Source organism: Pseudarthrobacter sp. TE9888 (assembly GCF_056279345.1).
Genome location: NZ_JBWBRD010000002.1, coordinates 169784 through 282739, shown reverse-complemented (window position 1 = coordinate 282739; position 112956 = coordinate 169784). Strand labels below are relative to the sequence as shown.

Here is a 112956-nt window from a genome sequence, read left to right as displayed (position 1 = left end):
CATTTCATCCCCTCCGCGCACGACCACGGCATGCCTGAGACCACCGCCGCGGGCCTGCTGGCCGTCGTCGGGATCTTCGACATCATCGGCACCATCGCCTCAGGCTGGCTGACGGACCGCTTCAACCCCCGCGTCCTGCTGGCCGTCTACTACCAGTTCCGCGGCATTGGCCTGCTGGTGCTTCCGCTGCTGCTGAATGCCGAGGTCCAGCCCAGCATGATCGTGTTCGTGGTGATCTACGGCCTGGACTGGGTAGCCACCGTCCCGCCCACGGCGGCCATCTGCCGTGAAACGTTTGGAGCGGACGGCAGCGTGGTCTTCGGGTGGGTCTTTGCAGCCCATCAACTCGGGGCGGCCGCGGCCGCCATCGCCGCCGGGGCGCTCCGTGATTCCACCGGGCATTACACCTACGCCTGGTTTGGCGCCGCCGCCATGTGCACCATCGCCGCCGTCATCAGCGCCACCATCCGCCGGCACAACAGTTCGCGGGAAGCTGAGCCCGCGGCGGCCTGACACCTGGCGCGGCTAGGCTGGTCGGATGGAGCCCCTTGCACCCGTCCCTGCCCGTCCCGTTGCCCTGGTCACCGGGGTGGGCCGGCTGGCCGGCATCGGTGCCGGTATTTCCCGCCAGCTCGCGGCTGACGGCTGGGACCTGGTCCTGTCCTACTGGGCGGACTACGACGCCCGCATGCCGTGGGGGAGCGAACCAGAAGACGTGGTCCGGCTGACCGCGGAGCTGGAGGCGATTGGCGCCAAGGTCCACGTCCTGTCCGCCGACCTCCAGGATCCCGCGGTCCCGGACCGGCTCATGGCCGAGGCCGCCCAGCTGGCAGGTCCTTTGCAGGGCCTGGTGCTTAGCCACGCGGAATCCGTTGACTCAGGCATGCTGGACACCACGGTGGAATCCTTCGACCGGCACTTTGCCGTGAACACCCGCGCCAGCTGGCAGCTGATTGCCGCTTTCGCGCGTCAGGCAACGGACGACGGCGGCGCCATCGTCGCGCTGACCAGTGACCACACAGCGTTCAACCTTCCCTACGGCGCCTCGAAGGGGGCACTGGACCGGATTGTGATCGCCGCTGCCCGGGAGTTGGGCCCGCAGGGGATTTCCGCGAACGTCCTCAACCCGGGGCCCGTGGATACCGGCTGGATGACCCCGGAGATCCGTGGCGAGCTCACGGCGCAGCAGCCGGGCGGCCGCCTTGGCACACCTGCTGACGTTGCCGGAACCGTGGCCTTCCTGCTCTCACCGGCCGGACGGTGGGTGTCCGGGCAGCTGATCAAAGCGGACGGCGGCTTCTCGGCCTGACCGGCCTGGCGCGCCTAGTGGAAGGCGCCGAGCCCCGTGATGTGCCGGCCCAGGACCAGGGTGTGCACCTCGTCGGTACCCTCATAGGTCCGGACCGATTCCAGGTTCGCGGCGTGCCGCAGCGGCGAGTAGTCCGTGGTGATGCCGTTGCCGCCCAAAATGGTCCGTGCTTCACGGGCGATCCTGATGGCCTCGCGGACGTTGTTGAGCTTTCCCAGCGAGATCTGTTCGGGCCGGATGGTCCCCGCGTCCTTGAGCCGGCCCAGGTGCAGGGCCAACAGTGTGCCCTTCTGGATCTCCACCAGCATGTCCACCAGTTTCTGCTGCGTAAGCTGGTAGCCCGCCAGCGGCCTGCCGAACTGCAGCCGCTCCAGCGAGTAGTCCAGTGCTGCCTCGTAGGAATCCCGGGCGGCGCCCATGGCACCCCAGGCGATCCCATACCGGGCCTCGTTCAGGCAGGTGAACGGGCCGCGCAGCCCCCGTGCACCCGGCAGCAGGGCCTCCGGACCCAGCCGGACGTCGTCGAACACCACGTCGCACTGGATGGAGGCGCGCATGGACAGTTTCTGCTTAATGGGCGTGGCTGTGACGCCCGGGGTTCCGGCCGGCACCAGGAAGCCGTGCACGCCGTCGTCCGTCATGGCCCACACCACCATGACGCCGGCCACGGAGGCCAGCCCGATCCAGCGCTTGGTGCCGTTGAGCACCCAGCCGGCATCATCCCCGGTGCCATCCTTTGTGGCGTAGGTGGCCATGGAAGCAGGGTCCGAGCCAGCAGTTGGCTCGGTCAGCGCGAAGCAGCCGATGACCTCGCCCGCGGCCATCCGGGGCAGCCACTCCTGCTTCTGCTCCTCCGACCCCCAGGCGTGGATGGCGGTCATGGCCAGCGAACCCTGGACGGACACGAAGGTACGGATGCCGGAATCGCCGGCCTCCAGTTCCATGGCCGCGAGGCCGTATTCGACGGCGGACCGGCCCGGGCAGCCATAGCCCTCCAGGTGCATGCCCAGGACGCCGAGCTCGCCCAGTTCCGTCGCCAGCTCCAGGGGAAAAACGGCGTCCTCATACCAGCGGGCGATGTCCGGCTTGATGCGTTGCCGGGTGAAATCGCGGACCTTTTGCCGGAGCTCCAGTTCCTCCGATGACAGAAGGGAATCGAGGTCCAGGATGTCTGATGGCGCGGCGGTCATGGCTTCACCTCAAAGTAGGCGCGGGTGGCGGGCAGGAACCGGCAGGCGGCGGCCAGGACGGCGCCGAGGGCCAGCAGCACCACGCCGCTGACGAAGGCGCCGCCGACGCCGAAGATCTGGGTGTCGCCGTAGGCCGGGTCCCACATCTGGACTGCCGAGATGAAGAACGCGGCCGTCAGCAGCAGTGCGCCCGCCAGGGGAAGGATGCCGCGGAACCAAAGGTTGCGGGCCGAGCCCCGGAGCGTTCCGCGGAAGTACCAGAAGCAGGCGAAGCCGGTCAGGGCGTAGTAGAACGCGATGAACAGGCTGATGGCGCTGATGGAGTCGGCCAGGAGGTTCTCGCTGAGGAAGCTCATGGCCACGTAATACGCTGCGGCCGCACCCCCCATCACCTGGGTGGAGAACCCGGGGGTCTGGTTGCGCGGGTGCACCTCTGCGAATTTGGCCGGCAGCGCACCGTGGACGCCCATGGACAGGGTGCCGCGGGCGGTGGGCAGGATTGTGGTCTGCGTGGAGGACAGCACCGAAGCCAGCACGGCGACGACGATCAGCCAGCCCCAGGGCCCCAGCACCACGTCCTTCATGGCCAGGAACACGTCGTCCTTGTTGGCCTCGTTGCCCAGGCCGATGCCCTCGGAGCCCACCGTGGCGTACATCATCACCAGCAGCGCCACCGAAACATAGATGGCCACCAGCACGAAAGCCGAGATCACGGCGCCCCGGCCGGGAGTCGTGAACGGGTCCTCGGTCTCTTCGTTGACGGCCAGGCAGGTGTCCCAGCCCCAGTAAATGAACAGGGCCAGGAGGGCCCCGTGCACCACCGCGCCGGGATCGGCGAAGGCGCCCACCGGATTGAACCATTCGAAGTCGAAGGCCTGTCCCTCCGGCGCCCCGCCCACAATCCGCACAACGATGGCCAGGGCAAATATGCCCAGGGCTATGTACTGGATGTAGGTCAGGACGCGCTGGACGTGCTCGCCCAGCCGGATCCCGCGGTAGTTCACCAGGGTCATCAGCACGATGAACAGCAGCCCGGTCCCGGTGACCAGCAGCTTGTTCTGTGCCAGGGATCCGTCACCCACCAGCAGCCACAGGTACTGGCCCGCCACCTGCGCCAGGTTGGCCAGGACCACGATCCCGGCCAGTGCCACGCCCCAGCCGCCCAGCCAGCCCGCCCAGGGGCCGAAGGCCTGCCGGGACCAGGTGAACGTGGTGCCGCAGTCAGGGATGGCACTGTTGAGCTCCCTGAAGGCGTAGGCAATGAACAGGACCGGAACGAAGCCGAGCAGGAGGATCAGGGGCGTGTAGTTGCCGTTGACGGCAACAATGAGGCCCAGGGTGGCGGCCAGTGAGTACACCGGGGCGGTGGAGGCCAGCCCGAGCATCACCGAATCGCCCAGGTCCAGGATCCCGGCCCGCAGCCCCTTGGCCGGGACCGGGGTGCCGCTGCCGCTGCCGTGGCCTCCCGCCGTCGTCATGTCCGTGCTCATAAGGTAATACCTGCCTTGGTGGAGCCGGCCACCGCGGAAAGCGGAGCCGGCGCGTCAATGGTGTTGGGGACGAAGCGGCAGAAATAGTCCGTGACCGGGCCGTCCGATTCCCGGATGCCGCAGCCCACGGATTCGCCGTCCACCACCCACAGGCCCAGGACCGGGCGGTTGCCGTCGAAGTCCGGGAGTGGGTGGTACTGCTGGTAGCACCAGCCCTCCCGGCCGTACCCGCCGGGCTGCTCCAGCGTCAGGCCCCCGGCGTGGATGCGGATGTTGTCGCCTTCGCGGCCATGCAGGGGCTTGGCCACCCACTCCTTCAGCGGCCCCGGGTCCGTGAGGTAGGCCGGCAGCAGGTTGGGGTGGTCGGGGTAGAGGTGCCACAATGCCGCGAGCAGGGCCTTGTTGGAGAGCAGCATCTTCCAGGCCGGTTCCACCCACCGCGGGTTGTGGGCGCGCTCCAGCAGGCGGGGACCGAACTCCTCCTTCATCATCAGCTCCCAGGGGTAGAGCTTGAAGATGGTGCTGATCATGAAGTTGTCCAGGTCCACGAACCGGTTCAGGTTGGGATCCCACCCGATATCGGACATATTGATGCCGATGGTGGTCCAGCCGGCCTGGCTGGCGACGTCGCGCATGTAGGCGGCGGTCATCCAGTCCTCCCCGGACTCCTCCACCTCGGAATGGGCCACGTGCAGGGTGCTCATCCCGGTGCGGTACTGGAATTTCTTCCACTGCCGGATCAGGGCCTCGTGGATACCGTTCCACTGGTCCTTTCCCGGGTGGACATCCTGCAGCCAAAACCATTGGGCCACGGCGGCTTCGATCAGCCCCGTGGGCGTGTCCGCGTTGTATTCGAGCATCTTGGCGGGGCCGCCCCGGCCGTCGTAGATGAAGTCGAACCGGCCGTACACGTCCACGTCGCCGGCCTGCAGGGATTCAGCTGCCAGTTCCAGGGCCTGCGGACCGATGCCGATGCTGCCCATGGCCCCGGTGGCAAGGAATTTGGCCGCCTCCAGGCACATCCGGTGCATGTCCTCGGCGGCGAGTTCCAGGGTTTCCACCTCGTCCATGGTGAACTCGTAGTAGGCCGACTCGTTCCAGTATTCGATCCGGCGCCCGTCATCCATGGTGGTGGTGGAGAAGACCAGGCCCTGCTCTTCGATCTTCTGCTTCCAGCCCTGCCGGGGCTCGCTTGCCAGTCTCTTCACGTCAGCCTCCCGAGACCTTTCCGCCGCCGCTTGAGCCGCTCTTTGCGCTTGAACCGAACCCGCCGCGGCTCACCGTGCCGCCCTTGCTGCTGTAGCCCGTGGACGCCTTGGCGCCGCTGGGGATGGTGCTCGAGTAGCCGGGGGCGGTGGACCTGTTTTGCCCGACGGCCGGAACGCTGGCCCCGCGGGAGTAGAAGTACCAGGCGTAGAGGCCGCCGCTGCGGCCCGCGGAGCTCTCACAGCTGTTGTCCGCCACGCGCTCGCCGGTTTCTTCGTTGAAGCAGACCTGGGCGTAATCGGGGTCCTCCTCGTTGCTGGCAACCACCGCCGTGATGGTGCCGGCCAGCAACGCGGTCACGCCCAGGCCCACCACCACAGTGCGCCGCTGGGAGCGCTTCTTGCGGGCTGCCGCTTGGTTGAGCTGCTTCTCCCGCTCGCGCGCAAACGGATCCACCGGGGTGACGGGTTCGTTGAGGAGCTCGGGACGCAGGTCCGGCCTAGGCACCTGCCAAGGTGGTGGCTTGGCGCTGCCGCCGGTGCCACTGCTGCCGTTGTCCGCCGGCCCGTTCTCCGGTTCCTCTTTTGGGTCTTTCTGGTTCGAGTCCACGGCGTCCCCCTCAATTGGTCGCGCGATTTGGGCGCAGCACCGCACCCCCAAATGCAAGTCTCGAATCAGCGTAGTCCCTGAAGGTACCGCCTGCGAGCAGAATTACCTGCGGCCGTGGGGGAGGCCTGCCCATTGCGGGCGCGGGGGCCCCGGGTGCAGGAAAACCCTAGACTGATGCCATGGAATCAGGTTCTGTCCTTGCCGTCTGCCGCGTCCACCAGCTCCTGGGGGATGCCGGCAGCGTGGGCGTCACGGCCATCGACAAGCGCCCGGCGAATGGTCCGGTCAAGGTGCACAGGCTGGGCCTGCGCGGGGATATCCAGGCCAACACGGCCCACCACGGCGGGGAGGACCAGGCCGTCTACGCCTATTCCCAGGCCGACGCCGACTACTGGGCCGAGGCCCTGGGGCGCGAGGTACCCCCGGGCTTCTTCGGCGAGAATTTGCGGGTGTCCGGCATCGAGGCCACCCATGCGGTCATCGGGGAGCGCTGGATGGTGGGCTCCGGCGTCGAACTGGAAGTCACTTCCCCGCGCACGCCCTGCGCCACGTTCCAGCGGCGCATGAAGGAACCACAGTGGGTGAAGCGCTTCACCGACGAAGGACGGGTGGGGACCTACCTGCGCGTCCTCCGCACCGGCAGCATCCAGGCCGGCGACACCATCGAGCGCACGTTCGTCCCGCGCCATGGCGTGACCATTGGCAGGTGGTTCAGTGGGCCGGACGCGGACCTTATTGCGGCCCTTCGCGGAGCGGAAGCCGACGGCGAGATCCGGCTCCAGGACGAGTATCACACCAAGTTTGAGGTACTGCTGCGGCGGCTGGGACGGTAGCACCGCGCGGTCCCATGGCCATGCGGCGGGCTGTGTGCGCAAGCTCACCCGCCGTCGTCGGCCGTTCAATTTCCGGTCCGCGGCGTCCGTGCCCTACACTTGAAACATCCCCCACTCCGGAAATCCCTTTTTCCTGCCCAATTCTTGAGGCAGGACTGGCAAGTGTTGGGGCCCGCGCAAGCGATGCGGGCATTTTCATAGGGAGAGCCGGCTAAAGAAAACGCTGTACAGACTGCTGGGATAGCAGCCAAGAGATGCAGCGCGAAGTCCTGCCACGGGATTGCGAAAGCGCCGGACTTCTGTGACCGGCCGGTCAACGTTTGCCCGGCATCATCGGCACGTGTACTGCGGCTCCGCTCACCTCGGGTAGTGCCGCCTGGCCCCCTATGGATGAGGAATATCTCTCTATGCCCGAAAATCAGAACGAAACCACCGCAGCGGCAACCGCTGAAACCGCTACCGTCGAATTCACTGAGGCCGCTGCACCCGCAGCCGAGTCCACTGCCACCGAAGCTGCCGCAACGGCCGACGTTGCTCCCGCTGCCAAGGCCGCGGATGATGACGAAAACACCGTCAAGTTCGTTGACCTCGGCATCGACGCCCGCGTCCTTGCCGCCCTGCAGGATGTCGGGTACGAAAAGCCGTCCCCCATCCAGGCGGCCACCATCCCGCTGCTGCTCGAAGGCCGCGACGTGGTGGGCCTGGCGCAGACCGGTACCGGCAAGACTGCAGCATTCGCAGTGCCGGCACTGTCCCGCCTGGCCGAACTCCACGACCTCAACGGCCCCTCCCGCAAGACCCAGGCGCTGGTCCTGGCCCCCACCCGCGAGCTGGCCCTCCAGGTTGCCGAGGCCTTCACCTCCTACGCCAAGCACATCGACGACTTCACCGTCCTGCCCGTCTACGGCGGCTCCGCCTACGGCCCCCAGCTCGCCGGCCTGCGCCGCGGCGCCCAGGTGGTCGTGGGTACTCCCGGCCGCGTGATCGACCACATCGCCAAGGGTTCCCTGGACCTGTCCGAACTCCAGTACCTGGTGCTGGACGAGGCTGACGAGATGCTGCGCATGGGCTTCGCCGATGACGTGGAACAGATCTTCCAGCAGACCCCTGAGGGCCGCCAGGTTGCGTTGTTCTCCGCCACCATGCCCGGCCAGATCCGCCGCATGTCCAAGCAGTACCTGAACAACCCGGCCGAGGTGCAGGTCAAGTCCAAGACCACCACCGGCGCCAACACCCGCCAGCGCTACCTGCAGGTCATGGGCCCGCACAAGCTGGACGCCATGACCCGCATCCTCGAGGTGGAAGAGTTCGACGGCGTCATCGCCTTCGTCCGCACCAAGATGGCCACCGAGGACCTGGCTGACAAGCTGCGCGCCCGCGGTTTCCAGGCTGCCGCCATCAACGGCGACATCCCGCAGCAGCAGCGCGAGCGCACCGTCGACGCCCTGAAGGAAGGCCGGATCGACATCCTGGTGGCCACCGACGTCGCAGCCCGCGGGCTCGACGTGGAGCGCATCAGCCACGTCATCAACTACGACATCCCGCACGACACGGAGTCGTACGTGCACCGCATCGGCCGTACGGGCCGTGCCGGTCGTTCCGGTGAAGCCATCCTCTTCATGACGCCGCGGGAGAAGTACCTGCTGCGTTCCATCGAGAAGGCCACGCGCCAGCCGGTGGAGCAGATGCACCTGCCCACCGCCGAGACCGTCAACACGCTGCGCCTCGGCAAGTTCGCCGAGCGCATCACGGAGACCCTTGCGTCCGAGGATGTTGCCGCGTTCCGTGACCTCATCGCTTCCTACGAAGAAGAGCACAACGTTCCCGCTGCCGAGATTGCCGCAGCCCTGGCTGTCATGGCGCAGGGCGGCCAGCCGCTCCTGGTGAAGGAACTGCCTGCCGCTCCCGAGTTCCAGAAGCGTGAGCGGTCCAAGGACGGCTTCGGCTCCCGTGGCCCGACCCGGACGCTGACCGAAGGCAACGCCACCTACCGGATTGCCGTGGGACGCCGCCAGCGTGTCATGCCCGGTTCGATCGTGGGCGCCATCGCCAACGAGGGCGGCATCTCCTCTTCGCAGATCGGCGGCATCGATATCCGCTCGGACCACTCCCTGGTGGAACTGCCCGCGGACCTGAGCCAGGACCAGCTGCGCGCCCTGTCCCGCACCCGGATTGGCGGCGAGCTGATCCACCTCGAGCTGGACAACGGCCGCAAGCCCTCCGGCGACCGCGGCGCCTACCAGGGAAACCGCGGCGGTGACCGCGGTGGCAACTTCAAGGGCAACGGTGGGTTCAAGAAGGAATTCCGCAAAAACGACGGCGAGCGGACCTCCGCTGACCGCGGCGGCCGTTCGTACAGCGAGCGTTCAGAGCGGTCCTTCAGCGACCGCGGTGATTCCCGCTTCGCCGGCCACGGCGACGGCTCCCGCAAGCCCCGCAGCGGCGGCGACAGCGGCCACCGCGAGTTCAACCGCAAGGGCAAGTGGTAAACACTTCCGCGCGTTGAGGGATTGACGACGGCGATGGGCCGGCTTTCGAGCCGACCCATCGGCGTTTAAGCCCAAGCCGAATGTGGGGCTGGACACATTCCCGCCGCGGAATGTACTCAACGTGCCTCTGAAAGGCGTTTCCCGGCGTCGGCCGCTCTGCTGTCCATGCCCCTCCAGCCCCGGAATTCCGCGGAAAATGTGGGGCGCGCGGTGCCGGTGACAGGTGCAATCCCCAGGCCGGGGAGCGGCTGGACGCCGATTTGTTGGTGCGGAAATCTTCCGGTAGAGTATTTACTCGTTGCCCCCCTAGCTCAGTGGTAGAGCGCGTTCTTGGTAAGAACGAGGTCACCGGATCGATTCCGGTGGGGGGCTCTGAATGAGGGCCTGCGTCAAGGCGGTTTTGACCGGCTTGGCGCAGGTTTTTCTCATTCGTGGCGGTGTAGCTCAGTTGGTTAGAGCGCACGACTCATAATCGTGAGGTCGGGAGATCGAGCCTCCCCACCGCTACAGGCCAAGCCCCCTGGATCGTAATGGTCCAGGGGGCTTTTCTGTTTAACATTTCCCAAGCCGCGCCAAAGGCCCGCCACCTGATCCAACTCCTGACGACTCCGTCACCGATTGGCACGGCGGGTTCCATAAAAGGTAACGTTTAGGTCGCTGGTTGGCACACACGCGTGGTGGAGCATTCCAAATGCTCCTGCGTGTGCTAAGTCCCAGGCCTTTATGCCTTGCATTCACGCAGACCGCGATCCTGTTCCGGCGGGGGCCTTCCGATGTCCCTGTCCACCGCGCTCCCACGAAGAGGCTTTTTTCCATGCGCAGAAACAGTCTGCTCACTGCCCTCACGCTGTCGGCGTTGTTGGCAACAACGGCATGTGGCGCCGCCAGCGGCACTGCCAATCCATCCGCCGCGTCTCCAGGCTCCGCCTCCGCTGGACTCGAAGCCAGCGCCGGCACCCCCGGCGCCAAGTCTTCCGATGAGGTGGGCGCCTCCCAGCGGATGGCCGCCGAAAGGGCTGCGGCAGCCCAGGCCCAGCGGGAAGCCGCTGACGCCAAGAAGGCCCAAGACGCCGCTGCTGCTGGGGCAGCCGCAAAGGCAGCCGCCGCGGAAAATGCGGCCAAAGCCAAAGTGGATGCTCCTGCCGCAGCCGGTGCGCCAGTCCAGGCCCAGGCCGCGGCTCCTGTGCCCGGCGCCGCCCCTCCGGCCCTGCCACAGCACGCCGCCCCAGCACCCGTGTCACAGCCGACCGCCGAGCGCACTGTCACCACCACCTATACGACCGCGTACACCTGGTTCGACAACACCCCTGCCGGGTCCGCGACCATCAGCCACCCGGTGCTTCACAAGTCTGCCGGAGGCACCGGCACCTTCGAGGACCCCATCACCATCGCTGTGGGACATTCCTTGGCCTCCGGGCACGACGTCCTCGACTTCCCGGCGGGCACCCGCATCTACCTCCCGGACGTCCGCCGCTACTTCGTCGTGGAAGACACCTGCGGCGATGGCAATGAGCCCGAGGGCGGGCCGTGCCACCAGGGCGCCAACGCGAACGGAACCAACTCCACCATCTGGATCGACATGTGGATCGGTGGCCAGGGCTCCAGCGCCCGAGCCGCCGATGACTGCGCCAGCCGGGTAACCGACGTCAACACCGCCGTCTTCAATCCGGCCAGCGACTATGCCGTGGCGCCGGGCGCCGGAGTCATCCACGACGGCAAATGCGATGCCGGCTATGGCAACGCGCTGGTGAAGAAGTAGCTGGCGGACACCGGAACCTTATGGTTCGGCAAGCCGGGGCCGCCGTCCCCGGTTTGCTGGACCGTGACAAGCGGGGGTATCCGCAGTAGCTTGGCAGCAACTGCGGATGGGGGATTCGGTGGACGTTTTCGCGGCGGTCATGGAGCCGTTCCGGTGGCTCGTTTCTGTCATTATGGCGGGGTTCCACGACTGGCTGGCCACGGCCGGGATGCCGCCGGGGGACGGCTGGACCTGGACGTTGTCCATCATCGGACTGGTGCTCGTGATCCGGGCGGCATTGATCCCCGTGTTCCTGGCGCAGGTCAGGACCCAGCGGCGGATGCGGCTGCTGCAGCCGGAACTGCAGGAGCTCCAGGAGCGGTTCAAGGGCAGGACGGACCCGGCGTCGCGGCAGGCCATGGCTCAGGAGCAGATGGCCCTGTACAAGAAGCACGGCACCAACCCCTTCTCCGCCTGCCTGCCCCTGCTGATCCAGGCGCCGTTCTTCCTGGCGCTCTTCCAGGTGCTTTCCGGACTCTCCACTGCCTCGCCGCGGGGCGAAGGCATCGGAGCCCTGGATCAGGGGCAGGTGGTCCAGTTCGCGTCCGCCGGCATTTTTGGGGCGCCGCTCTCCGCTTCCCTCCTGCATGGAGGCGGAGACCCCAGCGCGGTGGCCGTCCTCTCCGTCGCCATGATCCTGGTGATGATCACCTGCCAGTTCCTCACCCAGAAACTCGTGGCGTCACGAAACCTGACGGGGCAGGACGCGGACAGTCCGCTGATGCGCCAGCAGCGGATTCTCCTGTACCTGCTCCCGTTCGTTTTCGGTGTGGGCGGGATCTTCTTCCCCATCGGCGTCCTGGTCTACTGGACGGTCTCCAATCTCTGGACGCTGGCCCAGCAGGTGCTGGTGTCGCGCAGGCCATAGGGGTGGTCAGTGGCCAGCCAACGCCTGCGACTGCTCCGTCAGGAATTCGGTGACCGACTTCGGGGTGATCCCGCGCTGGCGGAGGGGCTGGTCATCCCAGGTGGCTTCCTCGATGTCTGAGGACAACCCGGCGCCCAGCGCGGAAGCCATGGCATCGTTCCTGCGTTTCAACATGAGCGTTGCCACCCGCGCCACGGGGCGGGGCATGCGCTGAACCTTCAGGGGATGGTGCACCAATTCCCCTGCCAGCCCGATGATCTCCTTCTTGGTCAGCGGCTCGGGTCCGCCCACGTCGATGTGCGCCGGCGGATCGGGCTCCAGTGCCACGGTGGCGAGGAGGGCGGCAATGTCCCCGGTGGAGACCAGCCGGCGCCGGTTGTCGCCCCTGCCAATGACGGCAGCCTTTCCTGCGGCGAGGTCGAAGCGTGCGGCGGGGCTGAGCTGGACTTCCTGCAGGCCGTCGGAGCGGACCACCACGGTCCGCATGGGGGAGGTCGCCAGGCGCCGCTCAATGGTGAGCTTGGCCTGTTCCAGCGGGGTCCGGAGGCTGGCGCTGCCGATCGGGAAGGACAGGTAGACAAAGCGCCGCACGCCGGCGGCTTCGGCGGTATCGACAAGATGGCCCATGCCCACTTCGTCAACGTCCCGGATGGTGGCCTGACTGGTCCCCGCGAACCGGCGGCCGATCGCAGTTGCCGTTGCAATCACGGTTTCGACGCCCTGGCACGCGGGCGGCAGCGTGGCAGGTTCGGTGAGGTCGCCGCGGACAATCCCGGCGCCAATCGCCCGGAGCGGTGAATCGTCAGTGGCGGCCCGGACCAGGCAGCGGACGTCCTGCCCGGATTCGCGCAGCAGCCGGGCCACCCGGCCGCCCAGGTCACCCGTTGCCCCGACCAGGAGGATCATGGCCGTGCTCCTTCCGTTCCGGCTCCAGCGACGGCCTGGACCGCGGCATTCACATCCGCGGTGTCCCTTTCGACAGGCTCCAGGTAGAACCTGACCGCGGCAATCCGGTCGCCGCGGATGCTGAAGATGGCCACGCCGGCCTGCTCGACGGCGGTGCCGTCCAGGCGGGTGCCGTCCGATCCCCATTCGACCCACACGTTGCCGCCGGGGCCGGTCGCCGAGTCCAGCACCGTCACGGTCATGTCGGGGATCCCGGCGAAGAGTGCGGACCAGTTCTTCCGCACCTGGGCGCTCCCGGTGAAGCTGCGGGCCGGGTGGTTGGGGGTGATGTTGACGTAGTCGTCTGCGAACTCGGCCAGCATGGCATCGAGGTCGCGCCGCTGTGTTGCGGAAAACATTCGGCGCACAGGGCCGTCGGGGAGGCGGTCCACGCCGTTTGGCGTGTCCATGGAAATGCTCCTTGGTGCCTCGCGGGGCGAGGCTGTGACCTGTTAGATTGATTTCAATACAGTTAGCTGTATTGATTGGAGTTTAAGACCGCATGAAGAGCCCCGTCAATGCCTCCGGGAAACGCCCCGCCAAGCGGAGTTATGACGGACGGCGGCGCCGTCAGCTGGCCGCGGAATCCCTGCACAGCGTCCGGACACACGCGAGGGAGCTGTTCCTCAGCCAGGGATTCGGGGCGACGACGATTGCGCAGATTGCCCGCGCTGCGGACGTATCCGCCGAGTCGGTGTACAAGAACTTTGGCAGCAAGGCGGGGCTGGTCCGGGCCATCTACGAGGAGAGCCTCCTTGGTGCCGGGGGTCCGCCGGCCGAGCAGAGGTCCGATCTCGCCCAGGCGACGGAGACGGATCCCGTACGCCTGATGGAGCGGTTCGGCCGGTTCACCACGGAGATCAGTCCCATCGGCGCCCCGGTCTACCTTCTCATCAGGGACGCAGCGGCCACCGGGGACGCCTCCATGGCCGCACTGCTGCGGGATGTGGACGAGGCCCGTTACCGCCGGATGCTGCACAACGCGCGGCAGCTGGTGGGCAGGGGGCTCCTCAGGCCCGGCCTCACCACGGCCGAGGCTGCCGACGTGATGTTCACCTCCACCGCCGCCGAACTCTACGAAACCCTGGTGATCAAGCGGGAGTGGTCACCCGAACGCTATGGCACCTTCATCGCCCGGACCCTGGCGGCCAACCTGCTGTGACCCGCGCCGGCCGCCAAACCCTGGCGCGCGCCCCTGTTCCCCGCGGGATTCACCCGGCAGAATGGGCCCATGGCGAAGCTGATCTACTCCGCAATCATGTCCCTCGACGGTTACACCGCAGACACGGACGGCAACTTCAACTGGTCCGCGCCGGACGAGGAAATCCACGCTTTCGTCAACGACCTGGAGCGGGATGTGGGCACCTACCTCCTGGGCCGCCGGATGTATGAGGTGATGTCCGTCTGGGAAACCATGGACACGCGGGATGAGCCGCCGGTCATCCAGGACTATGCCCGCATCTGGCAGGGGGCTGACAAGGTGGTCTACTCAACCACGCTGGACACCCCCAGCACTCCGAAAACCCGCCTGGAGCGGCAGTTCCTCCCGGAAGCCGTGCGGGACCTCAAAGAGGACAGCGACCGGGATATCAGCATCGGCGGCCCCACCCTCGCGGCACACGCCCTCAAAGCCGGGCTGGTGGACGAATGCCAGCTGTTCATCAACCCGGTGGCCGTCGGCGGCGGGCTGCGCTTCCTGCCTGAGGGGCTGAAGGCACAGCTGGAGCTGGTGGACCAGCGGCGGTTCGGCAACGGGGTGGCCTACCTGCGCTACCGCGCCCGCTGAACCGCTGCCGTCCCGGCCCTTCGCTGCACCGCGAACAGGGTGAACACCAGCGCCACCAGGGCCGTGCCAACCAGCAGGAGCAGCCCGATCGAATAGCTGCGCGTGGCGGCATCGTAGGTTGCGCCCATCACCAGCGGCGGAAAGTACCCGCCCAGGCCACCCGCGGCGCTGACGATGCCGCTGATGCTTCCCACCTTTCCGGCCGGGGACAGGACACCAACCCAGGCGAACACCCCGCCCGTCCCCAGCCCCAGCGCCGCAGCCATGGCAACGAAGGTGGCACCCGCAGGCACTTCGCCGTCGGGCCTGAGGTTGACCACCCAGCCCAGGACGGCGACGGCGGCCAGCGCCATGAGCACCACGGGCTTGGGGCCGAGCCTGTCCGCCAGCACCCCGCCGACGGGCCGGGCCAGCACGGCGGCCAGGGCAAAGCCTGCCGTCCGTGCTCCGGCGCCGGCGGGATCAAAACTGTACACGTCCCGGAGGTAGGTGGGCAGGTAGGTGGCGAACGAAACGAAGCCGCCGAAGACCACCGCGTAAAGGAAGCACATCTTCCATGTGACCGCCGTCCTGGCCGCGTCCATGAGCTTGGGCAGCACCGGCGCATGGTTGGGCGCCCAGCCCGGTGCTTCCTTCATGAGGAACCAGACCAGCCCGGCCATCGCCACCAGGACACCGGCGATCAGCAGGTGCGTGGGGAAGTATCCGATCCCGGCAACCAGCCGGGGATTCAGGAAGGCGGCCAGCGCCGTCCCGCCCATGCCCGCGCCGAAGACACCGGTGGCGAAGCCCCTGCGGGCCGGCTCGTACCAGGCGCTGACGAACGGGATCCCGACGGCGAACACGGTCCCGGCCACGCCGAGCAGCAGCCCGGCGCCCAGCACCAGGGCGAAGGAACTGAGCAGGCCGCCCACGGACACCAGGAGGAGGGGAGGGATGGCCGCCAGCAGGACAAACGTGAACATGGCCCGGCCGCCGTACTTGTCAGTCAGCGTGCCCACCACGATCCGGCCCAGCGATCCGACGAACACCGGCATGGCCACCAGGATCCCAGTGGTCGCGGGCGTCAGGGACAGGTTCTGGGTATAAAAGGCGCCGAGGGTGGCCACCGAGTTCCACGCCCAGAAACCCGCCACGGAGGCCACCGTCGCCAGCGTCAGGTTCAGCGCCCTGCCGGTGGCTGGCGTAGAGGTTGTTCCGGCCACTGCTTGCTCCTCACCACATCATCCAAAACGCACCGCCGGTCAGCGGTTGCGGGTGTCCCTGTCCGGCGTGCCCACGGCGGACCAGCCACGGCCCTTGCTCTCCCTGTCTCTGGACCGGTAGACGATGTACGGGCGGAACAGGTAGTGCAGGGGCGCGGTAAAGGCGTGCACCAGCCGCGTGAACGGCCAGATGACGAACAGCGCCATCCCCACCAGCGTGTGCAGGTGGAACGAGAACGGGGCGGCCGCCATCGCTGCGATGTCCGGCTGGAAGATAAACAGCGACCGGAACCAAGGCGCTACGGTCTCCCGGTAGTTGTGCCCGTGTTCGCCCTCGAAAACGCTGGCCAGCGTGGTCCACAGGCCGAATACGATGGCGGCGGTCAGCACCACGTACATGGTCTTGTCATTCTTGGTGGTGGCCATGAACACCGGCCCCGTGGTGCGCCGCCGGTAGATCAGCAGTGCGATCCCACCCAGGGTTCCCACCCCGGCAATCCCGCCTACCAGGAGGGCATTGAAGTGGTAGAACTCCTGGCTCATGCCCACCGCCTCTGTCCAGGCCATGGGAATGACCAGCCCGAAGAAGTGTCCGGCGATCACGGCCAGCAGCCCGAAGTGGAACAGGGGTGAAGCGATCCGCAGGAGCCTGGATTCGTACAGTTGGGAGGACCTGGTGGTCCAGCCGAACTGGTCGTACCGGTAGCGCCACACCAGCCCTCCCACCAGCACCACCGCCATGACGTACGGCAGCACGCCCCACAGGACGGTGTCCCAGGTGTTAACCACGACGGCGGCTCCCGGCCCCGTCTCCAGCACCGCCCCGGATGCCCGCATGGTCAGCCCCTCCTGACGGGCAGCAGCCGCGGGTCATAGGGATCGAGCCCCACGCTTTCGGTGGGTGGACCATATCCGGCCATGCGCATCACTTCCTGCTCGTCCTGGGGTGACTTGCCCGGCAGCGTGGCACAGATGGCCGCCAGGATCCGGGCGTGCGGCAGGTTGTCCCGCAGCAGCCCGAGCCGGAGCATTTCCAGGCTGGCCCGGTAGCGCTGCAGCAGGTCGCGGCCGGCGGCTCCATCCACCCGGGCGGCGAACTCGAGCACCATGGGCAGGTAGTCCGGGAGTTCCCCGTCCAGGTCCACCAGGACGCCGCTGTGCCGGTAGGCCTCCTTGAAGTAGCCCAGTACTTCGCCGCGGCGGCGGGTGTCCCCGTCCGTCCAGTAGCTCAGGTGCAGGGCGTGCCGCCTGCCGAGATCGAATTCGCGGACGTACTGGGCCTGCAGGTCCATGGGCGGGGTCGCTTCCAGGAGGTCCAGTACGGGCGCGAACCCGGGCAGCGTGCCGGGGAATTCGGACAGTGCCGCCCGGACCAGGGGGACCCGCTCCACCAGTTCCCCGTCCGGATAGGAGAGGCACCAGGCCGCGGCAAGGTAGACCACCTGGTTGCGGCGGCTGACGGCCGGGGCGTTCGTGGCTGGCCGCATCATGACTCGTCCTCGGCGGCGGCCAGCGTATCCGGCGCCGGGCTCCTGTCCAGGGAAGGCTTCTCCGGGAACAGTCCGGGTGGCGCGCCGCGGCCATCCCAGTTCAGCAGGTTCACCCTGCCGCGCAGGCTCGTCCCCTCGGCGATGGTGTCCGAACTCTGCCGGTCCCGGAGGGCGTTGAACGTGTCCACGGCCACCGGGACGGGCCTGCCGCTCGCCTCCCCGAAAGGCGCCGAATCCTGCATGCCCGGTCCGCCGTCGAAATCCAGCGAACAGCCCAGCTCCTCAAGGTCGTGCGCCTGCTCCAGGTGCGCTGTGGGAATGACGTAGCGCTCGCTGTATTTGGCGATGGCCATCAGCCGGTACATGTCATACATACTTTGCCCGTCCATGCCCACGGACTCCGGGATGGCCTCATCCGGGTCCCCGCCCATGCTGATGCCGCGCATAAAGGACCGCATGGCCGCGAGCTTCCGCAGCACGGCCGTGACCCGTTCCGTGTCCCCGGCGGTGAAGAGCTCGGCCAGGTACTCCACCGGGATCCGCAGCGCGTCGATGGCGCCGAAGAGGTTGCCTGCGTCCTCGCCGTCGTGGCCCTGGTCCTGCAGCAAGTCAACCACGGGGGAGAGCGGGGGAACGTACCAGACCATGGGCATGGTGCGGTACTCCGGGTGCAGCGGCAGGGCCACCTTGTAGACCTTGGCAAGGGCGTAGACGGGGGATCGGCGGGCGGCGTCAAGCCAGTCCTCGGGAATGCCCTGAGCACGGGCGTCCGCCTGGACGCGGGGGTCGTGGGGGTCCAGCAGCACGTCCATCTGGGCGTCGTAGAGGTCCTGCGGGTCGGTGACGGACGCTGCCGCGGTGACGGCATCGGCGTCGTACAAAAACAATCCCAGGTAGCGCAGCCGGCCCACGCACGTCTCGGAGCAGACGGTGGGCAGGCCTACCTCCACGCGGGGGTAGCAGAACGTGCACTTCTCGGCCTTGCCGGTCTTGTGGTTGAAGTAGATCTTCTTGTACGGGCAGCCGGTGACGCACTGGCGCCATCCGCGGCACCGGTCCTGGTCCACCAGCACAATCCCGTCCTCCACCCGCTTGTAGATCGCGCCGGACGGGCAGGACGCCATGCACGACGGGTTCAGGCAGTGCTCGCAAATCCGCGGCAGGTAGAACATGAACGTCTGCTCGTAGGCGAACTTGATCTTGTCCTCGGAATCGCGCCGGATCTTCTCCACGACCGGATCCAGGTGCCCGTGCTCGGTGGAGCCGCCCAGGTCATCGTCCCAGTTGGCGGACCAGGTGATCTTGGTGTCTTCCCCGGTGATCAGCGACTTGGGCCGGGCCACGGGGAAGTCGTCGCCCAGGGGAGCGTCCACCAGGGTTTTGTAGTCGTAGGTCCACGGCTCGTAGTAGTCCTTGAGCTCGGGCTGCACGGGGCTGGCGAAGATTCCGAACAGCTTCTTCACCCTGCCCCCGGCCTTCAGCACCAGCCTGCCGCGCCGGTTCAGGGTCCAGCCGCCGTACCAGCGGTCCTGGTCCTCATAGCGGCGGGGGTAGCCCTGACCGGGCCGGGTCTCCACGTTGTTGAACCACACGTACTCCATGCCGGCACGGTTGGTCCAGGCCTGCTTGCACGTCACGGAGCAGGTGTGGCAGCCGATGCACTTGTCCAGGTTCATCACCATGCCCATCTGGGCCATCACACGCATCAGTACTGCACCTCCTGCGAGCGGCGGCGCACTGTGGCCACCATGTCGCGCTGGTTTCCGGTGGGGCCAAGATAGTTGAACGCGTAGGCCAGCTGGGCGTAGCCGCCTGCCAGGTGCGAGGGTTTCACCAGCAGCCGGGTCACCGAATTGTGGATTCCGCCGCGGCGCCCGGTGGCCTCCGATTTCGGGACGTCGATGGTGCGTTCCTGGGCGTGGTGGACGTAGACCACGCCGGCCGGCATGCGGTGGCTGACGATCGCGCGGGCCACCAGCACGCCGTTGACGTTGGTGCACTCGACCCAGTCGTTGTCCCGGACCTGGATCGCGTCGGCGTCGGCCGGGCTCATCCAGACGGTCGGGCCGCCGCGGGACAGGGAGAGCATCAGCAGGTTGTCCTGGTACTCGGAGTGGATGGACCACTTTGAGTGCGGCGTCAGGTACCGGACCGTCACCTCCATGGCGCCGTCGGAACCGAGCCGCGGTTCGCCGAACAGCCGGTGCATGTCCAGCGGCGGCCGGTAGATGGGCAGGGCCTCGCCGATGTCCGTCATCCAGTCGTGGTCCAGGAAAAAGTGCATCCGACCGGTAAGGGTGTGGAACGGCTTGAGCCGTTCGATGTTGATGGTGAACGGGGCGTACCTCCGGCCACCGGTTTCGGAGCCGGACCATTCCGGTGAGGTGATGACCGGGACCGGACCTGCCTGGGTCTGGGCGAAGGTGATGAACTTTTCCTCGGAACCCTCCGCCAGGTCCGCCAGCTTCTGCCCGGTGCGGACCTCGAGGTCCTTGAAGCCCTGGACGGACAGGGCGCCGTTGGTGGTCCCGGAGAATGCCAGGATTGCCTCCGCCATCTTCGCATCGGTGTCCATGGCCGGCCGTCCGTCCGCCGCGCCGCCCAGCATCACCCCGTTGGCCTGGCTGAGCCGGGCCAGCGGTCCGGCCATTTTGTAGGTGACGTTCTTGACGGTGAAGCCCAGCTTGTCGGCCAGCGGTCCGACGGCGGCGAGTTTGTCCGCGATGGCCGTGTAGTCCCGCTCCACGACCGAAAAGACGGGCATGTTCTGCCCCGGCACGGCAGGGATGTCCGGGTCCCGCCAGTCGCGGACCCGGCCGCCGGGCTGGGCGAGCTGCCCCGGGGTGTCGTGCTGCAGCGGGATGCTGACGAGGTCGCGGCGGACGCCCAGGTGGGTCTTTGCCTGCCGGGAGAATTCCCGGGCCAGCAGGTGGAAGGTGTCGAAGTCAGTTTTGGTTTCCCAAGGAGGATCGATCGCGGGGCTGAAGGCGTGCACGAACGGGTGCATGTCCGTGGAGGAAAGGTCGTGCTTTTCGTACCAGGTGGCGGCCGGGAACACGACGTCGGACAGCAGCGTGGTGGACGTCATCCGGAAGTCGGCGGAGACCAGGAGGTCCAGCTTGCCCTCCGGCGCCTCCGGGTGCCAGGCCACGTCCCGGGGTTTGAGTTCCTCTGCGCTGTCCCCGCCCAGGACGTTGTTGTGGGTTCCCAGCAGGTTGCGGAGGAAATACTCGTTGCCCTTGGCCGAGGAGCCGAACAGGTTGGACCGCCAGAGCACCAGAGTCCGCGGCCAGTTGGCCGGAGCGTCCACGTCCTCGATGGCAGGGTTGAGGGAGCGGTTTTTCAGCGATTCGGCGATGTAGGCGGGTGTGTCCGCGGCGGTCCCGGCAGCCACGGCGGCCTCCGCCTCGTCAGCTATATCCAGGGGATTGCGGTCGAACTGCGGGTAGAACGGCATCCAGCCCAGCCGGGCGGACTGGGCGATGGCGTCCGCCGTGTGCATGCCGTCCAGCTTGCCGGTGGACAGGGGGGACTTGAGCGCGTCGGCGGAGTACCCGTCCTGCCGCCACTGGTCCGTGTGCATGTACCAGTAGCTGGTCCCGGTCATGGTCCGCGGCGGCCGCGACCAGTCCAGGGCGTTGGCCAGGGAGACCCAGCCGGTGATGGGCCGGGTCTTTTCCTGGCCCACGTAATGCGCCCAGCCCCCTCCATTGCGGCCCATGCAGCCGGTGAGCATCACCAGTGCCAGCACCGCCCGGTAGGTGGTGTCGCCGTGGAACCACTGGCAGATGCCTGCCCCCATGATGATCATGGAGCGGCCTTTGGACTGCTCGGCATTGCGGGCGAACTCGCGCGCCACCCGGATGCAGGCCTGTGCGGGGACGCTGGTGATTTCCTCCTGCCACGCCGGCGTGTACGGGGTGGCGGCGTCGTCGTAGCCTGCCGCCCACCCGCCGGGCAGACCGTCCCTTCCCACGCCGTACTGGGCCAGCATCAGGTCGAACACGGTGGTCACCAGGTGGCCGCCCACCTCCATCACCGGCACGCCCCTGCGCAGGATGCTGCCCTCCCCGCCGGCGTCCTCGAAGCAGGGGAGCAGGATTTCGGCGCCTTCCCCGGACACTTCCCGGAGGGACAACGCCGGTTCGATCCCCTCGAGGTCCAGGTTCCACTTGCCTTCCCCGCTGCCGGAGTAGCGGAAGCCCATCGACCCGTTGGGGACTGCGGGGCGGCCGGCGGCCCGGTCGAACAGGACGGTGCGGAACGCCGCATCCTCGGCCCCGGACTCACCGGGGACGTCAAGGGCGGTGAGGAATTTCGACGGCGTGAGGGCGCCGTCGTCTGTCCTTTCCAGCCTGACGAGGAAGGGAAGGTCCGTGTACCGCTTCACGTAGTCGGTGAAGAACGGCACATCCCTGTCCACGAAGAATTCCTTGAGCATGACGTGCCCCATGGCCATGGCCAGGGCGGCATCCGTGCCGGCCTGCGCCGGCAGCCATTCGTCGGCGAACTTGGTGTTGTCCGCGTAATCCGGGCTGACCGTGACCACCTTGGTGCCGCGGTAACGGACCTCGGTCATCCAGTGCGCATCAGGCGTGCGCGTCACCGGAACATTGGAGCCCCACATCATGAGGTAACGGGCATCCCACCAGTCCCCGGATTCGGGGACGTCGGTCTGGTCACCGAACACCTGCGGGCTGGCCACGGGCAAATCGGCGTACCAGTCGTAAAAGGACGTCATCACCCCGCCGATGAGCTGGATGAAGCGCGTCCCCACAGCGTGGGACACCATGGACATGGCCGGGATGGGCGAAAAGCCCGCGCAACGGTCAGGGCCATACGTCTTGATGGTGTTCACGTGCCCTGCGGCGGCGATCTCGATGGCTTCCTGCCAGGACACCCGCACCAGTCCACCCTTGCCGCGGGCCTGCTGGTAGCGGCGGCGCTTTTCCGGGTCCGCTGCGATCTCCGCGAAGGCGAGGACGGGGTCGCCCAGCCGGGCCTTGGCTTCCCGGTACATCTCCACCAGGACGCCCCTGGCGTACGGAAACCGCACCCGGGTGGGGGAGTAGGTATACCAGGAAAAGGCCGCCCCACGGGGGCAGCCTCTTGGTTCGTACTCCGGGCTGTCGGCCCCGACGGAGGGGTAGTCCGTCTGCTGCGATTCCCAGGTGATGATGCCGTCCTTGACGTACACCTTCCAGGAACAGGAGCCGGTGCAGTTCACCCCGTGGGTGGAGCGGACTACTTTGTCGTGGCTCCAGCGGTCCCGGTAGAAGATGTCACCCTTGCGGCCGCCCTCCCTGAACACCGCCCTGCCGTCGTCCGTCTGGTCCCACCTCGTGAAGAATCGGCCCAGCTTCAACATTGCTTCTGATGCGGGTCCATCTAACCCCGCATGGGGTCCGGCAGCCATGCCCCCAAGCTAGGTGGGCGCCGGAAAGCCCGAACAGGGCCCAAAGGCCCTGTTCAGGGGCAAATGGCTTCTGCAGTCAGCCGCGGTGCGGGCAGAATGGGTGCATGACACGCATCGCCATTATCGGCGGCCACGGGAAAGTGGCCCTCCTCCTGTCCGAACTCCTCACCGGCGAGGGACACTCCGTGACCTCGTTCATCAGAAACCCGGAACATGCCGGCGACGTTACTGCCACCGGTGCCACGCCGTCCGTCCTGGACGTGGAGAATTCCACGACCCTGGCCATCGCCGAGGCCCTCGCCGGGCATGACGCCGTGGTCTGGTCCGCAGGCGCGGGCGGCGGCAGCCCCGAACGCACCTATGCCGTGGACCGGGACGCCGCCATCCGTTCCATGGATGCCGCAGCCCAGGCCGGCGTGGACCGGTACGTCATGGTCTCCTACTTCGGTGCCGGCAAGGACCACGGGGTGCCCGAGGACAACAGCTTCTTTGCCTACGCGGAAGCCAAGGCGGCGGCGGACGAGTACCTGCGCGGCACCGGCCTGGCATGGACCATCCTCGGGCCCGGGACCCTGACGGAAAAGCCCGGGACCGGGCTGATCGACATCGACCCGTCACCGGAAGGGAGCCGGGACACCTCCCGCGCCAATACGGCGATCGTGGCGGCAGCGGTGCTGGACCTTCCCCAGACGGCGGGCCGGACCATCGAATTCTGTGACGGCACCCTGCCCGTGTCAGCAGCCCTGGAACCCCGCGCATAGCCGGCGGGGACGAGGCTTATGGACCAGCTCGCACTCATTGTCGGACTGCTGCTGGCCACGGTGGTGGCCGTGGGCCTGGGGGACAGGCTCCGGTTGCCTTACCCGGTCCTGATGCTCCTCCTGGCCGCGGCGCTGACGTTCATCCCGGGCTTCCCCGACCTGGAGATTGAACCCGGGCTGATCCTGCCCATCTTCCTGCCACCGCTGTTGTTCGCCACCGCCCAGCGAAGTTCGTGGGCGGTGTTCCGGGTCAGATGGCGGACCTTGATCATGCTGGCCGTGGCACTCGTGGTGATCAGCACCGCCGTAGTGGCCGGCGCGGCGTGGCTGATGATTCCCGGCATCGGAGTGCCTGCCGCCATCGCGCTCGGCGCCATGGTGGCGCCGCCGGATCCGGTGGCGGTGGACTCGGTGGCGGGCCGCGTGCACATGCCCCGCCGCCTCATCTCCGTCCTCCAAAGCGAGGGGCTCTTCAACGACGCCGCCGCCATCGTCATCTTCCAGGCAGCCGTGGCCGCCGCCGTGGGAGGCACCAGGGTGGGGCCCGACGTCGTCCTCCAGTTCCTGATGGGCGCCGCGCTCGCCGTCCTGGTGGGCGTCGCCATGGGCTGGCTGATCGCCTTGGTCACCCGGCTGGTCACTTCCATGGTGGCCCGCAGCGCGGTGACCCTGGTGGTCCCCTTCGCCGCCTACATCCTCGCCGAGGAGGTGCACGCCTCCGGCGTGATCGCCGTGGTGGTCACCGCCCTCGAAATGCAGCGCCACGCCCGCCCCCAGGACGCGGCGGAGCGCGTCACCCGCAACGCCTTCTGGGACGTGGTGGAGCTGCTGGTGACCGGTCTCGCGTTCGGCCTGGTGGGCCTGGAGATCCGCCGTGTCATCCGCGATGAGGGAAGCGAAATCTTCGGCATGATCGGGGTGTCCGCGCTGGTCTGCGTGCTGGTCTTCGCCGTCCGGTTCCTGTGGATGGCCGCCCTGGCGCTGGGTGCCCGGAAACGGAAGAACCTCCTGCAGCCAACGTCCCTGAAGGAGGTCCTGATCCTCACCTGGTGCGGCATGCGGGGCCTGGCCACCCTGGCGCTGGCCCTGGCACTGCCGCTGACCCTGGCGGACGGCACGCCGTTCCCGGGCCGGGACTACCTCCTGGTCATCGCCTGCGCGGTGCTGCTTGCCACGCTGGTCCTTCCGGGCCTGACCCTGCCCTGGCTGATGCGTGTCCTCAAGGCCTCCGAGGATGGAACAGAGGAACGCGACGCTGTCCGGCTGCTTGCCGCCCGCGCCCAGGCGGCCGCCGTCGCAGCCCTGAAGCAGCATGACCTGATGACGGACCTGCCGCCGGAAAAGGTGGCGCTGGTCAAGGAACGGATGCAGCGCCTGCGCGCGGAACTGACGGACGGCAGCCTGCGGAACGAGCCACTGGCGGAAAAGCGCCGGCGCGGACGCGAGCTGGCCATCGCGGTTCAGACCATCGCGCTGGACGCCGCCCGGCAGGAAGTGGTGGCCGCCCGCAACGAGCCGGACATGGATCCCGAGGTGGCGGACCGGGTGCTCCGGCAGCTGGACCTGCGCACCATGGTCATGCCGGAGTAGGAACACCTCAGGCCGGGGCGGCGCCCCCTGCGAGCACCAGGTCCAGCGAGTTCTTCTCCACGTAGTCCAGGGCGCAGCGCACCGCGCCCACCGTGACGATCGAATCGCCCAGCGGGGATACCGCGACCCGCGCGGGGGTGGCAGTGAACCGGGCCAGCCTTCCGCTGATGGGGGCGAGGAGCACGTGCGCGGAATCCGCCACCCCGCCGCCGAGCACCACCAGTTCCGGGTTCAGCATGGTGGCCACGGTCCCCACCACGCGTGCCATCCTGTCCGCGAGCCGGTCGAGGATGTCCAGCGCCACGGCGTCGCCCTGGCCGGCGGCGGCGAAGACCTGTTCCGCTTCCACCCGTCCGGGCTGGAACGCCCGGAGGGCGGTAGGGGCGGTGGTGGCCAGTGCTTCCGCGGCCCAGCTTCGCGCCAGGTGGGCGATGCCGTAGGTATCGCCCACGCCTTCCACCAGATTCAGGTAGGCGAGTTCGCCGGCACTCCCACGGGTGCCATGGACCAGCCGCCCGCCCTCCACGATGCCGGACCCCAGCCGTTCACTGGCCAGGATCACCACGACGTCGTCGACGCCGGCGGCCGCGCCCTGCCACCGGTCGCCGAGGGCCGCGAGGTTCGCGTCGTTCTCCAGCAGGACGGTCCACCCGCGGGCTGCCTTGAGTGCCGGCCGCAGGCCCAGGTCGAACAGTCCCCAGAACTCCTGCGTGGCCACCACCTCGCCGTGGCGGTCCACGGGCGCGGCAACCCCGGCGCAGGCTGCCAGCACCCGTTCCGGTTCCGTTCCGGCCGAACGCAGGGCTGCCATGGCAACGCCGTCAATGAAAGCGATCCGTTCCTGTGAACCAACTTCACCGGCCTGGAAAGGACGGCTGGACCGTCCCAGGGTGGTGCCGCGCAGGTCGGACACCACCACGGTGACCTTGGAATAGCCGATGTCCATGCCCAGCACCACGCCGGCCCGCTCATTGAGCTCGAAACGCCGGGCCGGGCGGCCCTTCCGGTACCCGCCGAATTCACGCTGGTTCTCCCGTTCCAGGATCCAGCCCCGCCCTGCAAGGTCCTCGCACACGGCGATGGTGGTGGCCCGCGTCAGGCCGGTCGCTGCCATGATGTCGGTGACCGTGACGGCCCCCGAGGCGCGCATGAACTCCAGGACTGCGCCGGCACTCACGCGCCGCAGCAACTGGGGGGTGGCCGGAACCGGTTCAGGCATGCTGTTGACCTTCCTGTCCAAAGCAACAGATAATACTTGAGGAAGTAAATTTAGACTCAATATAAATATAGCCGTACTGAAGAAAAGGGTCAGTCCTTGTCCACCACCGCCACTCTGGCAACCCTGTCCGACTCTGACCGTCTGGCCGATCCCAACTGGTGGCGCCAGGCCTCCGTTTACCAGATCTACCCCCGCAGCTTCGCCGATTCGAACGGCGACGGCATCGGCGACCTGAAAGGCATCACCGCCAAGGTCCCCTACCTGAAGACGCTGGGGATCGATGCCGTGTGGCTCAGCCCGTTCTACCCGTCAGCGCTCGCCGACGGCGGCTACGACGTCGATGACTACCGCGACGTCGACCCCAAGCTGGGCACCCTGGCCGACTTCGATGAAATGGCCAAGGCCCTGCACGAAGCCGGCATCAAGCTGATCGCGGACATCGTCCCCAACCACTCATCCAACCGCCACAAGTGGTTCCAGGAGGCCCTGGCTGCGCCCAAGGGTTCCCCGGCCCGTGACCGCTACATCTTCCGTGACGGCAAGGGGCCCAACGGCGAGTTCCCGCCGTCGGACTGGGACTCCGTGTTCGGCGGACCGGCCTGGGAGCGCATCACCGAACCCGACGGCACCCCCGGCCAGTGGTACATGCACATCTTCGCCAAGGAGCAGCCGGACCTGAACTGGTCCAACCGGGAAATCCGTGACGATTTCCTCAAGACGCTGCGCTTCTGGTCCGACCGCGGCGTGGACGGCTTCCGTGTTGACGTGGCGCACGCACTCACGAAGGACCTCACCGAGCCGCTGCTGTCCAAGCTTGAACTGAGCGCCGCCAACACCGGCGTGGACGGATTCGACGACGGAACGCACCCGTTCTGGGACCGTGACGAAGTGCACGAGATCTACGCCGAATGGCGCGAGGTATTCAACGAGTACAACCCGCCGCGCACCGCCGTCGCCGAAGCCTGGGTGCACGCCACCCGCCGGGCCCGCTACGCCAGCCCGCAGGGCCTGGGCCAGGCCTTCAACTTCGACCTCCTGCAGGCCGACTTCGACGCCGCCGAATACAAGGAGATCATCACCCGCAACCTCGCCGAGGCTGCTGCCACCGGTGCGTCCTCCACCTGGGTGTTCTCCAACCACGACGTCGTCCGGCACGCCACCCGCTATGGCCTGCCCCAGGTTGCCAAGGCAAAAGCCGGCGCCAAGGGCCAGGACGGCAAGGACTGGCTGCTCGCCGGTGGCCCCAAGGACCAGTTGGACGTTGAACTGGGTGAGCGGCGCGCCCGCGCCGCCACCTTGCTGATGCTGGCTGTCCCCGGCTCCGCGTACCTGTACCAGGGTGAGGAACTGGGCCTGCAGGAAGTGGCCGAGATTCCAGAGTCGGAACGCCAGGACCCGTCCTTCTTCCGCAACAAGGGCGTGGAAATTGGCCGTGACGGCTGCCGCGTCCCGCTGCCCTGGAAGGTGGAGGGCACGTCCTTCGGCTTCGGCGACGGCGGGTCCCACCTGCCGCAGCCGGACTGGTTCAGCAAGTATGCCGTCGAGGCCCAAGACGGGACGGAGGGCTCCACGCTGGAGCTTTACCGCAAGGCCCTGAAGCTGCGCCGTGAACTGCTGACCGATGAGGACCTCGAATGGGTGGGGAACGCCAACCCGGACGTCCTGCACTTCAAGCGCCCCAACGGGTGGCAGTCCGTCACCAACTTCGGGAACACCGCCGTCGATCTTCCCGCCGGCACGGTCCTGGTCAGCAGCGGCCCACTGGAGGACGGCAAGCTGCCGGCGAACACCACCGCATGGCTGCGCTGATGCGGCAGGGCCGGAAGCCGGCTGTCCTGATGCGGGCAACGGCCTGATGCAGGAAGTCATCTACGGATGCATGGGGCTGGGCGGCAGCTGGTCCGACGAGCCACATGGCATTGACCATGTGGCTCAGGCCGATGCTGCCGTCCAGGCCGCACTGGACGCGGGCATCACCCTGTTCGACCACGCCGACATCTACCGCAGCGGAAAGTCCGAGGCCGTATTCGGCGAGGTGCTGGCCGCCACTCCGGGCCTCCGGGAGCGGATCCGTCTGCAGACCAAGTGCGGCATCCGGCTGAACGAGCGCGGCCTGCAAACCCACTACGACCTGAGCCAGGAGGCGATCCTGGAGCGGGTCAACGGGAGCCTCCAACGGCTCCGGACCGACTACGTGGACGTCCTCCTGCTGCACCGCCCGGATCCGCTGGCAGACCCGGCGGAGGTGGCTGCCGCCGTCGGCCAGCTCATGTCCGAGGGCAAGGTCCGGCAGCTGGGTGTGTCCAACATGTCCGCTGCGCAGATCGAGGTGCTGCAGGACCGGCTGGAGACTCCGGTGGTGGCCAACCAGCTGGAGATGAGCCTGCTGAAGCGTGCATGGCTGGAAAGCCAGGTCCTGGTCAACCATCCGGAACACCTGGACTACAGCTTTCCGCACGGCACGCTCGAGTACTGCACGCGCAACAGCGTCACCCTGCAGGCGTATGGATCGCTGGCCCGCGGCATCTACACCGGCGCTGAAGCGGAAAGCCCCACGTCAGCTGAAGCGGCCACCGCGGAACTTGTGGCAGGACTGGCGGGGGCCTACGGCATCTCGGGCGAAGCCGTCCTCCTGGGCTGGCTGATGAAGCATCCGGCCGGCATCGCGCCGGTCATCGGGACGGTCAACCCGGACCGGATCAGGGCCTGCGCGGACGCCGCCCGCGTGGCCCGGGCCCTCACCCGCGCAGACTGGTACAAACTCTGGGTCACTGCGCGGGGCAGCAACATCCCCTGACTGCTGCCAACCGGCTGGCAGCAGTTGTCGTTTCCAAGCCCTAGAACGACAACTGCTGCCGGCTGCTTTCCCCCTGGGCCGGTCACAACGCGTTTAGTTCGTATTGATCCTCACAAGCGGGCCGTTTTCTTCGCCGTGCCGCGTGCGGGCCGGATACTGTAGAAAGCATGACGTCTACCATCGCCGCCGAAACCGTTAGGCCGGAACGGAATATCCCCGCCGAGATCGCACGCTCCTGGCTGCTGGTCAATGCCATGAAGCCCGAGCTCTTCGACCAGTCGGCCGTGTCCCGGGCTGATTCGATCATCCTGGATATTGAAGATGCAGTGGACCCGTCGCAAAAGGACCAGGCCCGGAACAACGTCATCGACTGGCTGACCGCCGGCGGCAAGGCCTGGGTCCGGATCAACGACGCCACCAGCCCGTTCTGGGCCGATGACCTCGCCGGCCTGCGCGGAACCCCGGGGCTGCTGGGCGTCATGCTCGCCAAGACCGAATCCGCGGACCAGGTCACCGAGAGCTACCACCGCATGGACGGCAAGACGCCCGTCATTCCGCTGGTGGAATCCGCGCTCGGCATCGAGGAAGCCAACCACATCGCCAAGGCCCAGGGCGCGTTCCGCCTGGCCTTTGGCTCCGGTGACTTCCGCCGCGACACCGGCATGGCCGCCACCCCGGAGGCCATGGCCTACCCGCGCGCCAAGCTCGTCGTTGCCAGCCGCGTGGGCAACCTGCCCGGCCCCATCGACGGCCCCACCGTGGGCACCAACCACCCCATCCTGCGCGAGCAGACCGGCATCACGGTGATGATGGGCATGACCGGCAAGCTGTGCCTGGCCATCGACCAGACCCCCGTGATCAACGAGGTCATCAGCCCCACACCGTCGGACGTCGCCTGGGCAACCGACTTCATGAACGACTTCGAAGCCAACGGCCGCGTCATCCGTGACGGCTCCGACCTGCCCCGCCTGGGCCGCGCCGAGAAGATCATGAAGCTCGCGGTAGCCTTTGGGGTGCAGCCCGCGCTGTAGCGCCACCCATCACTTCAGGAGACCCCGTGACCGATACCCGCTATCTGGTCCACGGGGTCTTTTGGGATGGCCCGCCTGTTTCAACCCCGGCTGACGACGGCGGCGGCCCGGTCCTGCGCCTCCAATCACCTGAGGGGGACTTCCGGGAGCACAGCCTCAGGCCGGGCAGCCGGCTGGGCTTCCACGTGGTGGAACCCGGCAGGTACTGCCTGGGCCACGTCCAGGTCCAGTCGGCCGGCTTCCGGCGCCACATCCTGTGCGGCTCCGCCGCGCCGGCCGTGCGGGGCAAACAATGCGAGCGGTTCTTCGTCCGCGACGAGTCGCGCCTCATGCACGACTTCCACCGCGGTGGCAGGGTAACCCCTGGGCTGCGGGACTACCTGATGCAGGAACACTGGCTCTACGTTGCGACGTTCGCGGGAGGCGCCACCAAGGTGGGAACGGCGTCCGGGCCGCGGAAATGGAACCGCCTGGCCGAGCAGGGGGCCGCAGTGGCCAGGTATGTCGCCAGGGCGCAGGACGGCCGTGTGGTGCGGATCCTCGAAGACCTGGTGACGGCCGGCGTCGGACTGACGCAGCAGGTGCGCTCGGCCGCGAAGGCGGAGGCGCTGCTGCGGCCGCTCCCGGCCGAGGCGCTGGACGCTGTCAATGCCCGGGCCGCCGGTGACGTGCGGGCCCTGCTGGCGGGCACCGCCGTCGACGGTTTCCAGTCCGTGGAGGAACGGTGGCTCAGGCCCGGGCATGCCGACGCCCTGTATGGAAGCGGGCCCCGGCACGCCTATCCGCACACCCTCGACGACGGGCGGCACGGCTTCGATGTCGCGGCCATCAGCGGAACCAACGTGCTGGCGCGGCTGGACGGCACGGGCTCGCAATTCGTGGTCAACCTGGCGCAGCTGGCCGCCCGGACCGTCCTGCTGGGGGAGTACGCTTCGGAGGTGCCGGCGGTGCAGGAACCGTTGTTCTGACGTCCAGGGTTCCCGCGCCCGGGCCGCCGGGGGTGCCGCGGACTCGGTAGACTTGGACGGTGCTGAACGAATTCTGGGCTACTGCGCCCACCCGCTACAAAGTCCTGGTCTTCAGCGCGATGGGACTGATCGCCGTCGGGATCATCCTTAATCTGGTGGGCAACACCAGCGGCAACCAGGCACTGGCCATGGCTTCCCTTCCCCTCATCGGGCTGGGGCTGGTCCTCCACGTCGTAGGCATCGTGGTCCGCGGCCAGGCGATCCGCAAGAACCTCAGGCGCTAGCTGCCGCCGCGTTCCGCAGGACGTGGCTGCGGGCGTGCTCCACGGCATCCGGCAGCTCCTCAAACAGATGCTTGTGGTGCCGCAGTGAACGGATCACGCCCACGTTGGTCACCAGGTCAAGATGGTCCGGCCGGACACCCTTGAGCAGGACGGTGATGCCGCGCAGCTCCAATGCGGAAATGACCTCCACCAGGGCGTGGGCGCCGGTGGCGTCGAGCATCCGCAACTGGGACAACCTGATGATGGCCACCTGCACGTCCTTGACCTGGCTGATTTCCTGGAGAATGCGTTCGGCAGCGCCAAAGAACATGGCCCCATCCAGCCGGAAGAGCGCGATGTGGCCGTCCCCTTCCGCCGGAGGGCCAGGAATCTCCTCGCGCTGGACACCGCTCAGCGAGGCAAAGGTCCGCAGGGCGAAGAGGGCTGCCGCGGCCAGTCCAATCTGGATGGCAACGATGAGGTCAAAGGCCACGGTAATGACGGCCGTGAGTACGAAAACGGCGGCATCTGCCCGGGTGGAACGCAGGATGGCGGTGACAGTGCGCCGGGAAACCATCCGCACGGCCGTGACCATCAGGACCCCGCCCAGTGCCGCCAGCGGGATGCGGCTGACCATTCCGGACGCCAGGTACGTGATGCCCAGCAGCACCACCGCGTGCACGGCTGCCGCCAGCCGGGTCCTGGCTCCGGACCGCACGTTCACCGCCGTCCGCGCAATCGCGCCGGTGGCGGGCATCCCGCCGAACAGGCCGGCCGCGATGGAAGCCAGGCCTTGTCCCATCAGCTCGCGGTCGGGACTGTAGGCGCCGGTTGGCCTGCCGTCCGGTCCGGCCATCCCGGCGGCCACCCGCGCCGAGAGCAGGGATTCAATGGCGGCCAGGACGGCGACAGCGACGGCAGGCATCGCCAGGCTGCCCAGGGCGGCCGGATCCAGGGCGGGGAGGGCGGGCGCCGGAAGGGAATGCGGCAGGGCACCGATCCGCGGGACATCCAGCTGCAGGAATTCGGCAGCGGCCGTTGCCAGGAGGACTGCGAGCAGGCTGGCAGGGATGGCGCGGAACAGCTTCTGCACCAGGACCATCACGACGGCGACTCCCGCCACCAGCGCGAGCGTGAACAGGACCGTCGGGGACGCTGCCCCAGCTGCCGCCTCCACCGCGGCCAGGAGGGTATTGTGCCCCGGAGTTCCGGACGTGCCGGTGGCCAGCGGAACCTGCTGCAGGAAGATGATGGCGGCAATGCCCAGCGTAAAGCCCTCGACCACCGGCCACGGTATGAAGGCCACGGCCCGGCCCAGGCCACTGAGTCCCAAAGCGCAGACCAGCAGACCAGCCATCAGGGACAAGAGGGCGACGCTGCCGATGCCGTGGACCGCCACCACGGGGGCCAGTACCACCACCATGGCGCCCGTGGGGCCGGATACCTGGACCGGGGAGCCGCCCATGACAGCCGCCACCAGCCCGGCCACGATCGCCGTGATGAGTCCTGCTTCGGCGCCCACCCCGGAGCTGACGCCGAACGCGAGGGCCAGCGGCAAAGCCACAATGCCCACGGTGATCCCTGCCAGCAGGTCGGTGCGCCACGTGCCGGCAATTCCGGCGTAGTCCTTTCGCGACGGGAGGAACCGAGTGATGCTCCTGCTGGCCGTGCCGGGGGCTGTAGCCGGGTTCGCGCTCACGAGGCTCGCCCGCCGGCCAGGTGGTCCGCCGGCAGCTGCTGTGCGAGCCGGAGCTGTTCGTTGGAATCGGCCAAGCTGTCCAGGAGGAACGTCCTGGCGATGGCCAGCAGCTGTGAGACGCCCGGGTGGGCGAGTTGGTACGTTACCGCGTTGGCGGTGCGTACGGAGGTCACCACTTTGTGCTTCCGCAGGGTGGCCAGGTGCTGGGAGAGGTGGGAGGCTTCCAGCCCGGTCTCTGCGAGGAGGTAGCTCACGGGAGCAGACTCCTGCGGCGCTGCGGCCAGCAGCTCAAGGATCCGGATCCTCGCGGGGTGGGCCAGGCCTTTGAACAGGTTCGCTTTGATCTCATAGAGAGGTGCTTGGGCGGAAGACAGCATCGGGGTGGCGCTCCTGTGCGCGATGGCCGGCCGGTCAGAGCCCGGACAGCGGATTGATGGAATGATGAATTCATCATATCAGTGCGGTGCGGCCCTTTTGAAGGGCGTGGCAACGATAGGCTGGAATCCATGACTATCAATCCGGACCTGCAGGGCCGCAGCTACCCTGCCGCAGAGGTGTACGACGTCGGCCGCGAGAAAATCCGCGAGTTCGCCCGGGCCGTCAAGGCAAGCCATCCTGCGCACTTCGACGTGGATGCAGCCAAGGCCCTCGGCCACCCAGACCTGGTGGCGCCGCCCACTTTCGCCATCATCATCGCCCAGCGCGCCGACGCCCAGCTGATCGAGGATCCGGACGCCGGCATCGACTTCTCCCGCGTGGTCCACGCAGACCAGCGCTTCACCCACCACCGCCCCATCGTTGCCGGCGACCGGCTCATGGCCGAACTGCATGTGGACGGCATCCGGGCCATGGGCGGCGGTGCCATGATCACCACCCGCTCCGAGATCTTCGCCCTCGGTAGCGGCGATGCACGGGAACCCGTCACCACCACCACGTCATCCATCCTGGTCCGCGGAGAGGGACAGTAACCATGAGCCCCAGCTTCAACGAACTCAGCACCGGCCAGGAAATCGGCAGCCGCACCATCGAGGTCACACGCACCGACCTGGTCAAGTACGCAGGCGCCTCCGGCGACTTCAACCCCATCCACTGGAACGAAGCCTTCGCCACCGGCGTGGAACTGCCCGGTGTTATCGCCCACGGCATGTTCACCATGGGCTCGGCCGTCCAGCTGGTAACCGACTGGGCGGGCGACCCGGCCGCCGTCGTCGATTTCCAGACCCGCTTCACCAAACCTGTGCTGGTCACGGACACCACCGGGACTGATGAGCCTGGCGCCACCATCGAAGTTAGCGGAACCATCGGAAAGCTCGACGCCGACGCCGGCACCGCGCGCGTCGACCTCACCGTGGTCTCCGCCGGGCAAAAGGTCCTGATGAAGGCCCAGGCCGTCGTCAAGTTGTCTTGAGCTGCAACTTTTGACCACTCCCGCAGCGACTGCCGCCCAGGTCTCGTCGTGGCGCAACGCCGTCGTGGTGGCTTACGGCGCCAGTGGCCTTGCCTTTGCCTCCTGGGTGTCCCGGCTGCCTGCCATCCGGGACGCGCTGGACCTTACCCCGGGCAACATCGGCGTCATCCTGCTGTGCATGACGCTGGGGTCCTTTGCCTCCGTCTCCGCCTCCGGGCTGATCGTGCTGCGGCTGGGCTCCAAGCGGACCATCCGGACCGGCAGCATCCTGGTGGGTGCAGGGCTGCTGACCGCGGGTTTTGGCACAACCGTGCTGGCAAGCCCCGTGGCAACCGCCATTGGCCTGGCCATCATCGGGCTGGGCACCGGCAGCTGGAACACGGCATCCAACGTTGAAGGCGCCGCAGTCGAGCGCGCGGTGGGCAGGCACATCATGCCGCGGCTCCACGGCGCCTTCAGCCTGGGGACGGTGGCAGGCGCCGGGCTGGGTGCCCTCGCCGCCGCAGTGTCCCTGCCCGTGTTCTGGCACCTCGCGGTGGCCGGGGCCGTGGTGGCGGTTTCGGTGGCGACGGCGGCGTCCTGGTTCCGGGCCGACATCACTCCGGTGGCGGGGGAGCGCAGTTACTCACCGGACACCTTCGAGGATCCCAGCACCGGGCCAATCCCGGTAATAGCTCCCGCGGCCGCCTCCGGAGACGCGCCGCTGGATAACAAGCGGAAGATCGCCCAGGCGTGGCGGGACCGGCGGACCCTGCTCCTTGGCGTCCTGGTCCTCGGCCTGGCCCTGGCCGAAGGCGCGGCAGGTGACTGGGTGGCGCTGGCACTGGCCGACGGACATGGGCAAAGCGACGCTGCCGGTGCTGCCGGTTACGGCCTCTTTGTCACGTTCATGACCATCGGGCGCTTTGCCGGGACGGTGCTGCTGGACAAGTTTGGCAGGGTCCCCGTGATGCGGTCGTGCGCTGCCATGGCTGTGCTGGGGCTGGGCATCTTCGTCTTCGCACCGATGCCGTGGCTTGCGTATGGAGGACTCGCGCTGTGGGGCCTGGGCGCGTCGCTGGGCTTCCCGGTGGGCATGTCCGCCGCTGCCGATGATCCCGCAAAGGCTGCCGCCCGGGTTTCCGTGGTGTCCACCATCGGCTATGCCGCGTTTCTGTGCGGGCCGCCGCTGCTGGGGCTGCTGGCCGAGCATGTGGGCATCCTGCATTCTCTGCTGGCCGTGATGGTGATGCTTGCGGTGAGCTTCGCCCTTTCTCCGGTGGCCCGGAAGCTGGCCTGAAGGTACTGTGCGTCACTGCGCTTGCACAGTATCTTCAAGTAACGTGGACAGGTGACTTCCACGCTCCTTTCCTCCCTGACCACCTCCGCCGTCGGAGGCCCTGCCGGCAAGTACATCGAGGCCCGCACCGAGGCTGAGATTATCGACGCGGTCCGCTCGGCGGATGCCGCCGCGGAACAGGTCCTGATCGTCAGCGGCGGGTCCAACCTCCTGGTCTCCGACGACGGGTTCCCCGGGACGGTCATCAGGATCGCCTCCGAGGGGTTCACGGTCAACGCCGAGGACTCCTGCGGGGGAGTGGCAGTGGTGGTGCAGGCCGGGCACAACTGGGACAAGCTGGTGGAGCACGCGGTGCTGCACGCCTGGTCCGGTATCGAGGCGTTGTCCGGGATCCCCGGCTCAACGGGGGCCACGCCGGTCCAGAACGTGGGTGCCTACGGTGCCGACGTTTCCCAGACCATCGCCGCCGTCCGTACCTGGGACCGCGAGCGGAACGCCGTGCAGACCTTCACCAACTCGGAGTTGAAGTTCGGCTACCGGGACTCCATCCTCAAGCAGACCACCGTCAATGGCTCGCCCCGGTATGTGGTCCTCACCGTCGAGTTCCAGCTGCCGCTGGGCCGGATGAGCGCGCCCATCCGTTATGCCGAGCTGGCCCGGGCCCTGGGTGTGGAAGTGGGCCAGCGCGCCTACGCGAACGACGTCCGCCGCGAAGTACTCCGCCTTCGTGCCTCCAAGGGAATGGTGTGGGACGCCGCTGACCGTGACACCTACTCCACCGGGTCCTTCTTCACCAACCCCATTGTGGCGGCCGACGTCGCGGACAAACTGCCGGAAAACGCTCCGCGATACCCTGCCGGGCAGGACGGGATGGTGAAGCTCTCCGCAGCATGGCTGATTGACCAGGCAGGCTTCGGGAAGGGCTTCGGCCTGGAAGACGACGGCGTGGCTGGAGGCCGCGCGTCGCTGTCCACCAAGCACACCCTGGCCATCACCAACCGCGGCTCCGCCAGCGCCGCCGATATGGTGGCTGTCGCACGGGAGGTGCGGGCCGGCGTCGAACGCCACTTCGGCATTTCGCTGCATCCGGAGCCGCTGCTCATCGGCCTCGAACTCTAGCCGTCCCCTCAGGGCCGCGCCCGGCCTAGGATGGGCGCATGGCTGCATCTGGTGCCCTGCGCGACGGCAGGATGGTCGGCAGGCTCCGGCTGGTGTCCCAGCGGCTCGCCGGGATAGAGGGTACCTCCGTGCCGGAGCTGGTCCGGTGGATGACCGCCATGCAGGCGCAGGACCTGCCGGCGGCACTGTGGGCGGTCGGGGCCCGGGTGCCGGGAGCAGGGCTTTCCCAGGTGCGTGCCGCCATCGATTCCGGAGCTATTGTCCGGTCCTGGCCCATGCGCGGGACACTGCATTTGGTTGCCCCCGAAGACCTGCGCTGGATGCTGGACCTCACGGCCGAACGGCTCACCAGGAGCGTCGCGGGCCGTCACCGGCAGCTGGAGATTACGTGGGCGGACGTGGAGAAGGCCCGCGATCTGGCGCTGGACCGTATCCTGGCGGACGGCCCCATCAGCCGCGCCGCACTGTTCAAGGTGTTCGACGACGGAGGCCAGCCGACCCAGGGCCAGCGCGGGATCCATCTCCTGGGTTCGCTCTGCCGGCACGGCTGGCTGGTCCTGGGGCCCCTGGCCGGAAACCAGCAGCTGATCGCCGCGTTCCACGAATGGATACCGGTATCGAGGAGCCTGGAACGCGAGGCGGCCCTGGCAGAGTTCCTGCTCCGATACTTCCGCAGCCATGGGCCGGCCACCCTCCGCGACTTCGCCTGGTGGACGCAGCTGCCGCTGACCGAGGTGCGCACGGCGTTTGAACTCGTCCGGCGCGAGTTGGTGGAGCTGGAATTCGGGGGGACCAGCTACTGGCTGTCCCCGGAGGTGGCGGCCCTCCTGGAATCCGGTGTACCAGGCGGCCGGTCGGTCCACCTGCTGCCCGGTTTTGATGAGTTTGTCCTGGGCTATACGGACCGCAGCCTTGTCCTGGCACCCGAGCATTTCGATCTGATCGTGCCCGGCGGCAACGGTGTCTTCAAGAAGACGGTGGTCGCCGCTGGGAAGGTGGTTGGCACCTGGGCGCTGCAGGGCACGGGGCCGGGTGCCGCCGTCGTACCCAAACTCTTCGACGAAGCCCGGCCGCTTGGCCCGGCGGCGCAGGCAGCCCTGGCCAAGGCCGGCCGGCGCTACACGAGGTTCCTGGCCACCTGAGCGGCTTCCAGCCCCGCATAACCGGCCCTGCCCCGCATAACCGGTGCTGGGCGGCAACGGTTCCGCGGGCAAGGGCCGCTCGTACCGCCGGCCATCCACATAGCGGCGTCCTGTGCTTCCGCTGCCGGTGTCCGCCGCCGACCCTTGGACAATGAACTTCGATGCTTTGCAGGCCCTCGTCGACCATCGCTGGCCCGGGAAGGTGGTTGCGTCAACCCATCAATTGGCGGCCGCCGGGCTGGACGACCGTGTGCTGACTGCGGCCGTGAAGAGCGGCGCCGTGCTCCGGGTGCGGCGGGGAGCCTACGTCCGGAGCGGCTACTGGAGTACGCTCGCGCCGTGGGACCGGGACCAGGTCCGCCTGATGGCGCATTTCGAATCTACCCACGGCCTGTCCCGGTACAGCCACGTGAGTGCGGCGCTGCTGCACGGCCATTTTGTCTGGGGCGGAGGCTCCGCGGTGCACGTGACAACCCAGTACTCCAACTCGAAGGCCAGCGCGGGAAGGGACGTCCGGACCCACAGGCAGCCGCTCGCGGAAGCTGAGAAGGCTTCACTGTGGACGCCCGACGGGCGGGAAGTCCTTACCACCAGTGCCGAGCGGACCGTGCTGGACTGCGCACGTATCCTGCCCTTGGACAAGGCTGCCGTGATCGGTGACCACGCGCTGCGCAAAGGTGCATCCATCGAGGCCATGCGGCAGTTGCTGAACGACAGTCCCGTGGTCCGCGGCGGCAGGCGGGCCTGGGACCTGCTGGAGGTCCTGGATGCGCGATCAGAGTCCCCGGGGGAGACCCGGACCAGGCTGTTGCTGCGGTCTTTTGGCCTGCGCATGTTCGAACCGCAGGTGGTGATCCCCACCAGCGAGGGTGTTTTCCGGGCTGATTTCGCGGATCAAGATGCCTTGGTGATCATTGAGTTCGACGGCAATGCCAAGTACACGGAGTACAGGCCAACGGCCGATGTGCTGCTCGCGGAGCGGCGCCGGGAGAACGCTCTGCAGGAGCTTGGTTGGGCGGTTTTTCGCATCAACTGGAAGCAACTGGACCGGCCGGGAGAGCTGCGGCAGCGGCTGTACGCATTCCTCGCGCGGCACGCCGGAATGCAAAAGCGGCCCCGACCCGCATAACCGGTGCGGGGCAGCAACGGTTATGCGGGCCAGGGCCGCTCGTGGGGCAGCTGAAAGTTACAGGGTGCCGGTGGCGATGTTGAGCATGCGGCGCAGCGGCTCGGCGGCCCCCCAGAGGAGCTGGTCGCCCACGGTGAAGGCGCTGATGTACTGCGGGCCCATCTCCATCTTGCGGATGCGGCCCACCGGGATGTCCAGGGTGCCGGAGGCGGCCACCGGGGTCAGATCGGCCATGGAGGCTTCCTTGGTGTTGGGAACCACCTTGGCCCACTGGTTGTCCTCATCCAGGAGCTTCTCGATCTCGGCCACGGACAGGTCCTCGCGGAGCTTCAGGGTCAGGGCCTGAGAGTGGGAGCGCATGGCGCCGATGCGGACGCAGAGGCCGTCCATGATCACATGGTTTTCCTCGGAGGTGCTCAGGATCTTGTTGGTTTCCACCCCGGCCTTCCATTCTTCCTTGGACTGCCCGTTGCCCAGGTCCGCGTCGATCCAGGGGATCAGGGAGCCGGCCAGGGGGACACCGAACTGAGTCGCGTCGATGTCGGTGCGCTGGTGGGCCAGGACCTTGCGGTCGATGTCCAGGATGGCCGACGCCGGGTCGTCCAGTTCCGTGCTGACCTCGGCGTTGAGCGTGCCGAACTGGCTGAGGAGCTCGCGCATGTGCCGGGCACCGCCGCCGGAGGCTGCCTGGTAGGTCATGGAGGTGCCCCACTCGACCAGGCCGTTCTTGAACAGGCCGCCGAGGCCCATGAGCATGCAGGAGACGGTGCAGTTGCCGCCGATGAAGTCCTTGGTGCCGTTGACCAGGCCCTTGTCGATGACATCGCGGTTAATGGGGTCCAGGACGATGATCGAGTCGTCGTTCATGCGCAGGGTGGAGGCGGCATCGATCCAGAGGCCGTCCCAGCCGCGGCTGCGCAGTTCGCCATGGACCTGCTTGGTGTAGTCCCCGCCCTGCGCGGTGACAATAATGGGCAGCTTGGCCAGGGTGTCGAGGTCGAACGCGTTCTCGAGCTTGCCGGCGCCGTCAGCGAAGGACGGCGCGGCACCTCCCGCGTTGGAGGTGGAGAAGAACACCGGGTTGATGTTGGCGAAGTCGCCCTCATCCTGCATGCGCTGCATGAGGACGGAGCCCACCATGCCGCGCCATCCGACCAGGCCGACGGAAGGGGTAGCTGCTGTAGTCATTCGTCCAGTTTAGACTTCGCGTCCGGAAGGTCGCAGTCGGTTACGTCACGCCGCAGTTGGGACTGACGTGCGACGCCGGCACGTACCGGTGCCGTCAGCGGCGGCTAGGCGGACGGTGCGTCTCCGGGAAACGGCCGTGTGCTGTCAGGGAAGTTTTCGCGGTTGATGGCTATGGGCGACGGGTTTGATTCGAACCAGGCGCGTGCCTGGTCATCGGTAAGGGCAAACCGCGGTTTCGGCAGCCGGTTCAGCCGGCGCAGCTTGGCCGCTCGCATCTCCCGGCAAAGGCTGCGGATTCCCAGGAGCCAGCCTCCAGTGAAAAGGACGGTGCCCAGCAGTCCGAAAACGACCACAACGACATTCAGGGTGGCCAGGGCAAGGATGAGCATCAGGGGTGCGCCAAAAGCCGGAATGGTCATGAGGGCTGTCACTACAACGAGCCCGGTTGCCGTGTGGACTGAGTAATTTCCCGACGGCTGGGAACCACCGATTCCCCATTCGTCCTTTGTGTAGGCGTAGACCGTGGGTCCCATGGCGGTCGCGTAGAAGTACGGTCGGTCCACAAGTAGCTTCTGTAAGGCAGGATCCATTGCCATTAGTGAGACGCGATCATCGGGAGAAGGCGACAGCCCATGTTCTTGTTGGATCATTCATTGAAAGGTCCGGTTCCGGGTTCCGGTGCATGCCGTTTCTTCCGCAATTTTTTGGCCCGGTATTCGTCCCTTGCCATGCGGAAGGTATACCAGGCGCCGAAAATGCCGAATGCGGTGAGGACCAGGGCGCCCCAGAACGGCTGGCCGCCGTCAGGTAGGGGCCTGAGCAGTATTACCAGCGAGAGAAGGGCCAGGAGCGCCATGACGCCTGTCAGGATTCCCATACCCCACCAGGTTTGGACCTGCACGTGGCCACGGCCTGGAGAGAACCCAATTTCATCGGCGGGGTAGCTGTGCAGTTCGCCCGTGTCGGTAGTTCGCAGCACCCGTTTTTCACCCCGTGCAAGCGCCGCCTTATGCTCGGCGTGGACGGCATCGTTGCGCCGCTCACGGTCTCGGTCGAATGTCACAGTCAGTCCTGTCGGACGGTGCGGATGCGGTGAAGGAGGCCGGCGTCGTCCACGCCCCTGGTTTCAGCAATGTCCGGCTCCGTGGGTGTGGAGATACCAGTGGTCCATAGTCCGCCGCCGCCATTTTTTACGTAGAGGGTTCGGCCGGTGGGATCCTCCCGGCGGCGAATAGTGGCGCCGCCCTCTGGGTTGCTTTCCAGGTGTTGCTTGATGACCATGAGGTTGGCCTCGGCTGCGGTAACGTCCGGTCGCTGAGCCATTGCCCACCACGTGAAGTAGGCGCGGGGCTGGAACAGCAGATGGATGTCATCATTTTCCATGAAGACCACGCTGTCGCCCCCTTCGGCCGTCAGTAGCGAGATCTCAATGCGACGGATGGCGGAGGAGAGCAGGGCAGCGACGGCGGCGGTGGGGCCTGATACGGACAGGAGCCCGTCATTTTCGGCTTTGGCCAGGCCTCGTGCCACCAGTGACGACGCGCCCGCGCTCACCATGTCCGTATTGTTCAGATAGCCGTCCACCCTCAGTGCTTCAGCGCTGTGGACAGAGGCGTCCCCGCGCTGGAGGCTTGCAAGGGTAACCATCTCGGCGAAGCCATATCCGATCGCATCGGGGATGGTGGCGGCTTCCGTCGTTATCTCAGTCATCGTGGACACCTCTCGTTGTGGGTTCAGAATCCAAAGAAGTCGCCGACTTTTTCAGCGGCGTCTCCAGCGCCTTCCCAGACTTCCTTGGCACCGTCAGCGATGGAACCGCCGATGGCATTGACGGTTTCCTTGACTATCGGAACGTTGTCATAGATGGCCAACGCTCCGGATGCAACCATTGCTGCCGTTCCGACAGGCGGGGGAGCGAAACTCACCACTCCCAGACCAGCCTTGATTCCAGAGTAGAAGGCGGCTCCTACGTCGCCCTCCTTGGCGTTGTTGACGGTGTCCAAAACGTCAAGACCTACTCCGATTCCGCCTAAGGCCCTGCCACCAAATTTGAAGAACTCGGCCGCCTTGCCACCCTCGGCGAGGCGCAAGGCGGTATCCCACCTGCCGTCGAACAGTTCCGATGAAGTGTTGAAATACTGGCTCAGCATATTTGTGTTTTGGAACGCTTTTGCCACGCTCTGGAAATCCCGGGAGAACAGGAACTCGCCGAGGTTATCTGCCTTGCTGATGAAATGGGGAAGATCGAACAGTCCCGCCCGGAGGTTCGGCAACGCTTTGGTCAGGTTGTAGATATCCCAGCCGCTGCGGAAAGGGGAGTTGGGATCAGTGAGCCAGTCCGGTCCCCAGGGATCGTTGCTGCCCTGCCCCGGGATTGGACGGCGGGGGCCGTCGGTGCCGGCCGGCGAACCTTCGCCGGGTCCACCACTGGAGCCGGAGCCGGTGGTGCTGGCCTTCTCCTGCTCATTAGCATTCTGAAGCAGGACTTTCGACTCCTGCTTCAAGCGCGAGACAGTTTGCTGAAGGAGCGTCCGGTGGTTGCTGTTCCAGTCAGACCGGAACCGCTGGGCGTCCGCGCCCTTCCAGGCCGGGTTGTTGTTGATCTGGCTGCTTAGCTGCGTCGACTGCTGCTGCAGCAAATCCGCCGTCTTGTTGAACTGCTGCGCGAGGGCCCGCAGTTGCTCGACGTCGGCGCCCCACAAAGTTCCTGCCACCAGGATTCCCCCCAAATATTCATCCAGCAGCCCCCAGAGTGCTGCGTGCCCCAGCCTAGGCCAGGAGCGGGCCGGCCGCGATGGGGTGGTCTCCCCATGCCGCTGCTGTAAGCGCTAGCCCTGGTCTGACTGCTCCAGCACGGCTGCCTTCCGCGCGCGCAAAGCAAAGAACGCCCCAAAGGTGAACACCTGGGTGACCACCACCAGCACGATGGCCCCGGCGATCTTGTTCCCGCCCAGGATCATGGTGAGCCCCACGATCGCGGACAGCAGTGCAAGCAGGGGCAGCAGCATGTAGCCCAGGACGAACAGGGTTTCCGGTTTCTTCAGCATGTTCCTAGCCCTCGGTCCGTGACCATTTAGTGAATCGGTAGCGTGTGCCGTTAGCGGCCGTCAGCCACCCGTCCGGCGGGACGGAGGCGGTGGCCTCCCAACTGGTGCCAAGCTCCGGGGCGAAAGTGTCGCCGTCGGCCTTCACATCGATGGTGGTGACCACCGCAACGTTGGCGAGGTCCGTGGACTGGCGGAAGACGTCCCCGCCGCCCAGGATCCAGACGGTCTCGCCGCCGTCGACAAACTGCGACTCAAGGAGCGCGTCATCCAGGGAGGGAACCACGACGGCGCCCTCCGCCTCGGGCGTGTTGGCCCAGCTTTTCTGCCGGGTGATGACGATGTTGGTGCGTCCGGGCAGCGGACGGTACTTGTCCGGGAACGACAGCCAGGTCTTGCGGCCCATGATGACCGGGTGGCCGGTGGTGAGCCGGGTGAAGTGCTTGAGGTCCTCGGGCAGGTTCCAGGGCATGTCCCCGTCCTTGCCGATGACGCCGTCGGAGGTCTGGGCCCACACCAGCCCGACGCCGGTGATGGATGCGGCCAGTTCCTCCGTGAAGGACTGGGGGTCAGTGAAGTTTTCGGTGCTCATACGGCAATCGGTGCCTTGATGGTGGGGTGGTGCTGGTAGCCCAGCACTTCAAAGTCGTCGAGCGTGTAGTCGAAGATCGAGGCCGGCGTGCGGGTGATTTTCAGCTGCGGGTACTCGTAGGGCTCGCGTTCCAGCTGCTTGAGGACCTGGTCCATGTGGTTCTCGTAGATGTGCACGTCACCGCCGGTCCACACGAATTCGCCCGGTTCCAGGCCCACCTGCTGGGCGACCATGCAGGTCAGCAGCGCGTAGGAGGCGATGTTGAAGGGGACGCCCAGGAACATGTCAGCGGAGCGCTGGTAGAGCTGGCAGGAGAGTTTGCCGTTGGCCACGTAGAACTGGAAGAACGCGTGGCAGGGCGGGAGCGCCATGTCATTGAGTTCGGAGACGTTCCACGCGGACACGATGTGCCGGCGGGAGTCCGGATTCGACTTCAGGTTCTCGATGAGTTCAGCGATCTGGTCGATGTGGCCGCCGTCCGGGGTGGGCCAGCTGCGCCACTGCACGCCGTAGACCGGGCCGAGGTCGCCGTCCTCATCCGCCCATTCGTTCCAGATGGTGACGCCCTGGTCCGTCATCCACTTGATGTTGGTCTCGCCGCGCAGGAACCACAGGAGCTCCACCGCCACTGACTTGAAGTGGACCCGCTTGGTGGTGATCAGCGGGAAACTCTTGGAGAGGTCAAAGCGGATCTGGCGCCCGAAAACGCTGGTGGTTCCGGTGCCCGTGCGGTCCGATTTATGGGTGCCGGTGGCCAGGACATCGCGCAGGAGGTCTTCATAAGGCGTTGGGATGCTCACGACTCAAGTCTACTTTGAAAGCCTGGAGGCTCAGGGAGGCCGGGCTAGTCGTCAAAGGGCTTGAACTGCTCCACCGCTACAACGCGTTTCTTCCCGCCGTTGGCCACATGGCACACCACCAGCTCGCCGGGCGAGAGGTATGGCTCGTGGGCCGGCAGCAACTTGGCGAGGTGTGAGGGCATGTGGGCGGCCAGTTGCTTCAGCACCGTGGGCAGGGCGGGCCGGTGGGTGCAGACCACCACGGGTCGTTGCTTGTCCACCAGGGACTCGATGACGGCAGCGGTCTTCTTCGGGCTGCGCTGGTGCTTATGCTCGGTCAGCCCTTCTGCCAGCTTCACCTTGGCCCCAGTCGCGCGAGCGTAGGGGGCAACGGTGGCGACGCAGCGCAGCCAGGGGCTGCTGACCACCCGCATCGGCTTCCAGGCCTGCAGGAGCCGGCCTACGGCCTGGGCCTGACGCGACCCGGTGGCCGCCAGCGGACGCTCACCTTCGGCCTTGCTCCAGGATGCGCGCGGCTTGGCTTTGGCATGGCGGAGCACCAGCAGGGGCCACGTGTCCAGCTCCCCGCGCCCGTGTGCCTCCTGCAGATGCGTCAGCGGTACGACGTCGGACGGGTTGGACAGCAGCCGGGCCGCCTTGTCGGGGGCGCACCACATGACGCTGTCCACTTCCTTGCCGTCCGGAAGCAGGCTGTCACCGTTGACCTTCACCGCCCAGTAGTGGACTACCTTCAGGCCTGAGGCCACGTGGTAGTGGATGGGCGGCAACGGGATGCCAAGGGGCGCCTTCAGCCCGATCTCCTCCCACACCTCACGGACGGCGCACTCAGGGACGGTCTCGCCGTCGTCGATCTTTCCCTTTGGCCATGACCAGTCGTCATAGCGGGGCCGGTGGATCAGCAGGACCTCAAGTCCGTCCCTGCCGGCGCGCCAGGGAATGGCGCCCGCCGCAGTAACGGCAATGGGTTCCCCCGGGTGGTCAGTCTGGTCGGCTACGAGTGCATCGCTCGACAACGCGGCGGCCCTTATCGCCGGCTCAGGCTGCGTTGCCGCGGCCGGGACGCCAGCAGCCAGGACTGGACGTCTTCGAGGGGCTTCCCGTCCTCGGACAGGTGGTGCCGGGTCCAGTGGCCCTCGTTATCAAGATGCCAGCTGGAGGTCTCCGGATCCATGTAGCGCTGCAGCAGGTCAAGGACGTACGTGATGTCATCCGCGCTGGCCAACTGGACCAGGGCCTCCACCCGGCGGTCAAGGTTGCGGTGCATCATGTCCGCGGACCCGATGTACACCACGGGGTCCCCGCCGTTGGCGAAGGCGAACACCCGTGAGTGCTCCAGGAACCGTCCCAGGATGGAGCGGACCGTGATGTGCTCGCTGAGGCCGGGAACGTCGGGCCGCAGCGAACAGATGCCCCGGACCACCACGTCCACTTTGACGCCCGCCTGGGACGCGCGGTACAGCGAGTCGATGATGGCTTCGTCCACCATCGAGTTCACTTTGATCTGCACGTGCCCGGGAATTCCGGCGCGGGCGTTGCGGATCTCGGTTTCGATCCGGTCGATGAGGCCGGACCGCACGGAACGGGGTGCCACCAGGAGGCGCTTGAAAGTCGATTTGGGGGCGTAGCCGGAAAGCTGGTTGAACAGCTTGGAAAGATCCTGCCCCACCTGTTCGTCGGCGGTCAGCAGGCCCAGGTCCTCGTAGTACCGTGCGGTGCGCGGGTGGTAGTTGCCGGTACCGATGTGGCAGTAGCGGCGCAGGCCGTCCACTTCCTGGCGGACCACCAGGGACAGCTTGCAGTGTGTCTTCAGGCCCACGATTCCGTACACCACATGGACGCCGGCCTGCTCCAGTTTGCGGGCCCACGAGATGTTGGCCTGCTCATCGAACCTGGCCTTGATTTCCACCAGTGCCAGCACCTGCTTGCCGGCCTCCGCGGCGTCGATCAGGGCATCCACGATGGGGGAGTCCCCGGAGGTCCGGTACAGGGTCTGCTTGATGGCCTGGACCTTCGGGTCTGCCGCGGCCTGCTCCAGGAACGCCTGCACGGAGGTGGAGAACGAATCGTAGGGGTGGTGCAGCAGGATGTCCCGGCGCCGCATGGCGGCAAACACGTTGGCGGCCTTGGACGTTTCGGACTCGTTCAGGTACCGGGAGGTGTGCGGGACGTGCTTGGGATAGTGCAGGTCCGCCCTGTCAATGCCGGCTATGACGGACAGGCCCCGCATGTCCAGCGGTGCGGGCACCGAGTACACCTCGGACTCTTCGACGCCCAGCTCACGGATCAGCAGCGCCCGGATGTTGGGGTTGATGTCGTTGGTGACTTCCAGCCGGACGGGCGGCCCGAACCGGCGGCGGAGAAGCTCCTTCTCCAGGGCCTGCAGGAGGTTCTCGGCGTCGTCTTCCTCCACCTCCACGTCTTCATTGCGCGTGACGCGGAAGGTGTGGTGCTCCAGGACTTCCATGCCGGGGAAGAGCTTGTCCAGGTGGACGGCGATGACTTCCTCCAGTGCGATGAACCGTGCCACCCGGCCCGGCACCGCACCGGCGCGGGGACCGTCAATGGAGATCAGGCGCGGCAGCTGGTCCGGGACCTTGACGCGGGCGAAGAGCTCCTTGTCGCTAACGGGATTCCTGACCACCACGGCGAGGTTCAGCGACAGGCCGGAGATGTACGGGAACGGGTGCGCCGGATCCACGGCCAGCGGCGTGAGGATGGGGAAGACCTTTTCCGCGAACATGACGCTGAGCTGCTGCTGGGCGGCGTCATCGAGTTCCCCCCACTGCATGACGTGGATGTGCTCGTACGCCAGCGCAGGCCGGATCTGCTCGGCGAAAACCTGTGCATGCCGCTGCTGGAGCCGGTGGGCTTCTTCGCTGATCCGCTCCAGCACCTCGACGGGGCTGAGCCCGGCAGGGGAGGGGACGGCCAGCCCGGTGGCGATGCGGCGCTTCAGGCCTGCCACGCGCACCATGAAGAATTCGTCCAGGTTGGAAGCGAAGATGGACAGGAAACTGACCCGCTCCAGCAGGTGGAGGGTGGGGTCTTCTGCCAGTTCCAGCACGCGGGAATTGAAGGCGAGCCAGCTCAGCTCGCGGTCCAGGAAACGGTCCGGCCGGATGTCGCCCTCGGGCTGCAGGTTCGGCGCGAATTCAGGGATGTCGATGCGGTCCTGCGTGGCCCTGGATGCCGGTACCTCGGAGGAGCCGAAGCGGGCCCGGACAGGCACCGCAACATCCTGGGACGTGGCTGTTCCGGACGGTTCCGGGTTCATGGCTTCTCCTTTAGCTGGCGCTCCGGTGCCGGCGCTTCCGCCCCGCGCGGCTCCATTTCAACCTTACAAGCATTCACCGGCCCCACGGCCTTTGTTTTACGCCGCGCCAGGGATTGCTCCGGCCTCCCGGCTACCCGGCGGCCGGGCCGTACATGACATCCATGTCCCAGCGGCTGAAGCCGAGGCGCCTGTACAGCGCTACGGCCGGAGTGTTGTCCGCATCCACGTACAGCATCACACCGGCCAGTCCTTCGTCGCGGAGGTGCTTGATGCCGGCAATGGTCAGTGCCTTGCCCAGTCCCATGCCCTGCGCCTCAGGTGTCACGCCCACCACGTAGACCTCGCCGATGGCCGGGTGCGTCCCATGGCGGGGGTGGACCTTGGTCCAGTGGTACCCGAGCAGCCGGCCGTCCCGGTCCTCGGCCAGGAGGAAGCCGGCCGGGTCAAACCAGTCCTCCGCCATGCGTGCCTCGAGGTCGGCCCTGGTGAGGCTGCCCTGCTCGGGGTGGTGGGCGAACGCTGCCCGGTTGGCTGCCAGCCAGGCCTCTTCGTCCTTGCCCGGAACGAACGCCCGGATGGCCACCCCGTCCGGGAGGCCGGCGTCGGGCAGGTCCGCGCCCGCCGTCGTCATCCGCATCTTCCACAACTCGCGCACCGGCGCGTATCCGTACCGGGCGGCGAGGTCGGCAGCGGCTTCGTGGTTGCCATGCGACCAGGCGTTCAGCCCGTTGAAGCCCCGGACCTCCTTGAGCGCGCCCACCAGCCGGTCCGCCACACCCTGGTTCCGGTAGGAAGGATGGACGGCGATTTCCAGGATGCCGCTCCCGTCCGGCTCCTCAACCACGACGGCGAACCCCGCCAGGTCCTGCCCGGTCGCCGGATCGGAGTCCTCGTCAGGAGCGTAGAGGGCCAGCGTCAGCAGGCTGTGCTCCGCCGAGTCACCGGCGCGCATGGTCACCAGGGTTTGCTCGGAAATGGAAGGATTGCCATCGGATTCCTCAGCCGCGGCCAGAAGGTCGCGGCAGTCTTTCAGCAATTGCTGGTCCACTCCGCCCCGGACGACATGGACGGGCCACTTCTGCGGATGCGCTGGAGTCATGAGCCAAGGCTATACGCCGGTGGCGGTCCAGGCTCAGGCCTCGGTGAGTTCATCTTCCTGCTGCCGGACCAGCGTAAGGCGGTAGCCCACGTTCCTGACGGTGCTGATCAGGTTCTCGTGGTCCGCTCCGAGCTTTGCCCGCAGGCGCCGGACGTGGACGTCCACGGTGCGCGTGCCGCCGTAGTAGTCGTAGCCCCACACCTCAGTCAGCAGTTGCTGCCGGGTGAACACGCGGCCAGGATGCTGCGCCAGGTACTTCAGGAGTTCGAATTCCTTGAAGGTCAGGTTCAGCGGCGCCCCGTTGACCCGGGCCGTGTAGCTTGCTTCATCAATGACGACGCCGGCGGCACGGATTTCGCTGGGCGCATCTTCCTGCTCGGGCACTGCCCGGGCGACGGACAGCCGGATGCGGGCCTCCACCTCGGCGGGGCCAGCGGAATCGAGGACGATGTCGTCAACGGCCCACGCGGAGGACACCGCCGCCATGCCGCCTTCTGTCAGGATCAGCACCAGCGGGGCGCTGAGGCCTGTGGCCTTCAGGAGCTGCGTGAGGGAGCGGGCGCCCACCAGGTCCTTGCGGGCGTCCAGCAGGACAATGTCGCAGGGATCTGTTTCAAGGAGGGCCGTGGGTTCGGCGGGGAGGATATGGACCCTGTGGTTCAGCAGCTCGAGGGCAGGCAGGATGTCCACCGAAGAACCGGTGCTGTTGGTCAGTAACAGGATGTGCGACATTGTTCCTCCAAGGGCTGTCCGCGCATCGTTGGGCGACTGAACCGGATTCCCACCGGCCGGTACTGGCTCCTGCGGAAGGTTTTGGACCGTCAGCACGCCGCCGGCCAGCCACCTCAGCAGGGAGCGTAGCTGAGCTTTGAGTATACCCGGCAGCCCCTCCCTGACCACAGATTCGGGACGTGGACAGGCACGTTTTGCGACATATCCAGTTCACATAAGGCAGGATTGGACCAGGGCGCACCCGCCCTGCCATGAGGGGGCAGACCTGCCTTCCGGCCGACCGCCAGGATGGGAAAACAGCGCAGTGAGTGCACCGACGAAGCACAGGCCGGGCCACGCATGACGGCGGAACTGCAGGCCCCCGCGCGTTCACTCGGCTCCTGGACCGTCGGCGTCGTCGGGATCGCCGGCCTCATCGCCATCATCGCCGGGGTCTACGCCTCGCCGGAGGCACTGGTGGTGGTGGGGATCGTGATCGCCGTGGCGGTGGGCATCGGTTGGCCGCACTTCCTCCGCATCCCCGCCAAGAAGACCCTCGCCGCCGTCATCGCCCTGCCTGGTGCGGGCGCCGCGGTCGCCGCCGGGCTGGTGCCGGCCCCCGGATACCTGGACTGGACGCCGGGCTTCGTGGCCCTGGGAATGATGGCGGTGTTCGTGGTGCAGCTCATCCGCGGAACCGGGCAGGCGCAACGGCTGGAATCCACCCTGGGCTGCTGCGCCGGTGTCCTGCTGTCCTGCCTGGGGGCAGGCTGGATTGCCGGCTCCCGCTTCAACGGTGTCCGCGAGATGCTCCTGGTGGCGGCGATCAGCGCGGCAGTGGCCCTGCTGGCCGGGCTCATCCGCTGGCCGGACAGCATTGTTGCTCCGCTCGGAGTGGTGCTCGCCGGCCTGGCCGGTCCGCTGGCAGGGCTGGTCCTGTCGGACATCGCCGTCCTGCCGGCAGCCATCTTCGGCGTGGTTGTGGGTGCGGTGCTGGCGAGCTTCCGGCGGCTGGCCACCCTCCGCGGCGCTCCGCTGAACATCCTCGCCGCCCTGGGCATGGGACTGGCCCCGGTCTCGGCTGTTGGGTCCCTGGCGTACTTCATAGACAAACTACTCATCTACTAACGGGTTAGGATGGCACCATGTCCGTACTTGCTTTTGAAATCTTCTTCCTTGTCCTGCTCGGCATCGCGAGCCTGTCCATGGCCTGGTTCGCCGGCTTCGTGGTCTACCGCCTCTTCAAGGGCCAGCAGTAGCCACCCCGTTCACGGGACCGGCCGTAGCTGGAGGTAATACCAATGCCCATTGAGATTCCTACAGACCTGACCCCCGAGCTCGTCCCCCTCTCCTGGCTCATCGGTGAGTGGGAGGGCCGGGGGCGGCTGGGCAGCGGCGACGAAGACTCCGAGCACTTCCTGCAGCACGTCTCCTTCACCCACAACGGCCTGCCGTACCTGCAGTACCGTGCCGAAAGCTGGTTGACCGACGACGACGGCACGCGCCTGCGTCCGCTCACCGTCGAGACGGGCTTCTGGGCGCTGGAGCGCAAACAGCTCGACGCCGACGGCGGCCCCGGGCTGGTGCCGGCAGACATCGTTCCGGTGCTGAAGAGCGCCGACGAGGTCGAAGCGCTGCGCAACAAGGACGGCGGCTTCGACATCTCCGTGTCCATTTCGCACCCCGGCGGAATCTCGGAGCTGTACTACGGCCAGATCAAAGGGCCGCAGATCCAGCTGACTACCGACATGGTGATGCGCGGAAGCCACTCCAAGGACTACAGTGCAGCCACCCGGATCTTCGGACTGGTGGACGGCAACCTGTTGTGGCGCTGGGACGTTGCCACCGGGGGTGACGCAGGAAAAGGGCTGGAGGCACACGCCTCCGCGTTCCTGCACCGGGTCTCATGACCAGTTAGGGTCCTCCGGATCCAAAAGAGGGGAGCGGCACCGTGGAAGAGAGCACCGTCGAAGCAGCAGGATCGCCGGCTGATTACAGCGACCTCAAAGCTGTCTTCTTCAACGGCACGCTGAAGAAGACGCCCCAGACGTCCAATACGGACGGGCTGATCCGCATCAGCCGCCGGATCATGGAAAAACACGGCGTCAGCACCACCGTGATCCGTACGGTGGACCACGACATCGCCAGCGGTGTCTACCCCGACATGACCCAGCACGGCTGGGCCACCGACGAGTGGCCGCAGCTGTACCCGGCGGTCAAGGAAGCCGACATCGTGGTGGTGGCCGGGCCCATCTGGCTGGGGGACAACTCGTCCCAGACCAAAAAGCTGATCGAACGCCTCTACGCCCACTCCGGTGAACTCAACAGCAAAGGCCAATGGGCGTTCTATCCCAAGGTCGGCGGCTGCCTGATCACCGGAAACGAGGACGGGATCAAGCATTGCGCCATGAACGTCCTCTACAGCCTGCAGCACATCGGCTTCAGCATTCCGCCCCAGGCCGACGCCGGGTGGATCGGGCCCGTTGGCCCTGGTCCGAGCTACCTCGATGAAGGCTCCGGTGGTCCGGAAACTGACTTCACCAACCGGAACACGACGTTCATGACCTGGAACCTCCTGCACCTGGCCCGGACCCTCAAAAACGCCGGCGGCTATCCCGCCTACGGAAACCTGCCCAGCGAATGGGCTGCCGGGACAAGGTTCGATTTCGAAAATCCGGAATACCGCTGACCTCCAAGGACTTCTACTTCATATGACTACGCCAAGCCCTCTGTTGTCGCGCCCCGGTGCCGTCGAGGCCACCGGCCCCGACGCCGGAGTCGCCGCCCACTATGGCGAGCCGCTGCGCGAGCAGCGCGCCCTTGCCGCCGGAACTGCCGTCGTCGACCTTTCCCACCGCGGCGTGGTCACCGTTACCGGGCCGGACAGGCTCAGCTGGCTCAACACCCTGTCGTCCCAGCAGGTGGCAGCCCTGAAGCCGGGGGAGTCCAGCGAACTGCTGCTCCTCAGCGTCCAGGGCCGGATCGACTTTGATGCCCGGGTGGTCGATGACGGAGAAACCACCTGGCTGATCGTCGAGGCAGCAGAGGCCGCCCCGCTGGCCGAGTACCTCAACCGCATGAAGTTCATGCTGCGGGTGGAGATCGCCGACGCCTCCGCGGACTGGGCCGTGGTGGGCAGCACGCGGACCGTACCGGACTGGGCCGGGCACCTCGCGTGGCAGGACCCGTGGCCGCACGTTTCCGCGGGCGGATACTCCTACGCCACCGTTTCCGAGGAGAACCACCCCGGCCTTGAACGTCCCTGGTTCGAGTACCTCATCCCCGCCGCAGGGCTCGAGGACGCCGTTGCCGGCCGGCCCTTGGCCGGCGTGCACGCCGCCGAGGCCCTCCGGGTGGCCGCCTGGCGCCCCCGGATCGGCGCCGAAACGGATGACAAGACCATCCCCCATGAACTGGACCTGCTGCGCACCGCCGTGCACCTGGCCAAGGGCTGCTACAAGGGCCAGGAAACCATCGCCCGCGTCCACAACCTCGGGCACCCGCCGCGCCGGCTGGTGTTCCTCCAGTTGGACGGATCGCAACACACCCTGCCCGCTGCCGGCAGCCCCGTCATGGCCGGGGAGCGGAAAGTGGGGACCGTGACCTCGGTGGCGCAGCACTACGAGATGGGCCCCGTGGCGCTGGCGGTCATAAAACGTTCCGTGGCCCCGGATGACATACTGACGGTCCTGGACGGCGATGAGCCGTATCCGGCCGCCCAGGAACTCATCGTCGCCCCTGACGCCGGCCAGGTTGTGGGACGCCAGACCGGATTCCTGAGGGGGCCACGCTGATGACCGAGAACACCACGCCCGTCCACGCCGGGGCGGAGGCAGCAGAAGGGCACGACGACGACGCGCTGGCTTTGGCGCAGACCCTCTTCCAGGCTGCCCGTGAAGGGAACGCTGCGCTGCTTGGTCCCTACCTTGAGGCCGGCGTGCCCGCAACCATGACGAACGCTGCCGGTGACTCCCTGCTGATGCTCGCCGCGTATCATGGCCACGCCGAAACCGTGGAGCTGCTGCTGCAGCGCGGCGCCGATGCCAACACCGCCAACGACCGGGGCCAGACGCCCCTCGCCGGAGCGGCATTCAAGGGCTACACGGACGTGGCCCGGGTCCTGCTGGGCGCCGGAGCGGATCCGGACGCCGGTGCGCCGTCGGCCCGGGCCGCCGCGCAAATGTTTGCCCGCACGGAGATCCTGGACCTGCTGGGCTGATCTTCCCGGGTTTCCGCCCGGACACCAAAACAAAACTCCAGAAGGATGACCGAGTGGAAAACGTAGAAAAGCCGTGGCCGGCGCTGTGGTCCCTGGTGATCGGGTTCTTTATGATCCTGATCGACAGCACCATCGTCTCCGTGGCGAATCCCCGGATCATGGAGGGACTGCACGCCGATATCAACTCGGTGATCTGGGTGACCAGTGCCTACCTGCTGGCCTACGCCGTCCCGCTGCTCATCACGGGCCGCCTCGGTGACAGGTTCGGCCCCAGGCGGCTGTACCTGCTGGGCCTGGTGGTGTTCACCCTGGCCTCGCTCTGGTGCGGCCTGGCCCAAAACGTGGAAACCCTTATCGCCGCCCGCGTAGTGCAGGGGCTCGGAGCAGCAGTCATGACGCCCCAGACCATGGCTGTCATCACCCGCATCTTTCCCCCTGACCGCCGCGGTTCCGCCATGGCCATCTGGGGTGCCACGGCCGGCATGGCAACCCTGGTGGGGCCCATCCTGGGCGGTGTCCTGGTGGATGGCCTGGGCTGGGAGTGGATCTTCTTCATCAACGTGCCCATCGGCGTCGTGGGCTTCATCCTGGCGATGCGCAACGTCCCGGCACTGAGCACCCACCCGCACCGGTTCGATATCCCCGGTGTCCTGCTGAGCGCCGTCGGGCTCTTCCTGCTGGTCTTCGGCATCCAGGAAGGCGAGACGTACAACTGGGGCACCATCACCGGACCCATCAGCGTCTGGGGACTCATTATTGCCGGCCTTATTGTCCTGGCCGCCTTCGTGGCGTGGCAGCGCGTCAACAAGGGCGAACCGCTCCTGCCGCTGGGCCTGTTCCGGGACCGGAACTTTTCCCTCGCCAACCTTGGCATCACCATGGTGGGGTTCACCGTCACATCCTTCAGCCTGCCGCTGATCTTCTACTACCAGTTGGTCCGCGGCCTGACGCCCACCCAGTCGGCACTCCTGATGGTGCCCATGGCGCTGATCTCGGGTGGCATGGCACCGGTGGTGGGCAAGATCGTGGACCGGGTCAACCCGAAATACCTGGCCGCCGGCGGCCTGACATTGATGGCTGTCGCCCTGGTCTGGAACGGCCTGCTGATGCAGCCGGACACACCCATCCTGTTGTTCCTGCTTCCCAGCGCAGTCCTGGGCTTTGCCAACGCCGGCATCTGGGCGCCGTTGAGCACCACCGCCACCCGCAACCTGCCGCCACGCCAGGCCGGTGCAGGCTCAGGCGTGTACAACACCACCCGGCAGTTCGGAGCGGTGCTGGGCAGTGCGGCCATCGCCGTCCTGATCCAGTCGCGGCTCGCCGCCGAACTCCCGTCCGGCGGCCCTGCGGCATCAGCCGGTGAGGGGATGGCCATGGGCGGTACCCTGCCCGGGTTCCTGCAAGCGGGGTTCTCGACGGCGATGGCCCAGTCGATCCTGCTGCCCGCCGCCGTGGTGCTCGCGGGTGCGGCTGTGGCCCTGTTCTTCGCCAAGCCCAAGCCGGTCCAGGACTGGGGCGCCGCGGGCAGCCAGGCGTCAGCGAAGGTGGACGCTGGTCTGGATTCCGCCGGCTGACAGGCCCAGCTTCCGGGCAAGTGCGAGGCAGCCGGTGTTGCTGACATCGGCCCGCCACTGCAGGGTCAGCCCGGCGGCCAAGGCCTCGTGGGCGGCGATGGAACCCGCCAGCGCGCCCAAGCCGCGGCGGCGCCAGCCCGGGTCCACCAGGACTCCCATGTTGGCCAGCAGGCCCTCCCACTCGCCGTAGGCCCCGCAGGCCAGGGGCACGCGCCTGCCGTCCAGTTCATGGACGATGGTGTAGCGGTTCTCGAGGTCGGACAGGCCCACTTCATTCACGTCATCCGGCGGGCACCTGCCCTCCAGTTCGATCGCCTCCGGGTTCCCATGCGACACCGTCAGTTCCTCCGAGGGCTGCTGGAGCGGAAGGTCGTCGGCAAAAAACAGGGCCGCGGCGCCCAGCCCGTGGCCACCCTGGTCCCTGGTCAGTTTCAGGAGGGTGACGTGCTGGGCCATTTCCTCGTCGGGGATTCCCGCCGCGGTGTCGATAACGCTTCGTGGTCCCACCAAAGCCGAGCTTCCGAACAGCCGCACGAATTCGACAGTCCGGGCCGATTCGTCGGCCCGGACAATCCGTTCCCCGGACGCCAGCGCGTCACCGAATGCGTCGTCTTCAAGGCCCAGCCGGCGCGCCCACGCCAACTGGATGATGGCCGCTGAGCCGGGATCGAGTGTCATGGTCCCAGCCTAGGGCGGCCCAGTGACTTAGCCGAACAGGACCGCGGCCTCGTCGTAGCGGTTTTGCGGGACGGTCTTGAGCTGGCCCAGGGCCTCCTCGAAGGCGACATGCTGGATGTCGGTACCCTTCAGCGCCACCATGGTGCCCCAGTAGCCTTCCACCACGGAGTCGATGGCGGCCATGCCCAGCCGGGTAGCCAGGACCCGGTCGAAGGCTGAGGGGACGCCGCCGCGCTGGATGTGCCCCAGGATGGTGGCGCGGGTTTCGATGCCGGTGCGGGCCTCGAGTTCGGGCGCAAGCTGGTCGGCGATGCCGCCCAGCCGCGGACGGCCGAAGGTGTCCAGGCCCCGCTCCGAGTGCGGGCTCTCCATGTGCTCGGGAACGAACCCTTCAGCCACCACCACCAGCGGCGCGCGGCCGCGGGCATGGGCTTCATTGACCCATTCGGTGATCTGCTCGATGCTGACCTTCTGCTCCGGGATGAGGATGGCGTGCGCGCCCGCAGCCATGCCGGCGTGCAGGGCGATCCAGCCCACGTGGCGGCCCATGACCTCGGCGATCATGCAACGGTGGTGGGATTCACCCGTGGTTCGGAGCCGGTCGATGGCCTCGGTGGCGATCTGGACGGCCGTGTCGAAACCGAAGGTGTAGTCGGTGGCGTCGAGGTCGTTGTCAACGGTCTTGGGGACACCGACGATCTTCAGTCCGGCGTCGGTCAGGCGCTTGGCAGCTGCCAGCGTTCCCTCACCGCCGATGGCGATGATGGCATCGATGCCCAGCCGGTCCATGTGGGCTTTGATGGCCTCAGGGCCGCCGCCGTTTTCGAACGGGTTGGTGCGGGAGGTGCCCAGGATGGTGCCGCCCTGCTTGGCGATGCCGCGGACCATGGTGCGGGGGATGTCGATGATGTCGCCCTCCACCACGCCCCGCCAGCCATCCCGGAATCCGACGAATTCCTGGCCATGGACGGCGATGCCCTTCAGTACCGCGCCGCGGATCACGGCGTTCAGTCCGGGGCAGTCGCCACCGCTGGTGAGGATTCCAATTTTCATGTTCGGCTCAAATCCTGGGAAGAAGGTTTACAGGCAGAGCGCCACGCTGAGCTCACCTAGAAGTGTAGTTGGGTGTGTGGGGTACGACACAAACCGGTTACATTGGGCCCGGCCGCCGGGGACACGGCAAGGCCCCGGCCCCGGAGGATGATTCCCCAGGGCCGGGGCCTGAAAGTGCGGTGGTCAGGGCCGGTTGAGCGACCGCCGGTCCAGGAAGGTCTGCAGCAGGATTTCATTGCGCTGGTCCGGGATGATGATCCAGGCCAGGAGGTAGAAGACCACTGCAGGTCCGGGGAGCAGGCACAACAGGAGGAAAGCGATGCGGACATAGGCCACGTCGACGTTGAGCTGCGCCGCGATTCCTCCGAGTACTCCACCAACCCAGCGCTGCGGTCCGCGCTTCAGGCCGAAGCCCCTGACAATGCTGAAGAACTTATCCATGGTTCAAGACTTCCCTGTAGTTGGTTGGTTGTCACGTTTCCGGGCTGAGAGCAGGCCGCCCACCACCAGGGCCACGCCGGCGCCGATCATGAGGCCGATCAGGACGTAGGTGCCATTGAGGGCGACGATCCCCAGTTGGGCCACGATGATCAGCGCGGCCAGCGCCAGGACGATGAGTCCCCACACCACCGTTCCCACCCTTGCCGGTGTCGGTCCGGCCGTGTCGTGGCCCGCCGTCGTCGGAATGTTGCTGTTGTCCATGTCAGTTGCCTTCCTGGATCGTGACGTTGCTGAAGGTGCCGTCGATCTGGACCACCAGGTGGTTGCCGGGCCGGTCGGTGTTGTAGCTGCTTTGGCGGGTGGTGGTGCCTCCGCGCTGGCCTCCGCCCTCATTCAGGTTGCCCATGGTCATGTCCGCCTTGATGTCCACCGGCACGTTCTGCGGAATCACCACGGTGACGTTGCTTGCGGTGATGTCCAGGGGAACCACGACGTCGGACGTCAGGGGGGCGGTTGGGGACAGGCCCGTGAGGTCCACGGTTCCTCGTCCGGCCGTGATGTCGATCCCGCCGCGGGCTTCCTCGATGCTGGCGGGGTTCCAGTCCACCTGCTGGAACCGCATCCGGCCATCGTCCAGGGTGTTGTAGATACCCCCGGTGATGAGTGCAACCACGGCGAAGAGGCTCAGGATGCCGGAGGTCCGGCCGCGGAAGCCTGCCACCAGGATGCCCAGGCCCAGGATTGCTGCCGCGCTGGCCCACACGATGGCGTTGGCGGAGCCGCCCAGGCTGATGACGTTCGCGGCGTCGAGGGCCTTCAGTCCACCGCCCACCACCAGGGCGGAACCCGTTGCGATGGCCACACCGGGGGCGCCTGGACCGGACGGCCGGGGCTTGGGCGGCCGCGGCGGAACCCACGGGGTGGGGTAGCTGCCGCCGCCGGGGGCACCGCTGCCGTGACCGCCGGGAGACGTGCCCCCAACGCCGCCGGAGCCGGGAACAGGCGGCACACTTCCGGCCGGGCTGTAGCCGCCCTGGCCGTAAGGGCCCCCTGTCGCGCTGCCGTTATCCGCCGTGCCTGCGGAGCTGGTGCCGTACGGCGGCGCTGCAGCCGCGGTTGGTCCGGACGCGGTGCCGGCGGAGAACGTCGCGGTGTGGGCCGTGCCGGAACTCCCCATCGGATAAGTCCCGCCTGGCGCGGCCGTCCCGTGGCCGGCCACGGTGGGGTGGGCCTTGTTGCGCTGGGAGAGGTAGTAGATCAGGTAGATGGCGCCGCCCACCCAGAAGAGGGTCCACAGCAGTCCGCTGAGGCCGTTGTGGCTCCATCCCCAGAAGCCTCCGCCCAGCCCGGTGAGGCCCAGGATGGTGGCGATGAGGGAACCTGTCATGCCGCTGGACCAGCGGCCCGCGCCGGCTTCCTGGACATGGATCCTGCCGTCAGGTTCCGGGAGGAGGGCCCAGGCCAGGCCGTACAGCAGGACTCCGATGCCTGCCAGGAGGGTCAGGACAATGAAGACGCCGCGGATGATGATGGGGTCAACGCCCAGCCTGTGCGCAATACCGCTGCAGACGCCGCCCACCCACCGGTCGTTGCCCCGGTAGATGCCGTTGCTGCGGATCCAGCCAAAGAAGTCGGTGGACGGAGCGGGTGCCGGGCTGCCCTGGTACGCATAGTTGGGCGAGGGGTCAGCCTGCGGGGCAGTGGCGGGGTCGGGAGGCGTTGGGCCGGGGGATGGCAGCGGCTCGGTAGGCTGCCCGCTGTCCGTGCCGGGCTGCTCCTTGGGAAGGGGCTCGGCAGGGTGTTCGTCGTCGGGGGAGGGGGTCTGCGAGTTCATACCTCGATCCTCCCGTCCATGCCCGGCAGCGCTCTACTGGGGGAAGCCCTGAACCGTCCCTGAGCTGTCCCCGGGAAGCGGCCGAATGCGGTCCGGGCAACCCTGATCCGTGTTTGGATTGACCCATGACAACCCTTCCGGTGCGGCCGCCCCTGGCACGGAGCAGCGACCGTGTCATCGCCGGGGTGTGCTCCGGTTTGGCCGCGCACTTGGGGTGGCCGGTGCGGAACGTCCGCCTGGGCATGGTCCTGGCATCCTTCGCGGGCGGTGCCGGCCTGGTCTTCTACGCATGGCTCTGGATCATGGTGCCCACCGCGGACGAGGCCGCCCGCCGCAATGCCCGCCGCCCGGCGTCGCCCATTGCCCCGGCGGTGAGCCAGCCCGCCCAGGGGGCCGCTGCCGACGCCGGATCCCCGGCGGGTGCCCCAGCTCCCGTTCCGGACGGCGAGGGCGGCCCGCAGGGCGCCCCCTGGTTCCGGGCCCGCGGAATGCGGTACGGCAAGGAAATCCTGCTGGGCTGCGGACTCCTGCTCGTCGCCGGCATCATGATCGCCCAGCTGCTGGGTGTGGATGTGTCCCTCGGAACGCTGATCCCGGCTGCCGCGGTCCTGGGCGGCGCCTCGATCGCATGGATGCAGCTGGACGAGACCCGGCGTGCCGGCCTGGTGGACAAGACCAAGGCGGACCAGGCCGGCGGCTGGGGCCGGCTCGCCGCCGGTCTGGCGCTGGTGGTGGCCGGGGTCTTGGTGATGGTGTCCGGCTCGGGTTCCTGGGAACAGACGTGGCTTGCCTTGCTCGCTTCGGTGGCCGTCCTGGGCGGGGTGGTGCTGGTCCTGCTGCCGTGGGCGCTGAAGTTCTGGCGTGACCTCGAAGCCGAACGCGCCGGCCGGATCCGGGAGACGGAACGTGCCGAGATCGCCGCCCACCTCCACGACTCCGTGCTGCAGACGCTCGCCCTGATCCAGCGGCGCGCGGGCAATGAGCACGACGTTGTCCGCCTGGCCCGTGCCCAGGAACGCGAGCTGCGCGGCTGGCTGTTCCAGGATCCAGGCCGCGAAAGCGGCCAGCTTTCGGACCGGATCAAGGCCGTTGCCGGCGAGGTGGAAGACCTGCTCGGCAACGCCGTGGAGGTGGTCACCGTTGGTGACGCCGTCATGACCGAGGCGCACGAGGCCCTGGTCCAGGCCAGCCGGGAGGCCATGCTCAACGCCTCACGGCACGGTGGCGGGACGGTCTCGGTCTACCTTGAAGCGTCTGACGGGCAGGCCGAGATCTTCATCAAGGACAGGGGACCGGGCTTTGAGCTGGGGGACGTGCCCGCGGACCGGCTCGGTATCCGGGAATCAATCATCGGCCGGATGAAACGGCACGGCGGCTCGGCTGCCATCCTCAGCACCGGCGACGGCACCGAGGTCCGCCTCCGGCTGCCGGCCGCAGCAGAACACGCGGAAGGAAAAACATGAACACAACCCAGGGAACAGGTGCCGGAAGTACCCGGCCGGCCAACTCCGCACGGGTGGTCATCGTGGACGACCATGCCATCTTCCGGTCCGGCCTGAAAGCGGACCTCGACCCCAGCATCCAGGTGGTGGGGGAGGCTGCCACCGTGGAGCAGGCCATCGCCGTGATTGCCCAGCAGCGGCCCGACGTCGTCCTTTTGGATGTCCACCTCCCCGGCGGACTGGGCGGCGGCGGCCGGGAAGTCATCGCCGGTTCCGCCGCGCTCCTGTCCAGCACCCGGTTCCTGGCCCTGAGTGTGTCCGACGCCGCGGAGGATGTGGTCGCAGTGATACGGGCCGGCGCCCGCGGCTATGTCACCAAGACCATCTCCGGCGCCGAGATCACCGACGCCGTATTCCGGGTTGCCGGCGGCGATGCGGTCTTCTCGCCCCGGCTTGCCGGTTTTGTCCTGGACGCCTTCGGCACTGCCCCCGCGGACATTGCCGACGACGAACTCGACAAGCTCTCAGCCCGTGAGCTTGAGGTCATGCGGCTCATCGCCAGGGGCTACAGCTACAAAGAGGTGGCCAAGGAGCTCTTCATCAGCATCAAGACCGTGGAAACCCATGTCTCGGCGGTGCTGCGGAAGCTCCAGCTCTCCAGCCGCCACGAACTGACTAAGTGGGCCGCGGAGCGCCGCCTCCTCTAAACGCCCCATCACCTCCTTCCCGTAAATCGGCAACGCCCCATCACCTTTCGGGCCTTAAACCAGAACGCCCCATCACTTGGTGATGGGGCGTTCTGGTTTTTCCTGCGAAAGGTGATGGGGCGTTACTGGGCCTTGCCGAGGAAGTCCTGCAGGCGCTGCACGCCCGTGGCGAGGTCGTCGTCGCCCAGGGCGTAGGAAAGGCGCAGGAAGCCGGACGGGCCAAACGCCTCACCGGGAACCACTGCCACCTCGACCTCGTCCAGGATCAGGGCTGCCAGCTCGGCGGACGTCTGCGGCGTGGCGGTGCCGGACGCGGTGGGGAATTCCTTGCCCAGCAGCGCACGGACGTCCGCGTACACGTAAAAGGCTCCCTTCGGCGTCGGGCACTCCACGCCGTCAATGGCATTGAGCCCCGCAACGATGGCCTTCCGGCGGCGGTCGAAGGCCACCTTCATTTCGTCGACGGCGGTCAGGGGACCGGACACGGCGGCGAGGGCTGCAATCTGCATGATGTTGGACACATTGGACGTAGCATGCGACTGCAGGTTCGTGGCCGCCTTGATGACGTCCGCGGGTCCGATCATCCAGCCCACGCGCCAGCCGGTCATGGCGTAGGTCTTGGCAACACCGTTGAGGATGACCACCTTGTCGCCCAGCTCGGGGGCCGCGGTGGCGATGGACGTGAAGGGCACGCAATCGTAGGTCAGGTGCTCGTAGATTTCGTCCGTAACCACCCAGAGGCCCTTGGCCGCGGCCCACTTGCCGATCTCCGCCACCTGCTCGGGGGAGTACACGGCGCCCGTGGGGTTCGACGGCGAGACGAACAGCAGGATCTTGGTCCGGTCCGACACGGCTGCCTCGAGCTGGTCTACCGTCACCAGGTAGTCCTGTTCGGGCCCGGCAAAAACCTCCACGGGGACGCCGCCGGCCAGCCGGATGGCTTCGGGGTAGGTGGTCCAGAACGGGGAGGGCACGATGACCTCGTCGCCCGGGTCCACGAGCGTGGCGAAGGTGTTGTAGACAGCCTGCTTGCCACCGTTGGTGACCAGCACCTGGGAAGGATCCACGGTGTAGCCCGAGTCGCGCAGGGTCTTCTCCGCGATGGCCTTCTTCAGCTCGGGCAGCCCGCCTGCAGGGGAGTAGCGGTGGAACCTGGGCTGGGACGCCGCCTCAATGGCCGCCTGGACAATGTAGTCCGGGGTCGGGAAGTCGGGCTCGCCCGCACCGAAGCCAATAACCGGCCGGCCAGCTGCCTTCAGCGCCTTGGCCTTGGCATCGACCGCCAGGGTTGCGGATTCGGCAATTGCGGAAATGCGTTGGGAAACGCGGGCGGAAGGCATTGGCAGGTCCGTTCTTCGCTTGCAGCCCGGGGGCTGGAATGTGGGATTCGACGAGTTCTACTCTATGCTGTTCACCGGACCCTCCGGGGTGCCGGTTTTGATTTATGACTGCCCAGCGCAGCATGATCCGGGCCGGCCAGCGGATGGGCCGGAAACGGGCTGGTTTTACCTACGCGAAGTTCTTGCGTAGACTGGTTCACCGGTGTTGAAACACGGATGATGGCGTGCGCCCCAGCTCAAGCTGGTGGTTGGCCATCAAAGAGTGCAATTCACTCCATAGGGTAGTGGCGCAATTGGTAGCGCAGCGGTCTCCAAAACCGCAGGTTGCAGGTTCGAGTCCTGTCTGCCCTGCGCAAGCTGCTCCGGGCGAAAGCCCGGAGCAGGCGCAGCAACCATGGTTCTGATCAGGGCCGGGTAATCCACCATTGCAAAGATGAGCGAGGACCAGGTGACCGAAACAGCTGCCAGCAGCTCCAAGGGCCGCCCAGCTAAGAAGGAAGCCAAGGCAAACTTCTTCGCCCGCATTGCACTCTTTGTCCGCCAGATCATCGGCGAACTGAAGAAGGTTGTTGCCCCCACCCGCAAGGAACTGATCAACTACACGCTCGTGGTGCTGGTGTTCGTGGCCATCATGATGGTCATCGTCAGCCTGCTGGACATTGGTTTCGGAACCGCTGTCAGCTGGATCTTCGGCGGCACCGGCCCCAAGGACAGCTAAGGCTGAACGGTCCGCAGGCTGCGTGCTTCACCCGGGGTAACCGGAAGGAAGCGCCGGCGTGCGGAATTGAGCCATTTAAATAGGCATGTTAGGCAATGAGGAAGCAGGAGACCAAGTGTCTGAGCAGGAGCTCGAGGTAACCGAGACCGGGCTGGAAGAATCCCCGGACATCACGGCAGAAGCCGGTGAAGAGTCCGAGGTTGAGTCTTCCGCGCCCGAATCCGACGACGCCGCCTCCGACGCAGCAGTTGCTGACGAAGCCGACGCTTCCGACGCCGACGGCGAAGATGAGCCTGCAGACGCCCTCGCCGCTGCGGCCGCCACCGCCGCCGCTGATCCGGCTGAGGAGTTCAAGGCCAAGCTGCGCCGCCAGGAAGGTGACTGGTACGTCATCCACTCCTACGCCGGCTATGAGAACCGCGTGAAGGCCAACCTTGAAACCCGCATCCAGACCCTGGACATGGAAGATTACATCTTCGAAATCCAGGTCCCCATGGAAGAAGTCGTGGAGATCAAGAACGCCCAGCGCAAGGTGATCAACCGCGTCCGCATCCCCGGCTACGTCCTGGTCCGCATGGACCTCACGGACGCTTCCTGGGGCGCCGTCCGCCACACCCCCGGCGTCACCGGCTTCGTGGGCAACGCCCACAACCCGGTCCCGCTGCGCCTGGATGAGGTCTTCTCCATGCTCGCCCCTGTCTTCGAAGAGGAACAGGCCGAGAAGGGCAAGCCGGTCAACAAGCAGAACCAGGCACCCGTGGCCGTGGACTTCGAAGTTGGCGAGTCCGTCATCGTCAAGGAAGGTCCGTTCGAGACCCTCCCCGCCACGATCTCCGAGATCAAGCCCGAGTCCCAGACCCTGGTGGTACTGGTCTCCATCTTCGAGCGCGAAACGCCGGTCACCCTGGCGTTCAACCAGGTCACCAAGATCTGAAAATCCTAGAATTCGTCCCGGCGCCGCCCGCTTAGCGGCACGGAACGGCCGGCCGCCTCGCCATGGCGGCCAAAAACCTGAGGCACGCTCCTGTGCCCCAGGACGTTATTGAGAGAAGGACCCTACATTGGCTCCCAAGAAGAAGGTCACCGGCCTCATCAAGCTGCAGATCCAGGCAGGTGCCGCCAACCCGGCCCCGCCGATCGGTCCTGCGCTTGGCCAGCACGGTGTCAACATCATGGAATTCTGCAAGGCGTACAACGCTGCAACGGAAGCCCAGCGCGGCAACGTCATCCCCGTGGAAATCACGGTTTACGAGGACCGTTCCTTCACGTTCATCACCAAGACCCCGCCGGCTGCAGAGCTCATCAAGAAGGCTGCAGGCGTTGCCAAGGGTTCATCCACCCCGCACACCGTCAAGGTTGCCAAGCTGACCCAGGCCCAGGTCAACGAGATCGCCTCCACCAAGATGGAAGACCTCAACGCCACCAGCCTCGAAGGCGCAGCGAAGATCATCGCCGGCACCGCCCGCTCCATGGGCATCACCGTCGAGGGCTAACAGCCCTTACCGCTGCCCAGCGTCGGGTTGAATGACGACGACGGGCGGCACCGCCGGAACACCGGCACCAAAAAAATTGAAATGTTGGCCATCCGGGCCGGATAACGAACCGGATCACCGACTGTGGCAGGGCCCAGCGCGGTCCGCAGACCACAACTGCACAAGGAGAAATAAGCAGCATGGCAAAGCGCAGCAAAGCATATGAGGCAGCAGCCGCCAAGATCGACGCGGAGAAGCACTACGCACCGTTCGAGGCAGTAACGCTGGCCAAGGACACCAACCCGTCCAAGTTCGACGCCACGGTTGAGGTCGCTTTCCGCCTCGGCGTTGACCCCCGCAAGGCTGACCAGATGGTCCGCGGCACCGTCAACCTGCCCCACGGCACCGGTAAGACTGCCCGCGTCCTGGTCTTCGCAACGGGCGACAAGGCTGAGGCCGCAATCGCAGCCGGCGCCGACTTCGTTGGTTCCGACGACCTGATCGAAAAGATCGCCGGCGGCTGGACCGACTTCGACGCCGCCGTAGCCACCCCTGACCTCATGGGCAAGGTTGGCCGCCTCGGTAAGGTCCTGGGCCCGCGTAACCTCATGCCGAACCCGAAGACGGGCACCGTGACCCCCGACGTCACCAAGGCCGTCAACGACATCAAGGGTGGAAAGATCGACTTCCGCGTCGACAAGCACTCCAACCTGCACTTCATCATCGGCAAGGTTTCCTTCGACGCCATCAAGCTGGCCGAGAACTACGCAGCTGCACTGGAAGAGGTTCTTCGCCTCAAGCCGTCTGCCGCGAAGGGCCGCTACATCCAGAAGGCCACCGTTGCCACCACGTTCGGCCCGGGCATCTCCGTGGACCCCAACGTCACCAAGGTGCTCACCGAGGCATAGTCCTCACTGAAGTTCCTGCTTCCGGATTGATTCCGGAGCAACCAGAGACCGTCCCGGCGCCAAGGCGCCGGGACGGTCTTTTTGTACCGGCTCCCACGCGCGCCGATGCTGCCTAAGCTGGCCGCATGGACCACGTTGAACGAACCGGCCCCACACTGTCGCCGTCGACCCCATCCTTGGCAATTGCCGCCGTCGTCATCCCTCCACGCGGACAAGGCCGCCACGCTGCACCGCCGGCGGACCTCCTGGCATGCCAGGCCATGAAGGAGGCCCACGCCTTCGAGCTCTGGGGAAGCTTGGAGCGCTGCCCCACCCTGGACGAAGCGCTGGAGTATTGGCGCGGGACCGAGTACGAGGAACGGCGGCTGTTCCTTGCCCGGGACGGCGGGGAGCCGGTGGGGCTGTGCTCCGTAACGCTGCCCCTGCGCGAGAACCTTGCCACGGCGGGTATCGACGTCCTGGTGGTTCCCGGCCGGCGCCGCAGGGGAGTGGGGCGCCGCCTGCTGGAACATGCCGAAGCCGTGGCCCGCGCCCGCAGCAGGTCAACCCTGGAGGGCTTCCATGAAGTTCCCTTGGACAAAATGCGCCAGGGTTCACGCATGGTCACCGCGAAATCCGGGGCAGGCCACCTGCCGGCGGAAGACCCTGCAACGGCCTTCGCCCTGGCGTCGGGGTATCAGCTGGAACAGGTGGAACGCTCCAGCAGGCTTGATCTGCCCGTCGCCGCGGACCTGTTGTCAAAGCTGGAAGAGGACGCCGCAGCCCGCTCCGGGGACTACGTGCCGGCCGTCTGGGACGACCGCTGTCCGGAGGAGTTCGTGGCAGGTTATGCCGGATTGCGGGTACGGATGAGCACGGACGCGCCCGCCGCCGGCATGGACTGGGAACAGGAGGACTGGGACGTCCAGCGTGTGCGGCGGGACGAAGAGGTCCAGGTCCGCAGCGGTGTGCAGGCCTCGGTGGCCGCAGCCCTGCACCGGCAAACCGGCGAACTGGTGGCGTACACCGTCCTCACCTGGCGGCCGCAGGTGCCGGAGTCGCTGATCCAGCAGGACACCCTGGTTGCGGCGGAGCACCGCGGCCATCGGTTGGGGATGCTGACCAAGGCCGCCAACCTGCGGCGAGCCCGGGAAAAATGGCCGCAGGCGCGCTCCGTCCTGACGTGGAATGCCAGCGAAAACCAGCATATGCTGGCGATAAATACCGCCCTTGGATTCAGGCCCGCTGGCTATGAAGGTGAGTGGCAGAAACGGCTGGGATGATGCCCGAATGGCAATAGACGTGAAGATCGAGCAGCTCTGGATTCCCGATTCACTGGACACCCCGGATGCTGCGGATTTCCTCGCCGCGGTGGAAGTGGGCCGCAAGGTGCGCATGCAGACGTGGGGCAGTGACGATCTTGCGTATGGTCCCGAGGAAAAGCTGCTTGAGTTCGCGGACCCGTATGAGCGCCAGTTGATCCTCGTTGCCAGGGTGGACGGCGCGATCGTGGGAACGGTTGATATTGCGCTGCCCCTGACCGATCACCTGGACCTTGCCGAGCTCACCCTGGACATCCTGCCAGAGTTCCAGCGGCAGGGAGTGGGCCGCCGGCTGCTGGAAGCTGCCGAACAGCTGGCCCGGGGGGAGGGCCGCACCATGATCCTGGTGGACACCAACCATCCTGGGGCATCCCTGCATGAGTTTGAACGGGCCCAGCTGGTTCCCGGCTCCGGGCTGGGCTTCGTGCCACTGGAGAGCCGCGAGGTGGAGTTCGCGCAGAAGACCGGCTACACGCTGCAGCACATCGAGCAGTTCAGCTCCTGCCTCCTGCCCCTGGACACCAAGCTGGTGGCCGACCTCCAGGCTGAGGCCGAGGAGGCGAACAACGGCAGGTACCGGCTGCACCACTGGACGGACCGCTGCCCCGACCGCTGGCTGGAGGCCGTTGCGGCGCTGGAAAACCAGGCGGGCGCGGACGTGGACCCATCACTGGACATGCCGGTTGAACAGGACATGGTGTTCGACGGCGGCATCCTGCGTGAGGCCGAGGACGTCGCCATCGCGCAGGGCAGGAGAACGGTGGTCACCGCCGTCGAGCACATCGCCACCGGGGCGCTCGTGGGCCTGACCACCATCACGGTCCTGGCGCACCGGGCTGACGTGGTGTTCCAGGACGACACCCTGGTCCTGCAGGAACACCGGGGCAACAAGCTCGGGCTGCTGATCAAGGTGGCCAACATGGAGCGGCTCAGCGAGCAGTTCCCGGACGCACGCATCATTTACACCTGGAATGCGCCGGAGAACCGGTACCTCCTGACGGTCAACAAGCAGCTGGGATTCCAGACGGCCGGCGTGACGGGTATCTGGCAGAAGGAGCTCCCCACTCTGCACACCAGCACCAGCTGAGCGCCGATTTGGCGGACCGGCAATGCCTCGCGTAAGCTGGGAGTACCAAAGACCGTCGGTTGTTGGAAATCCACTCTCCTGAACATGGCTCAACTCTGCAGTTGTGCGCTGGGGACCACAGTGGCTTTCCGGACGAAGGACCCTCAACGCAGGGCGGCCGGCGCAGGTGAACGAAGCAAAGCTCCACGGCAACGTGTTGAGCCAAGCCCCGTGCATCTGCGCGGGGCGTTTTTAGTTTTAGCTCTCTTGAGCGGGGACCGTCGAATACCGGCACTATCCCCGGAAGGAGGGTTATGGCAACGCCTACCAAGGTTTCAGCAGTAGCTGAGATCACTAACGATTTCAAGGAATCGAACGCCGCTGTCCTGACCGAATACCGCGGGCTCACCGTTGCACAGCTCAAGCAGCTGCGTGTTTCTCTCGGCCAGGACACCAAGTTCGCGGTCGTCAAGAACACCCTGACCGCCATTGCAGCCAAGGAAGCCGGCGTCGAAGCATTCGACGGCCAGCTTGCCGGCCCCACTGCAATCGCGTTCATCAAGGGTGACGCAGTTGCCGCTGCCAAGAGCCTGACGGATTTTGCCAAGGCCAACAAGCAGCTGGTCATCAAGACCGGTTACTTCGAGGGCAAGGCGCTGGACGCCACCGAGGTCGCCGCACTGGCTGCCCTTGAGTCCCGCGAGCTGCAGCTCGCCAAGGTTGCAGGCGTCCTCAAGGCACCTGCCGCCGCAGCTGCACGCATCATCGACGCACTGCGCCTCAAGCTTGAAGAAGAGAACGGTGCACCGGCAGCTGCCGAAGCGCCCGCCGCTGAAGAAGCCCCTGCCGCTGAAGCTGACGCTGCCGCCGAAGCTCCCGCTGCCGAAGAGAACTAGTTCTCTTACCCCCACCAGACTCCGGTGTCCGTCCGGCCCAGCGCCGCCCGGTCACCACAACAGGAAGGACGCCTACCATGGCGAAGCTCAGCAACGAAGAGCTCATTGAAGCTTTCAAGGAACTGACCATCATCGAGCTCTCCGAGTTCGTCAAGCTCTTCGAAGAGACCTTCGAAGTTACCGCTGCTGCTGTAGCTGTTGCCGGCCCCGCCGGTGGCGGCGCCGCTGAAGAGGTTGAAGAGAAGACCGACTTCGACGTCATCCTCGAATCTGCCGGTGACAAGAAGATCGCAGTCATCAAGGAAGTTCGCGCCATCACCTCCCTCGGCCTCAAGGAAGCCAAGGACCTGGTTGACAGCGCCCCCAAGGCTGTTCTCGAAGGCGCCAACAAGGAAGCTGCCGAGAAGGCCAAGGAGCAGCTCGAGGCTGCAGGCGCCACCGTTACCCTCAAGTAACAACGCCTTTTCCTACGGAAACCCCGTCCACTCCGGTGGGCGGGGTTTCCTGCTTTAACGCCCTCGATAATTTCCGGCCCCGCTTAGCCGGGATCGCTGATGTCCGCCACCACGGCGTCCAGGGCGGCGGTCAGCGCGTCCGCGTCGACGAAGGCGCTGTACCCGTGCGCACCGGCACCCATGGAGATGCGCCGCCCGGTGATGGTGGCGTCGGCATAGACAGGCCATGCCGTGGTGCTGCCAAGCGGGGTGATGGTGCCCCGCTCGTAGCCGGTGGCCTCCAAAGCCGTGTCCGCGGGCGGCAGGGACAGCTTGTTCACGCCCACCAGGGCGCGGAGCTTGGGCCACGAAATCTGCCGGTCACCGGGGATCAGCGCGAAGAGGAACGTCCCGTCCTTGTGCTTCACCACCAGCGATTTGACGATGTCCGCCGGTGTGATGCCCAGGATGCCTGCGGCCTCTTCGAGGCTCTTCGCTGCGGGCCGCTCCACCACGTCGACTTCCAGGCCACGGGCTGCGGCGTCGGCCAGGAACCGTTCCCGTCCGACGCCGTCCGCTCCGTTTCCGGATGAGCCCGCCATCAGTCGCGGTACAGCAGGAGGGCCTCGCCCTGCCCGCCCCCGCCGCAGAGGGACACCGCAGCCCTGCCGGTGCCACGCCGCTTCAGTTCGTGTGCGGCATGTGCCGCCAGCCGGGCGCCGGAGGCACCGATCGGGTGGCCCAGGGCGATAGCGCCGCCATGGATATTGCACTTCTCCAGCGGGTAGTCCAGGTCCTTGAGGGACTGCACGGCTACCGACCCGAAGGCTTCGTTGATCTCGATGAAGTCGAGATCGGCGGTGCTCCACCCCGCTTTGCCGAGGGCGTTCATGATGGCGTTGGAGGGCTGTGAATGAAGGGAATTGTCCGGGCCTGCCACCTGGCCCGGCTTCCCGACCACCGCCAGGTATTCCAGCCCGTGCTCCTCCGCGTAGCCGCGGGAGGTGAGCACCAGGGCGGCGGCGCCATCGGAGAGGGGCGAGGAATTGCCTGCGGTGATGGTGCCGTCGGTGACGAACGCAGCCCGCAGGCCTGCCAGCGACTCGATCGAGGTGTTGGGGCGGACCCCTTCGTCAGTGCCCACCACCAGGGGCTCGCCCTTGCGCTGCTTGACGCTGATGGGCGCGATTTCGCCGTCGAACGTTCCGTTCTTCGCCGCAAGGGCAGCTCGCTGGTGCGATTGGGCGGCGACGTTGTCCTGCGAGGTGCGATCGATCCCCAGCGAGAGGTTCCGTGTCTCCGTGGACAGGCCCATCGATTCGCCGTCGAAGGCATCGGTCAGCCCGTCATGGGCGGCTGCGTCCAGCGCCTGGATGGAGCCGTAGGTCCACCCCTGGCGTGATCCCGGAAGCAGGTGCGGTGCGCGGCTCATCGACTCCTGGCCGCCGGCAACCACCACGGCGGCCTCGCCGGCCCGGATCATCCGGGCGGCATCAATCACCGCGGTCAGGCCGGAAAGGCAGACTTTGTTGACGGTCACCGCGGGGACGTTCCACCCGATGCCGGCGCCGATGGCGCTTTGCCGCGCGGGGTTCTGGCCGGCTCCTGCCTGCAGGACCTGGCCCATGATGACGGCTTCCACGTCGGCCGTGGCGACACCGCTTTGTTCCAGTGCGGCCTTGATGGCGTGCGCACCAAGATCCACTGCGGTGAGGCTCGACAGCTGGCCGTTGATCCGGCCCTGCGGAGTCCGTGCCGCCCCGAGGATGACAACGTCACTGTTGTCGGGAGAGTTGCCCATGGTTACCACTTTCCGTCCGGTTTTGATCTAAGCCACCAAGGCTATCGTGAGCCTGGTCACCCAACTATTCAAACGCCAAGGGCGCTATGTGCATTCCGGGCGTGCGGCAGGGAAGGGCAGGGGAGAGGTCCCCATCGGCGGGGTTATGCACGACGGCGGACGCTTGCGTAGGGTGGACGGCGAGGCTTTGCAGGGGACGCGCTTTGCATGGGGACACCAGGTCCGGAGCCGGGACGGACGGAGCGACATCGTGAAGAATCCTTTGACGGCGGGGGCCATCGCCGTGGTGGTCCTGACGGGCGGCACCCTGGCCGGCTGCTCGGTATCCACGCCCGCGCCGACCGAATCCACCCGCCCCACAGCGTCTGCGTCGAGCCCTGACAGCAGCACGGAGAGCAGCAGCCCTGCCGCCTCCACCGACGCTGGAAGCTCCGCATCGGCGGCCGGGGGAAGCAAAGCGGCCTGCGAGCTCTTCAACAAGTTGGTGGCGGACTATGCCGCGGTTTCCCCCACCGATTCCCAGGGTTACGAGGACGTCTACTCGAAAGCCCAGGACGCCAAGGACACCGTTTCGGGAGACCTGAGGGGACTCTTCACCTCGCTGAGCCTGCTGGCCATCGACCACTCATCGGCCGCGGAGTCCGGGGGCAAGCCCGCCAAGGAATCGGAGGGCGCCGTACGGGATGCCGTCTTCGCGAACGCCGGAACCTGCACGGCGGAGGGCGTGACGCTGCGCCTCTAGGCTGTTTTGGACCCACCGTACGGAGCAGGGGAACAAGGTGCTTGCATTCCGGCAGGAAGTGGGGTAGACAACGTAGGTTGTTTTGCCGTATCGTAGATATTTGCGTCTTCCCTGTTTACCTTCAGCCTTCATATAGCGGTGGGCTTTGCCTGGCAGCTGGCAATCAACGTGCCGTAACAACGGTCACAGCATAGTCAGTCCGGGCCCCGGGTCATATAGCGGAACCGGATGGTAGCGCTGCGGAGTCACTTCGCAGGGTGCACAGCGGGGGAGATCTGAAAACGCCTGAAGGTCTGTGGAAGGATCCCTCTTGGTCGCCTCGAGCACCTCTAATAACGAAACCGCTAACACTGCCGACAGCACTGATGGTGCCACTCGCCGGCTCTCATTCGCAAAGATTCACGAACCCCTTGATGTTCCGAATCTGCTTGCCCTGCAGACGGACAGCTTTGACTGGCTGGTCGGCAATGAGCGCTGGCAGGCACGCGTGGCAAAGGCTGTCGAAGAAAACGATCTCAGCGTCGCCACCACGTCCGGCCTGTCGGACATCTTCGAAGAGATCTCCCCGATCGAGGACTTCCAGGGCACCATGTCCCTGAGCTTCTCCGATCCGGAGTTCGCTGACCCCAAGTACACCATGGCTGAGTGCAAGGACCGGGACGCAACGTACTCGGCTCCGCTGTACGTCAAGGCCGAATTCATGAACAACAACACGGGCGAAATTAAGCAGCAGACCGTGTTCATGGGTGACTTCCCGCTGATGACCGAGAAGGGCACCTTCGTCGTCAACGGCACCGAGCGTGTCGTCGTCTCCCAGCTGGTCCGTTCGCCGGGCGCCTACTTCGAGCGCGCCGCCGACAAGACCAGCGACAAGGACATCTTCACCGCCAAGATCATCCCGTCCCGCGGTGCATGGTTCGAGCTCGAAATCGACAAGCGCGACCAGGTCGGTGTCCGCCTCGACCGCAAGCGCAAGCAGTCCGTCACGGTGCTGCTGAAGGCCCTGGGCTGGACCGAAGGCCAGATCCTCGAAGAGTTCGGCCAGTACGACTCCATGCGGGCAACCCTGGAGAAGGACGCCACCGAAACCCGCGAAGACGCCCTGCTGGACATCTACCGCAAGCTGCGTCCGGGCGAGCCGCCCACCGTCGAGGCTGCCCAGTCCCTGCTGGACAACCTGTACTTCAACTCCAAGCGCTACGATCTGGCCAAGGTTGGCCGCTACAAGATCAACCGCAAGCTTGGCATCGACCGCTCCCTTGGTGACAAGGAAGCCTCTGTCCTGCACGTTGAAGACATCGTCGCCATGATCAAGTTCCTCGTCGCGCTGCACGCCGGTGAGAAGACCATCAAGGGCACCCGCGATGGCCAGGAAGTGGACCTGCGCGTCGAGATCGACGACATCGACCACTTCGGCAACCGCCGCATCCGCGCCGTCGGCGAGCTCATCGAGAACCAGGTGCGCACCGGCCTGTCCCGCATGGAGCGCGTTGTCCGCGAGCGTATGACCACCCAGGACGTCGAGGCCATCACGCCGCAGACCCTGATCAACATCCGCCCCGTGGTTGCAGCCATCAAGGAGTTCTTCGGAACCTCCCAGCTGTCGCAGTTCATGGACCAGAACAACCCGCTCTCGGGCCTGACCCACAAGCGCCGCCTGTCGGCCCTTGGCCCCGGTGGTCTGTCCCGTGACCGCGCCGGCATGGAAGTCCGTGACGTGCACCCGTCCCACTACGGACGTATGTGCCCCATCGAAACCCCTGAAGGCCCGAACATTGGCCTGATCGGTTCGCTGGCTTCCTACGGCCGCATCAACCCGTTCGGTTTCATCGAGACCCCGTACCGCCTGGTCAAGGACGGCGTCGTCTCCGACGACGTCCAGTACCTGACGGCCGACGACGAGGCCGAGGTCCTGATCGCCCAGGCCAACGCCCCGCTCGACGAGAACAAGAAGTTCGCCGAAGAGACCGTCCTGGTCCGTGCCCGCGGTGGTGGAGGCGAGCCCGTGCTGGTTCCCGCCGGCGACGTCGAGTTCATGGACGTCTCCCCGCGCCAGATGGTGTCCGTGGCTACCGCCCTGATCCCGTTCCTGGAGCACGACGACGCCAACCGTGCACTCATGGGTGCCAACATGCAGCGCCAGGCTGTGCCGCTGGTCCGTTCCGAGGCTCCCGTCGTGGGCACCGGCATGGAGCGCGCCGCCGCCGTCGACGCCGGTGACGTTGTCATCGCCAAGAAGGCCGGTGTGGTCACCGAGGTTTCCGCCGAGCTCGTCATCATGCTCAACGACGACGGCACCGAGACCAACTACCGCATCAACAAGTTCGCCCGTTCCAACCAGGGCAACTGCTACAACCACCGCGTCCTGGTCAACGAAGGCCAGCGCCTGGAAGTTGGCGGCATCATCGCCGACGGCCCGGCAACCGACCAGGGTGAGCTCGCACTGGGCAAGAACCTGCTCGTGGCATTCATGTCATGGGAAGGCCATAACTTCGAGGACGCCATCATCCTCTCGCAGCGCATCGTTGCCGAGGACGTCCTTTCCTCCATCCACATCGAGGAGCACGAGATCGATGCCCGCGACACCAAGCTTGGTGCCGAGGAAATCACCCGTGACATCCCCAACGTGTCCGAGGAAGTCCTGGCCGGCCTGGACGAGCGCGGCATCATCCACATCGGTGCCGAGGTTGAAGCAGGGGACATCCTGGTCGGAAAGGTCACCCCGAAGGGTGAAACCGAACTGACCCCGGAAGAGCGCCTGCTGCGCGCCATCTTCGGTGAGAAGTCCCGCGAAGTCCGCGACACCTCCCTGAAGGTTCCCCACGGCGAGTCCGGAACCGTCATCGGCGTGCGCGTCTTCGACCGCGACAACGACGACGAGCTGCCCCCGGGCGTGAACCAGCTGGTCCGCGTCTACGTGGCCGCCAAGCGCAAGATCACCGACGGCGACAAGCTCGCCGGCCGCCACGGCAACAAGGGTGTTATCTCCAAGATCCTTCCGATCGAGGACATGCCCTTCCTTGCCGACGGCACCCCCGTTGACATCGTCCTGAACCCGCTGGGTGTTCCGGGCCGTATGAACGTGGGCCAGGTGCTCGAAACGCACCTCGGCTGGGTTGCCAAGACCGGTTGGAAGATCGAAGGCGAGCCCGAGTGGGTCAAGCAGCTGCCGAACCTGCCGCGCGAGAGTGGTCCCACCACTGTTGCCACGCCGGTGTTCGACGGTGCCCGCGAAGAAGAAATCACGGGCCTGCTCGATTCCACCAACGTGACCCGCGACGGTGACCGCCTGATCAACTCTTCGGGCAAGACCCGCCTGTTTGACGGCCGCTCCGGCGAGCCGTTCCCGGATCCGATCTCGGTCGGCTACATGTACATCCTGAAGCTCCACCACCTGGTGGACGACAAGATCCACGCCCGCTCCACCGGCCCGTACTCCATGATCACGCAGCAGCCGCTGGGTGGTAAGGCACAGTTCGGTGGCCAGCGCTTCGGTGAAATGGAAGTGTGGGCGCTCGAAGCTTACGGCGCCGCCTACACGCTCCAGGAACTCCTCACGATCAAGTCGGATGACATTCACGGTCGCGTGAAGGTCTACGAGGCGATCGTCAAGGGCGAGAACATTCCCGAGCCGGGCGTTCCCGAATCCTTCAAGGTCTTGATCAAGGAAATGCAGTCGCTGTGCCTGAACGTGGAAGTCCTTTCCACGGACGGAACCACAATTGAAATGCGTGACTCTGATGACGCAGTCTTCACGGCTGCGGAAGAACTGGGCATCGATCTGTCTCGCGCAGAGCCCAGCTCCGTAGAAGAGGTTTAGCAGGCGGGCGTACGACGACGGGTGACCACCCGCCGTCGTACCCCACCTCCCTCATCCCGCACCAGGGCGCCCGGTGGTTGAGCCTGTCGAAACCCCGGGACCGTCAAGACTTCAGAATTTAGAGAACAAGAGAGAACAGGGACCATATGTCCAGCGAATCCTCCTTCGGCCTCATGCAGATCGGCCTCGCCACCGCGGAAGACATCCGCGGCTGGTCGTACGGCGAGGTTAAGAAGCCGGAAACCATCAACTACCGCACGCTCAAGCCCGAGAAGGACGGCCTCTTCTGCGAGAAGATCTTCGGCCCGTCCCGTGACTGGGAATGCTACTGCGGCAAGTACAAGCGCGTGCGCTTCAAGGGCATCATCTGTGAGCGTTGTGGCGTTGAAGTCACCCGCGCCAAGGTCCGCCGTGAGCGCATGGGCCACATCGAACTGGCCGCCCCGGTCACGCACATCTGGTACTTCAAGGGTGTTCCGTCCCGCCTGGGCTACCTCCTTGACCTGGCCCCGAAGGACCTCGAAAAGGTCATCTACTTCGCTGCCTACATGATCACCAGCGTCGACGAGGCTGCCCGCCACGAGGAACTGCCCAACCTGCAGGTTGAGCACGACATCGAGAAGAAGCAGCTGATCGACAACCGCGACGCCGACATCGCCGCGATTGCCCGCGACCTTGAAGGCGAAATCGCACGCCTTGAGGGTGAAGGCGCCAAGGCTGCCGACAAGAAGAAGGCCCGCGACTCCGCCGACCGCCAGATGGCGAACGTGCGCAAGCGTGCCGACGCCGATATCGAGCGCCTCGAGCAGGTCTGGGACCGCTTCAAGAACCTGAAGGTCGCCGACCTCGAAGGTGACGAAGGCCTGTACCGCGAACTGCGCGACCGCTACGGCATGTACTTCGAAGGCTCCATGGGTGCCGAGGCCATCAAGAAGCGCCTCGAGAACTTCGACATGCAGGCCGAGTCCGACCTGCTGCGCGACGTCATCGCCAACGGCAAGGGCCAGCGCAAGACCCGCGCCCTCAAGCGGCTCAAGGTGGTCAACGCATTCCTGACCACCAACAACAGCCCGCTCGGCATGGTCCTCGACGCCGTCCCGGTGATCCCGCCGGAACTGCGCCCCATGGTCCAGCTGGACGGTGGCCGCTTCGCGACCTCCGACCTCAATGACCTGTACCGCCGCGTGATCAACCGCAACAACCGCCTCAAGCGCCTGCTTGACCTGGGTGCTCCGGAGATCATCGTCAACAACGAGAAGCGCATGCTTCAGGAAGCTGTTGACAGCCTCTTCGACAACGGCCGCCGCGGCCGCCCGGTCACCGGACCTGGCAACCGTCCGCTGAAGTCCCTGAGCGATATGCTCAAGGGCAAGCAGGGCCGTTTCCGCCAGAACCTCCTCGGCAAGCGCGTCGACTACTCGGGCCGTTCGGTCATCGTCGTCGGCCCGCAGCTGAAGCTGCACCAGTGTGGCCTGCCCAAGCAGATGGCCCTGGAGCTCTTCAAGCCGTTCGTGATGAAGCGCCTGGTTGACCTCAACCACGCCCAGAACATCAAGTCGGCAAAGCGGATGGTGGAGCGCTACCGCCCGCAGGTCTGGGACGTGCTCGAAGAGATCATCACCGAACACCCGGTGCTGCTCAACCGTGCACCTACCCTGCACCGCCTGGGCATCCAGGCGTTCGAGCCGCAGCTTGTTGAAGGCAAGGCAATCCAGCTGCACCCGCTGGTTTGTGGCGCGTTCAACGCCGACTTCGACGGCGACCAGATGGCAGTCCACCTGCCGCTGAGCCCCGAGGCGCAGGCTGAGGCCCGCATCCTGATGCTGTCCTCGAACAACATCCTGAAGCCCTCGGACGGACGCCCGGTCACCCTGCCTTCGCAGGATATGATCATCGGCCTGTACCACCTGACCACCAAGCGCAAGGGCTCGGCCGGCGAAGGCAGGATCTTCTCCTCCGTATCGGAAGCCATCATGGCCTTCGATGCACGCGAGCTGCACCTCAACTCGCAGGTCAAGATCCGGCTCGAAGGATTCGTCCCCTACGCCGGCTGGGAAGCCCCGGAAGGCTGGGAGCCCGGTCAGCCGGCACTCGTCCAGACCTCCCTGGGCCAGGTTGTGTTCAACCAGACCCTGCCCGAGGACTACCCGTGGGTTGAAGCCGTTGCCGACAAGGGCGAACTGTCCCGGATCGTCAACGACCTCGCCGAGCGCTACCCGAAGGTCGTCACCGCGGCAACGCTGGACAACCTGAAGGATGCCGGTTTCTACTGGGCCACCCGTTCGGGCGTCACTGTCGCCATCTCCGACATTGAGGTTCCTGCTGCCAAGCCGGAAATCCTTGCCGGGTACGAGGAACGCGCCGCCAAGATCCAGGGCCAGTACGACAAGGGCCTGATCGACGACGACGAGCGCCGCCAGGAACTGATCGAGATCTGGAACAAGGCAACAAACGACATCGCCTCCGTGATGCGTGAGAGCCTGTCCCCGATGAACACCATCAACCGCATGGTGTCCTCCGGTGCACGTGGTAACTGGATGCAGGTCCGCCAGATCGCGGGTATCCGTGGCCTGGTGGCCAACCCGAAGGGTGAGATCATCCCGCGCCCCATCAAGTCCTCCTACCGCGAGGGCCTGTCGGTGCTGGAATACTTCATCGCCACGCACGGTGCCCGTAAGGGCCTGGCCGATACCGCACTGCGTACCGCCAACTCGGGTTACCTGACCCGTCGCCTGGTGGACGTCTCGCAGGATGTCATCGTCCGCGAAGAGGACTGCGGCACCGAGCGTGGCCTGGTCACGCCCATCGCCGTCGCCGATTCCAACGGTGAGCTGGTCCTGGACGAGAACGTCGAGAACAGCGCCTACGCACGTACGCTGGCCGTCGACGTCGTGGACTCCGAGGGCAACGTCCTCGCAGCCGCCGGCACCGACTGCGGCGACGTTGTGATCGACGAGCTCTTCAAGGCAGGCATCACCGAGGTCAAGGTCCGCTCTGTACTCACCTGTGAGTCCAGCGTCGGCACCTGCGCCCTGTGCTACGGCCGCTCGCTGGCCACCGGCAAGACCGTGGACATCGGCGAGGCCGTGGGCATCATCGCCGCACAGTCCATCGGTGAGCCCGGTACCCAGCTGACCATGCGTACGTTCCACACCGGTGGTGCTGTTTCCGCCGGCGGTGGCGACGACATCACCCAGGGTCTGCCCCGTATCCAGGAGCTCTTCGAAGCCCGTACTCCGAAGGGTGTTGCCCCGATTGCTGAAGCAGCCGGCCGCATCGCCATCGAAGAGTCCGAGCGCCAGATGCGCCTGGTCATCACCCCGGATGACGGAACGGAAGAGATCGCCTACCCGGTCCTCCGCCGTTCACGCCTGCTGATCGAAGACGGCGACCACGTCTCCGTTGGCCAGAAGCTGATCAACGGCCCGGTCGACCCCAAGCAGGTCCTGCGCATCATGGGCCCGCGTGCGGCACAGAAGTTCCTCGTGGACGAAGTGCAGGGTGTGTACCGCAGCCAGGGCATTGGTATCCACGACAAGCACGTCGAGGTTATCGTCCGCCAAATGCTGCGCCGCGTCACGGTCATCGAGTCCGGCGAATCGGACCTGCTGCCCGGCGAGCTCGCCGAGCGCAGCCGCTTCGAGGACGCCAACCGCCGCGTTGTGTCCGAGGGCAAGACTCCGGCTTCCGGACGTCCTGAACTCATGGGCATCACCAAGGCATCGCTGGCCACCGAGTCCTGGCTGTCCGCAGCTTCCTTCCAGGAGACCACCCGCGTCCTGACGCAGGCCGCCATGGAAGGCAAGAGCGATCCGCTGCTCGGCCTGAAGGAAAACGTCATCATCGGTAAGCTGATCCCGGCCGGCACGGGCCTCCCGCGCTACACCGAGGTCACCGTGGAGCCCACTGAGGAAGCAAAGGCCAACCTGTTCACCGGCCCCAGCGCGTTCAGTGACTTCTCGTACGACACCCTGGGCGGTGACGGAGCTCCCGAGTTCCACGCCATCCCGCTGGATGACTACGACCTGGGCAACGACTTCCGCTGATCCGGAAGCCTGACGACGGATGGTCCCGCACCGCAAGGTGGGGGACCATCCCCGTTTAACCCGTCGATTAAGGCATGGGGCCCGTCCATGCTAGACTTGTTAGCAATTGTTATTGTGGCAGTGGATGAGTGCGCCGGTATCAGCTGAAAGGCTGGACCAGAGCGACGTTTCCGGTTTGCAGGGTTCTTGTGCAACGTATGCCACATTTTTGCATGCCTAGGGAACTGCAGGAATGTATGTTTCGCCCCGGCCTGCGATCCGACTATTAAGGCTTCGCCTTCGCCGCCATGGAGATTCCTTCAGGGCCCGGGCGGCGGGGCAACGCAACAAGAGAGTGGCCGGAAACAGCCACTCCGGATAAAACGGAGAACACGAGAGTGCCTACGATTAACCAGCTGGTCCGTAAGGGCCGCACGCCTAAGGTCTCAAAGACCAAGGCTCCCGCGCTTAAGGGCAGCCCCATGCGCCGCGGTGTTTGCACCCGCGTCTACACCACCACCCCGAAGAAGCCGAACTCGGCTCTGCGTAAGGTGGCACGTGTGCGCCTCAACGGCGGCGTGGAAGTTACCGCCTACATCCCCGGTGTTGGCCACAACCTGCAGGAGCACTCCATTGTGCTCGTTCGCGGTGGTCGTGTTAAGGACCTCCCGGGTGTCCGCTACAAGATCGTCCGTGGCGCCCTCGATACCCAGGGTGTGAAGAACCGTAAGCAGGCCCGCAGCCGCTACGGCGCAAAGATGGAGAAGAAGTAATATGCCTCGCAAGGGTCCGGCCCCCAAGCGGCCGCTCGTTTCGGATCCGGTATACGGTTCCCCGCTGGTAACCCAGCTCATCAACAAGGTGCTCGTTGACGGCAAGAAGTCCACGGCAGAGCGCATTGTCTACGGTGCACTCGAAGGCGCACGCGCCAAGTCCGGCGGCGACCCCGTTGCAGCCCTGAAGAAGGCCATGGACAACGTCAAGCCTTCCCTCGAGGTCCGCTCCCGCCGTGTCGGTGGCGCCACCTACCAGGTTCCGGTTGAGGTTAAGCCGGGCCGCTCCACCGCACTCGCCCTGCGGTGGCTGGTTGGCTACTCCAAGGCCCGCCGCGAGAAGACGATGACCGAGCGCCTCCAGAACGAAATCCTGGATGCGTCGAACGGTCTCGGTGCCGCTGTGAAGCGTCGCGAAGACACCCACAAGATGGCCGAGTCCAACAAGGCCTTCGCACACTACCGCTGGTAATACTCCCCGGGCGCCGCCGGCTCAACCGAGCCGGCGGCGAACGTGTAGTCCATCCCAAAAGGAGACCCCGTGGCACAGGACGTGCTTACCGACCTTAGTAAGGTCCGCAACATCGGCATCATGGCCCACATTGATGCCGGCAAGACCACCACCACCGAGCGCATCCTGTTCTACACGGGTGTGAACCACAAGATCGGCGAAACGCACGACGGCGCTTCGACCACCGACTGGATGGAACAGGAAAAGGAACGCGGCATCACCATCACGTCTGCCGCCGTGACCTGCTTCTGGGAAAACAACCAGATCAACATCATCGACACCCCCGGCCACGTGGACTTCACGGTTGAGGTTGAGCGCTCCCTGCGCGTCCTCGACGGTGCAGTCGCCGTCTTCGATGGCAAGGAAGGCGTTGAGCCGCAGTCCGAGACCGTGTGGCGCCAGGCTGACAAGTACAACGTTCCGCGTATCTGCTTCGTCAACAAGATGGACAAGCTCGGTGCTGACTTCTACTTCACCGTAGACACCATCATTAGCCGCCTCGGTGCCAAGCCGCTGGTCATGCAGCTGCCCATCGGTGCCGAGAACGACTTCATCGGCGTCGTCGACCTGCTTTACATGCGTGCCCTGGTTTGGCCGGGCGACGCCAAGGGCGACGTGACCATGGGTGCCAAGTACGAGATTCGCGAGATCCCCGCTGACCTCCAGGAAAAGGCTGAGGAGTACCGCGCGAACCTCGTTGAGACGGTCGCTGAGTCCTCCGAGGAACTCATGGAGAAGTACCTCGAGGGTGAAGAGATCTCGATCGACGAGCTCAAGGCCGGCATCCGCAAGATGACCATCGCTTCCGAGCTCTACCCGATCTTCTGCGGCTCCGCTTTCAAGAACCGCGGCGTTCAGCCCATGCTCGACGCGGTCGTTGACTACCTGCCGAACCCGCTCGACGTCCCCCCGATGGTCGGCCACGACCCTCGCGACGAAGAGAAGGAACTGACCCGCAAGCCTTCCGCTGAAGAGCCGTTCTCGGCCCTTGCGTTCAAGATTGCGGCCCACCCCTTCTTCGGCCAGCTCACCTTCATCCGCGTGTACTCCGGTCACGTGGAAGCAGGCGCCCAGGTGGTCAACTCCACCAAGGGCAAGAAGGAGCGCATCGGCAAGCTGTTCCAGATGCACGCCAACAAGGAAATGCCCGTTGAGGGCGCTACCGCCGGCCACATCTATGCAGCCATCGGCCTGAAGGACACCACCACCGGTGACACCCTGTGCGATGCCAACAACCAGATCGTGCTTGAGTCCATGAGCTTCCCGGAGCCCGTGATCTCGGTTGCCATCGAGCCGAACACCAAGGGTGACCAGGAGAAGCTCTCCACTGCCATCCAGAAGCTCTCCGCTGAGGACCCCACCTTCCAGGTGTCCCTCAACGAAGACACCGGCCAGACCATCATCGCCGGCATGGGCGAGCTCCACCTGGACATCCTGGTGGACCGCATGCGCCGCGAATTCAAGGTTGAAGCCAACGTTGGCAAGCCGCAGGTCGCTTACCGCGAAACCATCAAGCGCGCCGTCGAACGCCACGACTACACGCACAAGAAGCAGACCGGTGGTTCGGGTCAGTTCGCAAAGATCCAGATTGCCATCGAGCCTCTGGACACCGCCGAAGGCGAGCTGTACGAGTTCGAGAACAAGGTCACCGGTGGCCGCGTTCCCCGCGAGTACATCCCGTCTGTTGACGCGGGCATCCAGGACGCGCTGAACGACGGCGTCCTGGCTGGCTACCCGGTTGTCGGCATCAAGGCCACGCTGATCGATGGCGCGTACCACGATGTTGACTCCTCGGAAATGGCGTTCAAGATCGCCGGACGTATGGCTTTCAAGGAAGCTGCACGCAAGGCGAACCCTGTCCTGCTTGAACCGCTGATGGATGTCGAGGTCCGCACCCCTGAGGAATACATGGGTGAAGTTATCGGTGACATCAACTCGCGGCGTGGCCAGATGCAGTCCATGGAAGATGCACAGGGCGTCAAGGTCATCCGTGCGCACGTTCCGCTGTCCGGCATGTTCGGCTACATCGGTGACCTGCGCTCCAAGACCCAGGGCCGTGCTGTGTACTCCATGACGTTCAACAGCTACGCCGAGGTCCCGAAGGCAGTTGCCGACGAGATCATCCAGAAGTCCCGCGGCGAATAGTCCCTCCGGACTCTCGCAGCGAAAACCTCGGTTGCGCTGTCCGCCCTTGGACAGTGCGGCCGGTGCAGGCGGCCGGCCAGCCGGATTCGTCCGGCTGGTTCCGGCCCCTGCACGAACAGGCTCAGGGGATTAGTATTAGTTCCTGAATCTGCAATTTCACCAATCCAAAGCCCCCCAAGTAGACTTGCCTGAGTTCTACCGCGATAAGCGCGGCTGGAGGGCAAGCTATTTGAAAACGTTCTAGGAGGAACCTGTGGCAAAGGCAAAGTTCGAGCGGACTAAGCCGCACGTCAACATCGGCACCATTGGTCACGTTGACCACGGTAAGACGACGCTGACGGCCGCCATTTCCAAGGTGCTGTACGACAAGTACCCGGATCTCAACGAGAAGCGTGACTTCGCGTCGATCGACTCTGCACCCGAAGAGCGTCAGCGCGGTATTACCATCAACATCTCCCACGTGGAGTACCAGACCGAGAAGCGTCACTACGCACACGTTGACGCCCCCGGCCACGCTGACTACATCAAGAACATGATCACCGGTGCTGCCCAGATGGACGGCGCAATCCTCGTGGTTGCCGCTACCGACGGCCCGATGGCTCAGACCCGCGAGCACGTTCTGCTGGCCCGCCAGGTTGGTGTTCCCTACCTGCTGGTCGCCCTGAACAAGGCTGACATGGTCGACGACGAAGAACTGCTCGACCTGGTCGAAATGGAAGTTCGTGAGCTCCTGAGCTCGCAGGGCTTCGATGGCGACAACGCTCCGGTTGTCCGCGTTTCAGGCCTGAAGGCACTGGAAGGCGACCCCGAGTGGGTCAAGTCCGTTGAGGACCTGATGGCTGCTGTCGACGAGTCCGTTCCGGACCCCGTACGTGACCGCGACAAGCCGTTCCTGATGCCGATCGAAGACGTCTTCACCATCACCGGTCGTGGCACCGTTGTTACGGGCCGCGCCGAGCGTGGAACCCTCGCCATCAACTCCGAGGTCGAGATCGTCGGCATCCGCCCGGTCCAGAAGACCACGGTTACCGGTATCGAGATGTTCCACAAGCAGCTCGACGAAGCATGGGCCGGCGAGAACTGTGGCCTCCTGCTCCGCGGTCTGAAGCGCGACGATGTCGAGCGTGGCCAGGTTGTCGTCAAGCCGGGTTCCATCACCCCGCACACCGACTTCGAGGCCAACGTCTACATCCTCTCCAAGGACGAAGGTGGACGTCACAACCCGTTCTACTCCAACTACCGCCCGCAGTTCTACTTCCGTACCACGGACGTAACCGGCGTTATCACCCTGCCCGAGGGCACGGAAATGGTTATGCCTGGCGACAACACTGAGATGACCGTTGCGCTCATCCAGCCCATCGCCATGGAAGAGGGCCTTGGCTTCGCTATCCGCGAAGGCGGCCGCACCGTTGGTTCGGGACGCGTTACCAAGATCATCAAGTAGTACTTGCTGAACTGAAGGACAGCCCCGCTGCAAAAGCAGCGGGGCTGTCCTTTTTCGTTAACGGCCCCCTGATACTGTTGCAGCACTGAAAGGAGGCCATCATGGGCTGGCTTATCTTCCTGGTCATCGCGGTCGCCGTTGTGGTGGCGGGGGTGTTCTGGGTCAAGCGGAACTTCCGGCACGAAATTGACCGGGCAAAGCGGATCAACAGGGCAAACAAGAACCAGTAGTGCCGGCAGACGCAAAAGTTACAGGTAGGCCTTAGTCCTACTTTTCGGTATGCCTAAATTCGCGGTATCCTCGTCGTATTGACGCCCCAACGACGAGGACATGTGATGGCTGTTTCAACTTTGGCGGCTGACTCCGCTTCCACCAAGGGCTGGTCGCGCCTCCTGCTGCTCGGCCCGGCCTTCGTGGCGGCCATTGCGTATGTTGATCCCGGGAACGTTGCAGCGAACCTGACGGCCGGGGCAAATTTCGGTTACCTGCTTGTCTGGGTGCTGGTAGTTGCGAATGCCATGGCCGTGCTGATCCAGTACCAATCCGCCAAACTTGGCCTTGCCACCGGCATGAGCCTGCCGGAGATCCTCGGCAAGCGACTGGGAACCCGGCAGCGGCGTGCCTATTGGGTGCAGGCGGAAATCGTTGCGGGTGCTACGGACATGGCAGAGGTCATTGGCGGAGCGGTTGCCCTCAACCTGCTGTTCGGCCTTCCGCTGCTCTCGGGCGGAGTGATCATTGGGGTGGCGTCCATGCTGCTGCTGGGACTTCAGTCGCACCGGAGCCAGAAGTCCTTCGAACTCGCCATCCTGACCCTGCTGGGCGTGATCGCCGTCGGCTTCGTGTCAGGGCTCTTCGTTGCCCCGCCGGACGCGGGCGGGGCCCTCGCCGGCCTCGTGCCACGGTTCGAGGGCACCGACACCGTCCTGCTCGCCGCCAGCATGCTCGGGGCCACCGTCATGCCGCACGCGATCTACCTGCACTCAGCCCTGGCCCGGGACCGTCACGGCTTCTCCGAAGATCCCGCGATCAGGACGCGCCTGATCAGGGCCACCCGGGTGGACGTCGCCGGGGCGCTGCTGCTGGCCGGCATCGTCAATATTGCCATGCTGCTGCTGGCCGCCACGAGCCTCCGCGGGGTGGAGGGGACGGACACCATCGCCGGGGCGCACGCGGCCGTGACGTCGGCACTGGGGCCGATTATCGGCGTCGTGTTTGCCCTGGGTCTCCTTGCCTCCGGCCTGGCGTCCACCTCGGTAGGGTGCTACGCAGGCGCGACGATCATGGGCGGCCTGTTGAAAGTGCGGATTCCGCTGCTGGTCCGGCGCACTGTCACCCTGATTCCGGCGCTGCTGGTCCTGGGGGCCGGCATTGAACCCACCCTGGCCCTGGTCCTCAGCCAGGTCCTCCTGAGTTTCGGTATCCCGTTCGCGCTCATCCCGCTGATCCGCCTCACCGGGAGCCGAAAGGTGATGGGCATCCATGCGGACTCGGCAGCGCTCCGGATCGCAGGCTGGACCAGTGCCACGCTGATCGTGGGCCTGAACTGCGTGTTGATCGTCCTGACGCTGCTGGGCCGCCAGTGATCCTTCAGGGACGGCCCGGCGGGTCCTGCCGGCTACCCCGGGCCCGGGACAACGCCTGGTACCAGTAAAAGGAACGCTTGGGCGTCCGCTCCAGCGAGTCGAAGTCCACGTGCACCAGACCAAAGCGCTGCGAGTATCCGGCGGCCCACTCGAAGTTGTCCATCAGCGTCCACACGTAGTAGCCCCGCAGGTCCACGCCTTCGGCAACGCCGCCGGGAGAGGTGGCCTCGAGGGCTGCCCCCAGGTGGGATGCGAGGTACTCCACCCGGTCCGTGTCCTCGAGGGTCTCCGAAACGCGGTCCGGTTCCGGGAAGCTTGCGCCGCCTTCGGTGATGTACACCGGCGGGAGGGACTGCCCGTACCGGTCCCGCATTTCCTGCAGCAGGACACCCAGATGCTCGGGCGCCACGGGCCAGCCGAAGCCGGTGCTGCCGTACTCCGGGTAACCTGCCTCGTGGAACGGCAGCTTCGCCAGTTCTTGGTGCATGTCTGCAGGGGCGGGGGTGATGCCGGGCCCCAGGGCCACTTTGACCGGGAAGTAGTAGTTGAGGCCGTAGAAGTCCAGCGGCTGGTGGATGGTCTTGAGGTCGGCATCGGAAATCCTGCCGATGGAGCGCAGCCACGGCCTTGCATACAAGGGCAGGGACGGGTAGCGCCCCAGCAGGACTGGATCGGCGTAGAGCCTGTTCATCAGCAGGTCGTACAGATGCGCCACCAGCCGGTCGCCGATCTTCCGGGACGCAGGCCTGACGGGGGAGTGCAGGTTGGTCAGGCCGATGCCGCCCGCTACGCCGGCTGCCCGCAGCGCCTGCACGCCAAGTCCATGCGCCAGGAGTTGGTGGTGGATGGCGGGGAGGGCGTCGAACATCAGGCGGCGTCCCGGCGCGTGGACTCCCAGTGCGTATCCATTGAGGGTCACCGATACGGGCTCATTGAGTGTCACCCACTGGTCAACGCGGTCGCCAAACCGCTCACCGGCGGCGCGCGCGTACTCGCCGAACCTTTCAGCGGTTTCCCGGTTCAGCCAGCCGCCGCGGTGTTCCAGCGGCAGGGGGGTGTCCCAGTGGTACAGGGTGGCCATGGGGTAGATGCCGGCCTCAAGGAGCTGGTCGATCAGGCGGTCGTAAAAGTCCAGGCCCTCAGCATTGAACTTGCCCTGGCCGTCAGGCTGGATGCGTGGCCAGGAGAGGGAGAACCGGTAGGAGTCAACGCCCAGCTCCTTGAGCAGTCCAACATCTTCCGGCAGCCGGTTGTAGTGGTCGCACGCCACTGCGGGGGAGTGGCCGTCCAGGATGGCGCCGGGTTTCTCCGCGAAGGCGTCCCACCCCGAGGGCCCACGGCCTCCTGTCGTCAGCGCGCCTTCGATCTGGAACGCCGCGGCGGCGACGCCCAGGGTGAACGACGGCGGCACGCGCCCAGCCAGTTCCGTCACCGATTCAGTGCCTTCCAGGGTCATGCACCTATCATCCAGCCGGTTTCATGCCACTGCAATGGCACCTCAGGGGACGGGTTGGAGGCCAATTCGCATCTGCCGGGCTTTTCCGGCATACTAGATGAGTTGTTCAAGCGCTTCTTCGTGTCCCGATCCGGATAATGCCGGGTGCAGGGTCCAAGCTGAAGACCAAACATAACCCACCCCCAAGGAACTGCGGATTCATATGCGCGCCCAGCGCGACACGCCCGACCGCGGGGGTCGGTTACGCCGGCAAGGTGAGGAACCCGGATTTATCCGGATTCAGTTTGTGCGGCGGATGGTGGTTACGACCTCAAATGCTTCGGCAGCCATACAACGAGTAAGTGAACAGGGCAGCCCTAAACCGGGGAAGCACAGACTGAAAGAGAGTCAGGCGACATGGCGGGACAAAAAATCCGCATCCGGCTGAAGTCATACGACCACGAGGTCATTGACGTTTCAGCACGGAAGATCGTTGAGACGGTCACGCGCGCAGGCGCAACGGTAGTTGGCCCCGTGCCGCTGCCTACGGAGAAGAACGTTTACTGCGTTATCCGCTCTCCGCACAAGTACAAGGACAGCCGCGAGCACTTTGAAATGCGCACGCACAAGCGTCTTATCGACATCATCGATCCCACGCCGAAGGCTGTTGACTCGCTCATGCGTCTCGACCTGCCGGCTGACGTGAACATCGAAATCAAGCTGTAGGGAGGTGCTGAGAGACTATGACCGCAACCCGTAACGTAAAGGGCCTGCTGGGCACGAAGCTCGGCATGACCCAGGTCTGGGACGAGAACAACAAGCTCATCCCCGTCACTGTGGTCCAGGCAGACTCGAACGTCATCACCCAGCTGCGCAACGCAGAAGTTGATGGCTACGTCGCCGTTCAGATCGGCTACGGCCAGATCGATCCCCGCAAGGTCACCAAGCCGCTGGCTGGTCACTTTGAAAAGGCAGGCGTCACGCCTCGCCGCCACGTCGTCGAACTTCGTACCGCAGATGCTGCCGAGTACGAGCTGGGCCAGGAGCTCTCCGTAGAGCTCTTCGAAGCCGGCCAGAAGATCGACGTCGTCGGGACCACCAAGGGTAAGGGCTTCGCCGGTGTTATGAAGCGTCACGGCTTCCACGGCGTTGGAGCTTCCCACGGTGCCCACAAGAACCACCGTAAGCCCGGTTCAATCGGTGGCGCATCCACCCCGAGCCGCGTCTTCAAGGGCATGAAAATGGCCGGCCGCATGGGCGCCGTTCGTCACACCACGCTGAACCTCACGGTCCACGCGGTTGACGTCGAGAAGTCGCTGCTCCTGATCAAGGGTGCCGTCCCCGGCGCCCGCGGCCAGGTCGTCTTCGTACGTACCGCCGTGAAGGGAGCCTAGTTCAATGGCTAACACTGTCCAGGTTGACCTGCCTGCAGAGATCTTCGACGTTCAGACCAACGTGCCGCTGCTGCACCAGGTCGTCGTTGCCCAGCTCGCTGCTGCCCGCCAGGGAACCCACAAGACCAAGACCCGCGCTGAAGTTTCCGGTGCAGGACGCAAGCCGTTCAAGCAGAAGGGCACCGGCCGCGCCCGTCAGGGTTCCATCCGTGCTCCCCACATGACCGGCGGTGGCATCGTCCACGGTCCCACCCCGCGTGACTACAGCCAGCGCACCCCCAAGAAGATGATTGCTGCTGCACTGCGCGGCGCACTCTCTGACCGGGCCCGCAACGGTCGCATCCACGTTGTCGCAGAACTGGTAGAAGGCACCAAGCCGTCCGCCAAGACCGCACTTGCAACGCTCCGCGGTGTTTCCGACCGCAAGAACCTGCTGGTCGTCATCGAGCGCGATAACGACGTTGCCGCACTGTCCGTGCGCAACCTCGCCGGCGTTCACGTTCTGTACGCAGACCAGCTGAACACCTACGACGTTCTCGTCTCCGATGACGTTGTCTTCACCAAGGCTGCCTACGACGCATTCGTTGCCGCCAAGGCAGCTAAGAACGAGGAGGATGCCAAGTGAGTGCAGCCACCATCAAGGATCCCCGCGACGTCGTGCTTGCACCCGTCGTGTCGGAAAAGAGCTACGGCCTGATCGACGAGGGCAAGTACACCTTCCTGGTGGACCCCCGTTCGAACAAGACCGAGATCAAGCTGGCCGTGGAGAAGATCTTCTCCGTCAAGGTCGAATCGATCAACACCATCAACCGTGCCGGTAAGCGCAAGCGCACCAAATTCGGATGGGGTACCCGCAAGAACACCAAGCGTGCGATTGTCACCCTCAAAGAAGGCACCATCGACATCTTCGGCGGTCCGCTCGCGTAGCGGAGACCACTTTAACGAGGAAATAAATTATGGGAATCCGTAAGTACAAGCCGACTACCCCGGGCCGTCGTGGCTCGAGCGTAGCGGACTTCACCGAAATTACGCGGTCGACGCCGGAAAAGTCGTTGGTACGTCCGCTGCCCAAAAAGGGCGGCCGTAACAACTCCGGTAAGATCACCACCCGTCACAAGGGTGGCGGACACAAGCGCCAGTACCGTCTGATCGACTTCCGTCGCCACGACAAGGACGGCGTCAACGCCCGCGTTGCCGAAATCGAGTACGATCCGAACCGCACGGCTCGCATCGCCCTCCTGCACTACGTTGATGGCACCAAGCGTTACATCATCGCCCCCAACAAGCTCGCCCAGGGTGACGTCGTTGAGGCAGGTGCCGGTGCTGACATCAAGCCCGGTAACAACCTGCCGCTGCTCAACATCCCGGTGGGTACTGTCATTCACGCAGTTGAACTGCGCCCGGGTGGCGGCGCCAAGATGGGCCGCTCCGCCGGCGCATCCATCCAGCTTGTTGCCAAGGAAGGCCGCTTCGCCCAGCTGCGTCTGCCTTCCGGCGAAATCCGCAACGTTGACGTGCGCTGCCGCGCAACCGTCGGCGAGGTCGGCAACGCCGAGCAGTCGAACATCAACTGGGGCAAGGCCGGCCGTATGCGGTGGAAGGGCGTTCGCCCGACCGTCCGTGGTGTCGCCATGAACCCGGTTGACCACCCGCACGGTGGTGGTGAGGGTAAGACGTCCGGTGGACGTAACCCCGTCAACCCGAACGGTAAGCGGGAAGGCCGCACCCGCCGCCCCAACAAAGAGAGCGACAAGCTTATTGTGCGTCGCCGTCGTACTGGCAAGAACAAGCGATAGGAGCCTGGAAACATGCCACGCAGCCTGAAAAAAGGTCCTTTCGTTGACCAGCACCTCTTTGTGAAGGTAGCCAGGGAAAACGAAAAGGGCACCAAGAACGTCATCAAGACCTGGTCCCGCCGTTCGATGATCATCCCCGACATGCTCGGACACACGATCGCCGTACACGACGGACGCAAGCACATCCCGGTGTTTGTCACTGAGTCGATGGTCGGGCACAAGCTCGGCGAATTCGCTCCCACGCGGACATTCCGCGGCCATGTCAAGGACGACCGTAAGGGCAAGCGCCGCTAGGCGCCTGCGTTTACGTCAAAGACGAGAGAAGGAAAGCAATGGAAGCCAAGGCAATTGCGCGCCACATCCGCGTAACGCCTATGAAGGCCCGGCGCGTCGTCAACCTTGTTCGTGGATTGCAAGCGAATGAGGCTCTGGCAATTCTGAAGTTTGCCCCGCAGGCAGCTTCGGAGCCGGTATTCAAGGTAGTTCAGTCAGCAATCTCCAACGCCCGGGTCCTCGCGGACCGCGACGGCGTGGCGTTTGACGAAGGCGACCTCATCATCAGCGAAGCGTTTGTTGATGAAGGCCCGACCATGAAGCGGTTCCAGCCGCGTGCCCAGGGTCGTGCATTTCAGATCAAGAAGCGCACCAGCCACATCACCGTGGTAGTCGCTACCCCGGAGAAAGAGGAGGCTCGCTAAGTGGGACAGAAAGTAAACCCGCACGGGTTCCGACTCGGCATCACCACCGATCACGTATCGCACTGGTTCGCTGACAGCACCAAGGCCGGCCAGCGGTACAAGGACTTCGTTCGCGAAGACATCCGCATCCGCCAGCTCATGTCCACGGGCATGGAGCGCGCCGGCATCGCCAAGGTCGAGATCGAGCGCACCCGTGACCGTGTCCGCGTGGACATCCACACGGCCCGCCCGGGTATCGTCATCGGCCGCCGTGGAGCAGAAGCAGACCGCATCCGCGGCGAGCTCGAAAAGCTCACCGGCAAGCAGGTCCAGCTGAACATTCTCGAGGTCAAGAACCCCGAAATGGAAGCCCAGCTCGTGGCCCAGGGCGTTGCAGAGCAGCTGACTTCCCGCGTGGCATTCCGCCGTGCGATGAAGAAGGCCATGCAGTCCGCACAGCGTGCAGGTGCCAAGGGCATCCGTATCGCCTGCTCGGGCCGCCTGGGTGGCGCTGAAATGTCCCGCTCGGAGTTCTACCGCGAAGGCCGTGTGCCCCTGCACACCCTCCGCGCGAACATCGACTACGGCTTCTACGAAGCCAAGACCACCTTCGGCCGCATCGGCGTGAAGGTCTGGATCTACAAGGGTGACGTCACCGCCAAGGAACTGGCCGCACAGGCCGCTGCTGCCCCGTCCCGCGGTGGCCGTGGCGAGCGTCCCGGCCGTCCGGGTGGCGCTGACCGTGGTGACCGCCGCCGTCGCAACGACCGTCCGGCCGCTGACGCAGCTCCTGCTGCCGAAGCACCGGCAGTTGAAGCAGCACCTGCTGCTGCAGAAGGAGGACAGGCTTAAATGCTTATCCCACGTCGAGTAAAGCACCGTAAGCAGCACCACCCGGGTCGTTCCGGCGCTGCCACGGGCGGCACCGAGGTCTCGTTCGGCGAGTGGGGTATCCAGGCGCTGAGCCCGGCATACGTCACCAACCGCCAGATCGAATCTGCCCGTATCGCGATGACCCGCCACATCAAACGTGGCGGCAAGGTCTGGATCAACATCTACCCGGACCGCCCCCTGACCAAGAAGCCTGCCGAAACCCGTATGGGTTCCGGTAAGGGTTCGCCGGAATGGTGGGTTTCAAACGTAAAGCCGGGCCGGGTTCTCTTCGAACTCTCCGGTGTCAATGAAGAGGTAGCTCGCGAGGCACTGCGCCTGGCAATCCACAAGCTGCCGTTGAAGGCACGCATTGTGCGTCGCGAGGGTGGTGAATAGAAATGGCAGTAGGATCCAAGGATCTGGCTCCCGCACAGCTGGACGGTTTCGACAACGAGCGTCTCGTTGAAGAACTCCGCAAGGCCAAGGAAGAGCTGTTCAACCTGCGTTTCCAGTCCGCCACCGGACAGCTGGAGAACCACGGCCGCCTGCGTGCAGTAAAGAAGGACATTGCACGCATCTACACCGTTCTCCGCGAACGCGAGCTGGGCATTCGTGCCGAGGTTGCCGCACCGGTTGTGGAAGCCAAGGAAGAGAAGAAGTCCAAGAAGGCTGCAACCAAGAAGGCCGACAAGGCTGAAAAGGCTGAGACCGAGGAGGACGCCAAGTGAGTGAAAAGGACCAGAACGTGACCGAAACTGCTACCGAAGCCAAGGCTGGGCAGCGAGGTTACCGCAAGACCCTTCGCGGCTACGTGGTCTCCGACAAGATGGAAAAGACCATCGTTGTCGAGGTTGAGGACCGCGTGAAGCACGCACTGTACGGCAAGGTCATCCGCCGTACGTCCAAGGTCAAGGCACACGACGAAGCGAACACCGCAGGTGTTGGCGACCTCGTAGTCATCGCCGAGACCCGTCCGCTGTCCGCAACCAAGAACTGGCGGCTCGTGGAAATCCTCGAAAAGGCCAAGTAGCACCTGCTGCTTTGCTGGAAGCCTCCGCTCCCTTTCCGGGAGCGGGGGCTTCCTCGTTTAACCCCAGGCCCTACTCCTGGCAGGGTTCCGGCCCAGCGCACGACGCCGGCGCCCGGGTTGGCGGGGGAGTGGCACCCGGGTGGGCCGGAAGGCCGTCGTCCGCCCCACCCGGACGCCCCATCACTTCCCGCCGGCTTTTCTGCGACGCCCCATCATCTCCTGCCCCTTTTTCGCGAACGCACCATCACGTGCTGCGGAAGGATGGTGGATTCTGAACGGGCGTTGGGAAATTTCCTGCGTTAGGTGATGGGGCGTCGGCAACATTCATGCGGGAGGTGATGGCGCGTTGAGGACAGCGGACGACGGCGGGACCAGGATTGGCGGGGGAGTGGCACCTGGGTGGGCCGGAAGGCTGCCGTGCGTGCCGCCGTCGTCCGCCCCACCCGGACGCCCCATCACTTCCCGCCGGCTTTTCTGCGACGCCCCATCATCTCCTACCCCTTTTTCGCGAACGCGCCATCACGTGCTGCGGAAGGATGGCAGTTGCTGATGGGGCGTGGGCCATATTCTTGCGGGAGGTGATGGCGCGTCGTGGCATGGCACCTGGGTGGGCCGGAAGGCTGGCGTGGGTGACGCCGTCGTCCGTCTTGCGGGGCAGGCGACGGTGGTGATATGGGGACCAGCGGAAAACGTGCTAGGATATTGAGTTTGTATGGCGCCTTTCGTGCGCCATCATCAACCTCGTAAACAAGCGTGCCACAGCATAGTGCCCCTGTGCGCCCGGGATTTCTCCCGGACCGGGTGGGAGCAACTGCTTCTGGCACGGGCGTTTAGGCCTGGTCTGGCAAAATCCAGGCAGGTCAAGAGACACCCCGATCAACCGTTCCGCAAGGCTCATTCCGTAGCAAGACCACGGCCTGAGAACCGGCGCGACGCAAGGAGTAAATAGTGATTCAGCAGGAGTCGCGACTCAAGGTCGCCGACAACACGGGTGCTAAGGAAATCCTTACCATTCGCGTTCTCGGTGGATCCGGCCGTCGCTACGCAGGCATCGGTGACGTCATCGTCGCCACCGTCAAGGATGCAATCCCGGGCGGCAACGTAAAGAAGGGCGATGTGGTCAAGGCCGTCATCGTCCGTACCAAGAAGGAACGCCGCCGTGCGGATGGTTCCTACATCAAGTTTGACGAGAACGCAGCTGTGATCCTGAAGAACGACGGTGACCCCCGCGGTACCCGTATCTTCGGTCCGGTTGGTCGTGAACTGCGTGACAAGAAGTTCATGAAGATCGTTTCTCTGGCTCCGGAGGTGCTCTAGTCCATGGCTGCAAAGATCAAGAAGGGTGACCTGGTTCAGGTCATCACTGGCGCCAAGGCTGAGCGTGGCGGCGACCGCGGCAAGCAGGGCAAGGTTCTGCGCGTCTTCACCGACACCAACCGCGTGCTGGTTGAGGGTATCAACCGCGTCACCAAGCACACCCGTGTTGGACAGTCGCAGCGCGGCACCAAGACTGGCGGCATCGAGGTCGTAGAGGCCCCGATCCACATTTCAAACGTGGCCCTGGTTGACCCGTCGACCAAGAAGCCGACCCGCGTGGGCTTCCGCCTCGACACTGTGGAGAAGAACGGTGTCAAGAAGACCGTCCGTATCCGCGTGTCCAAGAGCTCCGGGAAGGACATCTAATGACTGAGACTCTCGAGACTCCGGCAACGAAGATCGTTCCTCGTCTGAAGACCAAGTACGCCGAATCCATCAAGGCAACGCTCCAGGATGAATTCAAGTACGAGAACGTGAACCAGGTACCCCGCCTGGTGAAGGTTGTTGTGAACATGGGTGTTGGAGATGCCGCCAAGGACTCCAAGCTGATCGACGGCGCTGTCCGCGACCTCACCCAGATCACCGGCCAGAAGCCGCAGGTTACCAAGGCCCGCAAGTCGATCGCACAGTTCAAGCTGCGCGAAGGCATGCCCATCGGTGCACACGCAACCCTGCGTGGCGACCGCATGTGGGAATTCGTGGACCGCCTGGTCACCCTGGCACTGCCCCGTATCCGCGACTTCCGCGGCCTGAGCGGCAAGCAGTTCGATGGCAACGGCAACTACACCTTCGGTCTGACCGAGCAGGTTATGTTCCACGAAATCGACCAGGACAAGATCGACCGCGTCCGCGGTATGGACATCACGGTTGTCACCACTGCCAAGACCGATGACGAAGGCCGCGCGCTGCTCAAGGCGCTTGGTTTCCCGTTCAAAACCGAAGCTTAATTAACTACGTAAAAGGTCCGGCCGCTCCGCTCCCCAGGGAATGGAACGGCGGAAACCGTTATGAGGAAGGGCATGAGCCCACATGACAATGACAGATCCTGTCGCAGATATGCTTACGCGCCTGCGTAACGCAAACTCGGCATACCACGACTCCGTGTCTATGCCTTACAGCAAGCTCAAGGCACGCGTTGCCGACATCCTCAAGGCCGAAGGTTTCATCGCCGGCTGGAAGGAAGAGGACGCCGAGGTTGGCAAGAAGCTGACCCTGGACCTCAAGTTCGGTCCGAACCGCGAGCGTTCCATCGCCGGTGTACGCCGCATCTCCAAGCCGGGCCTCCGCGTTTACGCGAAGTCCACCAACCTCCCGCACGTGCTCGGTGGCCTGGGTATCGCTATCCTGTCCACCTCTTCCGGCCTCCTGACTGACAAGCAGGCCGGCAAGAAGGGCGTGGGCGGCGAAGTCCTCGCGTACGTCTGGTAACGGGAAAGGAAGAGAATAATGTCACGTATTGGACGTCTCCCCATCACCGTTCCTGCCGGCGTTGAGGTCAAGGTTGACGGCTCTGTCGTCAGCGTCAAGGGTTCCAAGGGGGAGCTGACCCACACTGTGGCCAGCCCCATCGAGGTTGCCCTGGATGACAACACCCTGACCGTCAGCCGCCCGAACGACGAGCGCGCCTCCCGTTCGCTCCACGGCCTGACCCGCACCCTGATCGCCAACATGATCCAGGGCGTCACCGCAGGCTACGAGAAGAAGCTTGAAATCGTCGGTACCGGTTACCGCGTTCAGGCCAAGGGATCTGACCTTGAGTTCGCTCTGGGCTACAGCCACCCGGTCAACGTTTCGGCTCCGGCCGGCATCACCTTTGCAGTAGAGGGACCGACCAAGCTCTCTGTCTCAGGTATCAACAAGCAGCAGGTCGGCGAGGTTGCTGCCAACATTCGCAAGCTGCGGAAGCCTGACCCGTACAAGGGCAAGGGCATCCGTTACGCCGGCGAAGTCATCCGCCGCAAGGTCGGAAAGGCTGGTAAGTAACCATGGCCATCTCCATTAACAAGAAGCGTACGAACAAGAGCAAGGCTGCTGGCCGCAGCCGCCGCCAGCTTCGTATCCGCAAGCGCATTTCCGGTACGGCTGTCCGCCCCCGCCTGGTGGTCAACCGCTCCGCACGCCACGTATTTGTCCAGGTTGTCGACGACACCATTGGCCAGACCGTAGCAAGCGCGTCCACCCTGGAAGCCGACCTTCGTGCATTCGACGGTGACAAGACTGCCAAGGCCAAGCGCGTTGGCGAGCTCGTTGCCGAACGTGCCAAGGCTGCCGGCGTCGAGGCTGTTGTGTTCGACCGTGGTGGTAACAAGTACCACGGCCGGATTGCCGCCGTCGCTGACGGTGCACGCGAAGGTGGGCTGTCACTGTGACCGAAGCAAACAAGGAAAAGGACACTGTGTCTGCAGATCAGAAGGCCCCCGAAGCCGCAGCTGCTGAGACCACTGCCCCCGCTGCCGACGACCGCCGTGGTGGCGCCCGTCGCGGCGAGCGTGGCGACCGTGGCCAGGGCCGCGGCGACCGCGGTGGCCGTGGCGGCCGCGACGGTGGCCGTGAAGCCGAAAAGAACCAGTTCGTAGAGCGCGTGGTCACCATCAACCGCGTTTCCAAGGTGGTCAAGGGTGGTCGTCGCTTCAGCTTCACCGCACTGGTCGTCGTTGGTGACGGTAACGGCATGGTCGGCGTGGGCTACGGCAAGGCCAAGGAAGTTCCCGCTGCTATCGCCAAGGGCGTTGAAGAGGCCAAGAAGTCCTTCTTCCGCGTTCCCCGCGTTGGCAACACCATCCCGCACCGCGTTCAGGGTGAAGCCGCTGCCGGCGTCGTAATGCTGCGTCCGGCTTCCGCCGGTACCGGTGTTATCGCCGGTGGTCCAGTCCGTGCAGTACTGGAGTGCGTGGGCATCCACGACATCCTCTCCAAGTCGCTCGGTTCCTCCAACGCCATCAACATCGTTCACGCGACCGTTGATGCCCTGAAGCGCCTCGAAGAGCCGGCAGCAGTGGCAGCACGCCGCGGCCTGCCGCTGGACGAGATCGCTCCGGCAGCGTTGGTGAAGGCCCTCCTGGCTCCGAAGGCAGGTGTTTAGTCTTGGCTAAGAACCTGGTCCCCTCGGACGCTCAGTTGGAAATCACTCAGATCAAGTCCGCCATTGGCGGCAAGCAGAACCAGCGCGACACCCTGCGGTCCCTCGGCCTGAAGCGGATCGGACACACCGTTGTCCGCACCGCCGACGCCGTGACCGTCGGAATGATCAACACGGTTCCGCACCTGGTAAAGGTAGAGGAGGCGAAGTAAATGGCAGAGAACACTGCTGACAAGGCGCAGGCTGCTGAGAAGCAGAACGCCCTGAAGGTTCACCACCTGCGTCCCGCACCGGGTGCCAAGACCGCCAAGACCCGTGTTGGTCGTGGTGAGGCATCCAAGGGTAAGACTGCCGGCCGTGGTACCAAGGGTACGGCTGCCCGCTACCAGGTGAAGGCTGGCTTTGCCGGCGGCCAGCTGCCGCTGCACATGCGCCTGCCGAAGCTGCGTGGCTTCAAGAACCCGTTCCGGGTTGAGTTCCAGGTAGTAAACCTGGACAAGCTCAACGAGCTGTTCCCGGAAGGTGGCGCAGTCACCGTGGAGAACCTGGTCGAAAAGGGTGCCGTTCGCAAGAACCAGCCCGTCAAGGTGCTGGGCACCGGCGACATCACCGTCAAGGTTGACGTCACCGCCCACGCATTCTCGGCCAGCGCCGCTGAAAAGATTGCTGCAGCAGGCGGAAGCACCACCGCCCTGTAAGGGACGGCGCCAGCTGTTGAACTCCCGGTATCCGAGGGCTTTGGCCCCGGATGCCGGGAGTTTTCCATATCCGCCGGGCGAACAATCCCTGCCATCCGGCGCATGCACGCCGGGCCGGATTGTTCGCGCAGCGCATTGAACCGTTAGACTCGGATGTCGGGATTTATCAAATTCCTTCACCCCACCCTTATTGACACCACAGGAGGACGCTTGCTTAGCGCATTTGGCCGGGCCTTTCGCACGCCTGATCTGCGACGCAAGTTGTTGTTCACGCTGGCAATCATCACCATCTTCCGCTTGGGTGCTTTCATTCCCTCGCCAGGTGTGAACTACCAGAATGTCCAGCAATGCTTGCACAACGGTCAGACTGCCGGCGGGCTGTACCAGCTCGTTAACCTCTTCAGCGGCGGCGCGTTGCTCCAGGTGTCCATCTTCGCCCTGGGCATCATGCCTTACATCACGGCCAGCATCATCGTGCAGCTGCTCCGGGTGGTCATTCCCCGGTTCCAGGAGCTCTACGATGAAGGTGCGTCGGGACAGTCCAAGCTGACCCAGTACACCCGCTACCTCACCATCGCGCTGGGCCTGCTCAACGCCACCACCCTGGTGTCCCTGGCCCGCTCCGGGCAGCTGCTTCCCGGCTGCCAGCTGCCGGTGATCCCCGACACCAGCATCATCACCACCATCCTGATCATCATCACACTCACGGCCGGTACCGGCCTGATCATGTGGATGGGCGAGCTCGTCACGGAGAAGGGCGTGGGCAACGGCATGTCGCTGCTCATCTTCACCTCCATCGCGGCCCAGTTCCCCACTTCGCTGGGAGCCATCTGGACTTCGCAGGGACCGGGGACCTTCTTCCTGGTGCTGGCCGTCGGCCTCTTGACCGTCGCCCTGGTGGTTTTCGTCGAGCAGTCACAGCGGCGCATTCCTGTGCAGTACGCCAAGCGGATGATCGGGCGGCGCACCGTGGGCGGCACCAGCACCTACATTCCCATCAAAGTGAACATGGCCGGTGTCATTCCGGTGATTTTCGCTTCTTCCATGCTCTACATTCCCGGGCTGATCGCGCAGTTCAACCAGCCCCGGAACGGCGAGTCCATGCAACCGTGGGTTGAGTGGATCAACAACAACCTCACCCGCGGAGACCACCCGATCTACATGGCGGTTTATTTCCTCCTGATCGTGTTCTTCACCTACTTCTATGTCGCGATTACCTTCAACCCTGAAGAAGTCTCAGACAATATGAAGAAGTACGGCGGCTTCATTCCAGGTATCCGCGCCGGCAGGCCGACCGCTGATTACCTGCAGTACGTGCTCTCACGGATCACGCTGCCCGGCGCCCTCTACCTGGGCTTCGTGGCACTGATTCCGCTGGTGGCGCTCGTGCTGATCAACGCAAACCAGAACTTCCCGTTCGGTGGCACCTCGATCCTGATCATGGTGGGCGTTGGCTTGGAGACCGTAAAGCAGATTGATGCGCAGCTACAACAACGTCACTACGAAGGGCTTTTGCGATGACGAGAATGCTGATTATTGGACCTCCCGGTTCCGGAAAAGGAACGCAGGCGGAGCGGATTTCAGAACGCCTCGGCGTTGTGGCCATCTCCACCGGCGACATCTTCCGGGCCAACGTGAAGGGTGAAACCCCCTTGGGCCTCGAGGCCAAGAAGTACATGGACAACGGCGACTTCGTTCCGGACAGCGTGACCAACAAGATGGTCCGCGACCGGCTGAACGAGTCCGACGTCGAAAACGGCTTCCTGCTGGATGGCTACCCGCGCACCACCGCGCAGGTTGACTACCTTGACGAGATCCTCGCCGACGGCGACGAGAAGCTCGACGTGGTCCTGCAGCTGACTGCCGACGACGAAGAACTGGTACACCGCCTCCTGGGCCGTGCCAAGGAGACGGGCCGGAGCGACGACAACGAAGCCGTCATCCGCCACCGCCTGGACCTGTACCACGAGCAGACCGAAGCTGTGGTGGCGAAGTACGCAGACCGCGGCATCCTCACCAAGGTTGACGGGATCGGTCCCATCGACGAAGTCACCAACCGCGTGATGCAGGCCATCAAGGCCGCTCAGGCAGCCTGACCCAAGGCGCCCGGTTTCATCGAGGCTCCTCCCGGCATCCGGGAGGAGCCTCAGCCATTTGAAAGGACACATCATGGCCTTCGGCCAGCCCCGCATCGAATTCAAGAACAACGCCCAAATGTGCACCATGCACGAAGCCGGCCTGGTCCTCAGCCGTGCCTTGGATGCCGCCGTTGCCGCCGCGGTGCCGGGGGTCACCACGAAGCACCTTGACGATGTCTTCGCCGCCGTCCTCAACGAGGCAGGTGCCAAGTCCAACTTCCTGGGCTACCACGGCTTCCCGGCCACCATCTGCACGTCCGTGAACGAGGAAGTGGTGCACGGGATTCCCGGCAGCCGCGTACTGCAGGACGGCGACATCATCTCCATCGACGGCGGCGCGATTGTCAACGGCTGGCACTCGGATTCCGCACGCACGGTGATCGTGGGAACGGCGGATCCGGAGGACCAGCGGCTCTCCGACGTGACCCAGGCCGCGATGTGGCATGGGATCGCTGCCCTGGCCAGCGGGTCGCATGTGGGTGACATCGGTGCCGCCATCGACGACTACGTCTCCTCGGTTCCCGGCAAGCCGCTGGGCATCCTGGAGGATTACGTGGGGCACGGCATCGGCTCCGAGATGCACATGGCCCCGGACGTCCTGAACTACCGGACCAGCCACCGAGGCCCCAAGATCAAGCCGGGGCTGTGCCTTGCCATTGAGCCCATGCTGGTCCGGGGCAGCATTGACACCGCCGTCCTGGAGGACGACTGGACCGTTGTGACCACGGACGGCAAGCGCTCCTGCCAGTGGGAGCACTCGGTGGCGGTACATGAGAAGGGCATCTGGGTGCTTTCAGCGCCCGACGGCGGTGCGGAGCAGCTGGTGCCCCTCGGCGTCACCCCGGTACCCATCCCGTAAGGGACACGCACATCTGCCTGCGACGCAGAAAATCCCTGTCGACCCCCAAAAAATAGGGTCGACAGGGATTTTGCGTATCGCCAGCGCTTTTACGGGTCAGAAACCGCTAGGACTTCAGCTTCGGCTTGACGTCCTTGTCGTAGATGCCCTGCAGCGTGGTCTTCAGGTCCGTCATGGTGGACTTGACGTCTCCCTGCTGCGTGAGGATCTTCGCGGCGGACTTCGCCATTTCCTGGTCGGCGCCCGGCAGGAACACCCTGGCGTTGTCCTGCACCTTGGTCACCGCGAGCTGGTCCATGGCCGTCTTGATCTGCGGTGTCTTGGCCAGGACCGCCGTCATGTCAGCTGACTTGCGGGTGGGCATGTACCCGGTGGCGGCGGAGAACTCAGCGGTGCTCTCCGGCTGCGTGACGAAGTCCAGGAACATGCCGGCCGCGAGCTGTTCCTCCTTGGTGATGCCGCTCGGGATGCCCAGGCCTGCGCCGCCCGTGGGGCAGACGTTGGTCTCCGCTTTCGGGCCGCCGGGCAGGAAGCCAACGCCAACGTTGAACTTTGCCGATTTCAGGATTCCCAGCAGCGAACCGGTGGAGGAAATGGTGGTCGAGGTCAGTCCGGCGGAGAAGTCGTCCGCCGCTTCCTTGGAGGAGACGCCTGCCCACTTGTCCTTGTAGATCGAGTCCTGGGCCCACTGCAAAGCGGCCACGGAGTCACTGGAGTCGCAGGTGATGTCCCAATCCTTGGACCAGCCACCGCCCCAGCCCCAGAGCATGTTCTGCAGCGTCCAGCCCGCGTAGCCGGCAAGCGCGGGGTAGATGTAGGCGTACTGGGCGCCGGAGCTTGCCTTCAGCTTGGGGGCCCACTCAGCGAATTCCTGCCAGGTCTTGGGTGCACGGTCCGGCAGCCCGGCCGCGGCGAAGTGGTCCTTGTTGTAGTAGAACAGCGGAGTGGACCGGCCGTAGGGGAGGGCCCACTGCTTCCCGTCGTACTTGTAGTCGTTGATCAGCGACTGCTGGAAGTCGTCCATCTTCATGTTCAGCTGCTTGGTGAGGCTGTCAACGGGAATGATGCTGCCGTTGGTGTAGTACCGGAACCACCACACGTCGGAGAGGACAACCACGCCGGGGAGGCCGGACTTGGCGGCCTGCGCGGTCTGGAACTTCTGGGCAATTTCCTCGTAATTGGCCCCTGCGGTGACCAGGTTGACGGTGATGCCCGGGTTCTTGGCCTGGAACTTCTCGATCAGGCTCTTCTCAACGTCCTGTGACTGGCCGGGGTGGCTGGACCAGAAGTCGATCTTTGCCGCCGGCTTCACGCCGCTGAAGTCGATGTCGGCTGCCTGGGATGTGGATTGGCCACCGCCGGTTGTCGAGGGTCCACCGCATGCGGCCAGGGCAGCGGCAGAGGCGGTGACCCCTGCCAGGCCCAGGAAGTGCCTCCGGTCCAGGTGAAGTGTCATGACAGTTCCTTTCGGTTGTTGCCTGCGGAAGGGTTGGAGTACTAAAAGGTTGGAAAGTACGACGGCGGCCGGCGGCTTAGCCGGTCACGCTGCCCTGGGTGAGGCCAGCAACGATGTAGCGCTGCAGAGCCGCAAAGACGATCAGGATGGGAACGATGACAAGGACAGCGCCGGCCATCAGCACGCCCCAGCCCGCAGCGTTGCTTTCGTTGTTCTGCAGCAGGGTCAGGCCCACCGGCAGGGTCATGGTTTCCGGCCGGTCCGTGATGATGAGTGGCCAGATGTAGTCATTCCATTCGGTCACGATGGTTACCAGCGCCACCGTGGCGATGGAAGGAACGGACACGGGGACCACGATCTGCCAGAGCCGGCGCCAGTGGCCAGCGCCGTCCATCTCCGCCGATTCCAGGATCGAGGCCGGGAGGGTCCGGAAGTGTTGGCGCAGCAGGAAGGTGCCGAACGCGGTGCCCAGGCCGGGGAGGATGATGCCCCACAGCGTGTTCTTGCCGCCGATCCCCGCTATGAGGATGAAGTTGGGCAGGATGGACACCTGCGGGGGCACCATGAGGGCCACCAGGATCAGCAGGAAGATGAAGTTCCGGAACGGGAAGCGGACAAAGACCAGGGCGTACGCCGTCAGGATTGCCAACAGCACCTTGATGGTGGCCCCTGCCAACGTGACGATGGTGCTGTTCAGGAAGAACTGCCCGAACGGAACCGTGGTCATGGCAGTCCGGTAGTTCTCCAGGTTCAGGCTTTCCGGGAGGATCTTCAGGTCCGTGGTGACAATCTCGCCGGACTGCTTGAAGGAGCTCAGCACCATCCACAGCAGGGGCAGGAACACCACCAAAGTGGCTATGACCAGGGGCAGGTAGCCGCCCACCACGGTCTGGACCAGGTTCCGGCGGGAGAACGGCCGGTCGCGGCGGAGGCCGGGATCCGGAGCGGAGACGGCGGGGGCGGTTGGGTCCGGGCTCACCGGTGAGAGGGACGTCACGAGTAATGAACCTTTCGTTCCACGAACCGCAGTTGGAGCACGGTGATCACCAGCAGGATGGCAAACAGGACCACCGAGATGGCCGCCGAGTAGCCGGCCCTGTTGTAGGCGCCGAAGGCCTGGAGGTATGCCTCGTAGATCAGGGTGCTGGTGCCGGTGCCCAGCGGCGTCATGATCCTGATGAGGTCGAAGGCCTGCAGCGAGCTGAGCATGGTGGTGATCAGGAGGAAGAATGTGGTGGGGGACAGCAGCGGCAGCGAGATGCTGACAAAGCGCCGGAACCCATTGGCGCCGTCGAGGGACGCCGCTTCCATGACTTCCTGGGGCAGGGACTGCAGCCCGGCGAGGTACACCACCGCGCAGTAGCCCAGGTTTTTCCAGACGTACACCAGGATCACCATGACCAGGGACAGCTGGGGATCGTTGATCCACTGCGGGCTCTGCTGGCCGATGCCGCGGAGCAGCCAGGCGAGGACGCCGTAGCCGGGATCGAAAATGAACAGCCACACCAGGCCCACGCCGACGCCGGAGAGGACGTAGGGGGCAAAGACCGCGGACCGGGCGAACGTGGTGCCGCGGACCCTGGCGTTCAGGGCCAGGGCCACCAGCAGTCCCAGGATCATCGACCCGCCCACGGTGACCAGGGTGAACACTGCCGTGGTGCCCAGGACTTTCGGGGCGTCGCTACTGGTGAAGAAGGTGACGTAGTTGCCCAGGCCCACCACGGTGGCCGAGGGGGAACCCAGCGTCCAGTCCAGCGTGGAGTAGTACATGTTGCTGAACAGCGGCCGGTACGTGAAGACGGCGATCAACACGAGGTTGGGCAGCGCCATGGCGAGGAAAACCAGGAAGTCGCGGCGGCTGCGTGCTGTCCATCGCCGTCGTGGAACTTTCGCTGAGCGCCCCGGTGGCCTGCCTGGTTTGGCGGAGGGATGCGGGGCGAGTTGACGGGTCATGCGTGTCTCTCCCGGGTTGGGAGCCTGCTTGTGGCGGGCCCTGGCTGGATCTAGGGACTACTACACCAGACCGTCAGGGGGCTGAAACCCGCATATGCCCTTGTGGGAGGACTGTTATCCAAGGCTTCGTCGCCCGTTAACGCTGTGTTGATTGCAGTCTCGCATAAAGTTTGCCGATGCGGCAGGGGCGCGCCTGCAGAGGGGAGAATAGGGGCATGGGAACCCTTAGCGATGTCCCGGGCGTCCGGGTGGGCCACTTTGAGAGGGAGGCCGACGGCTGGCTGACCGGAGTGACGGTGGTCCTGCCACCTCCGGGCACGGTGGGCTCGGTGGACGTCCAGGGGGGCGGCCCGGCCACGCACGAAACGGATGCGCTTGACCCCACCACCCTGGTCCGCACCGTGGATGCCGTCGTCCTCACCGGCGGCAGTGCCTATGGCCTGGCGTCCGCCGCCGGCGCCCAGCGCTGGTGCGAGGAAAACGGGCGGGGTTTTTCCGTCCCCGGGGGAGTGGTGCCCATCGTCCCGGCCGCCGCCATCTTCGACCTGGGCAGGGGCGGCAGCTTCTCCGCACGGCCGACGCCGGAGATGGGCTACGCGGCAACGGCCGCCGCTGCGGCACAAAAGGAAGGGCACGACGTCGGCCGCGGCAACGTGGGGGCCGGCGCCGGCGCACTCATCGGCAGGGGACAGTTCAAGGGCGGCGTAGGCACGGCCTCCATCACGCTGGACAACGGGGTGGTAGTCGGCGCGCTGGCCATAGTCAACGCACTCGGTCTCCCGTTTGGCACGACGGCCCAGCTGGCGGAGCCCGGCAGCGTGCGTCTAAGCAGGGGCCACGACGGCGGGGTTCCCACGCCGAGCTTGCGAGGCGAGGGGGCCGGTGGGGAGGAACGAGCGAGCACGCCGAGGGCTTCGGCTGGTGGGCCGGAAGCCAGCCACGGCGAGCCCCTCAACACCACTCTTGTCGTCGTGGCTACCAACGCCGTCCTCGACGTGGCTGAGTGCAAAAGGACTGCCTCTGCATCCCATGCCGGGATTGCCCGGGCCTTGAATCCAAGCCACACCCTGGCTGACGGGGATACTGTTTTCTGCCTGGCAACCGGTGCTGTGGCACTCGACCGCTCCGACGAAGCTGCCCGGCAGGTCAGCCTCATCACGCTCCAAACCGCGGCAGCCGACGTCGTCCGTTTGGCCATCCTCGACGGGGTGGCCGCAGCTGATCCCGTCAGCACCCCGGCCGGTGAATATGGTGCGTACCGCACCGCGTAGGCTACTATGGCCGATTTAACTTTTACCGGCCAACAGGGTAGTGTTGCTTGTTGGTTGTCTGGACTGCCACGCCCTTTTGGGCCTGGAGACGGCAATCGATCCAACAAAAACGTTCGTGGTCATGCCCGGTGCTATCCGGCGGGGCTGCGGCAACAACAGTTAGCGGAGGGTATGGCCAAGAAGGACGGGGTCATTGAGATCGAAGGCGTTGTGACCGAGGCGCTGCCTAACGCGATGTTTCGCGTTGAGCTCACCAACAAGCACATCGTTCTAGCACACATCTCTGGAAAGATGCGTCAGCACTACATCCGAATCCTCCCTGAGGACCGCGTAGTGGTGGAGCTGAGCCCGTACGACCTCACCCGTGGTCGTATCGTCTACCGCTACAAGTAAATTGCTGGGCGGCGGCAGTGCAAGCTGACCGTTGCTCCAGTTGACCAAACTGCTACACGCAAAGGAATGCCATGAAGGTCAAGCCGAGCGTCAAGCAGATCTGCGAAAAGTGCAAAGTGATCCGCCGTAATGGCCGGGTCATGGTGATCTGCGAGAACCCGCGCCACAAGCAGCGCCAGGGCTAATTTCCTTCCCTGAAGGAAATCCTGGGTTGCTAACCCACGCAAGTAAATAAAGGCAGCACAAGCTGATCTGGAACATTGAGCTCGAAAGAGTCCGGACAGCTAACCCCCGGTCGGAGGCTGGGGCCGCACGGAACGTGCGGGTGTACTGCCTACGACCTCCGGTTTATCAAGGAGTACTGCCACTATGGCTCGTCTCGCTGGCGTAGACATTCCCCGCGAAAAGCGGCTGGAAATTGCGCTTACTTACATCTACGGCGTGGGCAAGACCCGTGCACACGAAACCCTGGCTGCCACTGGCATCAGCGCTGACGTCCGCGTCAAGGACCTGACTGATGCCCAGCTGGTTGAGCTGCGTGACTACATTGAAGGCAACTACAAGGTTGAGGGTGACCTTCGCCGCGAAGTAGCAGCAGATATCCGCCGCAAGGTTGAGATCGGCAGCTACGAAGGCCTGCGCCACCGCAAGGGCCTGCCCGTACGCGGTCAGCGTACGAAGACCAACGCACGTACCCGCAAGGGCCCGAAGCGTACCGTCGCCGGCAAGAAGAAGGCCCGTTAAAATTCCCGCCCGGGATTTACGGACTTTCCCCAATAACTTTCTGTAGGAGAAAAAATGCCCCCGAAGACTCGTGGCGCGGTTCGCAAGCCGCGTAAGAAGGACAAGAAGAATATCGCGCTTGGCCAGGCGCACATCAAGAGCACCTTTAACAACACCATCGTTTCCATCACGGATCCGAGCGGCGCTGTTATTTCCTGGGCTTCCTCCGGTGAGGTTGGCTTCAAGGGCTCGCGCAAGTCCACCCCGTTCGCTGCCCAGATGGCTGCCGAAGCCGCTGCCAAGCGTGCGCAGGAGCACGGCATGCGCAAGGTAGACGTTTTCGTCAAGGGACCGGGTTCCGGACGCGAGACCGCCATCCGTTCGCTGCAGGCCGCAGGCCTCGAGGTTGGCTCCATCCAGGACGTCACCCCCGCAGCGCACAACGGCTGCCGCCCGCCGAAGCGCCGCCGCGTCTAATTCTTTTCCGCAGCAGGAGCTTGCCCGGACCAGCGATGGTCCGGGCAAGCCCAGCGCGTTAAGTCTTCAGACCGAATTTCCACCACCTGTGTTGCGTCATATAGCGGATGCTCGCCGAAAGGAAACCTAAGTGCTCATTGCACAGCGCCCCACCCTCTCCGAAGAGGTCGTCTCCGAAAACCGTTCGCGTTTCATCATTGAACCGCTGGAACCGGGCTTCGGCTACACCCTCGGAAACTCCCTCCGCCGTACCCTGCTCTCCTCCATCCCCGGTGCTGCCGTAACCAGCATCCGGATCGATGGTGTGCTGCACGAGTTCACCACGGTTCCGGGTGTCAAGGAAGATGTCACCGAGATCATCCTTAACATCAAGAGCCTCTCGGTTTCCTCCGAGCACGACGAGCCTGTCGTGGCTTACCTGCGCAAGCAGGGCCCCGGAGTCGTCACCGCCGCGGACATCGCTCCGCCGGCCGGCGTCGAATTCCACAACCCGGATCTGCACATTGCCACGCTGAACTCGAAGGGCAAGTTCGAACTCGAACTGACCATCGAGCGCGGCCGCGGCTACGTTTCGGCAGCTCAGAACAAGTCCGGCGACGCAGAGATCGGCCGTATCCCGGTCGACTCCATCTACTCGCCGGTGCTGAAGGTTACTTTCCGCGTGGAAGCAACCCGTGTTGAGCAGCGCACCGACTTCGACAAGCTGATTGTTGACGTCGAGACCAAGCAGGCCATCGCCCCGCGCGATGCCGTTGCTTCCGCAGGCACCACCCTGGTGGAACTGTTCGGTCTGGCCCGTGAGCTGAACACCGCAGCTGAAGGTATCGAGATCGGCCCGTCGCCCACCGACGCTGCCCTGGCAGCCGACATGGCACTGCCGATCGAGGATCTGGACCTCACCGTCCGTTCCTACAACTGCCTCAAGCGTGAGGGCATCCACACCGTGGGTGAACTCGTTGCCCGCTCCGAGGCTGACCTGATGGACATCCGCAACTTCGGTGCCAAGTCCATTGACGAGGTCAAGGCAAAGCTGGTTGAACTGGGCCTGTCCCTCAAGGACTCGCCTCCCGGTTTTGACCTCGCAGCACGCGCCGCAGCAATCGAAGAGGACGACGCCGCCTTCGGCGACGACGAACTCTAAACCAGACCTTGGCCGGCGGGCAGCACCATGGTGTGCCGCCCACGGCTTCCACATGAGGAGAAACAATTATGCCTACCCCCACTAAGGGTCCGCGCCTCGGCGGCGGCCCGGCTCACGAGCGTCTCATGCTCGCGAACCTGGCCTCATCCCTGTTCGAGCACAAGCGGATCACCACCACGGTGACCAAGGCCAAGCGCCTGAAGCCGTACGCAGAGCGACTGGTGACCTTCGCCAAGCGTGGCGACCTCGCTTCCCGCCGCCGCGTGCTCGGCCTGATCAGCAACAAGGGCGTCGTCCACGAGCTGTTCACCGATATCGCCCAGGCTGTGGAGAACCGCGACGGCGGCTACACCCGCATCACCAAGATCGGCAACCGCAAGGGCGACAACGCTCCCATGGCTGTCATCGAACTGGTCCTCGAGCCGGTTTCCGCGAAGCAGGCCGTCGTAGCCGAGGCTACCCAGGCTGCTGCCAAGGCTGCTCCGGCCGCCGAGGAAGCTCCCGCTGAAGAGGCTCCGGCCGCTGAGGAAGCTGCTGCAACCGAAGAGGCACCTGCTGCCGAAGAAGCTGCAACCGAAGAGGCTCCGGCCGCTGAGGAAGCTGCCGAGGCTCCGGCTGCTGAAGAGAAGGACGCGAAGTAATTCGCTGATTCACTTCGCATAGACTTAGGTCTGTGAACCACCAAAAACCCGCGGCCCCCGTTTCAGGGGGCGGCGGGTTTTTGCGTATCCGGCTTGATCTTTCGTACGACGGCGGCCCGTTCAGCGGGTGGGCGCTGCAACCCGGCCGACGGACCGTCCAGGGGGTCCTGGAGGAAGCCATCGAGCTGCTGGTCCGGCGCCAGGTGCGGGTCACCGTTGCGGGCCGGACCGACGCCGGCGTGCACGCCCGCGGCCAGGTGGTGCACCTGGACCTTACCGGGGCCGAGTGGCTGGGAATGCCGCGCGGGCACGAACTTGATCCCGCCGTCGCCATGCTGCGCCGCCTCCGCGGTGCCCTGAACCGGTCCCTGGGTGATCTGCACGGGGCGGTGGAGGTCCACAAAATCTCGCCGGCACCCGCGGGCTTCGACGCACGCTTCTCCGCGCTCTGGCGGCGCTACAGCTACCGGATCGCCGACGGGCCCGCCCTGTGGGACCCGCTGGAGCGGTACTTCACGCTGTGGCACAAGAACCCGCTGGACGTGGACCTGTTGAACCAGGGTGCATCACAGCTGCTGGGCCTGCAGAATTTCCTGTCTTTCTGTAAGCCCCGCGAAGGAGCCACCACCATCAGGGAACTGCAGCGTTTTGAGTTCCGGCGCGGCGAGGACGGCGTCGTTGTGGCCACCGTCCAGGCGGACGCGTTCTGCCACAACATGGTGCGGGCCCTCATCGGCTCGGCGCTGTATGTGGGGGAAGGCATTGAAGAACCGGGCTGGCTGCACGAGCGTCTGCTGCTGCAGAAGCGGGACGCCAAATCGGTCCTCGCCGCTCCCCATCCTCTGGTGCTGGAGGAAGTGGCCTACCCCTCGGACGGCGAAATGCTGGCCCGCGCCGAACAGACCAGGGCCGTCCGCGAGCACTGATCCTTTGTCGCGTGCTAGAACGACGGCGGCGGACCCTCTGCGGGGAGCGTCACCGTGAACGTGCTGCCCTGGCCTTCCCCGCTCTCGCACATGATGCTGCCGCCGTGGCGCTCCACGATCATCCGGGTGATGGAGAGGCCCAGGCCTGCACCCGGGATGGCCGCCTTTTGCGCCGCTTCGGTCCTGAAGAAGCGGTTGAAGACCTTGGCGGCGTCGTCGTCGGAGATGCCCATCCCGGTGTCGCTGACGCTCAGCCGCACCCACTGCGGATCCGTCGTCGCGCTGATGCTGATCCGTCCACCGTCCGGTGAGTACTTGATGGCGTTCGAGACCAGGTTGTCCAGCACCTGCCCGATCCTCAGCGGGTCCGCGTAGGCCCACAACGGTGAGGGGACGTCGGCTGCGATCTCCACATGGGACCGCTGCGCCGAGGCCAGCGCCGAACTGAGGCTGGTCTCCACCAGGCTGGCGAGGTCTGTCCGCTTGGGGTGGACGTTCAGGGCGGTGGTGGCGGTGAGGTCGGCCACCAGCTCCAGGAGCCGCTCAGCATTCCGCTGGACCACCAGGAGCCGCTGGGCCAGGTGCGGTGGCAGGCTGTCCGCCTCTTCCAGGACCAGGTCCACGTTGCCAATGATGGAGTTCAGGGGGTTCTTGAACTCGTGCGAGACGTTGGAGATAAGGTCCTGGTTGGCGGCTAGGGATTCCACCCAGCCCGTGACGTCGGTGTAGACCACAACGGCTCCGGTGAGCCTGCCGTCCTCGCTGACCAATGGACGCGCCGCCGTGGATACCGCGCGCTGATCCGGGCCTTCACCGGCCCACACCAGGTAGTCGGCGAAGGATTCCCCCGCCATGGCGCGGCTGATGGGCCGGCGGTCAGGCGGAAGCAGCGTCCGCCGGTCCTGGCCGAAGATGAGCTGGTGCCCCTGGCCCGGGATGGCGTCGTCAGCGCCCGTGGCGCGGCGGAAGTTGCGCTGGCGGCTGTTGGACACCAGGAAGTGGCCGGAACGGTCGACAGCGGCAATTCCGACGTCGGTGGCGTCCAGGACGGTTTCAAGCAGCTTCTCCCGTTCCCGGCTTGCCGCCAGCAGGTTCCGGAGCTCACGGTCCTTCTCTGCCAGCTCGCGCTGCTGCAGGCGCAGGTTCACGCTCGCGAAGCGGATCGCCAAAGAAACGGCGAGCATCATCACGGGGAAGAGCACCACCGTGGTGAGGTCTGATGCGGTGACGGCGGGAAGATGGCCAATCGCTGTGGGAGCCATGATGAAGAACGGCCCCAGGAAGCTGAGGACCAGGCTGCTGCGGGCCAGCATTCCGGAAGCGGAGAGCCAGATGACCGGGAAAACCACCAGGACGGCCAACCCGGGCAGGAGCGGGGCCGCGCCGTTGCGCATAAGGCCAATCGCCAGGAAGTCCAGGACGGGGACCAGCAGGTACGGCCTGTGCGGCAGGCGTTCCCAGGGAACCAGGAAGCACGCCAGGAACAGGAGTCCGTGCAGGGCCACGCCGGCCCCGTACCAGGGACTTCCCAACAAGGATGGCCACGCGGAGGGCGTGATCAGTGCGATGACGGCCACCACCACGGTCAGGGGAAGCTGGCACAGCACCACTTGGGCGCGTGGTCCCAGCCGCCGGAAGATGCGGCCGGGCCCGCGGTGGAACAATGGCTCAGCCATGTTTCTGACTCGTACCCCTTCACAACTGGATGGCAGGCCCCGCCGGGTCTTTCTATTGCTTTCCCTACCCCGCTTCTTACCCTTTCCGCTCCATACTGCACACGTCTTGTCATAATAATTGACTTTTCAATTTTCGGGGCGAATTCAGATGTGATCAGCAGGGCTTACTAGTAGCGTATAAATGGTTGGAGCGGGAATGGCATTGGCGCTGGGCCAATGGGGGGCCATCTCCGCCTGGCGCAGGGATAGCAATGGACGATCTTGGTGTAGCTGTAGTAATCGAAGATGACGCGGATGTACGGAACCTCCTGGAAGGCGTACTGACA

At 65.5% G+C, this 112956-nt stretch carries 117 protein-coding genes and 3 tRNA genes (2 of these 120 only partly in view); 81 read left to right on the top strand and 39 right to left on the bottom strand.

The genetic code is table 11. The features are described from left to right. Both ACZ9J7_RS01865 and ACZ9J7_RS01860 read left to right on the top strand, forming a co-directional pair. Positions 1-513, top strand: the 3' portion of a protein-coding gene (locus ACZ9J7_RS01865; RefSeq protein WP_476206536.1) for an MFS transporter. It extends 834 nt beyond the left edge of the window; only the last 513 of its 1347 coding nucleotides appear in the window; its start codon lies off the left edge, out of view; its stop codon occupies positions 511-513. A gap of 25 nt (positions 514-538) precedes the next feature. Then, positions 539-1309, top strand: a complete 771-nt coding sequence (locus ACZ9J7_RS01860; protein ID WP_476206534.1) for an SDR family oxidoreductase — start codon at positions 539-541, stop codon at positions 1307-1309. A gap of 14 nt (positions 1310-1323) precedes the next feature. Here ACZ9J7_RS01860 and ACZ9J7_RS01855 read toward each other — a convergent pair whose 3' ends face one another. The 4 genes from ACZ9J7_RS01855 to ACZ9J7_RS01840 are packed head-to-tail and all read right to left on the bottom strand — an operon-like array spanning position 1324 to position 5804. Continuing rightward, positions 1324-2499: an acyl-CoA dehydrogenase family protein gene (locus tag ACZ9J7_RS01855; protein ID WP_476206533.1), complete on the bottom strand. Its 1176-nt coding sequence runs from the start codon at positions 2497-2499 to the stop codon at positions 1324-1326. Beyond that, positions 2496-3989, bottom strand: a complete 1494-nt coding sequence (locus ACZ9J7_RS01850; protein WP_476206531.1) for an APC family permease — start codon at positions 3987-3989, stop codon at positions 2496-2498. The genes ACZ9J7_RS01855 and ACZ9J7_RS01850 overlap by 4 nt, the downstream gene beginning before the upstream one ends. Then, positions 3986-5197 carry a glutathionylspermidine synthase family protein gene (locus tag ACZ9J7_RS01845; protein ID WP_476206529.1) on the bottom strand — a complete coding sequence of 404 codons (1212 nt, stop codon included), beginning with the start codon at positions 5195-5197 and terminating at the stop codon, positions 3986-3988. Before ACZ9J7_RS01845 ends, ACZ9J7_RS01850 begins: the two co-directional genes overlap by 4 nt. A gap of 1 nt (position 5198) precedes the next feature. Next, a complete protein-coding gene (locus ACZ9J7_RS01840; protein WP_476206528.1) occupies positions 5199-5804 on the bottom strand; it encodes a Tat pathway signal protein in 606 nt (201 codons plus the stop codon). A gap of 179 nt (positions 5805-5983) precedes the next feature. Between ACZ9J7_RS01840 and ACZ9J7_RS01835 the strand changes: the two genes are divergently transcribed. The 6 genes from ACZ9J7_RS01835 to yidC all read left to right on the top strand — a co-directional run bounded on the left by ACZ9J7_RS01835 (position 5984) and on the right by yidC (position 11792). Continuing rightward, positions 5984-6637 carry an MOSC domain-containing protein gene (locus tag ACZ9J7_RS01835; RefSeq protein ID WP_476206526.1) on the top strand — a complete coding sequence of 218 codons (654 nt, stop codon included), beginning with the start codon at positions 5984-5986 and terminating at the stop codon, positions 6635-6637. A 407-nt stretch (positions 6638-7044) separates the two neighbouring features. Next, positions 7045-9126: a DEAD/DEAH box helicase gene (locus tag ACZ9J7_RS01830; protein ID WP_476206524.1), complete on the top strand. Its 2082-nt coding sequence runs from the start codon at positions 7045-7047 to the stop codon at positions 9124-9126. Positions 9127-9426: 300 nt separating this feature from the next. Next, positions 9427-9498, top strand: a tRNA-Thr gene (locus tag ACZ9J7_RS01825). 61 nt (positions 9499-9559) lie between these two features. Next, positions 9560-9633, top strand: a tRNA-Met gene (locus ACZ9J7_RS01820). 307 nt (positions 9634-9940) lie between these two features. Continuing rightward, positions 9941-10885, top strand: a complete 945-nt coding sequence (locus ACZ9J7_RS01815; RefSeq protein WP_476206522.1) for a hypothetical protein — start codon at positions 9941-9943, stop codon at positions 10883-10885. A 106-nt stretch (positions 10886-10991) separates the two neighbouring features. Continuing rightward, entirely contained in the window at positions 10992-11792 is an 801-nt protein-coding gene (gene yidC, locus ACZ9J7_RS01810) for a membrane protein insertase YidC (RefSeq protein WP_476206520.1), read from the top strand. 6 nt (positions 11793-11798) lie between these two features. On the opposite strand, the gene ACZ9J7_RS01805 is transcribed toward yidC, so the two are convergent. Both ACZ9J7_RS01805 and ACZ9J7_RS01800 read right to left on the bottom strand, forming a co-directional pair. After that, a complete protein-coding gene (locus ACZ9J7_RS01805) occupies positions 11799-12698 on the bottom strand; it encodes an SDR family oxidoreductase (protein ID WP_476206518.1) in 900 nt (299 codons plus the stop codon). Further along, a complete protein-coding gene (locus tag ACZ9J7_RS01800; protein WP_476206516.1) occupies positions 12695-13147 on the bottom strand; it encodes a nuclear transport factor 2 family protein in 453 nt (150 codons plus the stop codon). Before ACZ9J7_RS01800 ends, ACZ9J7_RS01805 begins: the two co-directional genes overlap by 4 nt. A gap of 92 nt (positions 13148-13239) precedes the next feature. On the opposite strand from ACZ9J7_RS01800, the gene ACZ9J7_RS01795 reads away from it, so the two are divergent. Continuing rightward, entirely contained in the window at positions 13240-13899 is a 660-nt protein-coding gene (locus ACZ9J7_RS01795; protein WP_476206515.1) for a TetR/AcrR family transcriptional regulator, read from the top strand. Between the two features lie 69 nt (positions 13900-13968). Continuing rightward, positions 13969-14523: a dihydrofolate reductase family protein gene (locus ACZ9J7_RS01790; RefSeq protein WP_476206513.1), complete on the top strand. Its 555-nt coding sequence runs from the start codon at positions 13969-13971 to the stop codon at positions 14521-14523. Here the strand turns inward: ACZ9J7_RS01790 and ACZ9J7_RS01785 are convergent. Genes ACZ9J7_RS01785 through ACZ9J7_RS01765 form a run of 5 tightly spaced genes read right to left on the bottom strand, consistent with a single transcriptional unit; the run spans position 14508 to position 22634 of the window. Then, on the bottom strand, positions 14508-15728 hold the full coding sequence (locus ACZ9J7_RS01785; protein ID WP_476206511.1) for an MFS transporter: 1221 nt from the start codon (positions 15726-15728) through the stop codon (positions 14508-14510). The two genes, ACZ9J7_RS01790 and ACZ9J7_RS01785, sit on opposite strands and share 16 nt — an antisense overlap. A gap of 39 nt (positions 15729-15767) precedes the next feature. Continuing rightward, positions 15768-16565 (bottom strand): respiratory nitrate reductase subunit gamma, encoded by a 798-nt coding sequence (gene narI, locus ACZ9J7_RS01780; RefSeq protein WP_476206509.1) that lies wholly within the window; start codon positions 16563-16565, stop codon positions 15768-15770. Between the two features lie 2 nt (positions 16566-16567). After that, positions 16568-17218, bottom strand: a complete 651-nt coding sequence (narJ, locus tag ACZ9J7_RS01775; protein ID WP_476206507.1) for a nitrate reductase molybdenum cofactor assembly chaperone — start codon at positions 17216-17218, stop codon at positions 16568-16570. Further along, a complete protein-coding gene (gene narH, locus ACZ9J7_RS01770; RefSeq protein WP_476206505.1) occupies positions 17215-18924 on the bottom strand; it encodes a nitrate reductase subunit beta in 1710 nt (569 codons plus the stop codon). Before narH ends, narJ begins: the two co-directional genes overlap by 4 nt. Continuing rightward, complete coding sequence (locus tag ACZ9J7_RS01765) at positions 18924-22634, bottom strand: nitrate reductase subunit alpha (protein WP_476206503.1); 3711 nt, start codon at positions 22632-22634, stop codon at positions 18924-18926. The genes narH and ACZ9J7_RS01765 overlap by 1 nt, the downstream gene beginning before the upstream one ends. A 104-nt stretch (positions 22635-22738) precedes the next feature. Between ACZ9J7_RS01765 and ACZ9J7_RS01760 the strand changes: the two genes are divergently transcribed. After that, a complete protein-coding gene (locus tag ACZ9J7_RS01760; protein WP_476206501.1) occupies positions 22739-23395 on the top strand; it encodes an SDR family oxidoreductase in 657 nt (218 codons plus the stop codon). Positions 23396-23413: 18 nt separating this feature from the next. Beyond that, positions 23414-24985 carry a Na+/H+ antiporter gene (locus ACZ9J7_RS01755; RefSeq protein ID WP_476206499.1) on the top strand — a complete coding sequence of 524 codons (1572 nt, stop codon included), beginning with the start codon at positions 23414-23416 and terminating at the stop codon, positions 24983-24985. Between the two features lie 7 nt (positions 24986-24992). Here ACZ9J7_RS01755 and ACZ9J7_RS01750 read toward each other — a convergent pair whose 3' ends face one another. Then, positions 24993-26204, bottom strand: coding sequence for an ROK family protein (locus ACZ9J7_RS01750; protein ID WP_476206497.1), 1212 nt, complete (start codon positions 26202-26204; stop codon positions 24993-24995). A 96-nt stretch (positions 26205-26300) separates the two neighbouring features. Between ACZ9J7_RS01750 and ACZ9J7_RS01745 the strand changes: the two genes are divergently transcribed. The 5 genes from ACZ9J7_RS01745 (at position 26301) to ACZ9J7_RS01725 (ending at position 31284) form a co-directional block, all read left to right on the top strand. Then, positions 26301-28013 (top strand): glycoside hydrolase family 13 protein, encoded by a 1713-nt coding sequence (locus tag ACZ9J7_RS01745; protein WP_476206495.1) that lies wholly within the window; start codon positions 26301-26303, stop codon positions 28011-28013. Between the two features lie 46 nt (positions 28014-28059). Further along, positions 28060-29001 (top strand): aldo/keto reductase, encoded by a 942-nt coding sequence (locus ACZ9J7_RS01740; RefSeq protein WP_476206493.1) that lies wholly within the window; start codon positions 28060-28062, stop codon positions 28999-29001. Positions 29002-29168: 167 nt separating this feature from the next. Further along, positions 29169-30032 (top strand): HpcH/HpaI aldolase/citrate lyase family protein, encoded by an 864-nt coding sequence (locus ACZ9J7_RS01735; protein ID WP_141942759.1) that lies wholly within the window; start codon positions 29169-29171, stop codon positions 30030-30032. 26 nt (positions 30033-30058) lie between these two features. Next, entirely contained in the window at positions 30059-31000 is a 942-nt protein-coding gene (locus tag ACZ9J7_RS01730; RefSeq protein WP_476206490.1) for a DUF2797 domain-containing protein, read from the top strand. A gap of 59 nt (positions 31001-31059) precedes the next feature. Next, the gene (locus ACZ9J7_RS01725; RefSeq protein WP_224026693.1) at positions 31060-31284 is read left to right on the top strand and encodes a DUF3188 domain-containing protein; all 225 of its coding nucleotides are present in this window, start codon (positions 31060-31062) and stop codon (positions 31282-31284) included. Here the strand turns inward: ACZ9J7_RS01725 and ACZ9J7_RS01720 are convergent. Beyond that, positions 31274-32962 carry a SulP family inorganic anion transporter gene (locus tag ACZ9J7_RS01720; RefSeq protein WP_476206488.1) on the bottom strand — a complete coding sequence of 563 codons (1689 nt, stop codon included), beginning with the start codon at positions 32960-32962 and terminating at the stop codon, positions 31274-31276. The genes ACZ9J7_RS01725 and ACZ9J7_RS01720 overlap by 11 nt on opposite strands. After that, positions 32959-33339 (bottom strand): ArsR/SmtB family transcription factor, encoded by a 381-nt coding sequence (locus ACZ9J7_RS01715; RefSeq protein ID WP_476206486.1) that lies wholly within the window; start codon positions 33337-33339, stop codon positions 32959-32961. The genes ACZ9J7_RS01720 and ACZ9J7_RS01715 overlap by 4 nt, the downstream gene beginning before the upstream one ends. Positions 33340-33468: 129 nt before the next feature. Between ACZ9J7_RS01715 and ACZ9J7_RS01710 the strand changes: the two genes are divergently transcribed. The 6 genes from ACZ9J7_RS01710 (at position 33469) to ACZ9J7_RS01685 (ending at position 39039) form a co-directional block, all read left to right on the top strand. Continuing rightward, positions 33469-33930 (top strand): FAS1-like dehydratase domain-containing protein, encoded by a 462-nt coding sequence (locus ACZ9J7_RS01710; protein WP_476206484.1) that lies wholly within the window; start codon positions 33469-33471, stop codon positions 33928-33930. A 2-nt stretch (positions 33931-33932) separates the two neighbouring features. After that, the gene (locus ACZ9J7_RS01705; protein ID WP_476206482.1) at positions 33933-34370 is read left to right on the top strand and encodes a MaoC family dehydratase; all 438 of its coding nucleotides are present in this window, start codon (positions 33933-33935) and stop codon (positions 34368-34370) included. Positions 34371-34380: 10 nt separating this feature from the next. Continuing rightward, positions 34381-35649 (top strand): MFS transporter, encoded by a 1269-nt coding sequence (locus ACZ9J7_RS01700; RefSeq protein ID WP_476206480.1) that lies wholly within the window; start codon positions 34381-34383, stop codon positions 35647-35649. Between the two features lie 51 nt (positions 35650-35700). Continuing rightward, positions 35701-36768 (top strand): UDP-N-acetylmuramate dehydrogenase, encoded by a 1068-nt coding sequence (locus ACZ9J7_RS01695; RefSeq protein ID WP_476206479.1) that lies wholly within the window; start codon positions 35701-35703, stop codon positions 36766-36768. A 38-nt stretch (positions 36769-36806) separates the two neighbouring features. Continuing rightward, the gene (locus ACZ9J7_RS01690; protein WP_476206477.1) at positions 36807-37910 is read left to right on the top strand and encodes a winged helix DNA-binding domain-containing protein; all 1104 of its coding nucleotides are present in this window, start codon (positions 36807-36809) and stop codon (positions 37908-37910) included. A 151-nt stretch (positions 37911-38061) separates the two neighbouring features. Further along, positions 38062-39039, top strand: a complete 978-nt coding sequence (locus ACZ9J7_RS01685; RefSeq protein ID WP_476206475.1) for a type IV toxin-antitoxin system AbiEi family antitoxin domain-containing protein — start codon at positions 38062-38064, stop codon at positions 39037-39039. A 57-nt stretch (positions 39040-39096) separates the two neighbouring features. On the opposite strand, the gene asd is transcribed toward ACZ9J7_RS01685, so the two are convergent. From asd to ACZ9J7_RS01625, 12 genes are all read right to left on the bottom strand, one after another. Beyond that, a complete protein-coding gene (gene asd, locus ACZ9J7_RS01680; RefSeq protein ID WP_476206473.1) occupies positions 39097-40227 on the bottom strand; it encodes an aspartate-semialdehyde dehydrogenase in 1131 nt (376 codons plus the stop codon). 104 nt (positions 40228-40331) lie between these two features. Further along, positions 40332-40790 (bottom strand): hypothetical protein, encoded by a 459-nt coding sequence (locus tag ACZ9J7_RS01675; RefSeq protein ID WP_476206471.1) that lies wholly within the window; start codon positions 40788-40790, stop codon positions 40332-40334. 83 nt (positions 40791-40873) lie between these two features. Continuing rightward, positions 40874-41290 (bottom strand): hypothetical protein, encoded by a 417-nt coding sequence (locus ACZ9J7_RS01670; RefSeq protein WP_476206469.1) that lies wholly within the window; start codon positions 41288-41290, stop codon positions 40874-40876. Positions 41291-41292: 2 nt separating this feature from the next. Beyond that, positions 41293-41937 (bottom strand): hypothetical protein, encoded by a 645-nt coding sequence (locus ACZ9J7_RS01665; RefSeq protein ID WP_476206468.1) that lies wholly within the window; start codon positions 41935-41937, stop codon positions 41293-41295. 23 nt (positions 41938-41960) lie between these two features. Continuing rightward, entirely contained in the window at positions 41961-42929 is a 969-nt protein-coding gene (locus tag ACZ9J7_RS01660) for a hypothetical protein (protein WP_476206466.1), read from the bottom strand. A 126-nt stretch (positions 42930-43055) separates the two neighbouring features. Further along, on the bottom strand, positions 43056-43274 hold the full coding sequence (locus ACZ9J7_RS01655) for an NF038396 family protein (protein ID WP_141159734.1): 219 nt from the start codon (positions 43272-43274) through the stop codon (positions 43056-43058). Between the two features lie 4 nt (positions 43275-43278). After that, positions 43279-43863, bottom strand: coding sequence for a dihydrofolate reductase (locus ACZ9J7_RS01650; protein ID WP_366366999.1), 585 nt, complete (start codon positions 43861-43863; stop codon positions 43279-43281). After that, positions 43860-44663: a thymidylate synthase gene (locus tag ACZ9J7_RS01645; protein WP_476206463.1), complete on the bottom strand. Its 804-nt coding sequence runs from the start codon at positions 44661-44663 to the stop codon at positions 43860-43862. The genes ACZ9J7_RS01650 and ACZ9J7_RS01645 overlap by 4 nt, the downstream gene beginning before the upstream one ends. 44 nt (positions 44664-44707) lie before the next feature. Continuing rightward, positions 44708-45676, bottom strand: a complete 969-nt coding sequence (locus ACZ9J7_RS01640; protein ID WP_476206461.1) for an NUDIX hydrolase — start codon at positions 45674-45676, stop codon at positions 44708-44710. An 11-nt stretch (positions 45677-45687) separates the two neighbouring features. Continuing rightward, positions 45688-47937, bottom strand: a complete 2250-nt coding sequence (locus ACZ9J7_RS01635; protein ID WP_476206460.1) for an RNA degradosome polyphosphate kinase — start codon at positions 47935-47937, stop codon at positions 45688-45690. Between the two features lie 130 nt (positions 47938-48067). Beyond that, complete coding sequence (gene mshD, locus ACZ9J7_RS01630; RefSeq protein WP_476206458.1) at positions 48068-49036, bottom strand: mycothiol synthase; 969 nt, start codon at positions 49034-49036, stop codon at positions 48068-48070. A gap of 33 nt (positions 49037-49069) precedes the next feature. Continuing rightward, a complete protein-coding gene (locus ACZ9J7_RS01625) occupies positions 49070-49768 on the bottom strand; it encodes a winged helix-turn-helix transcriptional regulator (RefSeq protein ID WP_133345752.1) in 699 nt (232 codons plus the stop codon). 339 nt (positions 49769-50107) lie between these two features. Here ACZ9J7_RS01625 and ACZ9J7_RS01620 point away from each other — a divergent pair, with 339 nt between their 5' ends. The 6 genes from ACZ9J7_RS01620 (at position 50108) to ACZ9J7_RS01595 (ending at position 55540) form a co-directional block, all read left to right on the top strand. Continuing rightward, positions 50108-50875: a permease gene (locus ACZ9J7_RS01620; RefSeq protein ID WP_476211789.1), complete on the top strand. Its 768-nt coding sequence runs from the start codon at positions 50108-50110 to the stop codon at positions 50873-50875. A gap of 173 nt (positions 50876-51048) precedes the next feature. Next, a complete protein-coding gene (locus tag ACZ9J7_RS01615) occupies positions 51049-51657 on the top strand; it encodes a nitrobindin family protein (RefSeq protein WP_476206455.1) in 609 nt (202 codons plus the stop codon). A 41-nt stretch (positions 51658-51698) separates the two neighbouring features. Beyond that, positions 51699-52436, top strand: coding sequence for a flavodoxin family protein (locus tag ACZ9J7_RS01610; protein WP_476206453.1), 738 nt, complete (start codon positions 51699-51701; stop codon positions 52434-52436). Positions 52437-52458: 22 nt separating this feature from the next. Beyond that, complete coding sequence (gene ygfZ / locus ACZ9J7_RS01605) at positions 52459-53541, top strand: CAF17-like 4Fe-4S cluster assembly/insertion protein YgfZ (protein WP_476206452.1); 1083 nt, start codon at positions 52459-52461, stop codon at positions 53539-53541. Next, entirely contained in the window at positions 53541-53966 is a 426-nt protein-coding gene (locus tag ACZ9J7_RS01600; RefSeq protein WP_476206450.1) for an ankyrin repeat domain-containing protein, read from the top strand. The genes ygfZ and ACZ9J7_RS01600 overlap by 1 nt, the downstream gene beginning before the upstream one ends. Before the next feature lie 53 nt (positions 53967-54019). After that, positions 54020-55540 carry a DHA2 family efflux MFS transporter permease subunit gene (locus ACZ9J7_RS01595; RefSeq protein WP_476206448.1) on the top strand — a complete coding sequence of 507 codons (1521 nt, stop codon included), beginning with the start codon at positions 54020-54022 and terminating at the stop codon, positions 55538-55540. On the opposite strand, the gene ACZ9J7_RS01590 is transcribed toward ACZ9J7_RS01595, so the two are convergent. From ACZ9J7_RS01590 to ACZ9J7_RS01570, 5 genes are all read right to left on the bottom strand, one after another. After that, entirely contained in the window at positions 55502-56218 is a 717-nt protein-coding gene (locus tag ACZ9J7_RS01590; protein WP_476206446.1) for a GNAT family N-acetyltransferase, read from the bottom strand. The genes ACZ9J7_RS01595 and ACZ9J7_RS01590 overlap by 39 nt on opposite strands. 27 nt (positions 56219-56245) lie before the next feature. Continuing rightward, positions 56246-57271 (bottom strand): ATP-dependent 6-phosphofructokinase, encoded by a 1026-nt coding sequence (locus ACZ9J7_RS01585; protein WP_159631345.1) that lies wholly within the window; start codon positions 57269-57271, stop codon positions 56246-56248. Positions 57272-57454: 183 nt separating this feature from the next. Then, complete coding sequence (locus ACZ9J7_RS01580) at positions 57455-57712, bottom strand: PspC domain-containing protein (protein WP_141159747.1); 258 nt, start codon at positions 57710-57712, stop codon at positions 57455-57457. 3 nt (positions 57713-57715) lie between these two features. Further along, on the bottom strand, positions 57716-57973 hold the full coding sequence (locus tag ACZ9J7_RS01575) for a hypothetical protein (protein ID WP_476206443.1): 258 nt from the start codon (positions 57971-57973) through the stop codon (positions 57716-57718). Between the two features lies 1 nt (position 57974). Then, the gene (locus ACZ9J7_RS01570) at positions 57975-59546 is read right to left on the bottom strand and encodes a PspC domain-containing protein (RefSeq protein ID WP_476206441.1); all 1572 of its coding nucleotides are present in this window, start codon (positions 59544-59546) and stop codon (positions 57975-57977) included. A 125-nt stretch (positions 59547-59671) separates the two neighbouring features. Here ACZ9J7_RS01570 and ACZ9J7_RS01565 point away from each other — a divergent pair, with 125 nt between their 5' ends. Then, positions 59672-61009: an ATP-binding protein gene (locus ACZ9J7_RS01565; protein ID WP_476206440.1), complete on the top strand. Its 1338-nt coding sequence runs from the start codon at positions 59672-59674 to the stop codon at positions 61007-61009. Further along, a complete protein-coding gene (locus tag ACZ9J7_RS01560) occupies positions 61006-61695 on the top strand; it encodes a LuxR C-terminal-related transcriptional regulator (protein WP_201302396.1) in 690 nt (229 codons plus the stop codon). The genes ACZ9J7_RS01565 and ACZ9J7_RS01560 overlap by 4 nt, the downstream gene beginning before the upstream one ends. A gap of 122 nt (positions 61696-61817) precedes the next feature. Here ACZ9J7_RS01560 and ACZ9J7_RS01555 read toward each other — a convergent pair whose 3' ends face one another. Next, positions 61818-63035, bottom strand: coding sequence for a pyridoxal phosphate-dependent aminotransferase (locus ACZ9J7_RS01555; RefSeq protein WP_476206438.1), 1218 nt, complete (start codon positions 63033-63035; stop codon positions 61818-61820). A 278-nt stretch (positions 63036-63313) separates the two neighbouring features. Between ACZ9J7_RS01555 and ACZ9J7_RS01550 the strand changes: the two genes are divergently transcribed. The 9 genes from ACZ9J7_RS01550 to rplL all read left to right on the top strand — a co-directional run bounded on the left by ACZ9J7_RS01550 (position 63314) and on the right by rplL (position 69851). Beyond that, positions 63314-63386: transfer RNA gene (locus ACZ9J7_RS01550), tRNA-Trp, on the top strand. Positions 63387-63468: 82 nt separating this feature from the next. After that, the gene (gene secE / locus ACZ9J7_RS01545; protein ID WP_056388913.1) at positions 63469-63753 is read left to right on the top strand and encodes a preprotein translocase subunit SecE; all 285 of its coding nucleotides are present in this window, start codon (positions 63469-63471) and stop codon (positions 63751-63753) included. A gap of 115 nt (positions 63754-63868) precedes the next feature. Continuing rightward, the gene (gene nusG, locus ACZ9J7_RS01540; protein WP_476206435.1) at positions 63869-64687 is read left to right on the top strand and encodes a transcription termination/antitermination protein NusG; all 819 of its coding nucleotides are present in this window, start codon (positions 63869-63871) and stop codon (positions 64685-64687) included. A gap of 127 nt (positions 64688-64814) precedes the next feature. Beyond that, complete coding sequence (rplK, locus tag ACZ9J7_RS01535) at positions 64815-65246, top strand: 50S ribosomal protein L11 (RefSeq protein WP_018760472.1); 432 nt, start codon at positions 64815-64817, stop codon at positions 65244-65246. 179 nt (positions 65247-65425) lie between these two features. After that, the gene (gene rplA / locus ACZ9J7_RS01530; protein WP_159631352.1) at positions 65426-66133 is read left to right on the top strand and encodes a 50S ribosomal protein L1; all 708 of its coding nucleotides are present in this window, start codon (positions 65426-65428) and stop codon (positions 66131-66133) included. Positions 66134-66258: 125 nt separating this feature from the next. Continuing rightward, positions 66259-67395 (top strand): GNAT family N-acetyltransferase, encoded by a 1137-nt coding sequence (locus ACZ9J7_RS01525; RefSeq protein ID WP_476206432.1) that lies wholly within the window; start codon positions 66259-66261, stop codon positions 67393-67395. 7 nt (positions 67396-67402) lie between these two features. Then, the gene (locus ACZ9J7_RS01520; protein WP_476206430.1) at positions 67403-68521 is read left to right on the top strand and encodes a GNAT family N-acetyltransferase; all 1119 of its coding nucleotides are present in this window, start codon (positions 67403-67405) and stop codon (positions 68519-68521) included. A gap of 293 nt (positions 68522-68814) precedes the next feature. After that, positions 68815-69396, top strand: a complete 582-nt coding sequence (gene rplJ / locus ACZ9J7_RS01515; RefSeq protein WP_347885426.1) for a 50S ribosomal protein L10 — start codon at positions 68815-68817, stop codon at positions 69394-69396. Positions 69397-69473: 77 nt separating this feature from the next. Beyond that, a complete protein-coding gene (gene rplL / locus ACZ9J7_RS01510) occupies positions 69474-69851 on the top strand; it encodes a 50S ribosomal protein L7/L12 (protein WP_018760467.1) in 378 nt (125 codons plus the stop codon). Positions 69852-69934: 83 nt separating this feature from the next. Here rplL and ACZ9J7_RS01505 read toward each other — a convergent pair whose 3' ends face one another. Together ACZ9J7_RS01505 and ACZ9J7_RS01500 are read right to left on the bottom strand one after the other, a co-directional pair. Then, a complete protein-coding gene (locus ACZ9J7_RS01505; protein WP_476206427.1) occupies positions 69935-70432 on the bottom strand; it encodes an aminoacyl-tRNA deacylase in 498 nt (165 codons plus the stop codon). After that, positions 70432-71631 (bottom strand): acetyl-CoA C-acetyltransferase, encoded by a 1200-nt coding sequence (locus ACZ9J7_RS01500; protein ID WP_476206425.1) that lies wholly within the window; start codon positions 71629-71631, stop codon positions 70432-70434. The genes ACZ9J7_RS01505 and ACZ9J7_RS01500 overlap by 1 nt, the downstream gene beginning before the upstream one ends. A 250-nt stretch (positions 71632-71881) precedes the next feature. Here ACZ9J7_RS01500 and ACZ9J7_RS01495 point away from each other — a divergent pair, with 250 nt between their 5' ends. The 9 genes from ACZ9J7_RS01495 (at position 71882) to ACZ9J7_RS01455 (ending at position 86677) form a co-directional block, all read left to right on the top strand. After that, complete coding sequence (locus tag ACZ9J7_RS01495; protein ID WP_476206424.1) at positions 71882-72373, top strand: hypothetical protein; 492 nt, start codon at positions 71882-71884, stop codon at positions 72371-72373. A 310-nt stretch (positions 72374-72683) separates the two neighbouring features. After that, a complete protein-coding gene (gene rpoB / locus ACZ9J7_RS01490; protein WP_476206422.1) occupies positions 72684-76193 on the top strand; it encodes a DNA-directed RNA polymerase subunit beta in 3510 nt (1169 codons plus the stop codon). Between the two features lie 146 nt (positions 76194-76339). Beyond that, entirely contained in the window at positions 76340-80239 is a 3900-nt protein-coding gene (locus ACZ9J7_RS01485; RefSeq protein ID WP_476206421.1) for a DNA-directed RNA polymerase subunit beta', read from the top strand. Between the two features lie 377 nt (positions 80240-80616). Beyond that, positions 80617-80991, top strand: a complete 375-nt coding sequence (gene rpsL, locus ACZ9J7_RS01480) for a 30S ribosomal protein S12 (RefSeq protein WP_009358312.1) — start codon at positions 80617-80619, stop codon at positions 80989-80991. 1 nt (position 80992) lies between these two features. Continuing rightward, positions 80993-81463 (top strand): 30S ribosomal protein S7, encoded by a 471-nt coding sequence (rpsG, locus tag ACZ9J7_RS01475; RefSeq protein WP_003803829.1) that lies wholly within the window; start codon positions 80993-80995, stop codon positions 81461-81463. 69 nt (positions 81464-81532) lie between these two features. After that, positions 81533-83647: an elongation factor G gene (gene fusA, locus ACZ9J7_RS01470; RefSeq protein WP_141159761.1), complete on the top strand. Its 2115-nt coding sequence runs from the start codon at positions 81533-81535 to the stop codon at positions 83645-83647. 253 nt (positions 83648-83900) lie between these two features. Then, positions 83901-85091, top strand: coding sequence for an elongation factor Tu (gene tuf / locus ACZ9J7_RS01465; RefSeq protein WP_141159762.1), 1191 nt, complete (start codon positions 83901-83903; stop codon positions 85089-85091). A 101-nt stretch (positions 85092-85192) separates the two neighbouring features. Further along, entirely contained in the window at positions 85193-85321 is a 129-nt protein-coding gene (locus tag ACZ9J7_RS01460) for a hypothetical protein (RefSeq protein WP_476206417.1), read from the top strand. Between the two features lie 105 nt (positions 85322-85426). Continuing rightward, positions 85427-86677, top strand: a complete 1251-nt coding sequence (locus ACZ9J7_RS01455; RefSeq protein ID WP_476206415.1) for an Nramp family divalent metal transporter — start codon at positions 85427-85429, stop codon at positions 86675-86677. 4 nt (positions 86678-86681) lie between these two features. Here the strand turns inward: ACZ9J7_RS01455 and ACZ9J7_RS01450 are convergent, their stop codons facing one another. Beyond that, positions 86682-88133 carry a GH1 family beta-glucosidase gene (locus tag ACZ9J7_RS01450; RefSeq protein ID WP_476206413.1) on the bottom strand — a complete coding sequence of 484 codons (1452 nt, stop codon included), beginning with the start codon at positions 88131-88133 and terminating at the stop codon, positions 86682-86684. A 396-nt stretch (positions 88134-88529) separates the two neighbouring features. Between ACZ9J7_RS01450 and rpsJ the strand changes: the two genes are divergently transcribed. The 23 genes from rpsJ to map all read left to right on the top strand — a co-directional run bounded on the left by rpsJ (position 88530) and on the right by map (position 101973). Then, a complete protein-coding gene (gene rpsJ / locus ACZ9J7_RS01445; protein WP_003803825.1) occupies positions 88530-88838 on the top strand; it encodes a 30S ribosomal protein S10 in 309 nt (102 codons plus the stop codon). A gap of 17 nt (positions 88839-88855) precedes the next feature. Then, positions 88856-89506: a 50S ribosomal protein L3 gene (rplC, locus tag ACZ9J7_RS01440; RefSeq protein WP_307425018.1), complete on the top strand. Its 651-nt coding sequence runs from the start codon at positions 88856-88858 to the stop codon at positions 89504-89506. Between the two features lie 4 nt (positions 89507-89510). Further along, a complete protein-coding gene (gene rplD / locus ACZ9J7_RS01435) occupies positions 89511-90131 on the top strand; it encodes a 50S ribosomal protein L4 (protein ID WP_141159766.1) in 621 nt (206 codons plus the stop codon). Next, entirely contained in the window at positions 90128-90433 is a 306-nt protein-coding gene (rplW, locus tag ACZ9J7_RS01430) for a 50S ribosomal protein L23 (protein ID WP_011692807.1), read from the top strand. Before rplD ends, rplW begins: the two co-directional genes overlap by 4 nt. A gap of 29 nt (positions 90434-90462) precedes the next feature. After that, positions 90463-91302 carry a 50S ribosomal protein L2 gene (rplB, locus tag ACZ9J7_RS01425; protein ID WP_141159767.1) on the top strand — a complete coding sequence of 280 codons (840 nt, stop codon included), beginning with the start codon at positions 90463-90465 and terminating at the stop codon, positions 91300-91302. A gap of 12 nt (positions 91303-91314) precedes the next feature. Beyond that, on the top strand, positions 91315-91596 hold the full coding sequence (gene rpsS, locus ACZ9J7_RS01420) for a 30S ribosomal protein S19 (RefSeq protein WP_003803803.1): 282 nt from the start codon (positions 91315-91317) through the stop codon (positions 91594-91596). A gap of 38 nt (positions 91597-91634) precedes the next feature. Beyond that, positions 91635-92000 (top strand): 50S ribosomal protein L22, encoded by a 366-nt coding sequence (gene rplV, locus ACZ9J7_RS01415; protein ID WP_009358304.1) that lies wholly within the window; start codon positions 91635-91637, stop codon positions 91998-92000. After that, complete coding sequence (gene rpsC, locus ACZ9J7_RS01410) at positions 92001-92831, top strand: 30S ribosomal protein S3 (protein ID WP_043454600.1); 831 nt, start codon at positions 92001-92003, stop codon at positions 92829-92831. It abuts the gene before it with no gap. Next, positions 92832-93248 carry a 50S ribosomal protein L16 gene (gene rplP / locus ACZ9J7_RS01405; RefSeq protein ID WP_056737809.1) on the top strand — a complete coding sequence of 139 codons (417 nt, stop codon included), beginning with the start codon at positions 92832-92834 and terminating at the stop codon, positions 93246-93248. It begins immediately after the preceding gene. Positions 93249-93250: 2 nt separating this feature from the next. After that, positions 93251-93580 (top strand): 50S ribosomal protein L29, encoded by a 330-nt coding sequence (gene rpmC / locus ACZ9J7_RS01400; protein WP_387557555.1) that lies wholly within the window; start codon positions 93251-93253, stop codon positions 93578-93580. Further along, the gene (rpsQ, locus tag ACZ9J7_RS01395; protein ID WP_387557553.1) at positions 93577-93882 is read left to right on the top strand and encodes a 30S ribosomal protein S17; all 306 of its coding nucleotides are present in this window, start codon (positions 93577-93579) and stop codon (positions 93880-93882) included. The genes rpmC and rpsQ overlap by 4 nt, the downstream gene beginning before the upstream one ends. A 948-nt stretch (positions 93883-94830) precedes the next feature. After that, entirely contained in the window at positions 94831-95199 is a 369-nt protein-coding gene (gene rplN, locus ACZ9J7_RS01390; protein WP_003803789.1) for a 50S ribosomal protein L14, read from the top strand. Positions 95200-95202: 3 nt separating this feature from the next. Beyond that, a complete protein-coding gene (gene rplX / locus ACZ9J7_RS01385; protein ID WP_015937845.1) occupies positions 95203-95565 on the top strand; it encodes a 50S ribosomal protein L24 in 363 nt (120 codons plus the stop codon). Further along, on the top strand, positions 95565-96146 hold the full coding sequence (gene rplE, locus ACZ9J7_RS01380) for a 50S ribosomal protein L5 (protein WP_018769138.1): 582 nt from the start codon (positions 95565-95567) through the stop codon (positions 96144-96146). The genes rplX and rplE overlap by 1 nt, the downstream gene beginning before the upstream one ends. An 82-nt stretch (positions 96147-96228) precedes the next feature. Further along, the gene (rpsH, locus tag ACZ9J7_RS01375; protein WP_015937843.1) at positions 96229-96627 is read left to right on the top strand and encodes a 30S ribosomal protein S8; all 399 of its coding nucleotides are present in this window, start codon (positions 96229-96231) and stop codon (positions 96625-96627) included. 18 nt (positions 96628-96645) lie between these two features. Further along, positions 96646-97182, top strand: coding sequence for a 50S ribosomal protein L6 (gene rplF, locus ACZ9J7_RS01370; protein WP_141159770.1), 537 nt, complete (start codon positions 96646-96648; stop codon positions 97180-97182). 2 nt (positions 97183-97184) lie between these two features. Continuing rightward, positions 97185-97568: a 50S ribosomal protein L18 gene (gene rplR, locus ACZ9J7_RS01365; protein ID WP_159631366.1), complete on the top strand. Its 384-nt coding sequence runs from the start codon at positions 97185-97187 to the stop codon at positions 97566-97568. Further along, positions 97565-98281 carry a 30S ribosomal protein S5 gene (gene rpsE, locus ACZ9J7_RS01360; protein WP_255172842.1) on the top strand — a complete coding sequence of 239 codons (717 nt, stop codon included), beginning with the start codon at positions 97565-97567 and terminating at the stop codon, positions 98279-98281. The genes rplR and rpsE overlap by 4 nt, the downstream gene beginning before the upstream one ends. A 2-nt stretch (positions 98282-98283) precedes the next feature. After that, entirely contained in the window at positions 98284-98490 is a 207-nt protein-coding gene (gene rpmD, locus ACZ9J7_RS01355; RefSeq protein ID WP_018760444.1) for a 50S ribosomal protein L30, read from the top strand. Further along, a complete protein-coding gene (rplO, locus tag ACZ9J7_RS01350; RefSeq protein ID WP_013601817.1) occupies positions 98491-98976 on the top strand; it encodes a 50S ribosomal protein L15 in 486 nt (161 codons plus the stop codon). A 210-nt stretch (positions 98977-99186) separates the two neighbouring features. Next, positions 99187-100497 (top strand): preprotein translocase subunit SecY, encoded by a 1311-nt coding sequence (gene secY, locus ACZ9J7_RS01345; protein WP_476206401.1) that lies wholly within the window; start codon positions 99187-99189, stop codon positions 100495-100497. A gap of 5 nt (positions 100498-100502) precedes the next feature. Beyond that, on the top strand, positions 100503-101072 hold the full coding sequence (locus ACZ9J7_RS01340) for an adenylate kinase (protein WP_387558946.1): 570 nt from the start codon (positions 100503-100505) through the stop codon (positions 101070-101072). A 73-nt stretch (positions 101073-101145) separates the two neighbouring features. Further along, a complete protein-coding gene (gene map, locus ACZ9J7_RS01335) occupies positions 101146-101973 on the top strand; it encodes a type I methionyl aminopeptidase (RefSeq protein WP_476206399.1) in 828 nt (275 codons plus the stop codon). Between the two features lie 106 nt (positions 101974-102079). On the opposite strand, the gene ACZ9J7_RS01330 is transcribed toward map, so the two are convergent. The 3 genes from ACZ9J7_RS01330 to ACZ9J7_RS01320 all read right to left on the bottom strand — a co-directional run bounded on the left by ACZ9J7_RS01330 (position 102080) and on the right by ACZ9J7_RS01320 (position 105382). Further along, positions 102080-103429, bottom strand: a complete 1350-nt coding sequence (locus ACZ9J7_RS01330) for an ABC transporter substrate-binding protein (protein WP_476206397.1) — start codon at positions 103427-103429, stop codon at positions 102080-102082. 76 nt (positions 103430-103505) lie between these two features. Continuing rightward, positions 103506-104426: a carbohydrate ABC transporter permease gene (locus ACZ9J7_RS01325; RefSeq protein WP_476206395.1), complete on the bottom strand. Its 921-nt coding sequence runs from the start codon at positions 104424-104426 to the stop codon at positions 103506-103508. Continuing rightward, positions 104423-105382, bottom strand: a complete 960-nt coding sequence (locus ACZ9J7_RS01320; protein WP_476206393.1) for a carbohydrate ABC transporter permease — start codon at positions 105380-105382, stop codon at positions 104423-104425. The genes ACZ9J7_RS01325 and ACZ9J7_RS01320 overlap by 4 nt, the downstream gene beginning before the upstream one ends. Positions 105383-105597: 215 nt before the next feature. Between ACZ9J7_RS01320 and ACZ9J7_RS01315 the strand changes: the two genes are divergently transcribed. From ACZ9J7_RS01315 to ACZ9J7_RS01280, 8 genes are all read left to right on the top strand, one after another. Then, entirely contained in the window at positions 105598-106653 is a 1056-nt protein-coding gene (locus ACZ9J7_RS01315; RefSeq protein ID WP_476206391.1) for a P1 family peptidase, read from the top strand. Positions 106654-106824: 171 nt separating this feature from the next. Next, positions 106825-107046, top strand: coding sequence for a translation initiation factor IF-1 (gene infA / locus ACZ9J7_RS01310; protein ID WP_009358723.1), 222 nt, complete (start codon positions 106825-106827; stop codon positions 107044-107046). A 71-nt stretch (positions 107047-107117) separates the two neighbouring features. Beyond that, the gene (rpmJ, locus tag ACZ9J7_RS01305) at positions 107118-107231 is read left to right on the top strand and encodes a 50S ribosomal protein L36 (protein ID WP_009358722.1); all 114 of its coding nucleotides are present in this window, start codon (positions 107118-107120) and stop codon (positions 107229-107231) included. A 184-nt stretch (positions 107232-107415) separates the two neighbouring features. Beyond that, positions 107416-107790 carry a 30S ribosomal protein S13 gene (gene rpsM / locus ACZ9J7_RS01300; RefSeq protein WP_003803743.1) on the top strand — a complete coding sequence of 125 codons (375 nt, stop codon included), beginning with the start codon at positions 107416-107418 and terminating at the stop codon, positions 107788-107790. A gap of 54 nt (positions 107791-107844) precedes the next feature. Continuing rightward, a complete protein-coding gene (gene rpsK, locus ACZ9J7_RS01295; protein WP_018760435.1) occupies positions 107845-108246 on the top strand; it encodes a 30S ribosomal protein S11 in 402 nt (133 codons plus the stop codon). A 130-nt stretch (positions 108247-108376) separates the two neighbouring features. Then, entirely contained in the window at positions 108377-109387 is a 1011-nt protein-coding gene (locus ACZ9J7_RS01290) for a DNA-directed RNA polymerase subunit alpha (RefSeq protein ID WP_013601812.1), read from the top strand. 68 nt (positions 109388-109455) lie between these two features. Beyond that, on the top strand, positions 109456-110028 hold the full coding sequence (rplQ, locus tag ACZ9J7_RS01285; RefSeq protein ID WP_275179642.1) for a 50S ribosomal protein L17: 573 nt from the start codon (positions 109456-109458) through the stop codon (positions 110026-110028). A 32-nt stretch (positions 110029-110060) separates the two neighbouring features. Then, positions 110061-110954 carry a tRNA pseudouridine synthase A gene (locus ACZ9J7_RS01280; protein ID WP_476206385.1) on the top strand — a complete coding sequence of 298 codons (894 nt, stop codon included), beginning with the start codon at positions 110061-110063 and terminating at the stop codon, positions 110952-110954. Between the two features lie 14 nt (positions 110955-110968). On the opposite strand, the gene ACZ9J7_RS01275 is transcribed toward ACZ9J7_RS01280, so the two are convergent. Continuing rightward, positions 110969-112630, bottom strand: coding sequence for a sensor histidine kinase (locus ACZ9J7_RS01275; protein WP_476206384.1), 1662 nt, complete (start codon positions 112628-112630; stop codon positions 110969-110971). A 251-nt stretch (positions 112631-112881) separates the two neighbouring features. On the opposite strand from ACZ9J7_RS01275, the gene ACZ9J7_RS01270 reads away from it, so the two are divergent. Then, on the top strand, positions 112882-112956 hold the 5' portion of the coding sequence (locus ACZ9J7_RS01270) for a response regulator transcription factor (protein ID WP_476206382.1). The gene runs 708 nt beyond the window's last position; 75 of the gene's 783 nt are visible here — the first part of the coding sequence; it begins with the start codon at positions 112882-112884; its stop codon lies off the right edge, out of view.

Excerpts from the sequence above, each read along its gene's own strand:
- ACZ9J7_RS01860 (WP_476206534.1), top strand. The coding sequence starts at position 539 with ATGGAGCCCCTTGCACCCGTCCCTGCCCGTCCCGTTGCCCTGGTCACC.
- ACZ9J7_RS01855 (WP_476206533.1), bottom strand. The coding sequence starts at position 2,499 with ATGACCGCCGCGCCATCAGACATCCTGGACCTCGATTCCCTTCTGTCA.
- ACZ9J7_RS01850 (WP_476206531.1), bottom strand. The coding sequence starts at position 3,989 with ATGAGCACGGACATGACGACGGCGGGAGGCCACGGCAGCGGCAGCGGC.
- ACZ9J7_RS01835 (WP_476206526.1), top strand. The coding sequence starts at position 5,984 with ATGGAATCAGGTTCTGTCCTTGCCGTCTGCCGCGTCCACCAGCTCCTG.
- ACZ9J7_RS01830 (WP_476206524.1), top strand. The coding sequence starts at position 7,045 with ATGCCCGAAAATCAGAACGAAACCACCGCAGCGGCAACCGCTGAAACC.
- ACZ9J7_RS01815 (WP_476206522.1), top strand. The coding sequence starts at position 9,941 with ATGCGCAGAAACAGTCTGCTCACTGCCCTCACGCTGTCGGCGTTGTTG.
- yidC (WP_476206520.1), top strand. The coding sequence starts at position 10,992 with ATGGGGGATTCGGTGGACGTTTTCGCGGCGGTCATGGAGCCGTTCCGG.
- ACZ9J7_RS01805 (WP_476206518.1), bottom strand. The coding sequence starts at position 12,698 with ATGATCCTCCTGGTCGGGGCAACGGGTGACCTGGGCGGCCGGGTGGCC.
- ACZ9J7_RS01800 (WP_476206516.1), bottom strand. The coding sequence starts at position 13,147 with ATGGACACGCCAAACGGCGTGGACCGCCTCCCCGACGGCCCTGTGCGC.
- ACZ9J7_RS01795 (WP_476206515.1), top strand. The coding sequence starts at position 13,240 with ATGAAGAGCCCCGTCAATGCCTCCGGGAAACGCCCCGCCAAGCGGAGT.
- ACZ9J7_RS01790 (WP_476206513.1), top strand. The coding sequence starts at position 13,969 with ATGGCGAAGCTGATCTACTCCGCAATCATGTCCCTCGACGGTTACACC.
- narI (WP_476206509.1), bottom strand. The coding sequence starts at position 16,565 with ATGCGGGCATCCGGGGCGGTGCTGGAGACGGGGCCGGGAGCCGCCGTC.
- narJ (WP_476206507.1), bottom strand. The coding sequence starts at position 17,218 with ATGATGCGGCCAGCCACGAACGCCCCGGCCGTCAGCCGCCGCAACCAG.
- narH (WP_476206505.1), bottom strand. The coding sequence starts at position 18,924 with ATGCGTGTGATGGCCCAGATGGGCATGGTGATGAACCTGGACAAGTGC.
- ACZ9J7_RS01765 (WP_476206503.1), bottom strand. The coding sequence starts at position 22,634 with ATGGCTGCCGGACCCCATGCGGGGTTAGATGGACCCGCATCAGAAGCA.
- ACZ9J7_RS01760 (WP_476206501.1), top strand. The coding sequence starts at position 22,739 with ATGACACGCATCGCCATTATCGGCGGCCACGGGAAAGTGGCCCTCCTC.
- ACZ9J7_RS01755 (WP_476206499.1), top strand. The coding sequence starts at position 23,414 with ATGGACCAGCTCGCACTCATTGTCGGACTGCTGCTGGCCACGGTGGTG.
- ACZ9J7_RS01750 (WP_476206497.1), bottom strand. The coding sequence starts at position 26,204 with ATGCCTGAACCGGTTCCGGCCACCCCCCAGTTGCTGCGGCGCGTGAGT.
- ACZ9J7_RS01740 (WP_476206493.1), top strand. The coding sequence starts at position 28,060 with ATGCAGGAAGTCATCTACGGATGCATGGGGCTGGGCGGCAGCTGGTCC.
- ACZ9J7_RS01735 (WP_141942759.1), top strand. The coding sequence starts at position 29,169 with ATGACGTCTACCATCGCCGCCGAAACCGTTAGGCCGGAACGGAATATC.
- ACZ9J7_RS01715 (WP_476206486.1), bottom strand. The coding sequence starts at position 33,339 with ATGCTGTCTTCCGCCCAAGCACCTCTCTATGAGATCAAAGCGAACCTG.
- ACZ9J7_RS01710 (WP_476206484.1), top strand. The coding sequence starts at position 33,469 with ATGACTATCAATCCGGACCTGCAGGGCCGCAGCTACCCTGCCGCAGAG.
- ACZ9J7_RS01705 (WP_476206482.1), top strand. The coding sequence starts at position 33,933 with ATGAGCCCCAGCTTCAACGAACTCAGCACCGGCCAGGAAATCGGCAGC.
- ACZ9J7_RS01690 (WP_476206477.1), top strand. The coding sequence starts at position 36,807 with ATGGCTGCATCTGGTGCCCTGCGCGACGGCAGGATGGTCGGCAGGCTC.
- ACZ9J7_RS01685 (WP_476206475.1), top strand. The coding sequence starts at position 38,062 with ATGAACTTCGATGCTTTGCAGGCCCTCGTCGACCATCGCTGGCCCGGG.
- asd (WP_476206473.1), bottom strand. The coding sequence starts at position 40,227 with ATGACTACAGCAGCTACCCCTTCCGTCGGCCTGGTCGGATGGCGCGGC.
- ACZ9J7_RS01665 (WP_476206468.1), bottom strand. The coding sequence starts at position 41,937 with ATGACTGAGATAACGACGGAAGCCGCCACCATCCCCGATGCGATCGGA.
- ACZ9J7_RS01655 (WP_141159734.1), bottom strand. The coding sequence starts at position 43,274 with ATGCTGAAGAAACCGGAAACCCTGTTCGTCCTGGGCTACATGCTGCTG.
- ACZ9J7_RS01650 (WP_366366999.1), bottom strand. The coding sequence starts at position 43,863 with ATGAGCACCGAAAACTTCACTGACCCCCAGTCCTTCACGGAGGAACTG.
- ACZ9J7_RS01635 (WP_476206460.1), bottom strand. The coding sequence starts at position 47,937 with ATGAACCCGGAACCGTCCGGAACAGCCACGTCCCAGGATGTTGCGGTG.
- mshD (WP_476206458.1), bottom strand. The coding sequence starts at position 49,036 with ATGACTCCAGCGCATCCGCAGAAGTGGCCCGTCCATGTCGTCCGGGGC.
- ACZ9J7_RS01625 (WP_133345752.1), bottom strand. The coding sequence starts at position 49,768 with ATGTCGCACATCCTGTTACTGACCAACAGCACCGGTTCTTCGGTGGAC.
- ACZ9J7_RS01620 (WP_476211789.1), top strand. The coding sequence starts at position 50,108 with ATGACGGCGGAACTGCAGGCCCCCGCGCGTTCACTCGGCTCCTGGACC.
- ACZ9J7_RS01615 (WP_476206455.1), top strand. The coding sequence starts at position 51,049 with ATGCCCATTGAGATTCCTACAGACCTGACCCCCGAGCTCGTCCCCCTC.
- ygfZ (WP_476206452.1), top strand. The coding sequence starts at position 52,459 with ATGACTACGCCAAGCCCTCTGTTGTCGCGCCCCGGTGCCGTCGAGGCC.
- ACZ9J7_RS01600 (WP_476206450.1), top strand. The coding sequence starts at position 53,541 with ATGACCGAGAACACCACGCCCGTCCACGCCGGGGCGGAGGCAGCAGAA.
- ACZ9J7_RS01590 (WP_476206446.1), bottom strand. The coding sequence starts at position 56,218 with ATGACACTCGATCCCGGCTCAGCGGCCATCATCCAGTTGGCGTGGGCG.
- ACZ9J7_RS01585 (WP_159631345.1), bottom strand. The coding sequence starts at position 57,271 with ATGAAAATTGGAATCCTCACCAGCGGTGGCGACTGCCCCGGACTGAAC.
- ACZ9J7_RS01580 (WP_141159747.1), bottom strand. The coding sequence starts at position 57,712 with ATGGATAAGTTCTTCAGCATTGTCAGGGGCTTCGGCCTGAAGCGCGGA.
- ACZ9J7_RS01575 (WP_476206443.1), bottom strand. The coding sequence starts at position 57,973 with ATGGACAACAGCAACATTCCGACGACGGCGGGCCACGACACGGCCGGA.
- ACZ9J7_RS01570 (WP_476206441.1), bottom strand. The coding sequence starts at position 59,546 with ATGAACTCGCAGACCCCCTCCCCCGACGACGAACACCCTGCCGAGCCC.
- ACZ9J7_RS01565 (WP_476206440.1), top strand. The coding sequence starts at position 59,672 with ATGACAACCCTTCCGGTGCGGCCGCCCCTGGCACGGAGCAGCGACCGT.
- ACZ9J7_RS01560 (WP_201302396.1), top strand. The coding sequence starts at position 61,006 with ATGAACACAACCCAGGGAACAGGTGCCGGAAGTACCCGGCCGGCCAAC.
- ACZ9J7_RS01555 (WP_476206438.1), bottom strand. The coding sequence starts at position 63,035 with ATGCCTTCCGCCCGCGTTTCCCAACGCATTTCCGCAATTGCCGAATCC.
- secE (WP_056388913.1), top strand. The coding sequence starts at position 63,469 with ATGAGCGAGGACCAGGTGACCGAAACAGCTGCCAGCAGCTCCAAGGGC.
- rplA (WP_159631352.1), top strand. The coding sequence starts at position 65,426 with ATGGCAAAGCGCAGCAAAGCATATGAGGCAGCAGCCGCCAAGATCGAC.
- ACZ9J7_RS01525 (WP_476206432.1), top strand. The coding sequence starts at position 66,259 with ATGGACCACGTTGAACGAACCGGCCCCACACTGTCGCCGTCGACCCCA.
- ACZ9J7_RS01520 (WP_476206430.1), top strand. The coding sequence starts at position 67,403 with ATGGCAATAGACGTGAAGATCGAGCAGCTCTGGATTCCCGATTCACTG.
- rplJ (WP_347885426.1), top strand. The coding sequence starts at position 68,815 with ATGGCAACGCCTACCAAGGTTTCAGCAGTAGCTGAGATCACTAACGAT.
- rplL (WP_018760467.1), top strand. The coding sequence starts at position 69,474 with ATGGCGAAGCTCAGCAACGAAGAGCTCATTGAAGCTTTCAAGGAACTG.
- ACZ9J7_RS01505 (WP_476206427.1), bottom strand. The coding sequence starts at position 70,432 with ATGGCGGGCTCATCCGGAAACGGAGCGGACGGCGTCGGACGGGAACGG.
- ACZ9J7_RS01500 (WP_476206425.1), bottom strand. The coding sequence starts at position 71,631 with ATGGGCAACTCTCCCGACAACAGTGACGTTGTCATCCTCGGGGCGGCA.
- ACZ9J7_RS01485 (WP_476206421.1), top strand. The coding sequence starts at position 76,340 with ATGTCCAGCGAATCCTCCTTCGGCCTCATGCAGATCGGCCTCGCCACC.
- rpsG (WP_003803829.1), top strand. The coding sequence starts at position 80,993 with ATGCCTCGCAAGGGTCCGGCCCCCAAGCGGCCGCTCGTTTCGGATCCG.
- ACZ9J7_RS01460 (WP_476206417.1), top strand. The coding sequence starts at position 85,193 with ATGGGCTGGCTTATCTTCCTGGTCATCGCGGTCGCCGTTGTGGTGGCG.
- ACZ9J7_RS01455 (WP_476206415.1), top strand. The coding sequence starts at position 85,427 with ATGGCTGTTTCAACTTTGGCGGCTGACTCCGCTTCCACCAAGGGCTGG.
- ACZ9J7_RS01450 (WP_476206413.1), bottom strand. The coding sequence starts at position 88,133 with ATGACCCTGGAAGGCACTGAATCGGTGACGGAACTGGCTGGGCGCGTG.
- rpsJ (WP_003803825.1), top strand. The coding sequence starts at position 88,530 with ATGGCGGGACAAAAAATCCGCATCCGGCTGAAGTCATACGACCACGAG.
- rplC (WP_307425018.1), top strand. The coding sequence starts at position 88,856 with ATGACCGCAACCCGTAACGTAAAGGGCCTGCTGGGCACGAAGCTCGGC.
- rplD (WP_141159766.1), top strand. The coding sequence starts at position 89,511 with ATGGCTAACACTGTCCAGGTTGACCTGCCTGCAGAGATCTTCGACGTT.
- rplB (WP_141159767.1), top strand. The coding sequence starts at position 90,463 with ATGGGAATCCGTAAGTACAAGCCGACTACCCCGGGCCGTCGTGGCTCG.
- rpsS (WP_003803803.1), top strand. The coding sequence starts at position 91,315 with ATGCCACGCAGCCTGAAAAAAGGTCCTTTCGTTGACCAGCACCTCTTT.
- rplV (WP_009358304.1), top strand. The coding sequence starts at position 91,635 with ATGGAAGCCAAGGCAATTGCGCGCCACATCCGCGTAACGCCTATGAAG.
- rplP (WP_056737809.1), top strand. The coding sequence starts at position 92,832 with ATGCTTATCCCACGTCGAGTAAAGCACCGTAAGCAGCACCACCCGGGT.
- rpmC (WP_387557555.1), top strand. The coding sequence starts at position 93,251 with ATGGCAGTAGGATCCAAGGATCTGGCTCCCGCACAGCTGGACGGTTTC.
- rplX (WP_015937845.1), top strand. The coding sequence starts at position 95,203 with ATGGCTGCAAAGATCAAGAAGGGTGACCTGGTTCAGGTCATCACTGGC.
- rplE (WP_018769138.1), top strand. The coding sequence starts at position 95,565 with ATGACTGAGACTCTCGAGACTCCGGCAACGAAGATCGTTCCTCGTCTG.
- rpsH (WP_015937843.1), top strand. The coding sequence starts at position 96,229 with ATGACAATGACAGATCCTGTCGCAGATATGCTTACGCGCCTGCGTAAC.
- rplF (WP_141159770.1), top strand. The coding sequence starts at position 96,646 with ATGTCACGTATTGGACGTCTCCCCATCACCGTTCCTGCCGGCGTTGAG.
- rplR (WP_159631366.1), top strand. The coding sequence starts at position 97,185 with ATGGCCATCTCCATTAACAAGAAGCGTACGAACAAGAGCAAGGCTGCT.
- rplO (WP_013601817.1), top strand. The coding sequence starts at position 98,491 with ATGGCAGAGAACACTGCTGACAAGGCGCAGGCTGCTGAGAAGCAGAAC.
- ACZ9J7_RS01340 (WP_387558946.1), top strand. The coding sequence starts at position 100,503 with ATGCTGATTATTGGACCTCCCGGTTCCGGAAAAGGAACGCAGGCGGAG.
- map (WP_476206399.1), top strand. The coding sequence starts at position 101,146 with ATGGCCTTCGGCCAGCCCCGCATCGAATTCAAGAACAACGCCCAAATG.
- ACZ9J7_RS01330 (WP_476206397.1), bottom strand. The coding sequence starts at position 103,429 with ATGACACTTCACCTGGACCGGAGGCACTTCCTGGGCCTGGCAGGGGTC.
- ACZ9J7_RS01320 (WP_476206393.1), bottom strand. The coding sequence starts at position 105,382 with ATGACCCGTCAACTCGCCCCGCATCCCTCCGCCAAACCAGGCAGGCCA.
- ACZ9J7_RS01315 (WP_476206391.1), top strand. The coding sequence starts at position 105,598 with ATGGGAACCCTTAGCGATGTCCCGGGCGTCCGGGTGGGCCACTTTGAG.
- infA (WP_009358723.1), top strand. The coding sequence starts at position 106,825 with ATGGCCAAGAAGGACGGGGTCATTGAGATCGAAGGCGTTGTGACCGAG.
- rpmJ (WP_009358722.1), top strand. The coding sequence starts at position 107,118 with ATGAAGGTCAAGCCGAGCGTCAAGCAGATCTGCGAAAAGTGCAAAGTG.
- rpsM (WP_003803743.1), top strand. The coding sequence starts at position 107,416 with ATGGCTCGTCTCGCTGGCGTAGACATTCCCCGCGAAAAGCGGCTGGAA.
- rpsK (WP_018760435.1), top strand. The coding sequence starts at position 107,845 with ATGCCCCCGAAGACTCGTGGCGCGGTTCGCAAGCCGCGTAAGAAGGAC.
- rplQ (WP_275179642.1), top strand. The coding sequence starts at position 109,456 with ATGCCTACCCCCACTAAGGGTCCGCGCCTCGGCGGCGGCCCGGCTCAC.
- ACZ9J7_RS01275 (WP_476206384.1), bottom strand. The coding sequence starts at position 112,630 with ATGGCTGAGCCATTGTTCCACCGCGGGCCCGGCCGCATCTTCCGGCGG.